The sequence below is a fragment of the Amycolatopsis sp. CB00013 genome, assembly GCF_001905755.1.
GTDB lineage: Bacteria > Actinomycetota > Actinomycetes > Mycobacteriales > Pseudonocardiaceae > Amycolatopsis > Amycolatopsis japonica.
Window position 1 is genome coordinate 1028901 of the sequence record NZ_LIWC01000001.1, and the last position, 111662, is coordinate 1140562.

The 111662-nt window shown below is 68.8% G+C and carries 112 protein-coding genes (1 of these 112 only partly in view); 50 read left to right on the forward strand and 62 right to left on the reverse strand.

The genetic code is table 11. The annotated features are described in order from the left end of the window. Positions 1–261: 261 nt before the first annotated feature. Together AMK34_RS04550 and AMK34_RS04555 are read left to right on the forward strand one after the other, a co-directional pair. Entirely contained in the window at positions 262–750 is a 489-nt protein-coding gene (locus AMK34_RS04550; RefSeq protein ID WP_241832677.1) for a DUF4303 domain-containing protein, read from the forward strand. A gap of 43 nt (positions 751–793) precedes the next feature. Then, positions 794–1222: a VOC family protein gene (locus tag AMK34_RS04555; RefSeq protein WP_073843127.1), complete on the forward strand. Its 429-nt coding sequence runs from the start codon at positions 794–796 to the stop codon at positions 1220–1222. Here the strand turns inward: AMK34_RS04555 and AMK34_RS04560 are convergent. Continuing rightward, positions 1191–1559 (reverse strand): winged helix-turn-helix transcriptional regulator, encoded by a 369-nt coding sequence (locus tag AMK34_RS04560; protein ID WP_073843129.1) that lies wholly within the window; start codon positions 1557–1559, stop codon positions 1191–1193. The genes AMK34_RS04555 and AMK34_RS04560 overlap by 32 nt on opposite strands. A gap of 92 nt (positions 1560–1651) precedes the next feature. Here AMK34_RS04560 and AMK34_RS04565 point away from each other — a divergent pair, with 92 nt between their 5' ends. Further along, positions 1652–2608 (forward strand): SDR family oxidoreductase, encoded by a 957-nt coding sequence (locus tag AMK34_RS04565; protein WP_241832678.1) that lies wholly within the window; start codon positions 1652–1654, stop codon positions 2606–2608. Next, a complete protein-coding gene (locus AMK34_RS04570; protein ID WP_073843131.1) occupies positions 2541–3380 on the forward strand; it encodes a class I SAM-dependent methyltransferase in 840 nt (279 codons plus the stop codon). Before AMK34_RS04565 ends, AMK34_RS04570 begins: the two co-directional genes overlap by 68 nt. Before the next feature lies 1 nt (position 3381). Here AMK34_RS04570 and AMK34_RS04575 read toward each other — a convergent pair whose 3' ends face one another. The 4 genes from AMK34_RS04575 to AMK34_RS04590 are packed head-to-tail and all read right to left on the reverse strand — an operon-like array spanning position 3382 to position 6074. Beyond that, positions 3382–4023, reverse strand: coding sequence for a class I SAM-dependent DNA methyltransferase (locus tag AMK34_RS04575; RefSeq protein WP_073843133.1), 642 nt, complete (start codon positions 4021–4023; stop codon positions 3382–3384). A 10-nt stretch (positions 4024–4033) separates the two neighbouring features. After that, positions 4034–4792 (reverse strand): putative protein N(5)-glutamine methyltransferase, encoded by a 759-nt coding sequence (locus AMK34_RS04580; protein ID WP_073843135.1) that lies wholly within the window; start codon positions 4790–4792, stop codon positions 4034–4036. Then, the gene (locus tag AMK34_RS04585; protein ID WP_073843137.1) at positions 4789–5556 is read right to left on the reverse strand and encodes an NAD(P)-binding domain-containing protein; all 768 of its coding nucleotides are present in this window, start codon (positions 5554–5556) and stop codon (positions 4789–4791) included. The genes AMK34_RS04580 and AMK34_RS04585 overlap by 4 nt, the downstream gene beginning before the upstream one ends. Positions 5557–5558: 2 nt before the next feature. After that, positions 5559–6074, reverse strand: a complete 516-nt coding sequence (locus AMK34_RS04590; protein ID WP_073843139.1) for a DinB family protein — start codon at positions 6072–6074, stop codon at positions 5559–5561. Positions 6075–6219: 145 nt separating this feature from the next. On the opposite strand from AMK34_RS04590, the gene AMK34_RS04595 reads away from it, so the two are divergent. From AMK34_RS04595 to AMK34_RS04615, 5 genes are all read left to right on the forward strand, one after another. Further along, a complete protein-coding gene (locus AMK34_RS04595; RefSeq protein WP_073843141.1) occupies positions 6220–6753 on the forward strand; it encodes an RNA polymerase sigma factor in 534 nt (177 codons plus the stop codon). 23 nt (positions 6754–6776) lie between these two features. Continuing rightward, positions 6777–7235, forward strand: a complete 459-nt coding sequence (locus tag AMK34_RS04600) for a peroxiredoxin family protein (protein WP_073843143.1) — start codon at positions 6777–6779, stop codon at positions 7233–7235. 32 nt (positions 7236–7267) lie between these two features. After that, on the forward strand, positions 7268–7873 hold the full coding sequence (locus AMK34_RS04605) for a TetR/AcrR family transcriptional regulator (protein ID WP_038513474.1): 606 nt from the start codon (positions 7268–7270) through the stop codon (positions 7871–7873). After that, positions 7857–9476, forward strand: a complete 1620-nt coding sequence (locus AMK34_RS04610; RefSeq protein ID WP_073843145.1) for an acyl-CoA dehydrogenase family protein — start codon at positions 7857–7859, stop codon at positions 9474–9476. The genes AMK34_RS04605 and AMK34_RS04610 overlap by 17 nt, the downstream gene beginning before the upstream one ends. 244 nt (positions 9477–9720) lie before the next feature. Next, positions 9721–10152, forward strand: coding sequence for a hypothetical protein (locus AMK34_RS04615; RefSeq protein ID WP_073843146.1), 432 nt, complete (start codon positions 9721–9723; stop codon positions 10150–10152). A 4-nt stretch (positions 10153–10156) separates the two neighbouring features. Here AMK34_RS04615 and AMK34_RS04620 read toward each other — a convergent pair whose 3' ends face one another. Continuing rightward, entirely contained in the window at positions 10157–11320 is a 1164-nt protein-coding gene (locus tag AMK34_RS04620) for a 4-hydroxybenzoate 3-monooxygenase (RefSeq protein ID WP_073843148.1), read from the reverse strand. A 67-nt stretch (positions 11321–11387) separates the two neighbouring features. Here AMK34_RS04620 and AMK34_RS04625 point away from each other — a divergent pair, with 67 nt between their 5' ends. Next, on the forward strand, positions 11388–12035 hold the full coding sequence (locus AMK34_RS04625; RefSeq protein WP_083649809.1) for a DUF4865 family protein: 648 nt from the start codon (positions 11388–11390) through the stop codon (positions 12033–12035). Here AMK34_RS04625 and AMK34_RS04630 read toward each other — a convergent pair. Both AMK34_RS04630 and AMK34_RS04635 read right to left on the reverse strand, forming a co-directional pair. Next, positions 11972–13132 carry an SWIM zinc finger family protein gene (locus tag AMK34_RS04630; RefSeq protein ID WP_073843152.1) on the reverse strand — a complete coding sequence of 387 codons (1161 nt, stop codon included), beginning with the start codon at positions 13130–13132 and terminating at the stop codon, positions 11972–11974. The two genes, AMK34_RS04625 and AMK34_RS04630, sit on opposite strands and share 64 nt — an antisense overlap. After that, positions 13129–15846, reverse strand: coding sequence for a DEAD/DEAH box helicase (locus tag AMK34_RS04635; RefSeq protein WP_073843154.1), 2718 nt, complete (start codon positions 15844–15846; stop codon positions 13129–13131). Before AMK34_RS04635 ends, AMK34_RS04630 begins: the two co-directional genes overlap by 4 nt. A gap of 68 nt (positions 15847–15914) precedes the next feature. On the opposite strand from AMK34_RS04635, the gene AMK34_RS04640 reads away from it, so the two are divergent. Then, a complete protein-coding gene (locus AMK34_RS04640; protein ID WP_073843156.1) occupies positions 15915–16709 on the forward strand; it encodes a TetR/AcrR family transcriptional regulator C-terminal domain-containing protein in 795 nt (264 codons plus the stop codon). On the opposite strand, the gene AMK34_RS04645 is transcribed toward AMK34_RS04640, so the two are convergent. Genes AMK34_RS04645 through AMK34_RS04665 form a run of 5 tightly spaced genes read right to left on the reverse strand, consistent with a single transcriptional unit; the run spans position 16666 to position 20096 of the window. Then, positions 16666–16920 (reverse strand): hypothetical protein, encoded by a 255-nt coding sequence (locus tag AMK34_RS04645; RefSeq protein ID WP_073843158.1) that lies wholly within the window; start codon positions 16918–16920, stop codon positions 16666–16668. The genes AMK34_RS04640 and AMK34_RS04645 overlap by 44 nt on opposite strands. Further along, complete coding sequence (locus AMK34_RS04650; protein ID WP_073843160.1) at positions 16917–17453, reverse strand: hypothetical protein; 537 nt, start codon at positions 17451–17453, stop codon at positions 16917–16919. Before AMK34_RS04650 ends, AMK34_RS04645 begins: the two co-directional genes overlap by 4 nt. After that, positions 17437–18837: a WXG100 family type VII secretion target gene (locus AMK34_RS42175; RefSeq protein ID WP_083649739.1), complete on the reverse strand. Its 1401-nt coding sequence runs from the start codon at positions 18835–18837 to the stop codon at positions 17437–17439. The genes AMK34_RS04650 and AMK34_RS42175 overlap by 17 nt, the downstream gene beginning before the upstream one ends. Further along, positions 18834–19136: a hypothetical protein gene (locus tag AMK34_RS04660; RefSeq protein ID WP_241832679.1), complete on the reverse strand. Its 303-nt coding sequence runs from the start codon at positions 19134–19136 to the stop codon at positions 18834–18836. Before AMK34_RS04660 ends, AMK34_RS42175 begins: the two co-directional genes overlap by 4 nt. A 21-nt stretch (positions 19137–19157) precedes the next feature. Beyond that, positions 19158–20096 (reverse strand): hypothetical protein, encoded by a 939-nt coding sequence (locus AMK34_RS04665; protein ID WP_073843164.1) that lies wholly within the window; start codon positions 20094–20096, stop codon positions 19158–19160. 43 nt (positions 20097–20139) lie between these two features. Between AMK34_RS04665 and AMK34_RS04670 the strand changes: the two genes are divergently transcribed. The 3 genes from AMK34_RS04670 to AMK34_RS04680 all read left to right on the forward strand — a co-directional run bounded on the left by AMK34_RS04670 (position 20140) and on the right by AMK34_RS04680 (position 23352). Continuing rightward, entirely contained in the window at positions 20140–21276 is a 1137-nt protein-coding gene (locus AMK34_RS04670; RefSeq protein WP_073843166.1) for a glycosyltransferase, read from the forward strand. Continuing rightward, on the forward strand, positions 21273–22505 hold the full coding sequence (locus AMK34_RS04675) for an RNA polymerase sigma factor (protein ID WP_073843167.1): 1233 nt from the start codon (positions 21273–21275) through the stop codon (positions 22503–22505). The genes AMK34_RS04670 and AMK34_RS04675 overlap by 4 nt, the downstream gene beginning before the upstream one ends. A gap of 73 nt (positions 22506–22578) precedes the next feature. Further along, positions 22579–23352 (forward strand): alpha/beta fold hydrolase, encoded by a 774-nt coding sequence (locus AMK34_RS04680; protein WP_073843169.1) that lies wholly within the window; start codon positions 22579–22581, stop codon positions 23350–23352. A 59-nt stretch (positions 23353–23411) separates the two neighbouring features. Here AMK34_RS04680 and AMK34_RS04685 read toward each other — a convergent pair whose 3' ends face one another. Together AMK34_RS04685 and AMK34_RS04690 are read right to left on the reverse strand one after the other, a co-directional pair. After that, positions 23412–23903 carry an anthrone oxygenase family protein gene (locus tag AMK34_RS04685; RefSeq protein ID WP_073843171.1) on the reverse strand — a complete coding sequence of 164 codons (492 nt, stop codon included), beginning with the start codon at positions 23901–23903 and terminating at the stop codon, positions 23412–23414. A 32-nt stretch (positions 23904–23935) separates the two neighbouring features. Further along, positions 23936–24763: an NmrA family transcriptional regulator gene (locus AMK34_RS04690; protein WP_073843173.1), complete on the reverse strand. Its 828-nt coding sequence runs from the start codon at positions 24761–24763 to the stop codon at positions 23936–23938. An 80-nt stretch (positions 24764–24843) separates the two neighbouring features. Between AMK34_RS04690 and AMK34_RS04695 the strand changes: the two genes are divergently transcribed. After that, the gene (locus AMK34_RS04695) at positions 24844–25782 is read left to right on the forward strand and encodes an AraC family transcriptional regulator (RefSeq protein WP_038513434.1); all 939 of its coding nucleotides are present in this window, start codon (positions 24844–24846) and stop codon (positions 25780–25782) included. On the opposite strand, the gene AMK34_RS04700 is transcribed toward AMK34_RS04695, so the two are convergent. Further along, positions 25761–26714, reverse strand: coding sequence for a helix-turn-helix transcriptional regulator (locus AMK34_RS04700; protein ID WP_073843175.1), 954 nt, complete (start codon positions 26712–26714; stop codon positions 25761–25763). The genes AMK34_RS04695 and AMK34_RS04700 overlap by 22 nt on opposite strands. Before the next feature lie 116 nt (positions 26715–26830). Between AMK34_RS04700 and AMK34_RS04705 the strand changes: the two genes are divergently transcribed. Further along, a complete protein-coding gene (locus tag AMK34_RS04705; protein ID WP_073843177.1) occupies positions 26831–27469 on the forward strand; it encodes an SDR family NAD(P)-dependent oxidoreductase in 639 nt (212 codons plus the stop codon). 5 nt (positions 27470–27474) lie between these two features. Here AMK34_RS04705 and AMK34_RS04710 read toward each other — a convergent pair whose 3' ends face one another. Beyond that, a complete protein-coding gene (locus AMK34_RS04710) occupies positions 27475–28278 on the reverse strand; it encodes a pentapeptide repeat-containing protein (RefSeq protein ID WP_073843179.1) in 804 nt (267 codons plus the stop codon). Positions 28279–28539: 261 nt separating this feature from the next. Here AMK34_RS04710 and AMK34_RS04715 point away from each other — a divergent pair, with 261 nt between their 5' ends. Then, complete coding sequence (locus AMK34_RS04715) at positions 28540–29721, forward strand: S8 family peptidase (protein WP_338020554.1); 1182 nt, start codon at positions 28540–28542, stop codon at positions 29719–29721. A 279-nt stretch (positions 29722–30000) separates the two neighbouring features. On the opposite strand, the gene AMK34_RS04720 is transcribed toward AMK34_RS04715, so the two are convergent. After that, complete coding sequence (locus AMK34_RS04720; RefSeq protein WP_241832680.1) at positions 30001–30867, reverse strand: SGNH/GDSL hydrolase family protein; 867 nt, start codon at positions 30865–30867, stop codon at positions 30001–30003. Positions 30868–30977: 110 nt separating this feature from the next. On the opposite strand from AMK34_RS04720, the gene AMK34_RS04725 reads away from it, so the two are divergent. Beyond that, positions 30978–32201, forward strand: coding sequence for a PucR family transcriptional regulator (locus AMK34_RS04725; protein ID WP_073843182.1), 1224 nt, complete (start codon positions 30978–30980; stop codon positions 32199–32201). On the opposite strand, the gene AMK34_RS04730 is transcribed toward AMK34_RS04725, so the two are convergent. Beyond that, a complete protein-coding gene (locus AMK34_RS04730) occupies positions 32160–33011 on the reverse strand; it encodes a helix-turn-helix transcriptional regulator (protein ID WP_073843184.1) in 852 nt (283 codons plus the stop codon). The two genes, AMK34_RS04725 and AMK34_RS04730, sit on opposite strands and share 42 nt — an antisense overlap. 85 nt (positions 33012–33096) lie before the next feature. On the opposite strand from AMK34_RS04730, the gene AMK34_RS04735 reads away from it, so the two are divergent. Both AMK34_RS04735 and AMK34_RS04740 read left to right on the forward strand, forming a co-directional pair. After that, positions 33097–33876 (forward strand): SDR family NAD(P)-dependent oxidoreductase, encoded by a 780-nt coding sequence (locus AMK34_RS04735; protein WP_073843186.1) that lies wholly within the window; start codon positions 33097–33099, stop codon positions 33874–33876. 102 nt (positions 33877–33978) lie between these two features. After that, entirely contained in the window at positions 33979–35628 is a 1650-nt protein-coding gene (locus AMK34_RS04740) for a WXG100 family type VII secretion target (protein ID WP_073843188.1), read from the forward strand. A 7-nt stretch (positions 35629–35635) separates the two neighbouring features. Here AMK34_RS04740 and AMK34_RS04745 read toward each other — a convergent pair whose 3' ends face one another. Further along, complete coding sequence (locus AMK34_RS04745) at positions 35636–36745, reverse strand: response regulator receiver protein (protein WP_073843190.1); 1110 nt, start codon at positions 36743–36745, stop codon at positions 35636–35638. A gap of 210 nt (positions 36746–36955) precedes the next feature. Here AMK34_RS04745 and AMK34_RS04750 point away from each other — a divergent pair, with 210 nt between their 5' ends. Beyond that, positions 36956–38197, forward strand: a complete 1242-nt coding sequence (locus AMK34_RS04750; RefSeq protein WP_073844564.1) for a tyrosine-type recombinase/integrase — start codon at positions 36956–36958, stop codon at positions 38195–38197. Here AMK34_RS04750 and AMK34_RS04755 read toward each other — a convergent pair. The 4 genes from AMK34_RS04755 to AMK34_RS04770 all read right to left on the reverse strand — a co-directional run bounded on the left by AMK34_RS04755 (position 38122) and on the right by AMK34_RS04770 (position 43313). After that, positions 38122–38889, reverse strand: coding sequence for a class I SAM-dependent methyltransferase (locus tag AMK34_RS04755; RefSeq protein WP_443111196.1), 768 nt, complete (start codon positions 38887–38889; stop codon positions 38122–38124). The genes AMK34_RS04750 and AMK34_RS04755 overlap by 76 nt on opposite strands. A gap of 148 nt (positions 38890–39037) precedes the next feature. Continuing rightward, positions 39038–40081 (reverse strand): hypothetical protein, encoded by a 1044-nt coding sequence (locus tag AMK34_RS04760; protein WP_073843192.1) that lies wholly within the window; start codon positions 40079–40081, stop codon positions 39038–39040. Between the two features lie 16 nt (positions 40082–40097). Then, on the reverse strand, positions 40098–41657 hold the full coding sequence (locus tag AMK34_RS04765) for a discoidin domain-containing protein (RefSeq protein WP_073843194.1): 1560 nt from the start codon (positions 41655–41657) through the stop codon (positions 40098–40100). Between the two features lie 87 nt (positions 41658–41744). After that, on the reverse strand, positions 41745–43313 hold the full coding sequence (locus tag AMK34_RS04770) for a discoidin domain-containing protein (protein ID WP_073843196.1): 1569 nt from the start codon (positions 43311–43313) through the stop codon (positions 41745–41747). 173 nt (positions 43314–43486) lie between these two features. Between AMK34_RS04770 and AMK34_RS04775 the strand changes: the two genes are divergently transcribed. From AMK34_RS04775 to AMK34_RS04795, 6 genes are all read left to right on the forward strand, one after another. Continuing rightward, positions 43487–45022: a PucR family transcriptional regulator gene (locus AMK34_RS04775; RefSeq protein ID WP_073843198.1), complete on the forward strand. Its 1536-nt coding sequence runs from the start codon at positions 43487–43489 to the stop codon at positions 45020–45022. Between the two features lie 107 nt (positions 45023–45129). Further along, entirely contained in the window at positions 45130–46392 is a 1263-nt protein-coding gene (locus AMK34_RS04780; RefSeq protein ID WP_073843200.1) for an NAD(P)/FAD-dependent oxidoreductase, read from the forward strand. 11 nt (positions 46393–46403) lie between these two features. Beyond that, positions 46404–46574, forward strand: a complete 171-nt coding sequence (locus AMK34_RS43110) for a hypothetical protein (RefSeq protein ID WP_198941628.1) — start codon at positions 46404–46406, stop codon at positions 46572–46574. 90 nt (positions 46575–46664) lie between these two features. Continuing rightward, on the forward strand, positions 46665–47123 hold the full coding sequence (locus AMK34_RS04785) for a GreA/GreB family elongation factor (protein ID WP_073843202.1): 459 nt from the start codon (positions 46665–46667) through the stop codon (positions 47121–47123). 176 nt (positions 47124–47299) lie between these two features. Then, the gene (locus AMK34_RS04790) at positions 47300–47644 is read left to right on the forward strand and encodes a hypothetical protein (protein WP_241832682.1); all 345 of its coding nucleotides are present in this window, start codon (positions 47300–47302) and stop codon (positions 47642–47644) included. A gap of 10 nt (positions 47645–47654) precedes the next feature. Beyond that, positions 47655–48098 carry a DUF6389 family protein gene (locus AMK34_RS04795; protein WP_073843204.1) on the forward strand — a complete coding sequence of 148 codons (444 nt, stop codon included), beginning with the start codon at positions 47655–47657 and terminating at the stop codon, positions 48096–48098. Here AMK34_RS04795 and AMK34_RS04800 read toward each other — a convergent pair. Further along, positions 48056–48724, reverse strand: coding sequence for a GntR family transcriptional regulator (locus AMK34_RS04800; RefSeq protein WP_073844566.1), 669 nt, complete (start codon positions 48722–48724; stop codon positions 48056–48058). The two genes, AMK34_RS04795 and AMK34_RS04800, sit on opposite strands and share 43 nt — an antisense overlap. A gap of 59 nt (positions 48725–48783) precedes the next feature. Between AMK34_RS04800 and AMK34_RS04805 the strand changes: the two genes are divergently transcribed. Further along, entirely contained in the window at positions 48784–49797 is a 1014-nt protein-coding gene (locus tag AMK34_RS04805) for a proline racemase family protein (RefSeq protein ID WP_073844568.1), read from the forward strand. A 12-nt stretch (positions 49798–49809) separates the two neighbouring features. Further along, positions 49810–50745: an ornithine cyclodeaminase family protein gene (locus AMK34_RS04810; RefSeq protein ID WP_073843206.1), complete on the forward strand. Its 936-nt coding sequence runs from the start codon at positions 49810–49812 to the stop codon at positions 50743–50745. Here AMK34_RS04810 and AMK34_RS04815 read toward each other — a convergent pair. From AMK34_RS04815 to AMK34_RS04840, 6 genes are all read right to left on the reverse strand, one after another. Next, the gene (locus tag AMK34_RS04815) at positions 50724–51626 is read right to left on the reverse strand and encodes an SAM-dependent methyltransferase (RefSeq protein WP_241832683.1); all 903 of its coding nucleotides are present in this window, start codon (positions 51624–51626) and stop codon (positions 50724–50726) included. The two genes, AMK34_RS04810 and AMK34_RS04815, sit on opposite strands and share 22 nt — an antisense overlap. A gap of 38 nt (positions 51627–51664) precedes the next feature. Continuing rightward, positions 51665–53290: a carboxylesterase/lipase family protein gene (locus AMK34_RS04820; RefSeq protein WP_073843208.1), complete on the reverse strand. Its 1626-nt coding sequence runs from the start codon at positions 53288–53290 to the stop codon at positions 51665–51667. Between the two features lie 259 nt (positions 53291–53549). Beyond that, positions 53550–53780, reverse strand: coding sequence for a hypothetical protein (locus AMK34_RS04825; protein WP_073843210.1), 231 nt, complete (start codon positions 53778–53780; stop codon positions 53550–53552). A gap of 109 nt (positions 53781–53889) precedes the next feature. Then, complete coding sequence (locus AMK34_RS04830; protein WP_073843212.1) at positions 53890–56064, reverse strand: xanthine dehydrogenase family protein molybdopterin-binding subunit; 2175 nt, start codon at positions 56062–56064, stop codon at positions 53890–53892. Then, positions 56061–57023: an FAD binding domain-containing protein gene (locus AMK34_RS04835; protein WP_073843214.1), complete on the reverse strand. Its 963-nt coding sequence runs from the start codon at positions 57021–57023 to the stop codon at positions 56061–56063. Before AMK34_RS04835 ends, AMK34_RS04830 begins: the two co-directional genes overlap by 4 nt. Then, positions 57010–57462 (reverse strand): (2Fe-2S)-binding protein, encoded by a 453-nt coding sequence (locus AMK34_RS04840; RefSeq protein ID WP_038513372.1) that lies wholly within the window; start codon positions 57460–57462, stop codon positions 57010–57012. The genes AMK34_RS04835 and AMK34_RS04840 overlap by 14 nt, the downstream gene beginning before the upstream one ends. A gap of 221 nt (positions 57463–57683) precedes the next feature. On the opposite strand from AMK34_RS04840, the gene AMK34_RS04845 reads away from it, so the two are divergent. After that, positions 57684–58259 (forward strand): TetR/AcrR family transcriptional regulator, encoded by a 576-nt coding sequence (locus AMK34_RS04845; RefSeq protein WP_073843215.1) that lies wholly within the window; start codon positions 57684–57686, stop codon positions 58257–58259. 384 nt (positions 58260–58643) lie between these two features. On the opposite strand, the gene AMK34_RS04850 is transcribed toward AMK34_RS04845, so the two are convergent. After that, positions 58644–60383 (reverse strand): pyruvate dehydrogenase, encoded by a 1740-nt coding sequence (locus tag AMK34_RS04850; RefSeq protein WP_073843217.1) that lies wholly within the window; start codon positions 60381–60383, stop codon positions 58644–58646. Positions 60384–60453: 70 nt separating this feature from the next. Next, a complete protein-coding gene (locus AMK34_RS04855) occupies positions 60454–61044 on the reverse strand; it encodes a cysteine hydrolase family protein (RefSeq protein WP_073843218.1) in 591 nt (196 codons plus the stop codon). Positions 61045–61164: 120 nt separating this feature from the next. On the opposite strand from AMK34_RS04855, the gene AMK34_RS04860 reads away from it, so the two are divergent. Next, positions 61165–62121, forward strand: a complete 957-nt coding sequence (locus AMK34_RS04860; protein ID WP_073843219.1) for a helix-turn-helix domain-containing protein — start codon at positions 61165–61167, stop codon at positions 62119–62121. Positions 62122–62522: 401 nt separating this feature from the next. Here the strand turns inward: AMK34_RS04860 and AMK34_RS04865 are convergent, their stop codons facing one another. Then, the gene (locus tag AMK34_RS04865; RefSeq protein ID WP_073844572.1) at positions 62523–62876 is read right to left on the reverse strand and encodes an ArsR/SmtB family transcription factor; all 354 of its coding nucleotides are present in this window, start codon (positions 62874–62876) and stop codon (positions 62523–62525) included. A gap of 263 nt (positions 62877–63139) precedes the next feature. On the opposite strand from AMK34_RS04865, the gene AMK34_RS04870 reads away from it, so the two are divergent. Beyond that, positions 63140–63781: a hypothetical protein gene (locus AMK34_RS04870; RefSeq protein WP_073843221.1), complete on the forward strand. Its 642-nt coding sequence runs from the start codon at positions 63140–63142 to the stop codon at positions 63779–63781. Positions 63782–63798: 17 nt separating this feature from the next. On the opposite strand, the gene AMK34_RS43115 is transcribed toward AMK34_RS04870, so the two are convergent. The 7 genes from AMK34_RS43115 to AMK34_RS04900 all read right to left on the reverse strand — a co-directional run bounded on the left by AMK34_RS43115 (position 63799) and on the right by AMK34_RS04900 (position 74203). Beyond that, positions 63799–63948 (reverse strand): hypothetical protein, encoded by a 150-nt coding sequence (locus AMK34_RS43115; protein ID WP_198941630.1) that lies wholly within the window; start codon positions 63946–63948, stop codon positions 63799–63801. Positions 63949–64186: 238 nt separating this feature from the next. Beyond that, positions 64187–65557: an aspartate aminotransferase family protein gene (locus AMK34_RS04875; protein ID WP_073843223.1), complete on the reverse strand. Its 1371-nt coding sequence runs from the start codon at positions 65555–65557 to the stop codon at positions 64187–64189. Further along, positions 65554–69618, reverse strand: a complete 4065-nt coding sequence (locus AMK34_RS04880) for a Pls/PosA family non-ribosomal peptide synthetase (protein WP_073843224.1) — start codon at positions 69616–69618, stop codon at positions 65554–65556. Before AMK34_RS04880 ends, AMK34_RS04875 begins: the two co-directional genes overlap by 4 nt. Beyond that, positions 69615–70883 (reverse strand): aspartate kinase, encoded by a 1269-nt coding sequence (locus AMK34_RS04885; RefSeq protein WP_073843226.1) that lies wholly within the window; start codon positions 70881–70883, stop codon positions 69615–69617. Before AMK34_RS04885 ends, AMK34_RS04880 begins: the two co-directional genes overlap by 4 nt. Positions 70884–71404: 521 nt before the next feature. Further along, positions 71405–72271, reverse strand: coding sequence for a universal stress protein (locus tag AMK34_RS04890; protein ID WP_073843228.1), 867 nt, complete (start codon positions 72269–72271; stop codon positions 71405–71407). A gap of 169 nt (positions 72272–72440) precedes the next feature. After that, a complete protein-coding gene (locus tag AMK34_RS04895; RefSeq protein ID WP_073843230.1) occupies positions 72441–73124 on the reverse strand; it encodes an ABC transporter ATP-binding protein in 684 nt (227 codons plus the stop codon). Then, on the reverse strand, positions 73121–74203 hold the full coding sequence (locus tag AMK34_RS04900; RefSeq protein WP_073843232.1) for an ABC transporter permease: 1083 nt from the start codon (positions 74201–74203) through the stop codon (positions 73121–73123). The genes AMK34_RS04895 and AMK34_RS04900 overlap by 4 nt, the downstream gene beginning before the upstream one ends. Before the next feature lie 171 nt (positions 74204–74374). Between AMK34_RS04900 and AMK34_RS04905 the strand changes: the two genes are divergently transcribed. Continuing rightward, positions 74375–75550 (forward strand): sensor histidine kinase, encoded by a 1176-nt coding sequence (locus tag AMK34_RS04905; protein ID WP_073843234.1) that lies wholly within the window; start codon positions 74375–74377, stop codon positions 75548–75550. Then, positions 75547–76182 carry a response regulator gene (locus AMK34_RS04910; RefSeq protein ID WP_073843236.1) on the forward strand — a complete coding sequence of 212 codons (636 nt, stop codon included), beginning with the start codon at positions 75547–75549 and terminating at the stop codon, positions 76180–76182. The genes AMK34_RS04905 and AMK34_RS04910 overlap by 4 nt, the downstream gene beginning before the upstream one ends. A gap of 408 nt (positions 76183–76590) precedes the next feature. On the opposite strand, the gene aztD is transcribed toward AMK34_RS04910, so the two are convergent. From aztD to aztB, 4 genes are read right to left on the reverse strand one after another with little or no spacing between them, the layout of a single operon-like run. Then, positions 76591–77763, reverse strand: coding sequence for a zinc metallochaperone AztD (gene aztD, locus AMK34_RS04915; RefSeq protein WP_073843238.1), 1173 nt, complete (start codon positions 77761–77763; stop codon positions 76591–76593). Positions 77764–77789: 26 nt separating this feature from the next. After that, positions 77790–78689 (reverse strand): zinc ABC transporter substrate-binding protein AztC, encoded by a 900-nt coding sequence (gene aztC / locus AMK34_RS04920; RefSeq protein ID WP_073843240.1) that lies wholly within the window; start codon positions 78687–78689, stop codon positions 77790–77792. Continuing rightward, complete coding sequence (locus tag AMK34_RS04925) at positions 78686–79876, reverse strand: hypothetical protein (protein ID WP_073844574.1); 1191 nt, start codon at positions 79874–79876, stop codon at positions 78686–78688. The genes aztC and AMK34_RS04925 overlap by 4 nt, the downstream gene beginning before the upstream one ends. Next, positions 79873–80724 (reverse strand): zinc ABC transporter permease AztB, encoded by an 852-nt coding sequence (aztB, locus tag AMK34_RS04930; RefSeq protein ID WP_038513323.1) that lies wholly within the window; start codon positions 80722–80724, stop codon positions 79873–79875. The genes AMK34_RS04925 and aztB overlap by 4 nt, the downstream gene beginning before the upstream one ends. Positions 80725–80772: 48 nt before the next feature. Between aztB and aztA the strand changes: the two genes are divergently transcribed. The 3 genes from aztA (at position 80773) to AMK34_RS04945 (ending at position 84100) form a co-directional block, all read left to right on the forward strand. Then, on the forward strand, positions 80773–81507 hold the full coding sequence (gene aztA, locus AMK34_RS04935) for a zinc ABC transporter ATP-binding protein AztA (protein WP_073843242.1): 735 nt from the start codon (positions 80773–80775) through the stop codon (positions 81505–81507). Positions 81508–81516: 9 nt separating this feature from the next. Beyond that, a complete protein-coding gene (locus AMK34_RS04940) occupies positions 81517–82002 on the forward strand; it encodes an SMI1/KNR4 family protein (RefSeq protein WP_073843244.1) in 486 nt (161 codons plus the stop codon). A gap of 88 nt (positions 82003–82090) precedes the next feature. After that, positions 82091–84100: an acyltransferase family protein gene (locus tag AMK34_RS04945; RefSeq protein WP_073843246.1), complete on the forward strand. Its 2010-nt coding sequence runs from the start codon at positions 82091–82093 to the stop codon at positions 84098–84100. Here the strand turns inward: AMK34_RS04945 and AMK34_RS04950 are convergent, their stop codons facing one another. After that, the gene (locus AMK34_RS04950) at positions 84101–84664 is read right to left on the reverse strand and encodes a TetR/AcrR family transcriptional regulator (protein ID WP_073843248.1); all 564 of its coding nucleotides are present in this window, start codon (positions 84662–84664) and stop codon (positions 84101–84103) included. An 88-nt stretch (positions 84665–84752) separates the two neighbouring features. Here AMK34_RS04950 and AMK34_RS04955 point away from each other — a divergent pair, with 88 nt between their 5' ends. Next, positions 84753–85214: a nuclear transport factor 2 family protein gene (locus AMK34_RS04955; protein WP_073843249.1), complete on the forward strand. Its 462-nt coding sequence runs from the start codon at positions 84753–84755 to the stop codon at positions 85212–85214. Here AMK34_RS04955 and AMK34_RS04960 read toward each other — a convergent pair. Then, positions 85211–85894 (reverse strand): class I SAM-dependent methyltransferase, encoded by a 684-nt coding sequence (locus AMK34_RS04960; RefSeq protein ID WP_073844576.1) that lies wholly within the window; start codon positions 85892–85894, stop codon positions 85211–85213. The two genes, AMK34_RS04955 and AMK34_RS04960, sit on opposite strands and share 4 nt — an antisense overlap. 142 nt (positions 85895–86036) lie before the next feature. Next, entirely contained in the window at positions 86037–86243 is a 207-nt protein-coding gene (locus AMK34_RS42485; protein WP_143202335.1) for a hypothetical protein, read from the reverse strand. Between the two features lie 314 nt (positions 86244–86557). On the opposite strand from AMK34_RS42485, the gene AMK34_RS04965 reads away from it, so the two are divergent. Both AMK34_RS04965 and AMK34_RS04970 read left to right on the forward strand, forming a co-directional pair. Then, positions 86558–86959 carry a hypothetical protein gene (locus AMK34_RS04965; protein ID WP_228694976.1) on the forward strand — a complete coding sequence of 134 codons (402 nt, stop codon included), beginning with the start codon at positions 86558–86560 and terminating at the stop codon, positions 86957–86959. 123 nt (positions 86960–87082) lie between these two features. Next, entirely contained in the window at positions 87083–88537 is a 1455-nt protein-coding gene (locus AMK34_RS04970; RefSeq protein ID WP_241832685.1) for a trypsin-like serine protease, read from the forward strand. A gap of 57 nt (positions 88538–88594) precedes the next feature. On the opposite strand, the gene AMK34_RS04975 is transcribed toward AMK34_RS04970, so the two are convergent. Then, entirely contained in the window at positions 88595–89026 is a 432-nt protein-coding gene (locus AMK34_RS04975; RefSeq protein WP_241832686.1) for a hypothetical protein, read from the reverse strand. Between the two features lie 337 nt (positions 89027–89363). Here AMK34_RS04975 and AMK34_RS04980 point away from each other — a divergent pair, with 337 nt between their 5' ends. Beyond that, the gene (locus tag AMK34_RS04980; protein WP_038513300.1) at positions 89364–89615 is read left to right on the forward strand and encodes a hypothetical protein; all 252 of its coding nucleotides are present in this window, start codon (positions 89364–89366) and stop codon (positions 89613–89615) included. On the opposite strand, the gene AMK34_RS04985 is transcribed toward AMK34_RS04980, so the two are convergent. Further along, entirely contained in the window at positions 89587–91047 is a 1461-nt protein-coding gene (locus AMK34_RS04985; RefSeq protein WP_073843255.1) for an aldehyde dehydrogenase, read from the reverse strand. The two genes, AMK34_RS04980 and AMK34_RS04985, sit on opposite strands and share 29 nt — an antisense overlap. 77 nt (positions 91048–91124) lie before the next feature. Here AMK34_RS04985 and AMK34_RS04990 point away from each other — a divergent pair, with 77 nt between their 5' ends. From AMK34_RS04990 to ligA, 3 genes are all read left to right on the forward strand, one after another. Next, the gene (locus tag AMK34_RS04990) at positions 91125–91661 is read left to right on the forward strand and encodes a TetR/AcrR family transcriptional regulator (RefSeq protein WP_073843256.1); all 537 of its coding nucleotides are present in this window, start codon (positions 91125–91127) and stop codon (positions 91659–91661) included. A gap of 65 nt (positions 91662–91726) precedes the next feature. Next, the gene (locus tag AMK34_RS04995; protein ID WP_073843258.1) at positions 91727–92824 is read left to right on the forward strand and encodes a calcium:proton antiporter; all 1098 of its coding nucleotides are present in this window, start codon (positions 91727–91729) and stop codon (positions 92822–92824) included. A gap of 54 nt (positions 92825–92878) precedes the next feature. Then, complete coding sequence (gene ligA / locus AMK34_RS05000; protein ID WP_073843260.1) at positions 92879–94870, forward strand: NAD-dependent DNA ligase LigA; 1992 nt, start codon at positions 92879–92881, stop codon at positions 94868–94870. Positions 94871–94934: 64 nt separating this feature from the next. On the opposite strand, the gene AMK34_RS05005 is transcribed toward ligA, so the two are convergent. The 4 genes from AMK34_RS05005 to AMK34_RS05020 are packed head-to-tail and all read right to left on the reverse strand — an operon-like array spanning position 94935 to position 99806. Next, on the reverse strand, positions 94935–96065 hold the full coding sequence (locus AMK34_RS05005; protein ID WP_073843262.1) for a family 2 encapsulin nanocompartment cargo protein terpene cyclase: 1131 nt from the start codon (positions 96063–96065) through the stop codon (positions 94935–94937). Between the two features lie 17 nt (positions 96066–96082). Next, the gene (locus AMK34_RS05010) at positions 96083–96946 is read right to left on the reverse strand and encodes a geranyl diphosphate 2-C-methyltransferase (RefSeq protein WP_073843264.1); all 864 of its coding nucleotides are present in this window, start codon (positions 96944–96946) and stop codon (positions 96083–96085) included. Positions 96947–96999: 53 nt separating this feature from the next. Continuing rightward, positions 97000–98388, reverse strand: coding sequence for a family 2B encapsulin nanocompartment shell protein (locus AMK34_RS05015; RefSeq protein ID WP_038513284.1), 1389 nt, complete (start codon positions 98386–98388; stop codon positions 97000–97002). Next, a complete protein-coding gene (locus tag AMK34_RS05020) occupies positions 98385–99806 on the reverse strand; it encodes a family 2B encapsulin nanocompartment shell protein (RefSeq protein WP_038513282.1) in 1422 nt (473 codons plus the stop codon). The genes AMK34_RS05015 and AMK34_RS05020 overlap by 4 nt, the downstream gene beginning before the upstream one ends. A 514-nt stretch (positions 99807–100320) precedes the next feature. On the opposite strand from AMK34_RS05020, the gene AMK34_RS05025 reads away from it, so the two are divergent. After that, complete coding sequence (locus tag AMK34_RS05025; RefSeq protein ID WP_038513280.1) at positions 100321–100932, forward strand: class I SAM-dependent methyltransferase; 612 nt, start codon at positions 100321–100323, stop codon at positions 100930–100932. 43 nt (positions 100933–100975) lie between these two features. Continuing rightward, entirely contained in the window at positions 100976–101407 is a 432-nt protein-coding gene (locus AMK34_RS05030; RefSeq protein WP_073843266.1) for an LppU/SCO3897 family protein, read from the forward strand. Here the strand turns inward: AMK34_RS05030 and AMK34_RS05035 are convergent. Further along, positions 101353–102177, reverse strand: a complete 825-nt coding sequence (locus AMK34_RS05035) for an MBL fold metallo-hydrolase (RefSeq protein WP_241832687.1) — start codon at positions 102175–102177, stop codon at positions 101353–101355. The genes AMK34_RS05030 and AMK34_RS05035 overlap by 55 nt on opposite strands. Before the next feature lie 18 nt (positions 102178–102195). Beyond that, entirely contained in the window at positions 102196–102774 is a 579-nt protein-coding gene (locus tag AMK34_RS05040) for a TetR/AcrR family transcriptional regulator (RefSeq protein WP_073843270.1), read from the reverse strand. A 69-nt stretch (positions 102775–102843) separates the two neighbouring features. Here AMK34_RS05040 and AMK34_RS05045 point away from each other — a divergent pair, with 69 nt between their 5' ends. Further along, on the forward strand, positions 102844–103737 hold the full coding sequence (locus AMK34_RS05045) for an NADP-dependent oxidoreductase (protein ID WP_073843272.1): 894 nt from the start codon (positions 102844–102846) through the stop codon (positions 103735–103737). A gap of 6 nt (positions 103738–103743) precedes the next feature. Here AMK34_RS05045 and rraA read toward each other — a convergent pair whose 3' ends face one another. After that, positions 103744–104223, reverse strand: a complete 480-nt coding sequence (gene rraA, locus AMK34_RS05050; protein ID WP_038513267.1) for a ribonuclease E activity regulator RraA — start codon at positions 104221–104223, stop codon at positions 103744–103746. Next, a complete protein-coding gene (locus tag AMK34_RS05055) occupies positions 104220–104825 on the reverse strand; it encodes a TetR/AcrR family transcriptional regulator (RefSeq protein ID WP_073843273.1) in 606 nt (201 codons plus the stop codon). The genes rraA and AMK34_RS05055 overlap by 4 nt, the downstream gene beginning before the upstream one ends. Positions 104826–104885: 60 nt before the next feature. Here AMK34_RS05055 and AMK34_RS05060 point away from each other — a divergent pair, with 60 nt between their 5' ends. Next, positions 104886–105122, forward strand: coding sequence for a hypothetical protein (locus AMK34_RS05060; protein WP_038513263.1), 237 nt, complete (start codon positions 104886–104888; stop codon positions 105120–105122). Here the strand turns inward: AMK34_RS05060 and AMK34_RS05065 are convergent. Then, positions 105106–105726 (reverse strand): NAD(P)-dependent oxidoreductase, encoded by a 621-nt coding sequence (locus AMK34_RS05065; protein ID WP_073843274.1) that lies wholly within the window; start codon positions 105724–105726, stop codon positions 105106–105108. The two genes, AMK34_RS05060 and AMK34_RS05065, sit on opposite strands and share 17 nt — an antisense overlap. Further along, positions 105723–106613, reverse strand: a complete 891-nt coding sequence (locus AMK34_RS05070) for an EamA family transporter (protein ID WP_073843277.1) — start codon at positions 106611–106613, stop codon at positions 105723–105725. The genes AMK34_RS05065 and AMK34_RS05070 overlap by 4 nt, the downstream gene beginning before the upstream one ends. A gap of 79 nt (positions 106614–106692) precedes the next feature. Between AMK34_RS05070 and AMK34_RS05075 the strand changes: the two genes are divergently transcribed. Beyond that, positions 106693–107580: a LysR family transcriptional regulator gene (locus tag AMK34_RS05075; RefSeq protein ID WP_073843278.1), complete on the forward strand. Its 888-nt coding sequence runs from the start codon at positions 106693–106695 to the stop codon at positions 107578–107580. 363 nt (positions 107581–107943) lie between these two features. On the opposite strand, the gene AMK34_RS05080 is transcribed toward AMK34_RS05075, so the two are convergent. Then, positions 107944–108804: an NAD(P)-dependent oxidoreductase gene (locus AMK34_RS05080; RefSeq protein WP_038513257.1), complete on the reverse strand. Its 861-nt coding sequence runs from the start codon at positions 108802–108804 to the stop codon at positions 107944–107946. A 10-nt stretch (positions 108805–108814) separates the two neighbouring features. Continuing rightward, positions 108815–109690, reverse strand: coding sequence for an NAD(P)-dependent oxidoreductase (locus tag AMK34_RS05085; protein WP_073843280.1), 876 nt, complete (start codon positions 109688–109690; stop codon positions 108815–108817). Between the two features lie 83 nt (positions 109691–109773). On the opposite strand from AMK34_RS05085, the gene AMK34_RS05090 reads away from it, so the two are divergent. Further along, positions 109774–111662 carry the 5' portion of a BTAD domain-containing putative transcriptional regulator gene (locus AMK34_RS05090; protein WP_073844578.1) on the forward strand. The gene runs 1300 nt beyond the window's last position, so 1889 of the gene's 3189 nt are visible here — the first part of the coding sequence; the start codon lies at positions 109774–109776; its stop codon lies off the right edge, out of view.

Here is a 111662-nt window from a genome sequence, read left to right on the forward strand (position 1 = left end):
ACTGGAGCCTCAGGGTCGGCCTCGCAGGGAGAGTCGAAGGGAGCGATGCCCGCGTCGCGTGCAGCGAAGGGCGCTTTCGCTGTGTGACACGCGGTGAAGGACGCTTTCAGCCCACGTCAGGGCTCCTCTCGACCGCCGTTATCCAGGCCGGCCAAAGTGCCGATAATGTACATTATGTCAAGTAAGCGTCATGAGCGTCTTCCCCGCGGCGTGTGGTTCGATGCCCCGATGACTCCGACCGAAGCCGACCTCTCTGACGCCTTGACCGCGGCCACCCGTGCGGCTGTCACAGACCTGTTCCGCGACAACCCCGGCCACACCTTCTACTACGTCACGCTGACGACGCCTGGCGAAGCGTTCGGTCCGGCGCTGTCCGCGTGGTCGCACGAGGCGCTGGCTCAGCGGGCCGACGCCGACGAGGTCCGCTACTCCTATGCCGATTCGCCGTTTTCGATCTTGGGTGAGGAACATCTGAAGCCGGTACGCGACCTGTTCGCCGCCCGGCCGGCGGTCTTCGAACTCGACGACGAAGCGTCCGATGCCGAGTTCGAACTTCGGCTGCGTGCGATGGAGACGGCGTTGCGCAGGCTGTCCGATGAAGGCCTCTTCGGTGTCGGCGAGGCTCGCGCGGAAGTCCTGATTCTGGTCGAGGTCGTCCCTGAAGATGAGGACAACGTCGCCCGGGCTCGTCGGCTCAACCCTCCTGGGCCGGCGCTGGATGCCTGGCTGACCTACTGGGGCGTCGGCTGATACACGACACAAGATGTCGCATATTGGGTGGAATGGTCCTGTCATGGAATCTCGACTCAACCCGTACATCAGGTTCAACGGAAACGCGCGACAGGCGATGGAGTTCTACCAGGAGGTCTTCGGCGGCAAGCTGGAAATCGGCACGATCGCGGATTTCGGTGCGCCCGACTCTCCCACCGCCGACAAGGTCATGCACGCTCAACTCGACACCGCGAACGGTCACACGCTGATGGCCTGCGATGTCGATGGCCAGGTCGAGGACGTGCCCCACTCCCCTGGCAACAACGTCGCGGTCTACCTCGGCGGCGACGGCGAACTTCGCGAATACTTCGAGAAGCTGTCCGTCGGCGGCACCGTGACGATGTCTCTGGAGAAACAGCTGTGGGGTGACGAAGCCGGCGCGCTCGTGGACGAGTTCGGGATTTCCTGGATGTTCAACATCACCCTGCAGCCGGAGCCACTCGCCGGGTGATCCGGTCGAACAGTTCGACCAGCGGCTCACTGACGTCCCGGCCGAACTCGGTCAGTCCGTAGGTCACCTGTGGCGGCGTCGTGGGCTCGACCTGTCGCCAGATCAGGCCGTCCTCGACGAGTGCGCGCAGGGATTGCGCGAGCATCTTCTCGCTGATCCCCCGGATGCTCTCGCGTAGCTCGTAGAAGCGGAGATCGTTGCGCTGCAAGGAGATCAGTACCCAGATCCCCCACCGGCTGGTGACGTGACCGACCACGTCGCGGGCGGCGCAGTCAGTGTGAAACACCTCATAACGCGGCTCGGTGTCGGCCGGTGTGAACTGCGCGCCTCCTGCCATGGGAGGAGCTTACCTCTGGGTATGTACTTACGAAAAGTTAGCCGCGCTCCCTAGCGTCGTCGCCACAGGAAGATCGAGCGAAGGAGTGGGCCATGATCGTGGTGACCGGGGCTACGGGGAACATCGGTAAGCCGTTGACGAGGGCGCTGGCCGAGGCGGGCGAGCAGGTGACGGCGGTGTCGCGGCATGCCGCGGCGGCACCGCCCGGAGGCAGGCACGTGGTGGCCGATCTGGCGGAGCCCGTCACTCTCGAACCCGCCTTGGCCGGGGCGAAGGCGTTGTTCCTGCTGCTTTCCGGCGATCTGCACGCCGTCGGGGCGAACCCGGCCGACATCATCGGTCTGGCCGCGGCGAGCGGGGTGCGCAGGGTCGTCCTGCTCTCGACGTTGGGTGTGGCGACCAGACCTTTCGGCACGACGCGGATGGCGATGCGTGAGCTGGAGGACGTGGTGCGGGAGTCCGGTTTGGACGGGGCGATCCTGCGGCCGGGTGGTTTCGCCTCGAACGCGTTGTGGTGGGCGGAGTCCGTGCGCTCGCGGCAGGTGGTCGCGGCGCCGTTCGGAGACACCGGGGTGCCGATCGTCGATCCGGCGGATATCGCCGACGTCGCGGCCGCCTGTTTGCTGGACGATCGGCATCTCGGTGAGGTGTACGAGCTGACCGGTCCGGCGGTGATCACGCCGCGTGAGCAGGCTGCTGCGCTCGCTGCTGTTTTGGGCTCGCCTGTGGCTTTTCAGGAGCTCACGCGGGAGGAGGCGAAGGCGGGGATGGTCTTGAGCATGCCGGCGGAGCTGGCCGACGACACCTTGGACATCATCGGTTCGCCGACTCCGGCCGAGTTGCGCGTGAGTCCGGATGTGGAGCGGGTACTCGGTCGCGCGCCGCGGTCGTTCGCCGAGTGGGCTGCCAGGAATGTCGCGGCGTTCCGCCGACGGGTCGCGCTAGGGTCGTCTCCGGATACCGAATCTGGGGGTTGCCGAAATGTCCGAGAGCACGGCTGTGCGTGTCGATCCGTCCAACGAGCGGATGTTGAAGGCGTGGGATGGTGACGACGGCTCGTTCTGGGCGAAGCGTGCGCAGCGGTTCAACGACGGTGTCGCGGCGTACCGGGATCTCTTCTTCGCCGCGGCTGATGTCCAGGTGGCGGACCGGGTTCTCGACGTCGGCTGTGGTGCCGGTCAGACGACGCGGGACGCGGCCCGGCTGGCTGCCGAGGGTTCGGCGATGGGTGTCGATCTCTCCGGTGAGATGCTCGGTGTCGCTCGTCGGCTCGCTGAGGAGGAGCGTGTCCTCAACGTTTCGTTCGAGCAGGCGGACGCGCAGGTCCATCCGTTCGCCGAGGCGTCGTTCGACGTGGTGATCAGCAGGCATGGCTCGATGTTCTTCGGTACTCCCCTGGCCGCGTTCGCCAATCTGGTCAGGGCGACCCGGCCGGGTGGCCGTCTGGTCCTGCTGACGTGGCAGCCGTTGCGGCTCAACGAATGGATCACCACGTTCCGGACGATCTTCGCGGCAGGTCGTGAGGTGCCCTCGGCGGATCTCGCGCTCAGCGATCCCCGGGAGATCGAGGAGTTGCTGACCTCCGCCGGGTACGTCGACGTGGACTGCACCGCGGTGAACAAGCCGATGTTCTTCGGTGAGGACGTCGACGACGCGGCCGAGTTCATCGTCGAGCAGCACGGTGGCAGGTTGAGCGACCTGGATGACACCGCGCGCGACGGTGCCATCCAGGCCTTGCGGGCGGATCTCGCCGAGCACCAGGCCGACCAGGGCGTTTTCTACGGTTCGGCGGCCTGGCTCGTCGAGGCGCGGCGTCCTTGAGCTACTGCTTGCGGGCGATCAGGTAGGCCTGTGGGGTGCTTTCGAATTCCTCGGACGGCTCACGGACGAGGGTGGAGAGCAGGCTGAAGCCGGCCTCCCCCAGCTGTGCGGCGATCTTCTCGGGTACCAACCGGTACGCGTCGCAGGAGATGTCGTGGCCGTACGCGTGCTCGATGTGGCGTACTTCGTCGCCGACCTGGAAGGCGAGCAGCAGGTGGCCGCCCGGGGCGAGGATCCGGTGGAAGTCGGCGAAGATCTCCGGCAGCCGCTCTCGTGGGGTGTGGATGATCGAGTACCAGGCGACGGCGCCGGCGAGCGCACCGTCCTCAAGGGACAATCCGGGCATCTCGCCGAGCTGGAAGTCCAGATGTGGGTACCACTTCCGGGCGACGGCGAGCATTCCCGGCGAGAGGTCGACGCCGCGGATGTCGAGCCCGAGCTGGTGGAGGTACTCGGTGATGCGGCCGGTTCCGCAGCCGATTTCGGCGACGCGGCCGCCACCGGCGGCCTGGACGAGCTCGGTGTACGCGCCGAGGACGGCGCGGTCCCAGGTGGAACCGGCGAGGTGGTCGCGGAGGAGTTCGGCGTAGTCGGCCGCGACCGTGTCGTAGGCGGTTCGGGTGGTTTGGAGGTAGTCGGTCACGGCGGCGACCCTAGACCCGGGCACCGACAACAATCGTCGCGTACAGGTCTTCGTCGGTGATCACTTCGGGGGTCAAACCGTTGTGTGCCATGGCTTCCGCGGTGCTTACGGCTTGGCTTTCGCCGGTTTCGATGAGCAGGTGCCCGCCTGGTGCGAGCCAGTGGAGGGCTTCGGCGGCGACGCGGCGGTGGACGTCGACGCCGTCGTGTCCGCCGTCGAGTGCGACGCGGGGTTCGTGGTCTCTCGCCTCGGGCGGCATCATCGCGATGGCGTCGGTGGGGACGTACGGGGCGTTGACGACCAGGATGTCGACGCGGCCTTGTAGCGACGTGGGAAGTGGTGCGTACAGGTCGCCTTCGAAGACCTCTCCCCCGGCTTGGGCGACGTTCTCGCGGGCGCAGCGGACGGCGGCGGGTTCGATGTCGGCGGCGTAGAGCCGGATGTCGCCGAGTTCGGCGGCGATGGCGGCGCCGAGCGCGCCGGTTCCGCAGCAGAGGTCGAGGACCACCGCTCCCGGTCCGGCGAGGGTGACGGCGTGGCGGACGAGGAGTTCGGAGCGTTGCCGTGGCACGAAGACGCCGGGTTCGACGGCGATGCGGAGTCCGTGGAATTCGGCCCAGCCGAGGATGACTTCGAGTGGTTCGCCGTCGACGCGGCGTTGGACCATGGTGTCGAGTTCGGCCGGGGTGCGGGCTTCGGCGGTGAGGAGCCGGGCTTCGTCTTCGGCGAAGACGCACCCGGCCGCCCGCAGCTTGTCGATGATGGTCACTTGTCCCGCAGTCTGGTGAGGATTCCGTCGAGGGCCTCGCGGACGGTGTCGGGGACGCCGTTGGTGCGCAGGTCGGTGAGGAACTGTTCGTTGAGCCCGCCGGGGGTCATGTGCTTGCCGGTGAGGGTTTCGAGGGAGCCGTTCTGTTCGGCGAGGGACTGGCCGAGCTGGCCGAAGATGTGGCTGGTGAAGGCGGTCGCCGTGGTGTCGTCGATGCCCTGGTCGGTCATCCAGGCGGCGATGGTGCCGAGGTAGTCGAGGTGGGCGGCGAAGGTGGCGGTGGCGCCGCTGAAGATGTCGAGGTCCTTCTCGGCGGCGGGGACGACGCTGCCGCCGATGCTGTCGAAGAGGGCTCGGGCTTCGGGGTTGTCGGGGTACATCGCGGTGAGGCTTTGGCGGCGCGCGGCGGGTGGCAGCGGGATGCTCCGGACGACTTCGCGGGCGGGGGCGGCCCAGTCGCGCAGCCGGTCGAGGGGGACGCCGGCGAGGGCGCTGATCAGGACGTGCTCGGGGCGGAAGGTGAGGTCGCGGAGGACTTCTTCGGCGATGGGCGGGCGGACGGCGAGGATGATCGTCGAGGCGCTGTCGACGACGGCTTGGTTGCTGTCGCGGACTTCGACGTTGGCGAAGCGGGCGGAGAGTTCTTGCCCGACACTGCGGCTGCGGGGTGAGAGGAAGATCCGGGGCGGGTCGGTGACGTCCTTGCTGAGGCCTTCGACGATGGCGGCGGTGATCTCCCCCGCGCCGATGAATCCGTAGTCCATGGTCAGGCTCCCGTGTGGCCGTCGACGCGTTCGCGGATGAGGTCGGCGTGGCCGTTGTGGCGTGCGTATTCGCCGATCATGTGGACGTAGAGCATGCGGAGTGAGAACGGGTTTCCGCCGAGGTCGAAGGTGTCGTCGAGCGATCCTCCGGCGGCCGCCTCGTCGGCGAGCCGGATCTCTTCGAGGAGGATGTCGTAGGCCTCTTCGGCTTTGGTCGCGTCGAGGACTTCGAAGTCGTGGTCCTTGCCGAGGGCGGGGTCGTAGAGGGGTTCGATGTCCTGTGCGGCGTAGCGCAGGCGGAACCAGAAGCGTTCGACCTTGGCGAGGTGCCGGACGAGGCCGAGGAGGGTGAGGTTGGAGGGCGGGACCGACGCCGTGGCGAGCTGTTCCCCGGTGAGACCGGTGAGTTTGTGGAGGAAGGTGCTGCGGTGCCAGGTCAGCAGGGAGGGCAGGAGGATCCGCTCGTCGGCGGCGGTGTCGCCGGACGGCCGGGTGACCTCGGGGGCGGTCCATGTCATAGCGGCGATCATGCCATCGGGTGACGTGGGATTCGTGGTGCGCCGGCTGGGGTGAGCGGGGTCACGTGAGCGGGGCTGAATCCTTTCGTGGGGTTCTCGGCTCTTGTAAGGGCCGGGACAAGCTCGGCGCGGGAGGAGGTTCGTCGTGGAGGCCGATTGGCCGCGGGATTCGTTGATCGTGGCGGCGCAGGGCGGGGACGCGTCCGCCATCGCCGCTCTGGTCTCGGGTTCCCATCCGCATGTGCAGCGGTTCGCGCGGTCGCTGTGCGCTTCGCCTGAGGACGCGGAGGATTCGGCGCAGGAGGCGCTGATCATCCTGTATCGGAAGATCGGCTCGCTGCGGGCCACCGGTGCGCTGGCGTCGTGGATGTTCCGGATCGTGCGCAACGAGTGTCTCCGGCGGGCGCGCCGGGCGTGGCGTGGTGACGATCTGGCGGATTCCGTGGTGATGGTGTCGGCCGAAGAGGACGCTTTGGAACGGCTGGAGGCGCAGCGGGTGGCCGCGGCGATCGCCGGGTTGCCGTCCGATCAGCGTCGCGTCTTGATCATGCGTGACATCCAGGGGCATTCGGGCCGTGTGGTGGCCGACGCGCTCGGGCTGAGCCCGGCCGCGATGAAGTCCCGGTTGCATCGCGCGCGGGCGGCGGTTCGTGCCTCTCTCGACAACCCTGCTTCCTGACCCTTCTGTTGAGGAGTTCTTCAATGCTGGAAATCGGTTCCGCTGTCCCTGATGTCGTTCTCGAGGACACGTCCGGTCAGGTCGTGCGGCTTTCGGAGTTCCGTGGCACGGGGAACGTGCTGATCTATTTCATGCGGTCGACCTCGTGCCCGGTGTGCAACGGCCATGTGAAGGATCTCGTGGGGCGCGCGGAGGAGCTGGCCGCCGCCGACGTGCGGGTGCTGGTCGCCGTCCCCGAGGAGCGGGCGGAGGCCAAGGCGTGGCGGGCGAAGCGCGGGGTGCCCTTCCGGGTGGTGACCGGTCGGGGCGGGACGCCGCACGAGGCCTTCGGGCTGGGGAAGAAGCTGCTGCAGCAGTCGGGCAGTGTGCTGTTCGACCGGGACGGTGTGGTTCGTCACGCGCATGCGGCGACGATGCCGACCAGTGCTTATGACAAGAAGGGCATCGCCAAGGCCGTCGAAGGGCTCGCCAAGGTGCGTTGACTGAAGGTGTGAATCGGTGCTTCACTTCTTGGGTGCCGTATCGACGTACACCGAAGGTCCAGGAGCGTCTGGACGCCCAGCGCGACGCCGTCCTCGCCGCCGCCATGGAGCAGTTGGCCGAGCGCGGGTACGCGGGCTGCTCGGTGTCGGCGGTCGCGGAACGGGCGGGGGTGGCGGTCGGCAGCGTGTACCGCCACTACCCCACCAAGGCCGCGCTGGTCGTGGAGCTGTTCCGCAAGGTCGTCACGCGCGAGGTCGAAGCTGTGCGCGAGGTGTCGGAGCGGCCCGGTACGCCCGCGGAGCGGGTTGTGGCAGTCTTCGACACCTTCGCGAGCCGGGCGTTGAAGACGCCACGGATGGCGTACGCGCTGCTGGCCGAGCCTGTCGACGCGCCGATCGAGGCCGAGCGGCTGGTGTTCCGGCGCGCGTTCCGTGACGTCGTGGCCCAGCACGTGGCCGACGGTGTCCGGTCCGGGGTCCTGCCCGCCCAGGACGCGGACGTCACCGCGGCGGCGCTCGTCGGCGCGGCCGCCGAGGTGCTGATCGGCCCGTTGACCACCGGCAGTGCGGACGAGGTGTCCGGGCTGCGCACTTTCGTCCTGCGTTCCTTGGGAGGTTCCGATGCCGGTCACTCATGAGGTCACCAATCAGGTCCCGCCGCTGGCGGAGTACGACGTCGCCGCCGATCCGGCCTTGCTGGAAGGGCTGGAGCGGGCGGGCGCGGGCTGGGCGGTGGCCGAGGTGCACGCCCTCGGCAGGCTCGCCGGGAGTGAGCAGGCGCAGGAGTGGGGCAGGCTGGTCAACGAGAACGAGCCGGTGCTGCGGACGCACGACCGGGTCGGGAACCGGATCGACGAGGTCGAGTTCCACCCGTACTGGCACGAGCTGATGGACGTCGCGGTGTCCTACGGGCTGCATGCGGCGCCGTGGCGGGATCCCCGCCCGGGCGCGCACGCGGCGCGGGCGGCGAAGATGTACGTCTGGGGCCAGGTCGACGCGGGGCACACGTGCCCGATTTCGATGACGTACGCGGCGGTGCCGGCGCTGCGGTTCAATCCCGAGCTGTCCGCGCGGTACGAGCCGTTGCTGGCGGCGACGGAGTACGACTTCGGGCTGCGTGAGCCGAGTTCGAAGCGCGGTCTCATCGCCGGGATGTCGATGACGGAGAAACAGGGCGGGTCCGACGTCCGGGCGAACACGACCACGGCGCGGCCGCTGGGTGACGGCAGCTACGTGATCGTCGGGCACAAGTGGTTCACTTCGGCGCCGATGTCGGACATGTTCCTGACGCTGGCTCAGGCGCCGGGTGGGCTGTCGTGTTTCCTGCTCCCCCGTGTCCTGCCGGACGGCTCGCGCAACGGGATCCGGTTGCAGCGGCTGAAGGACAAGCTGGGCAACCGGTCCAACGCGTCGTCGGAGATCGAGTACGACGACGCGATCGGCTGGCTGATCGGCGAGGAGGGCCGCGGGGTGCGCACCATCATCGAGATGGTGAACAACACCCGGCTGGACTGCGCGGTCGGGAGCGCCGCGGGGATGCGGTACGGCGCGGTGCGGGCGATCCACCACGCGCGGCATCGTCGTGCGTTCGGGGCGAACCTGGTGGATCAGCCTTTGATGGGCAACGTGCTGGCGGACCTCGTCGTGGAGTCGGAGGCGGCGACGACGGTCGGGATGCGGCTGGCGTCGGCCACCGACCGGCCGGAGGACGAGCAGGAGCAGGCGTTCCGGCGGCTGGGGCTGGCGGTGACGAAGTACTGGGTGTGCAAGCGTGGTCCGTCGCATGCGGTCGAGGCGCTGGAATGCCTGGGCGGCAACGGGTACGTCGAGGAATCGGGGATGCCGCGGCTCTACCGCGAGGCTCCGCTGATGTCGATCTGGGAGGGTTCGGGCAACGTCGCGGCGCTGGACGCGCTGCGGGCGATGGCGAAGCAACCCGAGTCGGTGGCGGCGTATTTCACCGAGGTCGAGCAGGCCTCCGGTGCCGACGCGCGGCTGGACGACGCGGTGGGCAGGCTGCGCAAGGAGCTGTCCGATCTGTCGGACATCGAGTACCGGGCGCGTCGGCTGGTCGAGTCGATGGCGCTGGTGCTGCAGGGTTCGCTGCTGGTGCGGCACGGGACGCCGGCCGTGGCCGACGCGTTCTGCGCGTCGCGGCTGGGCGGCGACTGGGGTGTCGCGTTCGGGACGCTTCCGTCCGGAGTGGACACGCGGGCGATCGTCTCGCGCGCGGAGGTCTGAGCGCGTCGTACGCGTGCGCGATCGGCGATCTCGCGTGATTGAAGGGCGCACTCGCGTGATCGGAGGCGGATCTCGCGTGATCAGGCGGCGAACACGGCCGGGACTCTCGGTGCCCGTATGACCACGTGCTGCGGCGGTCCGGTCGATTCACCCGGCCGGACCGCCGCCGAGCACTGCGAACAGCCGCAGGATTGCGGAATTCGGGTGCATGCAAGGGCTCTCGGGTCGGCTACGTTCCTCGGTCATGGTCGATCGCCGAAGATGCCTGGTCCTGGTCCCCGTGGCGCTGTTCGCCGCCGGCTGTGCGACGGCCGCGCCGACGCCGATCTTCGCGGCGGCGAGTTCGACGCCTTCCGTGGAGAGCGCGCCGATGCTGGGGGCGGCGGCCCCGTCCGGTGCGCCGTTCGTGGCGGCGGACGGACGGGACCTGCGGTCCTGCGCCGACGGTGAGTGCGAGGTGCTCGTCCGGACCGGCGACCAGATCCCCAACGACGGCGGCGCCGGACCGCTCTCGGTCGCGGTCCAGGCCGGGAAGGTGGGGCTCGCCCCGGCCTCGGGCGGGATGGGCGCCGCGGTGTCCGGTCCGCCGGGGATGGCCCATCAGATCAACCGCCAGGTGATCGTCGTCGTCGCGGTGCAGGGCGACGAAGGGATCGTCCGGCTGAGCCGGAAATAGCCGCTCAGGTCAACCCGGCGACGAATTCGCTCAGCAGCCGGTTCGCCGTCGCGGAGTTGTACAGGCGGTCGAAGTCGGCGCGCGCCACCCGATGCCGGAACTCCCCTCGGTGGGACGGATCGCCGGCGTCGTGGACGGTGTCGGTGAACCAGGTCGCGAAGGCCTGGTAGTTCCACACTTCACGCAGACGGTCGTCTGAGTACGCATCGAGCGGACCCGTGTCGCCCTCTTTGTAGTAGTGGATCAGCGCGTCGGCGAAGATGTCCGCGTCGTACAGCGCGAGGTTCATTCCCTTCGCGCTCATCGGCGGGACGATGTGCGCGGCGTCGCCGAGCAGGTGGAGCCTGCCGTGGCTCATCGGGCTGAGCACTTCGCCACGCAGCGGCAGTAATTGTTTCTCCACGATCGCGCCCGTTGTGGCGAGTGGTTCACCGAAGCGCGTTTCGAGTTCGCTCCAGATCCGTTCGTCCGGCCAGTCTTCGGTGGTGTCCTCGAGCGGGCACTGGAGGTAGAACCGGCTCGCGCGCGGACCCCGGGCGAACTGGGCCGCGAATCCGCGTTGGTGGATCGCCATCACGGTCTGGTGGGTGGCGGGTACGTCGGCGAGGACGACCAGCCACGCGTAGCCGTATTCGTGGGTGTGGCGGGTGATCCTGTCCTCGGGGATGGCGGCGCGGGAGGCGCCGTGGTTGCCGTCGCATCCGGCGATGAAGGCTCCTTCGACGATCGACCCATCGCCGAGCCGGACGCGTGGGCGTTCGCCGATGTCCTCCACGGAAACCTCGGTGTCGAACCGCAGGTCGCCTCCGTCCTCCTCGAATGCGGTGATGAGGTTCCGGACGAGGACCTGTTGAGGGCAGAGCCTGCCTTCCCCGTGTTCTTCGACGGAGAGCGTCAGGGGCCTCGGCTGTCCGTCGACGCGGAAGCCGAGCGTGGGCTTGATGGGAGTCCCGCCGACCACGCGGTCTTCGAGGCCTCGTTTCCGGAAGACGCGCGTGGCCCTGGTGTCGATGACCCCGGCGCGCTGCCGTCGCTCGACGTACTCGCGGCCGCGCCGTTCGAACACGACACAAGGGATTCCCTCGCGCAGGAGGAAGTTGCCGAGCGCGAGTCCGGCTACGCCCGCTCCGACGATCAGGACGGGTCTGTGCTCGTTTCCTGTTGTCATGCTTCAAGTTTCGGCAGCACCACGGTTTAGGGCGAAGACGATCTCTGTACCTACTAGTATGTACGGCATGCATGCGATGCAGTACGAGATCACCCTCCCCGCCGACTACGACATGGGCATCATCCGCGACCGCGTCGCCACCCGCGGGCATCTGCTCGACGACTTCGGCGGCCTGGGGCTGAAGGTGTACGGGATCCGTGAGCGCGGCGTCGACGGCTCGACGCTGAACCAGTACTCGCCGTTCTATCTGTGGCACGACGAAGCCGGGATGAACGCCTTCCTGTTCGGCGGACCGTTCAGCGGCATCGTCGAATCCTTCGGGCGTCCCGCCGTGCAGCACTGGACCGTGCTCGGCTTCGAGGAAGGGCCCGCGTTCGGCTCGTCCCCGGTCGCGGCGGGAAAGCACATCGTGCGGATCCCCGACGAGGCCGACCCGGTGGCCTTCCTCGGCGAAGCACTCGACGGGCTCCGCGAGCACCTGCGCCAGGACGGCGCGCATTCGGGCGCGCTGGCCGTCGACCCGCGGACCTGGCAGGTCGTCCGCTACAGCCTGTGGGCGGACGAGGCACCGGAATCCGACGAGGTCCGGTATCAGATCCTCCACCTGTCCTCGCCGCACCTGGAGCAGCTGCGGCGAGGACGGCAGTGGGATCAGCCGAGCAACGCGGCGAACAACGCGCCCGGATCGGCTTCGGGCGGACCAGCGGGCCACTGATCCCGGTACGGGTACCAGAGCCCGTCCTTGCCCAGCCGCACCTGCACCCCTGTCCCGTGAACGGTGCAGTGGTTGCGTTCGACGTCCAGTCCTTCGCCGGGATCGTCCACGACCTCGGCGAAGGCGGCCCGTGCCCGGCCCATCGCCTGCGACGGCGGCGTCCATACGGTCTCCAGGACGTCGAGACCGGCACGGCCGCCGTGCCGCCACGCGAGCACCGCGCGATCGAAGTCCTCACCGTGCTCGGCCGGGCGCAGCCTCTCCACGGTCTCCGGGCGAGTGGCGGCGAGGCGGACGGCGTCCTGCTTGCGGGTGAGCTTCGGCTGCGACGCCAAGAGCGCACCGGCCATCTGTCGCGCGTTGTCGATCAGCAGGGCGAAGGCCTCGGCCGGGATCTCGGGCGCCCCGGGCACGGTCGGACCTCCGGTGGGCGCGAACGCGGCGATATCCGGTAACGGACCGGGCTCGCCGGCGTACGCCCGCTCGGCGTCGATGTCGTCGTCCCCGGTGCGCACGAATCGGGGCGCGTTGCGCCGCTGCAGCTCGTCGAGCAGCTCCCGCTCCCCCTTGCCGCGCATCAGCAACAGCACGAACGGGTCGGCGTCGAGCAGCCACGACGCCTGGAACGACAGCGCCGCGGCATGGCGGCACGGCAGCTCCCAGCCGGGGCAGTCGCAATCCGGATCGAGGTCACCGATCCCGGGCAGCAGATGCACCCCGGCGTCGTCGGCGGCCTCGACGAGGTCGTGCGGCATGTCCCGGTCCAGCAACGCGGCGAGATGCCCGGCACGCGAGGCGACCCGGTCGAGGAACCGGTCCCACTCGTCACCGGTCAGCTCCGCGAGCCGGACCTCGGTGCGGTACTGCCCTTCCTGATCGTCGACCACCGCGGCGATCCGCCCCGGGCTGACCGTGATCGGACCGACCCGGCCCGCCGCGGCGTACTTGCGGCCCTGTTTCAGCTGCCGCAGATCCAGCGCGGTGTCCTCCATCGCGCTGATCCACGCGCGACCCCACCACGAGCGAGCGAACTGACCTCGTCCACCCTGGGCGCCGAAAGCGGGGAAACCGCGGACGCGATCTTCAGGCGTACTCATCGGCGGCTCCTCAACTCGACCAGATCGGCCAGCTCCTCGTCGGTCAGTTCGGTCAAGGCGGCCTCGCCGCCCGCGAGCACCGCGTCGGCGAGCGCACGCTTCTCCCGCAGCATCGCCGCGATGCGGTCCTCGACGGTGCCCTCGGCGATGAGCCGGTGCACCTGCACCGGCCGGGTCTGCCCGATCCGGTACGCGCGGTCGGTCGCCTGGTCCTCCACCGCCGGGTTCCACCAGCGGTCGTAATGCACGACGTGATCGGCGCGCGTCAGGTTGAGCCCGGTCCCCGCCGCCTTGAGCGACAACAGGAACACCGGCACCTCACCGGCCTGGAACCGGCGCACGAGATCTTCTCGTTTGGGCACCGGGGTGCCACCGTGCAACAGCTGCGTGCCGATCCCACGCTGCGCGAGATGCCGTTCCAGCAGCCGCGCCATGGCGACGTACTGCGTGAACACCAGCACCGCGCCGTCCTCGGCGAGGATCGTGCCCAGCAGTTCGTCGAGCAGCTCGAGCTTGCCCGACCGGCCGTCCAGCACCGCGTCCGAGGGCTCCTTGAGGTACTGCGCGGGATGGTTGCAGATCTGCTTGAGCCCGGTGAGCAGTTTGACGATCCGGCCGCGGCGCGCGATGCCCTCGCTCCCGGCGATCTCGGCCATCAGCTCGCGCACCGTCGCCTCGTACAACGCCGCCTGCTCGGCCGTGAGCGTCACCGGCCGGTCGGTCTCGGTCTTGGCGGGCAGCTCCGGCGCGATCCCCGGGTCGGATTTGCGGCGGCGCAGCAGGAAGGGGCGGACGAGCCGGGACAGGCGCTCCGCCGCTTCCGGGTCCTTTCCGGACTCGACCGGTTTCGCCCAGACCCGACGGAAATCGGCCATGGTGCCGAGTAGGCCCGGTGTCGTCCAGTCGAGGATCGCCCACAGTTCGGCGAGGTTGTTCTCCACCGGGGTGCCCGTGAGCGCCACCCGCGCCGACGACGTCAGCGTCCTCAACGCCTTCGCCGTGCCGGAGCGGTGGTTCTTGACGTGCTGGGCCTCGTCGGCCACCAGCAGTCCCCAGTGGACGGACCCCAGCGGTTCCGGATCCACGCGCAGAGTGCCGTAGGTGGTGAGCACGAAGCCGTCGCCGAGGTCGTCGAGTGAGCGTTCGGTGCCGTGGAACCGCCGCACCGGGACGCCAGGGGCGAACTTGGTGATCTCGCGTTCCCAGTTCCCCAGCAACGAGGCCGGGCAGACGACCAGCGTCGGACCGTCCGCGCGATGCAGATGCAGCGAGATCAGCGTGATCGTCTTGCCGAGACCCATGTCGTCGGCGAGACAGCCGCCGAGCCCGATCGAGGTCATGGCGGTGAGCCACTGCAGGCCGCGCATCTGGTAATCGCGCAAGGTCGCGGCCAGGCCTCGCGGCGGCGCCTGCGGCTCCGGCGGGGCGAGCAGCCGCTCCCGCAACGCGGCGAGCCAGCCGTCGGTGAGGACGTCGACGCGTTCACCGTCGATCTCGGTGGTCCCGCTCAAGGCGGCACCGAGCGCGTCGATCGGCGTGAGCGGCTTGAGCGCGCGATCCCGCGCCTTCGCCGCGAGAGCCGGGTCGACGAGAACCCACTGATCGCGCAGGCGCACGACGGGGCGGTGGGCCTCGGCCAGCGCGTCCATCTCGGCCGCGGTGAGCGGCGCACCGCCGAGGGCCAGCTGCCAGTCGAACTGCAGCAGCGTGCCGCCGGCGAAGAACGAGGGAAGATCGGCGGGCGGGGCGTCACCGCCGCCGACCACCGCCTTCGCGCTCAGGTCACGGGCGAGATCGGCGGGCCAGTGCACGTCGATACCCGCCGTGGCCAGCAGCGGCGCCGCGGTGGTGAGCAGTTCGGTGATGTCGGTGTCGCCGAGCCCGACCTCGTCGGGGACCGCCGCGCCGAGCAGCGGTTCCAGCGGCGGCCACAACTGTGCGGCCCGGCGCAGCGCCAGCATCACGTCGATCCGCGCCCTCGGACCGAACCGGTCGTCACCCGCCCAGAGCGCGGCGGCGTCGGCCAGGACACCGGGATCGGCCAGGCTGTGCACCTGGACGACCCCGCTGAACCGGCCGATCGTGAAGTCGTCACCCGGCGCTTCGATCCGTATCGAGACCCGGACCCCGGAATCCAGCCCGGCCGCGACCTCGGCCGCCCAGTCCCGCAACTGCGGAACACGATGCGAAGGCGCGGCGGCGAACGCCTTCACCCCGGCCGCCTGCGCGGCGGCGGGCGTGCGCGGAAGGGTGTCGGCCACGGCGTCGAGGAACGCACGCAGCAACGGATACCGCGCCGGCAGGAGGTTTCCCTCGCTCGGGATCGCCCGCGCTCGCGCGGGCATCGCTTCGGACAGCTCGCGCAGCCAAGCGGCGTCGGCCGGTTCCAGCGGGCCGGCGCGCCAGGCGTCCACATCGGACTCCGTGAGCCCGGGAAGCAGCCTGCCCGCCTCGGCGAGCTTCAACGCCGCCGCGGCGGCCGTGCTCCAGAAACGCGCGGAGTCGTCGTCGCTCTCATTGAGACGCAGCAGCGCCGGAAGCGCCTCGGCCATCGGCAGCCGGACGCACGGCACCGTGGTGATCTCGGGGAGAGCGACCGTCACCTCCCCGGCCCCCGGCGTGTTCCCCTCGGCGTTCCAGAAGACGAATCCGCTGGTCCGAGGGGGATTTTTCGGTTCGAAAGCGACACTGCCGAAGCCGTCGTGAGACGCCACTCAACCCCAATCTCTGTACGGTGTACAGTTCAGGATAACACAACTCTGTACACCGTAGAGAGAACGTGATGACGGACGCGGACCACACCGGGGCGGGCGACCCACGGCGGACCATCGAACTGCTCTGGGGCGTGCGTGAGAAACCCCGCCGCGGCCCCAAACCGAAGCTCACCGTCGACGAGATCGTCACCGCCGCGATCGAGATCGCCGACACCGAGGGCATCACCTCGCTGTCGGTGCGCCGGGGCGCGGAAAAGCTCGGCGTCTCCCCCATGACGATCTACACCTACATCCACAGCCGCGCCGAGCTGCTCGACCTGATGATGGACCGGGTTCATGGTGAGCTGACCGATCCCCCGGCCAGTCACGACTGGCGGGTCACGATGACGATCCTCGCCGAGGACGCCTGGGAGATGTACCACCGGCATCCCTGGATGCTCCAGCTCACCACCGGCCGTCTCCCGCTCGGCCCGCACACCTTCGCGAAGCACGAACGCGAGCTGAAGGCCGTCGACGCGATCGGGCTCACCGACCTGGAGATGGACGCCGTCGTGGCGATGGTCAACGGCTTCGTCCAGGGCATCGCACGCGGTTCGGTGGAATCGGCGAGTCTCGTGCGGCGCTCCGGCCTGACGGACATGGAGTGGTGGACGGCCAGCGCGCCCGTGCTCGCGGAGATCCCCGAAGCCGACGCCGGCCTCTTCCCGCTGGCGGCACGCATCGGGCAGGCCGCCGGGGAGACCCACGGTGCGGCGAGCGCGCCGCTGCACACCTTCCGGTTCGGGCTGGCGCGGATCCTGGACGGGGTCGAGCAACTGGTCACCGGCGGTTCCGGTACCTCGGGGACCGAGCTTCCCTCCTGAGCAGCCGGCGGTAGAGCAGCCACAGCACCAGCGCGACCGGCGTCAGGACCGCCCCGAACAGGATTCCCGCGAACATCCCGTACCCGTGCGGATCCGACGACAGCCCCGTCGCGCTGAGCACCGCGCTGCCGACGAGCAGCACGATCACCGCCGCGACAACGACGAACGCGCCGAGCACGACGCGTCGCACCACCGTCCGCGAGGCCGTCATGCCGGATCGGGAGTGCAGACGGTCAGGAACGACTTCCGGTTCTCGCGCTGCACCGCCGCCGTGTCCATCCACCCGCTCCGGCCGAACAGGTAGCTCCCGGCCGGATGCCCGGCCGACTCACGCAGCACCTGGGCGACGTCGGCCTTGGCACCGAACGCTTTCGGGCCGTCGACGGCGATGTTGACCGAGCCCGCCTTCGTCCAGTCGTACGCCGCGGGCAACGGTGTCCGGACTTGGAGACCACCGGCGTCCGAAGAGGAACCACCCAGCAAGTCCAGCCGCTCGACCCGCACGCCCGGCCGTGGCGCGGCCCACACCTGCTCCGTGCTGTTCTGCGTACCGGAGTCGAAGGTCAGGCGCAGACCAGTGACGCCCTCGCAGGGGGTGCCCGTCCACAGTTTCAAAACCCCGCCATCGACGCGGAACCCGGCCTCCGGCGGCAGCGACGGCGCGAACTGCGCCTTGGTGTCACACGCCGCGGTCACCGCCACCACGAGCAAGGCGGCGCAGACCCGCTTAGTGATATCCGCCATCGGTAAGTCCCGCGTCTTCCTCGGTTTCGTTGCCGCCGGTGACCTTCTCCCACGCGTAGGAGGCGAGGAATCCGGCATAGCCTTCGCGAGCCCATTGCTGGGAGTGGCGCTCCTCGTGATGCAGCAACCGATCCAGGTCGAGCGAGCCCTGGGACGCGCCGTTGTCGTCCTCGTACCAGGCGTGCCCCGACTTCGCCACCTCGCGCAGCTGCTGCGCCGGATCCTTCGCGTCGTCGATGTTCAGCATGAACGTGTCACCCCAGGCGGTCCCGCCCTGCTGGCTGAACTGGTCCTGGATGAAGTTCCCGCCCAGGCCCATCATCATGCCGTTCGGGGTGGTCATCAGCCGACCGCCGTTGCCGTGCACGAAACCCACGTCGTCGTCGTAGCTCCAGGAGTTCTCCCGCTGCCGGTCGGTGATCCGTCGCAGCTCCTCGGATCCGTACGGTGTCGGCGCGAAGTCGGTCTTCTCGCCTCCGGCGCCGTAATCGGTGCCCGCGTTGAGGATGTAGGTCATCCGCACCGCCTTGGCGGCGTCGTCCCCGCTGACGTCGGTCGGCATCAGGAAGTACGACTTGTAGGTCCCGTCGCCGTCCTCGTCCTCACGGATCTCTTCCATCCCGTCGAGGACCTTGAAGTCCTCCGGCGTGATGTCGTGGTCGTCGGCGATCTTCTTGATGGTGTCGATCGATACGCCCCGGCGGACGGCGTTCTCGAGCCACTGCCGGTAGTGGCCGGACGCGGGTGGCCCGCTCAGCAGCCCGGCGTCGCGCAGCGCCTGCTCCATCTCGACCACACCGGCGTCGATCTGCCCGGCCTTCTTGGCGCCTGCCAGGTCGGTCGCCTCGTGGTCGCTGATCTGGCCGTCCTGCACGAGCCGCATCACCCGGGCGAGGGCGGCGTCGATGCTGTTCGCCGTCGTGAGGATCGCCTTGGATTCCTGCTCCAGCTGCTTCCGGATGGTCTCGCGGTGCCGCTGGGACTCGGCGCGTTCTTCGGCCTCGAACCGTGACTTCGGCGGCGGGTCGGCGGGTTTGCCGTCCACGATCGCGCCGTCGGCGGCGACGCTGAACTGGTAGGTGCCGGCGAGGGAATCGTTGTTGGCGACCCTGGTCTTCAGCGCGGACACGTCGTCCGACGCGTTCTGCAGGGCACGTTCGACGGCGGACAGCTCGGCGATCAGGATCTCGGCCTTGTTCCGGGTGTCGCCCAGCGAATCGCGGGCTCGCTCGCCCGCGGGGCCACGCCAGTCGGGCAGTTTCCTGGCGTCGTCGAGTTCGTCCTGCAGCCCGATGAGTTTGTCCCGGCGGCCACCCAGATCAGTGGCCGCCGCATGGAGCGCCTCGGCGTCCCATGCGCGAACGTCGCCGTAGCCGACCGTCATCCTCCGAACGCCTCCTCCGCGGAGTTCTCGTTTTCGGAGTACGCCTTGGCGGCCTTGGTGATCGATTCGCTCCAGCGGTCGATCTCGCCGGCCCACCCCTTCGCCCGCTCGGTGCACGTCGACGCCAGCGTGGGCGCGCCCTTGGCGGCCTCCCCGCCCGGCAACGCCGTCGCTATCGACCCCAAGCCGGTGCCCGGTTCGACGGCTCTGGCCTGGTCCGCGGCGGAACCCGCCGCCTTGGCCGCGGCCCGCAGCTGACCGATCTCGACCTCGTACCCGCTCACAGCCCGTGCCCCCAACCCTGGATGGTGAGCGGCACTCTACGTCAGCTCGGAACGCTCCACAGCCGATTCGCGCGAAGGGGTGGCAAGCCGCCGGACGACGTCGTCGTACCGCGCCTGATCGGCGGCCGCGCGGGCGTGTGCCCGCTCCAGCTCCTCGGCGAGAGCCGTCGCCCGGGCTTCGGCGAGGCTCCTGGCCGTGTGTTCTTCCGCAAGCGACGCCCGAAGCCCTGCCGAGTCCTTTTCGGACACCGCCGCGCGCGCCTTGGCCTCGTCGAGCCGGTCCTGCAGGGCCGCGCGCTCCGCGGCCGCCCGGGCCAATGCCGTGTCGCGCTCGGCCAGCTCCGTGGTCAACCGGGTCTTCTCCTCACGCAGCGTCCGGAGCTCGGCGACCAGCTCGTCACGAGCACGTTCTGCCGCGACGGTCGCGGCTTCTGCGGCACCGCGGGCCCGTTCGTGCGCGGCGACCTCGGCCCACGAACGCTGCCGGGTCTCCTCCGCGTCCTTCAAGGCCTGTTCGGCGGCGCGTTCCGCCTTGACCTTGGCCGCCTTGTCGTCGCGGGACGCGGCCACCGCGGTCGCGCGCGCCGTGTCGGCCCTCGCCGCCGCCTGCTGAGCGTCCTCGGCCTCGCGCCGGGCCGCCGCCGCGTCGGTCTCCGCTTCGGTCACCCGGCCCAGCGCCGCCTCTCCGGCGTCGTCGAACCGCGAACGCATCGCGTCCAGCAGTTCCACGAGCGACGACGCCGCCGGCGTGAACTCGTCGGCGATCCTGCGGACCTCCAGCAGCGGATCGGCCACGCTCGCCACCGCGGCCGCCCGCCGGGCCCGCGAGGCGGCGTCGGCGTGGGCCTTGCCGCAATAGGCCGAGGGACGGCCACCCTTGCGTTTCCCCTCGGCGTCCACCGCGGGCGGGGGCAAAGGATTCTCGCAGCCTTCCAGCGCGCACAGCCGGACCTCGTCGGCGTCCGTATCGATCACCGCAGCAGGGTAGCGCCGCCACCCCGCCGATAGGGTCGCTGACATGCGTGTCCTGTTCACCTTCGCCGGCGGCAACGGCCACTTCCGGCCGCTGCTCCCCCTCGCCCACGCGCTCGCCGGCGCGGGCCACACGATCGCGTTCACCGGCGAGCCGCTGATGGTCCCGGTCGTCGAGGCGACGGGGTTCACCGCGTTCCCGTCGGGGCCGAACCTCGGCAGCGACGGCGGCGGACTTCGCCCGTTGCTCCCCGTCGACAGGGACCGCGAGGACAGCGACCTCCGTGACGGTTTCGTCCGCCGCACCGCGCCCCAGCGGGCGAAGGACGTCACGGCGCTCTGCGAGGACTGGGAACCGGATCTGCTCGTGTGCGACGAAGCCGATCACGGCGCGATGATCGCCGCCGAACGCCTCGGCCTCCCGCACGCCACCGTCCTGGTGATCGCGGCGGGCGTGCTCATCCGCGCCGAACTGATCGACGACGCGCTCAACGAGATCCGCGCCGTCCACGACCTCCCGCCGCAGCGAAATCTGGAGATGGCATACCGCCACCTCGTGCTTTCGCCGTTCCCCGCGAGCTTCCGCGATCCCCGGTTCCCGCTGCCGCCGACCGCACGCCCCTTCCACAGCCCGCTTCCCGCCCGCGGACCGGCGCCGGAGTGGCACGTCGAAGACCGCCCCACCGTCTACTTCACCCTCGGCACCATCTTCAACACCGAATCCGGCGACCTGTTCGCCCGGGCACTGGCAGGACTGCGGGAGGTCGACGCGACCTGCGTGGTGACCGTCGGGAACCTCATCGATCCCGCCGAGTTCGGCCCTCAGCCCGAGCACCTCCACCTCACGCGTTACCTGCCGCAGGACGACGTCCTCCCGTACTGCGACGCGGTCCTCAGCCACGGCGGTTCGGGCAGCCTGCTCGGCGCGCTCGCCCACGGTCTGCCGATGGTGCTGCTCCCGATGGGCGCCGACCAGCCCCACAACGGCGATCGGGTCACCGAACTCGGGCTCGGCACCGTCCTCGACGTCATCGACGCGACACCGCAGGACATCCGCGACGCCGTGACCGCGGTGCTGAGGGAACCGTCCTACCGGGAGGCGGCAGGGCGGTTGCGGGACGAGATCACCGCGTATCCGGCGCCGGAGGAGATCGTGCCGCTGCTGGAAGGACTCCTCAGGTGACCACCGAACTCGACGCCGCGATCACGCGGGCATTCCGTGAGGAGTCGGGACAGGTCATCGCCACCCTGATCCGCGTCACCGGCGACTGGGACCTCGCCGAGGAATGCCTCCAAGAGGCGTTCGCGCTCGCGTTGCGCACCTGGCCACGCGACGGCGTCCCGGCGAAACCCGGCGCCTGGCTGACGACGGCTGCCCGCAACCGCGCCACCGACCGGATCCGGCGAGAGGCCGTCGGTGCGGCGAAACTACGCGAAGCCGCCGAACTGAACGTCCCCGCCGAGCCGGAGTGGGACGAGAGCGGTGTCCACGACGACCGGCTCCGGCTGATCTTCACCTGCTGCCACCCCGCGCTGCCGCTCGAAGGGCAGGTCGCGCTCGCGTTGCGGACCCTGGCCGGGCTCACCACCGCCGAGATCGCGCGCGCCTTCCTCGTCTCCGAGGCGACGATGTCGCAGCGCCTGGTCCGGGTGAAACGGAAGATCCGCACGGCGGGCATCCCGTACCGGGTCCCACCGGCTGATCTGCTGCCCGAACGCACGGCCGCGGTGCTCGGGATGCTGTACCTGCTGTTCAACGAGGGCTACTCGGCCAGCGCCGGTACAGATCTGCTCCGGCCCGACCTGTCCGCGGAGGCCATCAGGCTCGCGCGGATCCTCGTGAGCCTGATGCCGGGAGAGCCGGAGGTCCTCGGGCTGCTGGCCCTGCTGCTCCTGCACGACGCCCGCCGCGCCACCCGCGTCGACGACCAGGGCACGCTCGTCTCGCTCGAAGACCAGGACCGCGACGGCTGGAACACCGCCGAGATCGCCGAGGGCACGGAACTGCTGGAGACCGCACTCCGTCGCGGTGTCGCCGGGCAGTACCAGATCCAGGCCGCCATCGCCGCCTGCCACGCGACGGCCGCCCGCGCCGTCGACACCGACTGGGCACAGATCGCCGCCCTCTACGGGGAACTGCTGCGTTTCGTGCCCTCGCCCGTCGTCGAACTGAACCGCGCGGTCGCCGTCGCCATGGCCGAAGGTCCCGAGGCCGGGCTCGAACTGGTCGACAAGCTCACCGCCGACGGCGCTCTCCCCGGATACCACCTGCTTCCCGCCACCCGCGCGGACCTGCTCCGGCGGCTCGACCGGCTCGCCGAGGCCGCCGGCGCGTACCGCGAGGCACTCGCGCTCGCCGGTACCGACGCCGAGCGCGCCTACCTGTCGGGAAAACTCGCCGAAATCTCCTGACGCCCGGTTGTCTGTCCGTGGCGTCACCGTTCGTCGGTGGGCGACAAGTCCGAAAAGAGGAAGGGGTCATCCGATGGCCGTTCTCGACGTCCCCGGCGCCCGGCTGCACCACACCGTGACCGGCAACGGCCCGGTTCTGCTGTGCGTTCCCGGTGGCGCGGCCGATTCCGCGATGTTCGCGCCGATCGCGGGCCTGCTCGCGGAGCACTACACGGTGATCACCTACGACCCGCGCGGGATCTCCCGCAGCACGCTCGACGATCCGGACGGGGAGCAACGGATCGAGGCCCACACCGGCGACGTGCTGCGCCTGCTCGACAGCTTGAGCACGGAACCGGCGGTGATCTTCGCGTCCAGCGGTGGGTGCATGCAGGCTTTCGACCTCGTCACCCGTCATCCCGGGCGGGTCAAGACGCTCCTGGCGCACGAACCCCCGCTGACGAGCCTGCTGCCCGGTCAACCCGATGGTGACCCGGACGAACTGCAGCGCCTCCACCGCGAACAGGGCATCGAGGCGGCGATGGCCAAGTTCATGGCCGACGCCGGTTTCGAGATGGACTGGAGCGCGCTCCCGCCGGAGGTGCGGATGAACATGGAATTCTTCGTCGTGCATCTGATGAAGATGATCGGGGAGTTCACTCCGGACTACGAAGCGCTGAAGGCGTCGGAGACCCGGATCGTCGTCGGCGTCGGGAAGGACTCGGCCGGGCAGCCCGCGCACGAGGCGGCGGTGCTCGCGGCCGCCCGGCTCGGCGTGGAGCCGGTCTACTTCCCCGGTGACCACGGTGGTTTCGCGGCCGAGGCCGTCACGTTCGCGCCGCAGCTTCTGGCGCTTCTCGACGCCTGATGTCAGGAAAGGGTCGTTCAAGACATCTTTTGTCCTGAACGACCCTTTCCTGACACACGTCAGGCGCGGACGTGCACGATCAGCCCGCCCACCAGCGCCCCGAAACCGCCGATCGCGGCCAAGGTCCGGACCAGGTTCCACCGTTCCCAGACACCCTCGAACTTCGCCCGCAGCGCCTCGAAGTCGGTGCTGTCGCCGTCGAAACCCGCTTCGAGCGCGTTGTTCAGCGGCACGTTGATCGCCATCGTCACGATCAGCATCACCAGCAGCAGGGCGAACCCCGCGATGAGCCACGGCAGCGCGGGCCGCAGTTCCGCCTTGAAATGCAGTGCCGCCGCGGCCGCCGCGAGCAACGGCGCGCCGCCGAAGCTCAGCGCGAACCAGCCGTTGAGGATCGCGATGTTGATCTCCCGCATCCCCGTCACGTAGGTCCGGGCGTCCGCCCGCCCCAACCCCGGCATCACCGAGCACGTGTACGCGTAGAACAAGCCGGCGATCAACCCCGCCGTGATGACGGCCGCGATCAGGACGATTTGGCTCAGTGTGGCCATTCCTGTCGCCTCCCTTCCGATTCCAGCTCGTTTCATCGATTCCAGACCCCAGTGGCCGCCGCTTTCGCGGCGTATTCGGAGAAGTCCCTCGCGGGCCTGCCCAGCACCCGCTCGACGTCACCGGTGAGCGAGGAGTTCCGGCCGTCGAGGATGCGCGTGAACAGGTCGGTCAGGCCCTCGATCTCCTCCTCCGGCACGCCCTGTTCGGCCGCTCCCGCCGCGAATTCCGCGGCGGAGACCGGAACGTACCGGACATCCCGCCCGGAAGCCTTGCCGATTTCCGCCGCCGCGTCCGCGAAACCCAGCAACCGGGGGCCGGTCAGCTCGTAGACCTCGCCGTCGTGCCCGTCGGTGGTCAGCGCCATGACGGCCACATCGACGATGTCCTCGACGTCGATGAACGGCTCGGTCACCGACCCGGCGGGCAGCACGATCTCCCCGGCGAGCACCGGTTCCAGCAGGAAGTGCTCGCTGAAGTTCTGCGCGAACCAGCTGGCCCGCACGACCGTCCACTCGGCACCGGACTCCCGGACACCCTGTTCGCTGACCACGGCCTCCTCCTCGCCGCGGCCGGACAGCAGGACCAGCCGCCGCACCCCGTGTTCCACGGCCAGCTTGGACAAGTCGCGGATCGCTTCGGCGGCACCGGGGAAGGCCAGGTCGGGGTAGTAGGTCAGGTAGGCGGCGCTGATCCCGGTGACCGCGGCCGTCCAGGTCGAGCGGTCGTCCCAGTCGAACACCGGCCGTGAAGCCTTCCGGACGTCGATCCCCAGATCGGTCAGCCGCTGCGCGACCCGGCTCCCCGTCTTGCCCGTCGCGCCGAGGACCAGGACCGTCTCGTTGTTCTTCGTGTTTGTCATGGCACTAGTCAAGCGCCTACGAATGAGACGGAACATAGTTCAAAGGCTCTGTTCCATGTTTCATCGTCTACACTTGCGCTATGGATCCCCTCGCCGGTCTGCTCGATGGACCCCGCGCCCGCGGCGCGTTCCTGCTGAAGTCGGTCATGACCCCGCCGTGGTCGCTGCGGATCGAGGACGAGGCGCCGCTGACGGTGATGGCGCAGGTCCGTGGTGAGTCGTGGGTGGTGCCCGATCGCGGGGACGCGGTCCGCCTCGGCACCGGTGACATCGCCATCGCCCGCGGTCCGGACCCGTATCTCGTCGCGGACGACCCGGCCACCCCACCGCAGGCGATGATCCTGCCGGGACAGGAATGCCTGACGCCGGACGGGAAACACCTCACCGAGCTGTCGGATCTCGGCGTCCGTACCTGGGGCGACGACCCGGACGGCCCCGTCGTCCTGCTCACCGGCACTTATCCGCTCGAAGGCGAGATCAGCAAACGGCTCCTCAACGCGCTGCCGTCGCTGCTGGTCGTCCGGGACGAGGAGTGGGACAACCCGCTGGTGACACTGCTCGCCGGCGAGATCGTCAAGGACACGCCCGGCCAGGAAGCCGTCCTGGACCGCGTGCTCGACCTGCTCTTGGTCGCCGCGCTGCGGACCTGGTTCGACCGGCCCGACGCCGCCGCACCCGCCTGGTATCGCGCGCATAGCGATCCGGTCGTCGGACGCGCACTGAAACTGTTGCAGCACAAGCCTTCCGAACCGTGGACCGTGGCGAGCCTCGCGGCCGACACCGGCGTGTCCCGGGCCGCGTTCGCCCGGCGGTTCACCGCCGCCGTCGGCGAACCGCCGATGGCCTACCTCGCGAGCTGGCGGATCGCGCTCGCCGCGGATCTCCTGCGCCAGCACCCCGACGTCACCATCGGCGCGGTCGCCCGGCAGGTCGGCTACGGCAGTTCGTTCGCGCTCAGCACCGCGTTCAAACGCGAACACGGTGTCAGCCCGCAGGGTTACCGCGCCGGCGTCGCGTAACGCTCGACCAGTTCCGCGCCGATCCGCGCGAGTTCCTCCTGGACCGACTCCGGGCCCAGTACGTCGATCATCGAACCCCAGCCCGCGAGCTGCTGCGCGATCATCCACGCCACCGGCGCAGACACCGTCACCCGCACTCGCCCGTCTTCGAGTGTTTCCTCGACCCGTGCCTGCCGTCCGAAGTGGTCCTGGAGGATCGGCAGATGCCGCTCGGCGATGAGCACGGTCGCGTCCAGCCCCGAACGCCGTTGCTCGACCCGGTCGACCACCTGCTCCCACGCCCGCGACAGTTCGAAATCGTCCGGCCGCCCCGCGGGCAAGTCGCTGACCTCGGCATCGGACATGCGATCGACGCGGAAGGTGCGCTGCCCCTTCTCGGTGCCCGCGATGAGGTACCAGATGTCGTCCTTGTCCACGAGCCCCCACGGATCCACGACCCGCTCGACCGGCTCCGCGCCTTTCTTCGCGTAGCCGAATCGGACCTTGCGGCGGCGCACGATCCCGGCCTGCAGCACGGTGAGCAACTCGGGCCGTTCCTTCTCCCGCTCACCCCACCGCGACGGATCGATGACGACGGCGTCCGCGGCGGCCTGCGCGTCGGCGCGGAACGTGTCCGGCAGGGCCCGGACCAGCTTCCGCAGCGCGGATTTCACCTCGGGCGAGATCGACGCGGCCGGACCGGCGAGCAGGAACAGCGCCTGGGCCTCCGACGCGGACAGTCCGCTGAGGTCGGTCCGCGCGCCGCCGACGAGCGACCAGCCGCCGCCCCGGCCGGGCTGCGGGTACACCGGGACACCCGCCGACGACAACGCCTCGAGGTCACGTCGCGCGGTGGCGACCGAGATCTCCAGTTCGTCCGCCAGTTCGGAAGCCGTGACGCGGCCACGCGCCTGCATCAACAGGAGGGTGGCCACCAGGCGATCGGCACGCATGGCGCCCAGTCTCGCAGGCAAACCGCTCATCCGGTGAACACTTTGCGGTGCGGACTTGACCTTCACATCGATGTAAGGCCCTACGGTCGGCGCACCTCACTCAGAAGGAGAAGCACATGGCAGGCGCAGTGATCATCGGCGCGGGACCGGGTATCGGCCGCTCGGTCGCGCACCGCTTCGCCAAGGAAGGGCTGCCGATCACCTTGCTGGCCCGCCGTTCGGCGACCCTGGAACCGCTGGCCGCCGAATTCGGGACCGCGCTGGCACTCACCGCCGACGTCACCGACGAGGCTTCCCTCAAGGCCGCTCTCGACACCGCCGCGCGGGAACACGGCGAGCCTGACGTCGTGGTCTACAACGCGGCGATCATCCAGGCCGACGCCCCCGGCGAGCTGTCCGTCGAACGGCATCTCGCGGCGTGGTCGGTCAACGTCGTCGGAGCGATCACCACCGCGGCGCACGTCGCGCCCGGGATGGCGAAGCGCGGATCGGGCACGATCATCGTGACCGGCGGGATGCCCGAAGCCGTGCCCGCCTACACGAGCCTCTCGCTCGGGAAAGCGGGCGTGAGGGCGCTGGTTTCCCTGCTGGACAAGGAATTCGGCCCCTCAGGAGTACACGTCGCCACGGTGACCGTCGCCGGACCCGTCGCGAAAGGAACCCCGTTCGACCCCGACGACATCGCCGAGCACTACTGGCGGCTGCACACGCAGCCGCGAGAAGACTGGGAGCAGGAGATCGTCCACACGGCGTAGCAGGCCTACCAGTGCGCCGGATGGGAAAGCGAGTCCGGCAGTTTCGTCGTCGCGTCTCCCTTCGCCGCGTCCAGTTGCGACTGGAGGAGGAAGAGCATGTCACGGAAGTCCGCGCCGCGGATGTCGGCGTCACGCAGGTCCGCCCCGGTGACGTCGGCCTGCCGGAGATCGGCTCCCCGCAGGTCCGCGCCGATCAGATACGCCCCGCGCAGCAGCGCGCCGCGCAGGTTCGATCCCTTGAGCTTCGCGCCGATGAGGTCGGCGCCGCGCCGGTCCTTCTTCTTGCCCGGCACGGCGGCGCGGGCGAGCTCGCTCGCGCGCAGCAGCAGCCCGTTCACCGCGCCCCGATGCGAATGGACGTCCAGTTTTCGCAGCACGCCGGGCGTGTCCAGCGTCATCCGCTCGGTCCGGTCGATCATCTCGGCCAGGTCGTCACGGATGGGCGCGGACGTCGGCAGCGAGGCCGCCTCGGTCAGGTAGTAGAGCAGCTCCTGCAGATCCCGCATCACCGGGAAGACCGCGAACATCGTCTTGGCCGTCTTCGGTGACTTGCGCCAGTCCTCGCCGTCGAAGGTGACCTGGGAGACCTTTTGGCCCGCGCCGAAGCAGTCGTAGACCGTGCAGCCGGTGAAGCCCTTCTTGCGGAGCTTGTCGTGGATGCCGCACCGGGAGTCCTCGCGCAGGTTCGGGCACGCCTGACCCGCCGGTTTGGTGATCGCGAAATCGGCCGACGCCGCGAAGGCCGGGACGACACAGCACAGGCCGAAGCAGTTCTCGCAGTCGGCTCGCAGGCTGGAAAGGGCTGGCACGGTGGTTCGGACTCCAGAAGCTCGGCAAGGTGTTCCAGCCACAGGGTACGGAGCACACTTTCCGTGCAGGGCACCCGCCGCCAATGGCCGCCAGACGAAGGTCGGGTCCTGCCCCATTCAGTCGATTCGGACATGTCATGCGCTCAATAACCTCGATCCCCGTGGGAATCGGCAGGTGCCGTCCCATGCGGTCGAGCTGGACCGCCTTTCCGCCGCTGTGGTCTTGACCGGCCGGTCCCCTGCGAACGACAGGACGAACACATGCGAGAGACGAGACAAGCGCGTTGGCTGTCACGTGCCGGGATGGCGAGCGCGGTCGCGGTGGCGATCAGCGTGACCGCTGCTCCCGCCCAAGCCGCCGAAGGACAGATCCTCGCCGCGGGATCCGCCGAAGCGATCCCGAACAGCTACATCGTCACGCTGAAGGACACCGGCGTCGTGGGCGCGCTGGCGAACCGCTTCGGCGCGAAGGTGGAGCAGGTCTACAGCAACTCGCTCAAGGGCTTCTCCGCGACACTTTCGGAGCGGCAGGCCAAGCGGCTCGCCGCCGACCCGTCGGTGGCCTCGGTCGAGCAGAACCAGGTCGTCCACGCGGACGCGACCCAGACCAACCCGCCGTCCTGGGGCCTCGACCGCGTCGACCAGCGCAACCTGCCGCTCGACAACAAGTACAGCTACACCAGCACCGGCGCGGGCGTGAACGTCTACGTCATCGACACCGGCGTGCGGATCAGCCACCAGACCTTCGGCGGCCGCGCTCGCAACGGCTACGACTTCGTCGACAACGACGCCGTCGCGCAGGACGGCAACGGCCACGGCACCCACGTCGCCGGCACCATCGCCGGTTCGCAGTACGGCATCGCCAAGGGCGCCACCGTCTACGGCGTCCGCGTGCTGAACAACTCCGGCAGCGGCACCACCGCCGGGGTCATCGCGGGTATCGACTGGGTCACCAAGAACCACGTCAAACCGGCCGCGGCCAACATGAGCCTCGGCGGCGGCGCCTCCAGCACGCTCGACGACGCCGTCCGCCGGTCGATCGCCGCGGGCGTCACCTACGGCGTGGCCGCCGGGAATTCCAACTCGAACGCGTCGGGCTTCTCCCCCGCCCGCGTGACCCAGGCGATCACCGTCGGCTCGTCCACCAACACCGACGCGCGCTCCAGCTTCTCCAACTACGGCAGCGTCGTGGACATCTTCGCGCCGGGCACGAACATCACGTCGTCGTGGAACACCAACGACACCGCGACGAAGACCATCAGCGGCACCTCGATGGCGACCCCGCACGTGGTCGGCGTCGCGGCCCGCTACCTGCAGAACAACAAGAGCGCCACGCCCGCGCAGGTGGCCACCGCGCTGATCAACGCGGCCACCTCGGGCAAGGTGACCAACCCGGGCTCCGGTTCGCCGAACCGGCTCCTGTACTGGTCGCCGACCGCCTGACCTGCTTGAGGTACGTGAAGGCCCCCTTCACTGCGCTAGACGCAGTGAAGGGGGCCTTCACGTACTGCTGGTGTGACTGCGGGTCCAGTTTCGCGCGGGGTCGTGAGTGGCAAAGAGGGTTAGAACGACCATTGCCACTCACGACCCGCGGCCAGTACTACGCAAAGTACCCAACTCGGGCGCTTTGATCTCGAAAAGTGACCCTTTTTAAAAGTCCGAGGGGGCGCGCTAGGCCTCGGTGGCGAGCCACGACTCACGAGACATGCCCCGTCGACGGCGCTACAGCACCTTCCGGATACTCGGCACCACGGCCGCGAGACCGGCGGCGTTCGGGTGCAGCGGGGCGAAACTGTTGTTCACCACCGACGGGATCAGCCCTTCGATCCATTTGACGCCGATCGGCTGGCAGGCGTCGTGACCGATGCTCGGCGTACGGATGTCGACGTACTTCGCGCCGTGCGCGGCGGACTGCTCGGCCATCCGCGCGTTGAGCCGGTCGATGTTGGCCTGGATGTAGTCGGCGTCCTGCGGCAGGACCGGGACGAGTGGCCAGCAGCCACCGGATTTGATCCCGGTCGGATAGCCCACCATGACGATCTCGGCCTTCGGCGCGCGCTGTCGGATCGTCTCGATCACCGTGCCGTAGGTCGCGGCGAAGGCGTCGATCTTGGTGGCGTACTTGTCCACCCCGCCCGTGGTGTTGGCCGCCTTGCACGAAGCACCCACCGGCAGCAGGTTCACGCACGAGGTCGCGAGCCCGACCAAACCGATGTCGTTGCCGCCGATGCCGACGGTCACGAGCGTCGTGTCGGCCGAGAGCGCGTCGTACTGCGGCGGGTTCGTGCCGGAGATGATCCCCTTCTGCGGGTTGGTGAAATGGGTCGTCGTGGCGCCGCCACAGGTGACGTCGCGCAGTTCGTCGACCTCGATCTGCTTCGCCAACAGCCCCGCGTAGTTGATCGCCGACCGGGCGCAGGTGAACAGATCGGACTGCGGCAGCACCACCGAGCCCGCCGAGAACGAGTCACCCATCGCGACGTACACCTGCCGCTCCGCCGAGGCGAGGGCCGGTGTCCCGATTCCGACGAGGGTCAGTGCGGTGCCCGCCACCGCGGCGATCCGGGCGATTCTTCCCCAGCGTGTCACTGCCGCCTCCTGCATGCGTCGTCGAATGCTGCGGTCAGCGTCCGCCGGAGCGGGGAGAACCACTAGAACGGAGGCGCGCGTTCTTGATCGGAGTTTTGTAGGTTCCCTCTATGACGAAGGCGTCGGCACAGCCCTGGCGCAGGCTCGACGCCTCGGTGCTGACCCGCCTGGAGCCCGACACCGCCGCGATCGCGTCCGCCGCGATGGACCAGGTCCGTGCCGGGCTGCGGACCCCGCTGGACGACCGGACGGCGGCGAACCTCCAAGTCACCCTCGACGTCGCGTTGCACGCCTTCTTCAGCGAGATCGGCCATCCCGACATCACCACCGACCGGGAGGTCTACCGCGCGCAGGGCCGCGCTCAGCACACCGCGGGCCGCAGCCTCGAGGAGATGCTCGGCTTCTACCAATCCGCGGCGCTGGGCGTGTGGCGGCAGCTGACCTCGGCGGCACCGGCGGTGGATCTGCCGACCCAGGCGATCGTCGAACTCGGCGAGGCGCTTTTCGCCTTCATCGCGGAACTTTCGGCGGCGGCCGCCGACGGATACGCCGAAGCACGCTCACAGGCGGCGCGGGCCGGGCAAGCGCGGCGGGACCGGCTCCTGGGTCTCCTGCTCGCCGAGCCGGCCGCCAGCCGGGATTTACTCGAAGACGCCGCGAGCCAAGCCATGTGGGTCCTGCCCGGCAGGCTCGTCGTCGCGGTCACCAGCGCCGATGTCGCACCCCAGCTGCTGGACCGGATGCCGGGGCGGGTGCTGGTCGGCCGTCACCACGACCTGACCGCGGTGGTCATGCCTGCCGACCGGCTCGAGTGGTACCTCGGCCGGTTGCGGGACCTGCTCGGCGACGACCAGGCCGGCGTGGGCCCGGTCGTGCCGCTCCGCTCGGCCGCGCTCGGTGCCCGCCGGGCGAGCGCGCTCTGGCGGCTGACCCGCACCGGCGCGCTCGGTGACAGTCCCCTCGTCCACACCACCGATCACCGCATCGATCTGCTGCTGACCGCCGATCCCGAACTGGCCGCCGAGTTCGCGGAAGACGTCCTCGCGCCGTTGGCCGGTCTCCCGGAACCGGCACGGCAACGGCTCACCACGACCCTCGCCGCCTGGCTCGCGCGGCCTGACCAGCCGCAGGCGATCGGCGTCGAACTGCATGTCCACGTCCAGACCGTCCGGTACCGGATCCGGCAATTGAGGACGCTGTTCGGCGGCACGATCGACGACCCGGCAGGCCGCTTCGCGCTCGCGATCGCGCTCAGGATCGACCCGCTGGTATCGAGGGAACCTACAAAACCATCAGAGCGGAGCGTCCATCCGCTGCGTCCCGACGACGGATAGCAGCCGCAGCGCGTTCTCCGACGGAGTGCCGGGATCGGCGGTGTAGATCACGACCTGCTGGTCCCGGTCGCTGATGTCGAGGACGTCGCAGTTCACGCTGACCGGGCCGACCACCGGGTGCTGGAACGTCTTGCACAGCGTGGGCGCGGCACAGACGTCGTGCGCGGCCCACAGCCGGGCGAATTCCTCACTGCCGTCGAGGAGTTCCCGGATCAGCCCGGCGACTTCGGGGTCGTCGGGATAACGGCCCGCGGTGACCCGCAGATTCCGGACCGCGCTCGCCGCGAACTCGTCCACATCGGACACCCCGTACAGCCGCCGCCCCTCCGGCAGCGGCCCGAGGAACGCGCGGCGCACGAGATTGCGGTCCCGCCGGGGCAGCGCGGAGAAGTCCTCCATCAACGCCGCGGCGAGGTCGTTCCAGGCGAGCACCTCGTAGGTCGCCGACAGCACGATCGCCGCCGCCTGCGGAAGACGGTGCAGCAGCGCGAGAATGCTCGGCCGGACCTCGCGTGACGGTCCGGACGGTGGTCCCGGCGGCGCGCCGGCGAGGTGGTGGAGGTGATCCCGTTCCACATCCGACAGCCGGAGTGCCCTGGTCAGCCCGCCCAGTACCTCACGCGAGGGCCGCGGACCGCGAGCCTGCTCCAGCCGCGTGTAGTACTCGGTCGAGATGTACGCCAGCTGTGCCACCTCCTCGCGCCGCAGACCGGGAGTACGGCGGCGGGGCCCGGCGGGAAGGCCGACGTCGGCGGGTGTGATCCGCTCGCGCCTGCTGCGCAGGAAGTCCGCCAGTTGTCGTCTGTCCACCACTCCAGTGTGGACGATCGCGGCCCGTCAACCAGGTACCGCCGATGCCTGGATAGGCGCCGAAAGCGGGTGAACGCTCGGTTTCATGACCACCACAACGACTGTTTCCGGCCTGCTCGACGGCAAGGTCGCCTTCGTCACCGGTGCCGGCCGAGGTATCGGCGCCGCCGCCGCACGGCTGTTCGCCAGGGAAGGCGCCCGCGTCGTGCTCGCCGCCCGCACCGAGTCCCAGCTGAAGACCGTGGCCGAGGAGATCCGCGCGGAGGGCGGGATCGCGGACCATGTCGTATGCGACCTCGGCGACGCGTCGAGCATCCGCGCGGCCGTCGACCGCGCGGTTGACCTGCACGGCAGGCTCGACGTCGCGTTCAACAACGGCGCGACCAATGTGCCGCCCGGCCCGATGGATCAGGTGACCGAGGCCGATTTCGACCGGATCTATGCCGTGAACCTGAAGGGTCCGTGGCTGGCCATGGTCGCCGAGATCGAGGCCATCCGCGCCACCGCGAAGACCGGCGCCATCGTCAACAACACCAGCGTCGGCAGCCTGATGGCCAACCCGGAACTCCCCGCGTACGGCGCCATGAAACGCGGCGTCAACAGCCTCACCGCCTCGGCCGCCGCCACCTACGGCCCGGAAGGGATCCGGATCAACGCCGTCGCTCCCGGCACGACACTGACCGAGATGTTCTCCGAGTGGGTCGAGAGCTCGCCGGACATCCTGCAGCGGCTCAACGCCCAGACCCCACTGGGGCGGGTGGCCGAGCCCGAGGAGATCGCGCAGGCCGCGGCGTGGCTGCTGAGCGATCGCGCCTCCTACGTGACCGGAGCGGTCCTGCGAGTGGACGGCGGCATGCTGGCCTGACCCCGGGGAGGGGGTGGGTGATGCGGGGGAACCGGCGTCGGCCTTCCGACGTCTGAACGCGCACGACCCGCCCTGACCAGGGGTTTGCCCGAGGAGAAGCCGATGCCGTTCCTGGATCCCGAACCGCTCTACGCCAAGCTCACGTCGGGGGACGCGGCGGGCATCGCCGAGGTCGGCGCCACCATCGCCGACGCCAAGACGTCGTTGCAGACCGTGGCGGACCGGATCTCCGACGGCGCCCTGCGAGCGGCCCGGTCCTGGCGCGGGAAAGCGGCGGCGGAGTTCGTCGGCAAGGCGAAACAGTCCTCGCGCACCGTCGCCGAGGTGTACACCCAGCTCAACACCGCCGAGGCGGCGGTCAAGGGCGCCGCGAAGGCGTACACCGCGCTGCGGACCTCGGCCGACACCGCCATCGGCCCCTGGCGCAAGCTCGGCCTGACCGACCTCCTCGAAGCGCCGGAGATCGCGATGAAGACCATCCGGGCCCTGACCGTCGCGCAGCAGACCTACGAGAGCCGGCTCACCGCGCTGGCGGCCACGACCGACGGCGGCGGAAGCGAAGGCTGGGACAGCGACGGCAACGCCGACATCAGCGGCGTCAACCCAGGCGAGCCGTGGACTTCGCAGGGCTTGGCCTACGACGGCGAGAACCTGCTGGTGGGCTCGTACCACGACGGTGACGGGGACGGCTCCGGCGACAGCCCCATCGGACCCGGCCTGACCCCGAGCAGGCTGACCTACGTCGACTACGAAACCGGCGTGGAAACGGGGAACGTCTACCTCAACGGCAACGGCGACGTCGGCGCGCCCACGCACACCGGCGGCGTCGCGACGGACGGCGAGCACGTCTGGGTGTCGTCCAACGGCTACGTGTACGTCTACGACAAGGCCGAACTCGACGCCGCGCAGGACAGCGGCAAACCGGTCAACGCCGTGGACGTGGTCGACACACCTGCCCACAGCTACGTCACTTACGCGCAAGGCAAACTCTTCGTGGGCGACTACACCAACAACCGGCTCTACGAAGTCCCGGTCGGCCCGGACGGCTCACCCCGGCCGGACGAAGCCGGGGATCCGATCGAGACGCCGAACAACGTCCAGGGTGTCGTGGTGCGCGACGACGAGTTCATCTTTTCGTCCTCGGACGGGCACAGCGGCAAGTTCTACCGGCAGGACCGGACGCCGGAGTGGTACGACTTCAACGATCGCGAAGAGATCGAGCTGAAGGGCGGCGAGCCGGGCAACGAGGACGGCTACGACTCCCACGGCGTCGAGGAGGCCGTCGAGATCGACGGGGAAATCGTGCTGGCGCACGAATCCGGCGCCTACGGCTACCAGAAGAACCCAGGCTCGAAGTGGGACGAACCGGAGCTGACCAGGATCTCCCTGGACGAACTCGGCCTCGACCCCGACGGCGCGCTCTCCCCCGGCGACGCCGGATACGAAACCGATCCCGACTCGCTGGTCGGTGCCGCGGGCGTCCTGGACGGGGCGACGTCGACGTTGAGCACCGCGGCCGGCGCGATGTCGCGGCTGCAACTCGTGCCGCATCTGCTCGGCGACGTGCCCGCGGCGACCACCTTCAGCGACGCGCTGACCAAGCACGTCACGGCGGCAGGCGACCGGCTGACGGCGGGAGTGGAAACGGTCGGCGGCATCGCGGACAGCCTGGTCACCGGGGCGGACACGTACCGGCGCGTCGAGGACGGGGTCAAGGAAGGGCTGGACAAGCTCGGCGGGTTGTTCAGGTAGCTCGCGATCACTCGGGTTTCTTCGGCGCCGCGACGCCGTCGCCGAGCAGAATCTCCAGCAGATCGTGTCGGAGCGGCGTCGAAGGTTCCTCTGTCGCGGCGAGAGCACGCTGACGGATGAGGGCCAGTGTCCCCGCGGCCTGTTCGCTCGATGCCTGGGTTCGGGCGATCTGTTCCTGGGCCGCGGTGAGCTGCCCGCGCACGGCGGTCAGTTCTGCCTGGACGTCGGCGACCTGTGCTCGGGATGCGGCTTCGTGGGCGGTTTGCTCGGCGACGGCCTTCTGATACCGGGTATCGAGAGCTCGTAGCTGCTCCCGCACGGCGTCCGACTCCGCGGTGAGTTCGGCTTTCTGCGTGTCCACGAGCCGTTCCCATGTCTTGCGTTGCTCATCGGATGCGCGGAGGGCGTCGCGGGCGGCGTCACGTTCCGCGGTCCGTGTGGCCAGTTGCTCGTTGAGGCTTGACAGCGTGGCGGCCAGCTTGTCGGCGCGGGCTCGCTGTCCCTCCGCTTCCTCGGTGACTTCCTTCGCGCGTTGGGTGATCACCGCGGTGGCCGACTCCGCTTTCGCCTGAGCCAGCTGGGCCGCCGCCCGGGCCTCGACCGCCTCGTCCGTGGTCGCCTTGGCCAGAAGCTCGGCCTGCTGAGCCGTCCGGGCGGCTTCCTGCGCTTCCTCGGCGGCGGCTTCGGCCTCGGCTGCTCGTGCCAGCGCGGCCTCCCGTTGCCGGTCGGCTTCCGCGGCGGCCTCGTGGGCGGCGTCGGCTTGACCGACGGTGGCCGCGATCTCAGCGCGCAGATGGGCGGTGACCGCGTCGAGCGCGTTGCTCAACGTGCGGAGAGGGTCGGTCAGCGCGGCGGCGGCCTGGTCGAAGGCCTGCCCTGCATCCGCCAGCGCCGCCGACGGCACACCCTCGTCGCCCAGAGCCTCTCGTAGCGCCTGTTCGGCCGCGGCCAGTTGCTTGCAGCTTTTTCCGCCGGGCCATGTCCGGTCTGGGCAGAACTCGTAGGGCCTGCCTCCACGCGGTCCGGGCGGCGGCAGCGGCTCCCGGCACTTGCGAAACCCGCATCGTGCCTGCTCCGGCGCACTTTCCTCGGCTACCGCGCTCGCGTTCTCGACCATGTCTGGAGCTTACCTTGTTAGTTGCATAACCTATAACTGAGGTATGGGTAACTACAACTACAACCTAACTTAGCTACAGAAGATACATTTTGTAGCTAAGTGGTTCGCGGAGGTCGGATCTGGAGGTGTGAGCGTCCGGAGACGAAGAATCGGGGCGTTTGAGGGGCTGCCGAAAACTGGGCGAGCGATCAACGCCGATACGGTGTGCCGATGATCGTGACTGGTGTGGCGCAGGACGACAGCGTCGCCAGGACCGGGCTATCCCCCGCCGGCGCACTCACCGACGAGGTCTGGCCGGGACTGGCGGATCCGGCGGGGCTGCTGTCGGGAATCACCGACTGGCTCACCGGCTACGGCAACCGCCAGACCCGCCGCACCTACGCCGAAGGACTCGGGCTGCCGGTCAGCGCGGCCGACATCGCCGCGGCTTGGACGCCGACCGGCACTCCGAGCGACGCTCGATGGAGCGCCGCGGTGGCGGCTTACGCCGACGCCGTGGTCACCGCACCCGCGTCCGGGCGGACGGGGCCTCCGCCGGCGGGTCGCGGCAGATTGCGGTCCTGGCATTGGCTGCGCTGGTGCGCCGCGCGCGGTGTCGACCCGACGGCGGCGACGTCGGCGCACGTGAAGGCCTGGCTGGGAGAACTGGACGAGGCGGGCGCCGCGCCGTCGACGCGGGACCGGATGCTCGCTACGGTGAAGACCCTGTACGCGTTCCTGGCCGACGCGGGACTCGTGGCGGCGAACCCCGCGGCACTGGACCGCCGTCGGCTTGGGCTGACAGCGGCCGCGGCGAGCACATCCGCGACGATCACGCTGACCTCACGGCAGGTCGCGGCGCTGCACCGGGCGGCGGGTGCGCCGCGGCGTGGTGCCGGCGCGTGCGATGTCGCCCGCGCGGTCGCGATCGTCTCCCTCTTCACCCTGGGGTTGCGGGTGAGCGAGCTGTGCGGGCTCGACGAGGCGGATCTGCACGTCACGCGGGGGCGGCGGGCGCTACGGGTGCGAGGCAAGGGCGGGAAGGTCCGTGTCGTGTATCTGAGTGTCCCTGCCGAGAACGCGGTGCTGGAATACGCGAATTTGCGTGGCGACGGCGCGGGAACCGCGATCGTGGCAGGGGTCGGCCGGGCCGGTCGTGGCGGCGACCGGCCGCTGCTGGTGACCCGCGGCGGACGCCGTTTCGCCCGGCAGGCGATCTGGCAGTTGCTACGCCGTGTCGCCGCGGCCGCGGGCCCGGAGCTGGCCGGTGTCGCCGAAGTGATGCATCCGCACGCGCTGCGGCATTTCTACGTGACCGCGGCGGTGGAGGCGGGTGCGTCACTGGAACATGTCCAGGCCGACGTCGGCCACGCCAGCATCGACACCACCAGCGCGGTCTACGACCACGCGGCCCGCGACCCTGCCCGCAGTGCGGTCGACCTGGTCGCCGACGCCTGGCACCCCAGCTCCTGATCCGCCTCGAGAACGAAGAACAGGAAGCTCAGGAAGGCGGTCTTGCCCGCGAGCTCTTCCGGGAAACGCTCTCGCGCGCCCGGCGCCGGGTGGGGCTCGCTGACGACGGACGTCCGGAAACCCGCCGCGGTGAAGGCGTCGGTCATCGCGTGCAGGGGCCGATGCCAGTACGTCAGAACGGCTTTCTGGCCGCTGAAGGTGTACTCGTCCGACCACTTGACGGTCTTGAAGTAGTCGCCTTCGGGGTGGACCAGCTTGAAGATGATCGGGTGGTTGACGGCCATGATCAGCCTGCCGCCGGGTTTCAGCACACGCCGGATCTCGGCCAGCGGCGCCGTCCAGTCTTCGAGGTAGTGCAGGACCAGGGCGGCGATGACGTCGTCGAAGGCACCGTCGGGATAGGGCAGCGGCTCACCGATGTCGGCGACCCGCAATGCCGCGTCGTCACCGAGGCGTTTCCGGGCCAGCTCCAGCATTTTGGTGCTGGAGTCGAACCCGGTCACGATGGCGCCCCGATCGCGCAGCGCCTCGAAAAGAGGACCCGCCCCGCACCCCGCGTCGAGGATCCGCCTGCCGGTCACGTCGCCGGCCAGATCGAGGATGGCGGGCCGCGTGTAGTACGCGTTGATCAGGCTGGTTTCGTTCTCGGCCGCATACGCCTCGGCGAAGGTGTCGTAGTCGTTTTCCACCAACCCAATCTATCGAGGGGTAAGGCGAAGGTGTCGTGGTCGTCAGCTGGGCTGAAGGGGGCCTTCGGCGTGACCACGGGGACGACACACGTGATCAGACGGACGACACGCGTGTCCAGGCGGACGACTCGTGACGGGACCCCTCAGTAAGTCACGACGAGGTCTTGCCGAGACCACCCGTGACCGACGGCGACGACGCGAGCGGAACCAGCAGCCGCGCCGCGCCACTGCCGTCCGCGGGCACGGCCCAGATGTCGCTTTCCTTCCCGTTCCCGCGCGGCAGGCTGTACCCGATGGTGTCGTTGTCGAGCCACACCACCTGGTCGTCCACACTGCGCGTTTCCGCCAGCGGGGTCTCACGCATCGTGGCCAGATCCAGCACGTGTTCCCGCCACGGGTTGACGTCGCCCTCCACCACCCGCTTCTTGAACGCGAGTTTCTTCCCGTCCGGCGACAGCGAAGGACATTCCGCGTTCTCCCGCAGCGTGCGGGCGTTCCACGCCGTGTTGTCGCCCTGCACCAGATAAGTCCGCCCGCCGGTGGCGACCGTGGCATAGAACGTCCGCTCGTCCGCGGCGAACGTGACGCCCCAGTAGTTGACGTCCTCGCCACGATGGGGCACGTCCCCGATCCGCAACGGGATGCCCTCGATGTTGCTCGACAGTTCGTTCAGCTCGCGATCCATGATGGCCGTGCGCGTCGAGAAGGTGCCGGGCGTCGAGTAGGAGTCACCGGTGACGAAGGTGGTCCAGCTCCCCATCCGGCCGCCGGGTGAGAGCTTCGCGCGGTTGGGGATTCCGGGGACGTCGACTCGTTTGACCTCGCCGAGCGCGGCATCGACGAACCGGGCGACCGCACCCGCCATCGGCGTGGAGTCCTTCGCCAGGCACAGGCCACCGTTCGCCACGGTGTAGAACCGTTCGCACGTGAGCGAGCTGATCCGTCGCGGCCCTCCGGGATCGGAGACGGGGACCGAGGCGACGTTGCCGTACCCCGGCCCCGAAGCGCCGTTGCGGAACAGCAGTCTGCCCTGCTCCCCCAGTCCGACCTGCCCCGCGGAATCCACGGCGACCGTCGCGTCGGCCGCTTGTCGCTCGGGGCTCTTCGCCTTGGCCTGCACCACGTACACCACCGAGGCGGCGGCAAGCGCGGCGACACCCGCCAGCGCGACGACGAACTTCACCGGAAGCTTCATCCCGTCTCCTTCCCCGTCACCGGCAGCGGTACGGGCCTGCTTTGTCGAGCAGTTCGCCGTTGGTGCCGATGATCTCCCAGGAATAGGTCTTTCCCTTGAGGACCAGCTTCATCACCCCGTGCTTGCCCAGGATCTTCTCGACGCCTTCGCGGGCTTTGTAATCGAGGTACAGGCTGTCGCCGCCGATACCGGCGATGACCGAACGCACGCCGTTGGCCTCGTCGACGTGCCCGTTGACGTCCAGCGGCTTCGTCCGCTCGTAATGGTGGTCGTGCCCGGCGAACACGACGTCCGCCTTCGCCCTGGCCAGCTCGTTCCACAACGGCGCCACGCTCTTCGCGTCACCGGAATTCCCCGAGTTGAAGCGCGGGTGGTGCCAGTAGCCGGCGATACAGGACTTCTTCGTCTTCGCGAGGTCCTTGCGCAGCCAGGCGACCTGCTCGGCGCCGCCGCCGTTGTACACCGGGTCCGAATCGAGCGCGACGAAATGGAAGGCTCCGACGTCGAAGCTGTAGTACGGCTTACCCTTCGGCGTCGCGATCTTGCCGAAGTACTGTTTGTACCCCGCCAGCTCGTTGTTCCACTCGTGGTTGCCCGGCGTGGGTTTGGTGATCTTCTTGAACTTGCCCCACGTCTTGTCGTAGTAGGACCGGAATTCTTCGATGGTGCCGTCGACGTACTGGTTGTCTCCGACCGTCAGCACGTATCGAGGCTTGATCTTCGAGACGAGCTCCGCGGTCTGCTGGTGCTCGGAAGGCAGTTCCGGTTTGGCGATGTCGCCGGCGAGCGCGATGACGATGCCATCGGACGGGGTCGGCCGGGTGGACGCCTTCACCGGCGCGGTCGACCCGGACAGGTTTCCTGCCGCGTCCCGCGCCCGCACCGCGTAGTGGAAGTCGAAGCCCGAAGCCAGCGACGCATCGGTGTAGGACGTCGTGGCGGACCTGCCGATCACGTTGCCGTTGCGCAGGATCTCGTACTCGACGACTCCGACGTTGTCGCTCGCCGGGTTCCAGCCGAGCGTGATGCTCTCGGTGGTGGACGACGCCTGCCGGAGTCCCGATGGCACCGACGGCGGCTGGATGTCGCCGTCGCCGGTCCGGACGCCGTAGACCTCCAGTTCCCACAGCGAGTATCCGTAAACGGTCGCCCGTGCCGTGCCGAAGATCCGGACGTGCCGGGCGGAGGTGTTCAGACCGGTGAACTCGTCGAGTCCGCCGTCGCTCCCCACCACGGTCTTCACGTCACGCCAGTTCTGGCCGTCGTCGGACGCCTGGACCTGGTAGTCCTTCGCGTGGGCCGATTCCCAGAAGACCTTGACCCGGCTGATGTCCGCCGGGCCGCCGAGGTCGACGGCGATCCACTGTGGATCGCCCTCCAGGCTCGCCCAGCGGGTCGTCGAATCGCCGTCGACGGCGAGAGCACCGCTGAAACTCTCGTTCTCGACGGTGGACGTCGTGGTCCGTTTGTTGACCGACAGCAGTGATTCCACCGGTCCGGCCGTGGCGCTGGAAGCGATCACGGGCTGAGCGAGCAGGACGATCGCCGCGATCGCGGCGGTGCCCGGCTTCACCATTCGATTCACCTGTACTCCTGGATGTGCTTACGTCGTCGTGAACCACGGACCGGGTCCGGTGCCGCGGACGGCACCGGACCTCGGCTGTCAGCGGCAGGTGTACGGACCCGCCTTGTCGAGCACGTTCCCGTTGGTGTCGACGATCTCCCAGGAGTAGGACTTCCCGTTCAGCATCAGCTTCATGACGCCGTGCTTGGCGAAGATCTTCTCCACCCCTTCACGTTCCTTGTAGTTCGTGTAGAGGTAGTCCCCGCCGATACCGGTGATGACCGAACGCACGCCGTTGGCCTCGTCGACGTGCCCGTTGACGTCCAGCGGCTTCGTCCGCTCGTAATGGTGGTCGTGCCCGGACATCACCATGTCCGCCTTCACCTTGGCCAGCTCGTTCCACAACGGCGCGATCTGCTTCTTGTCGCCGTATTCGCCCGAGTTGAACCGCGGGTGGTGCCAGTACCCGATGACGCAGGCCTTGGTGTTCTTCGCCAGGTCGTCGCGCAGCCAGGCCACCTGCTCGGAACCGCCGCCGCCGTAGATCGGGTTCGAGTCCATCGCGACGAAGTGGAACTCGCCGATGTCGTAGCTGTAGTACGGCAAGCCCTTCGGGTACGCGATCGCGCCGAAGTACTCCTTGTACCCCCTGAGCTGGTCGTCCCATTCGTGGTTGCCCGTCGTGGGCTTGGTGATGCTCTTGAACTTGCCCCACGTCTTGTCGTAATGGGCGCGGTACTCGGAAATGGTGCCCTTGTGGTATTGGTTGTCCCCGACGGTCAGCACGTACTGCGGGTTCATCCTGGCGACCTGGTTCGCGGTCGCCTGATGCGTCGAGAAGAGCTCGGGGTTGGCGATGTCACCCCCGACCGCGATGGTGATGGGACCGGTTCCGCCGGGCTGGGTGGAGGCCTTGACCACCGAACTCGCCGCGGAGACGTTCCCGGCCGCGTCCCGTGCCCGCACCGAGTAGCCGAACTCCGCTCCGGACGCCAGCCCGGAGTCGGTGTAGGTGGTCGTCGCCGTGATTCCGACGACGTTCCCGTCGCGGAGCACCTCGTACTCGGTGACCCCGACGTTGTCGGTGGACGCGGTCCAGCCGAGTGAGACGCTGTTGGTGGTGGTGCCCGTCGCGGCGAGACCGGTCGGCGCCGTCGGTGCCTGCGTGTCTCCGCTGCCGGAGCGGTCACCGTAGACTTCCAGCTCCCACAACGAATAGCCGTACGACGTTCCCCTGGCCGTGCCGTGGATACGGATGTGGCGCGCGGACGCGTTGAGGCCCAGGTGTTCGTCGATGGCGCCGTTGCCGCCGGTGACCGACTTGATGTCGGTCCAGGTCCGGCCGTCGGCCGAGCCCTGGATCTTGTAGGTCTTGGCGTAGGCGGCTTCCCAGTTCAGTTTGACCTTGGTGACGGTCGAGGTCCCGCCGAGGTCGACTGCGATCCATTGCGGATCGACCCCTTCCTCGCTGGCCCATCTGGTCGTGGTGCTGCCGTCGACCGCGTTGCCACCACCGAATTCGGCGGCCTCGACCGACGACGTGGTCGTCGGCTTGCCCGCTGACAGCAGGGATTCCGCTTGCGCGGTGGTACCCGAAGAGATCAAGGTCTGCCCCAGCAGGGCCAGGGTCGCCACCGCGACACCGGCCAGGGGTGTTCTCCGTTTCATGCGAACTCCTCGACGTTGCGGAGTCGGCGAGTACCGGCGGTGGGCGGCGACTGTCAGCCGGAGTCGCTTAGTTAAGTAAGTTTCCTAACGATCGCAGTGTAAAAGGTTCTTAAACTCACAGTCAACGGGTGATCGCGCGGTGCCCGGCACCATTTGATGGCAGGGTCGCGGCCATGGTGACGCTGGATCGGCTCGTGAACGTCCTCGGTGGATACGGGGCGCGGTTGTGGTGCTGCCCGGTGTCGCGCGAGGTGGCCTTGCGCGACGTGGTCATGCACGACGCCGCCGACCCCCGCGACCTGCGCGGGGACGTGTATCTCGCCGTCGGCGCGGAGTCGGTCACGGCCGCCGTCGAGCTGGCCGCGGCGGCACACGCCTCCGTCGTCCTGGTCCGCGGCTCGTCGCCGGATCCCGAGGCGGCCGAACGGGCGGAACGCGGCGGCGTCGCGGTGCTGCTGGTGGACCCGGACGTGTCCTGGGGACAGCTCGCCGGCGTGGTGTACGGCCTGGTGCTGGAGGGCCGCGAGACCGAGTCGGGCCGCGGGCCGACCGACCTGTTCGCGCTCGCCGACAGCCTGGCGGACGCGCTCGGCAGCGCGGTGACCATCGAAGACCGGCTGTCCCGCGTCCTCGCCTACTCCAGCCGCCAGCATCTGGCCGACCGGGCACGGCTGGAGACGATCCTGGGCAGGCTCGTCCCGGAGCCGGTCCGCGAACTGTTCGAACGGCGGGGTGTGTTCAGGCACCTCGCCGAATCCGACGAGCCGCTGTTCGTCGAGGCCGATCCGGAACACGGGCTGACCGGACGCATGGTCGTCGCGGTCCGCGCGGGCCGGGAGCTGCTGGGTTCGATCTGGGTGGAATGCGACCGTCCGCTCTCCGACGCCCGGCGCGCGGTCCTGCGGGACAGCTCCCGCACGGTCGGCCTCCACCTGCTGCGCTCACGTGCGAGCGCGGATCTGGAGCGGCAGGTCGAATCCGATCTGGTGATCCGGCTGGTGGAGGGCACACCGGACGCGGCGGCCGTGCTCAGCAGGCTCGGCCTGCCGCCCGGACGGTTCCGGGTGATCGCGCTGCAGGCCCATATCGGCGACGAGCGCCATGCCGCACTGCTGCTCGCGTTCGAGCGGGCGACCACCGGTTTCGGCTGGTCACGCCCCGGCCGCAGCACGCTGTTCAGCAACACCGTCTACACCGTCCTGCCCGGGGACGACGTCGAAGCGGCCAGGGCGTGGGTCGGTTCGATCCGCGAGGCGCTGCCCCGGCAGGTGACGATGCTCGCCGGCATCGGGGCGGGTGCGACGTCGGCCGAGCTGCCCGCCAGCAGGCTGGAAGCCGACGAATGTCTCGCGCTGCACGGCGTGCGTCCCGGCACGAAATCCGCGATCGCCTACGACGAGGCCTGGGACGACATCCTGGTGCAACGGTTGCGGGCCGCGGCCGCGTCCGGCCGGGCACCCGCCCGCGGCCCGATCACCGAGCTTCGGCGGCACGACAGTGCGAACGCCACCAGCTACGTCGCGACGCTGCGCGCCTGGCTCGAGGCGCAGGGGGATCTCGCGGAGGCCGCCGAGCGGCTGGAGGTGCACCCCAACACGATCCGCTATCGGCTCCGGAAGATGGCCGAAGTGACCGAACTACGCCTCGACCAGCCCGCGAAACGGCTGGCGATGATCATCGAGCTGGCCGTGTCCGACCCCGCCCCTTGACCGTTCCGGCCAAAACGATCTGCCCACGTTGTCGGATCCGGACAATCGACACCGCCTGAATCCGAGCCATCCTGACCGCGACAGCACCACTCGTAGCGGAGGAACTCATGGGCGATCTCGACCGGATCGACGGCGGCCCGCGTTCGGCGATCGTGATCGGAGCCGGCGTGGTCGGCCTGTCGACCGCGTGGTTCCTGCAGGAACGCGGCGTCAGTGTCACGGTGGTCGACCGCGCGGGTATCGCGGCGGGCGCGTCGTGGGGCAACGCCGGCTGGCTCTCCCCCGGGCTCTCGATCCCGCTCAACGAACCCGGCGTACTGCGCTACGGGCTGCGGACGCTGCTGGACCGGCAAGCCCCGCTGCACGTTCCGCCGTCGCCCGACCCACGCCTGTGGTCGTTCCTCGCCCGGTTCGCCGCGAACTGCACCGGCCGGTCGTGGACCCGCGCGGTCGAGGCGAACGCGCCGCTGAACGACGAATGCCTGGAAGCGTTCGACGTCCTCACCACGAACGGCGTGGACGCGCCGACCATCGAAGCGCCGATCACGGCGGCGTTCGAGACCGCCGACCACGCCGCCGGGCTGATCGGCGAACTTCGGCGGATCGAGGAAGTGGGACAGGGCATTTCCTACACCCGTCTCACCGCGGCCGACCTCGCCGAACGATTCCCCCAGGCCACGGCCAGGCTCGGCGCCGGTGTCCGGATCGACGGGCAGCGCTACGTGGACCCTGGCCGGTTCGTCGAGTCGCTGGCACGGTCGGTGGTGAGCCGGGGCGGGACGATCCGCCACAAGTTCGAGGTCGCTTCCCTGCGTGCGTACCGTCACGCGTTGAGCGTGCGCTCGAAGACGGGGCAGACGGTGAACGCCAACGCGGTCGTGCTGGCGACCGGGGCCTGGCTCGGAGACCTGGGCCGCAAGTGGGGCGTCAAGGTCCCCGTGCGGGCCGGACGCGGCTACTCCTTCACCGTGCCGACCGACGAACCGGTACCCGGACCGCTCTACCTGCCGGACATCCGCGTGGCGTGCACGCCGTACCGCGGAGGGCTCCGCGTGGCCGGGACGATGGAGTTCCGGAAACCGGACGCTCGGCTGGATCCGGCCAGGATCGCCGCGATCATCGCCTCGGCGCGGCCGTACCTCACCGGTTTGGACTGGGAGCGGCGCACCGACGAATGGGTCGGCTCCCGCCCCGTCACCACCGACGGGCGGCACGTGATCGGCGCGACGAGCACACCCGGGCTCTACGTCGCGGGCGGACACGGGATGTGGGGACTGACCCACGGCCCGATCACCGGACGCCTTCTGGCCGAGCACATCACCACCGGCAAACAGCCGGAGGCGCTGCGGCCCTTCGACCCCCTTCGCTGATTCGGACGGAAATGCTCCCAGAGAACGAAATCCCACCGGGCGAACAGTCCGAAGTGGACCGGCTCCGCGCCGAGAACGCCCTGCTGCGCACCGAGAAGGATCTTCTGCTGAAGGCCGCGATCGGGTTCGCCACCGACGCGGGCGCCTTCCAACGACGATCCCGTGAACCCGAGACCCGCTGACCGAAGCGGGACTCATCGAAGGTCTGTGGGGGCTGGGTCCTTTCCGCGCCCGGCCCTCACAGACGTATCCACCGAAAGGCGATCACCACCATGTCCACCGTCTCGTCAGGCCCTTGGTTGACCAAGGAAGCGCACGCTCGGCTGGTGCGGGAGCTCGCGACGTTGCGGCGCCCCGGCACCGACGACCGGTACGGCGACGACGAAATCACGCACAACGCCCACCGGCAGGCACGGATCCGGCAGATCGAGGACATGCTGCGCGGCGCCGTCGTCGGGCAGGATCCACCCGATGACGGGATCGCCGAACCCGGCATGGTGCTCACCGTCCGATACGACGACGGCGACACCGAGACCTTCCTGCTCGGCACCCGCGACGAGGCGGGACACGGCGCCCTGGAGGTCTACTCGCCCGATTCGCCGCTCGGGCGCGCGCTGCACGGCGCGAAACCGGGTGACCGGCGGGAATATCTCGTGCCGAGCGGCGGGTCGGTCCACGTCACGTTGCTGGACGCCAAGCCTTACGGTCGGCATCGGGAGGCCGCCGACTGAGGCTAGCGTCTCCCGGCGCGAGATTCCGTAACCTGGGCCCTGACGACCGGCTACGGACCGCCGACGGCGAAGAACTTCTGGTCACGCACGCGGGTCTGACGCTCGCCTGCTGGCAGCGTCTGGGAGGACCGACGTCGGCGACGGAAACCGCGGCGATCCTCAATGAGCGCCCGGACTTGATCTGGGAAAGAGGCGAACACGGCCGCGACGAGGACGCAGGGCCCTTGTGGGCCGAATCGGGAGCGGCCTTGCACGAACCGTGGATGGGCTACTTCGGCGTCGTACCGTTCGGCCAGGTCCACGGGCACTCCACGGTCGTGCGGTTCGCCGAGCGGACCTGGCGATGCGCGGGCCGAATCCGGCACCGTGCGACGGTCGACTGGCGGGCCCGCCACGTTCGCGTACGGATCGGAGGGCGTGTGTTCACCGGTATCGATCCGGGGCACGGCCGCACTGGTGCCGACGAGTGGCGACCGCTCATCCTCGACGACGCCCACGTCACGACACCGAGCCGACGCTAGATTGTCCTGTGTGGACCAAGACGAGTACCGCCGCCGACTTCGCCGCGTCCTCGACGCGCATTCCGACGACGTCGCCGCGCGGCTGAGGGTGATCGTCGGAGCGATCGGCGACAGCGTCGAGAGCGTGCGGATCGAGGTGTTCCCCGACCAGGACGGCGAGGGCACCTTCGATGTCTGGGCCCGGTTCGAGGGCCCGGACTCCTATGTCATCAACAAACCGATCGACGAGCACCGCCACCTGTTCGGCGTCGTCCACCACGAGACAGGCTGGGAACCCGACGTACCGCCGCTCCCACGAGGCCTTTCGGCGGACCTCATCGTGGACACGGTCGTCGAGTGGCTCGACTCGGTCTGGATCCGGACGTTCGACCCGCAGCCTTCGATTCCGGTGGAGGTCTCCTGCCCGGACGGCTACGGCTCGGCCGCCCAGATACCGCGGACATGCCCGATGTGACGACGCATCAGCGCCTCCGCACCGTCGGCGTCACGAGCCTCGACGAGGTCGACGAGTTCGGCATGTTCGCGTGCCGAGGCGACGAGCTGTCCGCGTTCGGCCAGGACCTTGAGGCCGTAGATCCGTGATCGGGCACGCAGCGACCGGACGATTTCGACGAGGTGTTCGTTGCCTGCCAGTCCCAGCAGCGCGAGATGGAACTCCATGTCGAATCTGACGTGCCCGATCAGGTCCTGCTCGACGGAAGCGCGCTCGATCCCGGCCGCGAGCTCGCGGAGTCGCTTCAGAGCGTCGGCGTCGGCGCCCGTCTCGGCGATGCGGCGCACGGTGGGCACCTCGATGAGGGCACGTAGCTCGGTGAAGTCGTCGAGTTCGTGTTCGGTTGGCTCGGTGACCCGGAAACCCTTGTTGCGCACGGTTTCCATGAGCCCTTCCTTGACGAGGTCGAGCATCGCCTCCCGCACCGGCGTCGCGGACACACCGAACTGTTCGGCCAGCGTGGGCGCCGAGTAGACGACACCGGGGCGCATCTCGCCGGAGATCACCGCACCGCGAAGGTTCTCGATGACCTCGTCGCGCAGGTTGCGACGACCACCGATCGACGACAGTCCTTCGACCGCACCCATCATCGACCCCTTCACCAGGCGTTGTCTCAGTACAATGTCACATGTTACGTTCGTTCACCATGACGGACGACGGGATCGAGGCGGTGGATTACCACTGCGGTGGCGAACCGTTCAGGATCGTCACGGCGACGGCCGGGCCGGCCGGAGCGACGGTCGCGGAAAAGCGCGTCGCGGCCGCCGTCGATCCCGAGGTCGACGGTTTGCGACAGTTGCTCTGCTCCGAGCCTCGCGGGCACGCCGACATGTACGGCGGTTTCATCGTCGCGCCGGACGATCCGGGCGCCCATTTCGGCGTTCTCTTCTGGCACAAGGACGGCTTCTCCGCCGCGTGCGGCCACGGCACCATGTGCCTGGGCACCTGGGCGGTCCAGACCGGGCTGGTGCCCGTCGATCCCGGCGGCGTCACCGACGTCGTGATCGACGTTCCGTCCGGACGGGTGACCGCGCGGGTCTCCACGGCCGAATCGAAGGTCACCGCGGTCGACTTCGTCAGCGTCGCCGGCTACCTGCTCCATGACGAGGTCGTCGTGGAAACCTCGCGAGGCGCCGCCTCTTGCACGGTCGCGTTCGGCGGCGCCATCTACGCCCACGTGACGGCGGCGACCTTCGGCCTCTCCGTCGACACGGCCTCGCTACCCGAATTGATCACGCTGGGGCGGGAGATCAAGAACGAGATCAACGCGACCGCGTACGCCGAGCACCCGCTCGATCCGCGTCTCAGCGGCGTCTACGGCGTGATCTTCTTCGACGAACTCGGCGACGAGGACGGAGACGTCCGCCAGCGCAATGTGACCGTCTTCGCCGACGGGCAGGTGGACAGGTCGCCCTGCGGTTCGGGGACCGCCTCCCGCGTCGCGGCTCTGCACTCGTCCGGACGGCTGGCGACGGAAGGCACCCTCGTCCACTCGTCGATCGTCGGTTCGACGTGGTCCGCCCGGATCGCGGACACGACCGTGGTCGCCGGCCGGAACGCGGTGCTGCCCATCGTGACCGGTCGCGCGTTCCGCACCGGTCACCACCGGTTCGTCGTGGACCCCGACGACGACCTGGTCCCGGGCTTCGTACTGCGCTGACAAGGAGGATTCGTGGACGTCGTGACCTTCGGCCCGGACGAGATCCGGTCCGCCGTGTCCATGCCCGCCGCGATCGACGCGGTCCGGGACGGGTTTCTCGCCCTGCACCGCGGAGAGTTCGAAATGCCGACGCGAACCGTGTTGCGCGACGGCGGATTCCTCGTGATGTCGGCGCACCACCGTCCGACCGCGTCGGCGATGATCAAGACCTTGAGCCTCGACTTCGACCGCGACCCGGCCATCGCCGGCACCGTCGTCTGGAGCGAACTCGGCCACAGCCGTCAGCTCGTCGCCGACGCCATCGAGGTGACCCGCCTCCGCACCGGCGCCATCACCGGCGTCGCGACCGATCTGCTGGCCCCGCCGGAAGCGAAGACGTGCACCCTCATCGGCGCGGGCGGGCAGGCGGCCGACCAGATCCGCGCCGTGCACACCGTCCGGCCGCTGACCGAGCTCAGGATCGTCAGCCGCGGACTCGAACGCGCCGAAGCGCTGGGCAAGGCACTCGGCGCGGAACTGGACATCAGCGCCGTCGTCCTCACCGATGCCGACGAGGCCGTTCGCGACGTGGACATCGTCTGCTGCGCGACGACGTCCACCACACCCCTGTTCTCCCTCGAATCGCTGGCCGAACACGCCCACGTCAACGCCATCGGCGCGTACCGCCCCACCATGCGAGAACTGCCCGACGAACTGCTCGCCGACGCGACCGTCGTGATCGACGAACGAGACGCGATCCTCGAGGAGTCCGGTGAGATCATCCACGCTCTCGCGGCGGGGGCCATCACCGAGGACGACCTCGTCGAACTGGGTACCGCGCTGACCGACGGAGTCGTGAACTCGGGAGGCCGCACGGTCTTCAAGTCCGTCGGGGTGGCCATGCAGGACTGGGCGATCGCGCGTCTTCTCGCTGCCAGGCAGGCAAGTCAGAGGATCCCGCTGACGTAGCGCATGTCCCCCATCCGCATGCCGTCGTCCGTCAACGCGGGCAGACCGTTGACGGCGAACAGTTCCCGGATGGTGATTCCGGTCAGGGTCCAGCCGCGATCGGCCAGGTACGGACCGGCCTCGTTGCGCTCGCCGAAGTAACGCAGCCTCGCCATGTCGGTGTCGACGCTCTGCTCGCGCCAGCGTTCGGACATGCGGTTCAGGCGTTCCTTCGTCTCGTCTTCCTCGCCCGGCCGGGGGTTCGGCCTGCTTTCGGTGGCCACGCGGCTTCCCGGTGCGCTGAGCTCGGTGATGCGGTCCAGCAGGTCGTCCTGCGCCTCGGGTGGCAGGTAGCCGAGAAGACCTTCGGCACTCCACGCCGTCGGCTGAGCAGGATCGAAACCGACGGCGCCCAAGGCAGCGGGCCAGTCGGCGCGGAGGTCGGCCGCGACCGCCCTCCGGTCGGCGGTGGGCTCCGCGCCCAGTTCGGCCAGCGTGCGTGTCTTGAACTCGATGACCTGCGGCTGGTCGAGTTCGTACACCACGGTCCCGGCAGGCCAAGGCAACCGGTACGCCCGGGAATCCAGCCCCGAAGCCAGGATCACGACCTGCGCGATCCCGGCTTCGGTGGCGTCGAGGAAGAACTCGTCGTAGAACTTGGTGCGGACCTTGGCGACGTCGATCCACACCTGCTCGACGAGTTCGCCGGGGGCGGTTTCCCCCGACGCGAGCCGGGTGAGGGAGTCGACGCCCACCGCCCGGACGAGGGGTTCGGCGAACGGGTCGTCGATGAGCGAACGATCCGCGCGCGTGGCCATCGCCCGCGCCGTCGCGGCCATGGTCGCGGTCGTGCCGACGCTGGAAACCAGATCCCAGCTGTCTCCGTCGTGCCTGGTGGACATGATCCTCCCCGTGGACTTTCCCGGATTATCGTTTCCGGTCAGCGTCCTTCGGCGAACGGGGTCAGCTTCTTCCAGAATCCGCAATGATGCTGACGCGGGATGTCGGTCGTGAGCCTGCTGTCCCCCGCGGCGTTGAGCGACATGACGACGGGATTCTCAGCAGTGAAACGATCCCAACGCGGAGTGCCGTCCACGGTCGGATCACCGGTGCGGGCGAACCCGGTCCACTGCGCGACGAGCTGGTCGGACAGGACCTGCTGATTCGGCGCGAGTTCGACGCCGTCCGGGAACAGCAGGAGCCATTCGGCGATGTGGTAGGCGCCGTTCGGTTTGGTGGGATCGAGGAAGAACTGCGGCGGGACGTCCGTATCGTCCATCTGGTAGGCGAAGACCGGGAGGTGTTCGGCCAGCCGTTCGTTGTTGATCATCGAAGGGCAGACCGAGTTGGAGTCGGCCACGATCGTCCGGAAGGCGAGGAACGGCGCGGGCGCGGGGAACCGGGTCAGCGGATAGAGGCGTTGGACCGCGGTGGCGTGCTTGCCGTACTGCTGGCGCACCAGTTTCTCGTAGTCGGCCGGAGTCGAGGCGGACGGCAACTGTGTCTCGTCGCGAGCGACGCCGTGCATCAGCGCGACGTCGTTGACGCGCCCGGTGGCGAAGGCCTCCCCTGGCGACATCGGCAACGTCTTCCCGTCCACGATCGGCGCGACCGTCCCGTTGTCGGGGTTTCTCCCGTGATCCGCCTGCTTGAGCAACACCGCGGCAGGCGTCTTACGCAGGCAGGCGGCTGCTTCGGCGACGTCGCCGCAACCGACGGCCGCGGCGAACCGTGCCCCGGTGCGCTGAGCCTGCGCTTCGGTGGGCAGCTTCGCTTTGCAGTCCTGCGCCTGCCACACGGTGTCGACGCCGAGCAGCGAGTTGTACTCGCCGCTTTCGCTGATACCGCGCTGGAACAACCCCGCCGAGGCGGGCGAAATCGTGTGGGCGCAGACGCTCGACCCGCCGGCGGAAGCACCGTAGATCGTCACGTTGCGGGGGTCGCCGCCAAACCGCGAGATGTTGCGCTGCACCCAGCGCAACGCGGCCTGCTGATCCTGCAGTCCGTAGTTCCCGGCCTGCGCGCCGAACGCCTCGTGGGCCAGGAAACCGAAGATCCCCAGCCGATAGTTGACCTCCACGCTGACGACGTTGCCTGCCGTCACCAAGCGGCTCGCGTCCTGCGGTTTCCACAGCAGGAACCCGCCTCCATGGAGCTGCACCATCACCGCGAGCGGGCCGGGGCCGCGCTTGGCGGGCACCCGGACCGTCAGGTTGAGGCAGTCCTCGTCGTCGGAGCCCGGCCCCGCGCCTGCCGGTTGCGCGCACTGGTTTCCCTCGGTTGTCGCGACGAACGGCTCGGTCCACGGGGTGGGCCGCCGCGGCGGCTTCCACCGCAGTTCGCCGGTCGGCGGTGCGGCGTAACGGATCCCTTGCCACGACGTGACCGCGGCGCCGGCGACACCGCACACCGGCCCGTCATCGGTCGTCACCGTGGTACCCGGCGAACAGGCCGGTGTGGGTTGCTTCGCTTCGCGCAGATCACCGGCCATGGACGCCGAGCCTGCCAACGGCGTCATCAGCACGACGGCCGCCACGACGGCGGCCACCTTTCTGTCGAGTCTCATCCGTCCTCCTTCACTCCCGCCCGGCACGAGGGGACGAACGAGAGATTCGCGATTCAACGAGTGGACATCCACAGACCGAACGAAACGGCCTACCGGCGCGGGCACGACGGCGACAGTGCCCGTGTCCCGATCTTTCCAGTCTGGCCACGCCCGATCCCGGCGCAACCACCGTTCGGTCGCGCCGGGATTGTCAAATCGCGGGAGGACATGGTCTTTCGCCGGGTTGGTCTCTCCACTTCGGACGGACAGGCCGCGAAACTCAGTGGTCCTGGCGGCCTTCACGTTCGCGGAGGACACGGGCTTCCCGGCGGCGCAGGTCGGCCCGTTCCGACCAGCCGTCGATCAGGTCGTAACCCGCGATGCAGAGGCCGAGCAGGCCGAGGATGCCGACGATCACCGCGGCGGGGATCAGGTCCAGCTTCGAGCACAGCACCGCCGCCGCCATCAGAACGGCACCGATGCCGAGATTCCACTTGCCGAAGCCGCTCATGCTCGTTCCTGATTCCGTAGAGAAGACGCGATCAGGGAGACATGATGCCGCACGGCGGACGCGAGCGTGGAGATTCGGGACGTGACGTGTCCCGAATCTCCACACCCTTCTAGGACTCGTCGAGGAGATCTTCGATCACGATGGGGATGTGCCGCACCCGGATGCCGGTGGCGTTGTGGACGGCGTTCGCGACCGCCGCCGCCATCCCGACGGTGCCGATCTCGCCGAGACCCTTCGCGCCGACCGAGTTGTGCAACGTGTCCGGGTACTCGACGAAGTGGACGTCGACCTCGGGGATGTCCGCGTTCACCGGGATCAGGTAGCTCGCGAAATCCCCGTTGGCGAAGCGCCCGTTCTCCTCGATCTCCAGCCCCTCGTGCAGAGCGGCCGAGACACCCCAGATCATGCCGCCCATGATCTGGCTTCGCGCCGCCTTCGGGTTGATGATCCGACCGGCGTCGAACACCCCGAGCATGCGCGACACCCGGATCTCGCGTGTCCATTTGTGCACGCGGACTTCGCAGAACTGTGCTCCGAACGAGCTGAACGAATGCTTCGTCAGCTCCTCGCCGGGCGCCGAAGAACCGGTCACGGACAGCGCCGGCCGGCCAAGAGCGCGCAACAGCTCGCCGAAGGTCATCATCCGCTCGCCGGCCTGCACGCGACCGTCCGCGTAGGCGACCTCCATGCCTTCGAACGGCGCACCCGGGGCCGACGCCAGCGCCAGCAGCTCGTCGATCGCCTTGGCGGCGGCGATCATGATGGCCGTCCCGGCGCTCGCGGTCGCCGTCGAACCGCCGGACATACCTCCGGACGGCAGGCGCGAGTCACCGAGCCGCGCCTTGACCCGATCCGGCGAGATGTCGAGCGACTCCCCGCCGACCAGGGAGAGCACGGTCAGCAGGCCCGTGCCCGGGTCGGCCCCGCTGGTCGCGACGGCGGCCGTGTCGTCGGGCAGCAGGGTGATCTCGACCGTGGCCGGGAATCGCAGCGCGGGGAACATGGCGGTGGCCGTGCCCATGCCCACGAGCCAGTCGCCGTCGGTCCGCCCTTCGGGTGAGCGGTCGGCCCAGCCGAACCGCTCCGCGCCGACCCGGAAGCATTCGTCGAGATGCTTGCTCGACCACTGCAGGTCCTTGCCGGGCGGAGCGGTCGAGTTGTTCCGCTGCCGCAGCTCGATCGGGTCCATGCGCAGCGCGACCGCGAGTTCGTCGATCGCGCTTTCCAGCGCGAAAGACCCGGGCGCTTCTCCCGGTGCCCGCATGAAGGTGGTCGGCGGGATGTTGAGCGGCACCATCTTCTGGCTGATGGACAGGTTGCGGGTGGCGTACCACTCGCGCGAGGTGCCGTGCGAGGTCGGCTCGACGAACGACCGGTCCATGGGCGTGCTGCACCACGAGTCGTGCTGGAGCGCGTTGAGCGTGCCGTCGTGTTCCGCGCCGAGGGCGATCTTCTGCACCGTCGCGGCCCGGCCCGCGGTCGCGGTGAAGACCTGTTCCCGGCTGAGCACGGCCTTCACCGGCCTGCCCAGCGCCCTCGCCGCGGCCGCGGCCAGGAACGCCGGGGTGGACGTGTGTCCCTTCCCACCGAACGCACCGCCCACGAACGGGTTCACCGCGTGCACCTCGGTCGGCTCCACGCCGAGCGCCATCGCCAGTTCCGCCGCCTGCAGATCGGAGGCCTGGTTGCCGCTGTGGATCGTGAGTCCGTCGGGCCCCCAGACCGCGACCGCCGAATGCGGTTCCATCGCGGCATGATTCTGCGTCGCGGTGGTGTACGTGGCCTCGACGACCACCGGACTCTCCGCGAGCGCCTCTTCGATCGACTCGACCCCCTCGGCGAGGATCGCGAGGGACGACGGACCGCCCCGCCCGTCAGGCGCGTCTTCGGCCGAGGCGAGGCCGTCCTGCAGCGAAGTCAGGGCGGGCCGGGTCTGATAGAAGACCTCGACCAGCATCGCCGCGTCGCGCGCCTGCTCGTACGTCTCGGCGACCACGAAGGCGATCGGCTGGCCGTAGTAGGTGACTTCCTTGTCCTGCAAAGGAACCCAGGTCTCACCCATGACCGGCGTCGCGGGCGTGTGCAACTGCAGCGTGTCGAACGGCGTGTACACCCCGACCACGCCCGGAGCTTCCTTCGCCGCCGTGACGTCCATCAGGTCGATCTCACCGTGGGCGACGGTGCTCAGTACGACGTAGCCGTGGACCAGCCCGGGAAAAGTGAAGTCCGCCCCGTACTCGGCCCGGCCGGTGACCTTCAGCGGCCCGTCCACCCTGCTGGTCATGAGCGGTTCCCTTCGGTCAGTTCGAGCAGCGCGCGGACGATGGTCCGCCGCAGCAACGACGGCTTGAACGCGTTCGCGGACAGCGGGCGCGCGCCCACGGCGGCCAGCGACGCCGCCTCTTCGAAAGCGGTGACGGTCGCGGGCGCGCCCCGCAGGGCCTCCTCGACGGCCGGCAGCCGCCACGGCACGGTCGCCACACCGCCCGCCGCGACCCGGGCATCGACGATGCGCGAGTCCTCGACCCGCAGCGCGACCGCCGCGGAACACAGCGCGAACTCGTAGGACTGCCTGTCACGCACCTTGACGTACGTGGAGTTCGACGCCCAGTCCAGCCGAGGGACCACCACCTCGGCGATCAGCTCGCCGGGCCGCAGATCGGTCTCGACCTCGGGGGTCTCACCGGGCTGCCGGTAGAACGAGGCCAGGTCGACGGTGCGGCTCCCGCTCTCGCTGACCAGCCGGAGCCGCGCGTCGAGGGCGACCAGGGCGACGGCGACGTCGCTGGCGTGGGTCGCCACGCACGCATCGCTCGTGCCCAGCACGGCGTGCATCCGGTTGGCGCCCTCGATCGCCGGGCAGCCGCTGCCCGGCACCCGCCGGTTGCACGGCATGGCGACGTCACGGAAGTACGAGCAGCGCGTGCGCTGCATGAGGTTTCCGCCGATGCTGGCCATGTTCCGGATCTGCTGGGACGCGCTGAGCAGCAGCGCCCGGGAGATCATCGGGTACACCCCGGCGTGTCCGGCGATGTCGCCCATCCGCTCCAGCGCGCCGAAGCGCAGCCCGTCGGTGGTGTCGATGCCGCGCAGCGGGACCGCGTTGATGTCCAGGACCTGTCGTGGTGTCAGGACGTTCAGCTTCATCAGGTCGACGAGGGTGGTGCCGCCCGCGAGGAAGGTGCCGGGCGAAGCGACCGCGTCTTCGACGGTCTCGGGTGCGAGAAGCTCAAAGGGACGCATCGGCCCTCCTCGCCTGCTCGACCGCCGCGATGATGTTCGGGTACGCCGCGCACCGGCAGAGATTGCCGGACATGAACTCGCGGACGTCCTCGACGTCCTGTTCGACGGCGGCGACCGCCGACATGATCTGCCCGGACGTGCAGAATCCGCACTGCAGGGCGTCCTGGTCCACGAACGCCTGCTGGACCGGATGCAGAACGTCCTCAGTGGACAGTGCTTCGACCGTGGTCACCGGCTGTTTCACGGTGGCGGCCAAGGTGAGACAGGACAGCACCGGCCGTCCGCCGACGTGCACCGTGCAGGCGCCGCACTGCCCCCTGTCGCAGCCCTTCTTCGGACCCGTGACGGCGAGCCGCTCTCGCAGCGTGTCCAGCAGGGTCACCCCGGGATCGACACTCAGGTGTTCCGTCCTGCCATTGACTTCGAGTGAGATGTCCACTGAAACTCTTTCCGCAGATCGTCCTGGCCGCGGCCAGGACGGCGTAGGTTGAGGTGGTGGGAGTCCGTTCGTGAATCGAAACGGATATTCATCCGCTTCGATTCAAGTTAGCGGATCGCGATCCACCCGGCAAGGTCGGTGTCCACTCCTGGAGTCGCTCCAGGTTTCCCGGTTCCCTCGGCTACATTCACGGAGAACGGGATCGGTGGACAGGAGGGCAGATGACGACGGGTTCGGTCAATCCCCGGCGTGCGGACACCCGGCGCAACCACGAGCGCATCCTCGCCACCGCCGCGAAGTCGCTCGCCTGCTCCGGTGAAGTGTCGTTCAACGCCATCGCGAAGCAGGCCGAGGTCGGCGTCGGCACGGTGTACCGGCACTTCCCCACCCCGGAAGCCCTCATTCTGGCGGTGTACCGGCGCGAGGTGCGCCAGCTGGTCGAGATCGTGCCCAGCCTGCTCGAGAAGTACCCGCCGGACCAGGCTTTCCGAGTCTGGACGACCGATCACCTGGCGCACTACATGATGACCAAACGCGGCCTGGCCGACGCCTTGCGCGCCGCGGGAGCCTCACGCGGAGAGCTGCCGGCGGGCGCCTATCAGGACATGGTCCGGGCCGTCTCCACCTTGCTGCAGGCCAATGTCGAGGCGGGCACCGTCCGCGCGGACCTGAAGCCCGAGACCATCCTGCGCGGCCTCGGCGGGCTGCTCTACCTCGACCCGAAGGGCGAATGGCGAAGCGACGTCGCGAGCCTTCTCGACCTGCTCTGGCGCGGGATGGGCACCGGCCGAGCCTGACCATCCACAGTGGACGCCATATTCGGAATCGATGCCAGGAACTTATTGAGCGGTAAGGCAAAGGTGTCGTGGTCGCTCACCCGCGCCGACCACGTCGCCGCCGGCGCCCGTGTCGCGAAAGCCACTTTCGCGACGTCTGATGTCCCGAAAGTGGCTTTCGCGACACGTTCGACAGGCGGAAGAGCGCGGTGACCCCTACGCCACGTTTGCCTTACCCACCAATAAGCGGCAGCGCCTATCGAGTCCGTGAAGGCCTCCTTCCCCACCTTGAGAGTAGGGAAGGAGGCCTTCACGGACCCATCAACCGTCGTCGGCGAACTATCAGTGACGAACGGGCATATCTGCTGGAGCTGGGCCTTCACACGCAAAGTCGGCGCAGCGGTCTCACGGCCGCGGGATGTTGCGGAGGTTGGCCCGGGCGAGATCGATCATCCGGCCGACCCCGCCTTCGAGCACGACCTTGCTCGCGGCCAAGGCGAATCCACCGAGCTGACCGGCGGTGATGTGCGGCGGGACGGACAGCGCGTTCGCGTCCGTCACGACATCCACCAACGCGGGTCCGTCGTGACTCAAGGCTTCCTTGAGCGCCGCGCGCAGGCGGGTCGGATCGGTCACCCGCTCGGCACGCAGTCCGGCGCCGCTGGCGATCGCGGCGAAGTCCACCGGGCGGTGATCGGTCTGATAGTCGGGAAGGCCGTCCACCAGCATCTCCAGCTTCACCATGCCGAGCGAGGAGTTGTTGAACGTCACGATCTTGACCGGAAGGTCGTGCAGGGCCACGGTGAGCAGTTCGCCGAGCAGCATGCCCAGTCCCCCGTCGCCGGACATCGACACGACCTGGCGCCCCGGGTAGGCGAACTGCGCGCCGATGGCGTGCGGCAGGGCGTTGGCCATGGTGCCGTGCAGGAACGACCCGATGACCCGGCGGCGCCCGTTGGGCGTGAGATACCGGGCCGCCCACACGTTGCACATGCCGGTGTCGACGGTGAAGATCGCGTCGTCGGCGGCAAGTTCGTCGAGGAGGTCCGCGGCGAACTCCGGATGGATAGGCACGTGCCGTTCGACGTTGCGGGTGTAGGCGTCGACGACCTGCTCCAGCGTTTTGCAGTGATCACGCAGCATCCGGTCCAGGAACGTGCGGTCGGACTTGCGCCGCAGGAGCGGCAGCACGGCCCGCAGGGTCTCCCGCACGTCGCCGTGCACCGCCAGTTCCAGCGGTGTGCGACGGCCCAGCCGGGTCGCGTCGTGGTCGACCTGCACGGTCCGCGCCTGGGGAAGGAAGGAGTCATAAGGGAAATCGGTGCCGAGCAGGACCAGCAGATCCGCGTCGTTCATGGCCCGGTAGCAGGCGCCGTAGCCGAGCAGACCGCTCATCCCGACGTCGAACGGGTTGTCGTACTGGATCCACTCCTTGCCGCGCAGGCTGTGGCCGACCGGCGCCTGCACGGTCCCGGCCAGCTCCATCACCTCCGCGTGCGCGCCGCGCACTCCGGCACCGGCGAACAAGGTGACGGTCTCGGCGTCGTTGATCAGCTCGGCGAGCCGGGCCACCTGCGGCTCGGGCGGCACGACCGTCCCGTGCTCGGTGACCGGCACTCCGTTCCCGGTGGGAGCGACGGCGTCGAGATGCGCGACGTCACCAGGCAACACCAGCACCGACACCTCGCCGCGGGACAACGCGTGCTGCATGGCGATCCGCAGCACCCTCGGCATCTGGGCCGGCCTGCTGATCTGCTCGCAGTAGCCACTGCAGTCGACGAACAGCCGCTCGGGATGGGTCTCCTGGAAGAACCCGGTCCCGATCTGACCGGACGGGATATGCGAAGCGAGCGCGAGAACCGGGGCTCCCGTGCGGTGCGCGTCGTAAAGTCCTTGCACCAGATGGGTGTTGCCGGGACCGCAGCTGCCGGCGCACACCGCGAGCCGTCCGGTCAGCTGGGCCTCGGCCGCCGCCGCGAACGCGCCCGCCTCCTCGTTGCGCACGTGCACCCATTCGATACCCGGTGTCCGGCGGATGGCATCGACGATGGGGTTGAGGCTGTCTCCGACCACGCCGTAGATCCGCTCCACCCCGGCCTGAACCAGGACTTGGACGAACTGCTCGGCGACGTTGGGCTTGGCCATCAGGACCCCTTCGATGCTTCGGCGGCGGCAACACCTTCATGATCCACGTGCGAGCGCGGCCGCGCAGGTCCTAGCCGAGCTCGGCCGCCGTGCCGACCACCACCGCGTAGAGATCACCGATCGTGGCGAGCGCCGCGCGGTGCTGTTCGGCGGCGGTCACCGGTCCGGCGACGGACGGGAGCGGGCGCGTGGCGCAGGCGGCGGCCACCACGGTCGGGTTGTTCCCGCGCAGGAACGCGCCTTCCGCGGTGAACGTGACGCACATATGCGTCATGAACCCGGCCACGACGACGTCCTGGTGCCCAGCGGCGTCGACCAGTTCCCCCAGCCGGGTTCCGACGAACGAGTTCGGCGCGGTCTTCACCACGACCTCCTCGCCCGGAGCGGGGGCGACCCGCTCGTGGATCCGGCCGATGTCCTGCTGGAGGTCGTACGGGCTGCCCTCGCCGCCGTCGTGCATGACGTGAACGACCGTCGCGCCCGCGGATCGGGCGCGCGCCAGCAACGTGGCCGCCTCGTCGAGCGCCGCTTCCCAGCCGTCGAGCTCCATCACGCCGCGCGTGTAGGTGTTCTGGTAGTCGACGAGGATCACCGTCGCGTTCGAGAGTACGGCGGGGGTCGTCGGCAGGGTGCTGATTTCGCGGAGAGTGGTGCTGGTCATCGTGTTTCCTTCGCTTTCCGTCGGTACGGCTACCATCTTGGCTGACCCGATTCGATATCGAGATACGGAATCGGGTCAGACAGGGTCGAGATCGGCCGACATCCGCGGAAAGAGGGATCGATGAGTGCTCCGAGGGTGGCCGTCCTGGCGTTCGAGGGGATCAGCCCGTTCCACCTCGCCGTACCGTCGCTGGTGTGGGGCCCGGAATCCCCGGCGGGCGACATGGAGCCGTGGCCGCTCACGGTCGTCGCCACCGAACCGGGCAGGCTCACCACGAGCGCCGGATACACGATCGACGTCTCCGCGGGGCTCGATGCCCTCGCGGACGCCGACATCGTCGTCGTGCCCTGGTGGTCCGCTCCGGAAACCGCGACGCCCGCGCCCGTGTCCGCCGCCCTGCGGGCCGCGCACGAACGCGGAGCCCTCGTCGTCGGGCTCTGCCTGGGGGTGTTCGCCCTCGCGGACGCCGGCATCCTGGACGGCCGCGCCGCGACGACCCACTGGAAATGGATCGAGACGTTCCAGCGGCGCTTCCCGTCGGTCGAGCTGCGCCCCGAGGAGCTGTACGTCGACGAGGGCGACGTCGTGACCGGCGCCGGTGCGACCGCCGGGATCGACACCTGTCTTCACTTGCTCGCCCGCACGGAAGGCCAGGTCGTCGCCAACCGCGTCGCCCGCCGGATCGTCGCGGCGCCGCACCGTCCCGGCGGCCAGGCCCAGTTCATCGAACTTCCCGTACCCGCCGCGGAAGAGGATCCGCTCGCCGAGGTGATGAGCTGGGCGCGAGCCCACCTGGGCACGCAACACAGCATCGACGGCCTCGCCGCCCGGGCGCATATGAGCCGCAGTACGTTCACCCGCTCGTTCCGCGCCCGCACCGGGACCACCGTCCACAACTGGCTTGTCGCGCAACGTCTCGCGCGGGCGCGGCACCTGCTCGAGACGACCTCGCTCGGCGTCGACGCCGTGGCCGCACAGTCCGGCTTCGGCACGCCCGCCCGGCTTCGCGAGCACTTCGCCACCGCGCTGGGCACGACGCCGACCCGCTACCGGGTCGAGTTCTCCGCCCCGCGCTGACCAGCCGCGAGACGAGTGAGCAATCCATTTCTCATACACGGCGGGAAAGTGGAATCATCATTTCCGCAAAACCCGGCGAAGCCGCCGAAAGGGCCATGTCCTACACTTCGCTTTTCACATCGATGAATAACTCACCCCCGAGGGTGAGCTCAATCGAGTGCATTGCCCGGCGGAACTGGATCGAAGAAGCCGTTCCGGGGCAAGATGATCGGGCACGAGGACCGGCGCGACGGAGGACCATGTGGAGCTGTGCGGAACCCCCATCTTCGACTCTTTGGTCGAGGAGACACGGCGGACCCGGGACGGCGAGGACCATTCCGAATCGAATGGGAAGCACGCCGATTCCGACAACGAAAACAAATGACGGTCGCAGCGAGGCCATGAATATCCGAAATTACTTTTCATCCTGATTCAGGTGAATTCGCACCGGTGGAACTCTGCAGATCGTCGAGCAGTCCCAGCTGGCCGGTTATGACCCCGGTCAGAATCCCGCGCGCGACGGCGAGCAGTTCGGCGACCGACGGACTGGTCAGGGAGTAGGAGACGGTCGTGCCGTCCTTGTGCGGCACCACCAGGTTGGCCCGGCGCAGGACGGCGAGCTGCTGGGACAGGTTGGCGGGCTCGATACCGAGGTCGGCCAGCAGCTCGGAGACGTGATGGTCCCGCTCGCTGAGCAGTTCGAGCACGCGGATCCGGACGGGATGCCCCAGCGTTTTGAAGAACTCCGCCGTCGCCTGATACAGGGGGCTGTTCATCGGCATCCCTTCCCCGCAGAGCCGTCCGCACCTCCCTGATCGTGCCCGACATCGAGGGCGGCCGAACGTCACCTCACACGGAACGGGCACGACCACACCCGATCAGGGCACAAACTCGCGGTTCTTGAGCAGCACCGCATATCCATTAATTGCATATTTATGCAAGTCTGCATATCAGAGAAGGTGAGAACACCTGTGAGTCACGGCATGCGGGATTCCGCGAGCCTCTTGTCGAGCCTCCGGCCTGCCACGAGGAGCGGACGGTGACCACACGCCACACCATCCCCGCCGCGGCCACCCGGGCTCATCTGGTCCTCGCCGCGCACGCGGCGGAACTGGCCGATCTCGCGGCGAACGCCGCCAGGGTGGACGCGTCCACCCCGCCGGACCACTCCGGCCTGATCGGGATGGCGCAGCAGATCGTCGAGGCGGCGGTGGTCGCCGCGCGACTCGACGGAAAGACCTGGCAGGAGATCGCGGGCGGTCTCGACGGGGAGACACCGAAGTCGGCTCGAACCCGGTATTGGCCCTCGGTCGCACGGTTCCGGGCGGACCCCTTCCCGGCGCAGGGCTCCCGTCGCGAGGGTGTGCCGGGAAACACCGAGCAGACGACCCTCCGCCTTCGACGCCTGCCCACGGTGGAACAGCGGTCCGACACGACCACCGAGCCCACGACTCGCGCGCCTGCCGGACACTTGGCCCTGGTCACGATCCCGGCCGAGCAGAGCGACCCCGAACCGCCTGCCGTGGAAGCCCGCCTGAAGATCGCGGAACGGCTCGTCGCCGCCTACGAGCGGATCGCGACCAACGACCGGCAGCCCCCGCAATGGATACTCGACGGACTGGCCCACGCCCGTCGCACGGCCGCGGAACTGCGCGGCCACGCCGGGACGCCGGCTGAATGACCTGCCGCGACAGGAAGCTACACCGACGTCGCGAGACCGGCTTCGCGGTCCAACTCGTGCTCGTCCTCGGTCTGCGTCCGCGACACCATCTTCGCGACCAGATCGAAGATCGGCGTAGCTTCCTGCGGGAAGGTCACGCTCTGCTGGTTCGCGCTCTCGGCGATCATGAACTGCTACTCCTCAAGGGTGACGACTACAGCGACTGTTCACTCTAACGGCCGGGTATCGATCACGGGCCGTATCCGGAGTTTTGGTCGCTCCCCCTGAGGCGATCATCACCAGATGCGCACCTCTTGCCGGTGCTGCCCTCGGCCCCGGGGTTGCGAAAGCCACTTTCGCAACGTTGAAGGTTGCGAAAGTGGCTTTCGCGGCACACCTCCAGACCGGACAGGACCTGCGGATTCCCTACTGCGGCGGGCCACAGCGCTCGATCGCGTCCAGCAGGATCGCGCAGGCGAGGTCGATCTCCTCGGCGGTCACGGTCAGCGGCGGCATCAGCCGGATCACGCTGTCGTCCCGGCCGCCGAGTTCGACGATCAGCCCGTGCTGCAACGCGTACGCCTGCACGGCGCGGGCGTATCCGCCGGCCGGGCGGCCGTCGCGCGGATCAGCCAGCTCGATCCCCCACATCAGGCCGAGGCCGCGCACTTCGCGGACCCAGACGTCGCCGTGCAGGGCGCCGAGCCGTTGCGCGAGTTGTCGCCCGCGCTGCCGGACATTGCCGAGCACGTCGTCCCGCCGGATGATGCGGACCGCCGCCGCGCCGGCGGCGAACGCGGCCTGGTTGCCGCGGAACGTCCCGGTGTGCGCGCCGGGTGCCCAGCCGTCCAACCGCCGGTCGTAGAAGATCACCGCCACCGGGAGTCCCATCCCGCTCAAGGCCTTCGAGGCGATGATCACGTCGGGCTCGATGTCGTAGTGCTCGAACGCGAACCAGGTCCCGGTGCGGCCGCAACCGGTCTGCACCTCGTCGACGACGAGCGGGATGTCCAGTTCCGCGGTCAGCGCACGGACCCGGCGCACGAAGTCGCGGTCCGCCGGGATGATCCCGCCTTCGCCCTGCACCAATTCCAGGATCAGCGCGGCGGGAAGGGGGATGCCGCCGTTGGGATCTCGCAGCGACCGTTCCAGCAGGCCGACGCAGTTGGTCGCGCAGGTGTCCGGCGAAAGCCCCACCGGGCACCGGGCGCAATAGGAGTATGGGAAGAAATGCACGCCGGGCACGCCGTTGGCGATCGGCCGTTTCTGGGCGACGAGCCCGGTCAACGCCATCGCGGCGTGACTCGAGCCGTGGAACCCGCCCTGGAAGGACACCAGGTCACCGCGTCCGGTCGCGGTCTTGCACAGTTTGATCGCGGCGTCCACGGCGTTGGCGCCACCGGGACCGCAGAAATGCATCCGCATCCGTGAGCTCAGGCCCGGCGGCAGCATGGACAGCTGGGCGTCGACGAACTCGCGTTTCGCCGCCGTCGGGAAGTCCAGGCCGTGGGTGAGTACGTGCATCTGTTCGGTGGCCGCGTGCACCAGTTCGGGATGGTTGTGGCCGAGGGAGAGTACGCCCGCGCCCGCCAGGAAGTCGACGAAGACGTTCCCGTCCATGTCCCACAGGTAGCTGCCCTCCGCGCCCGCGATGGCGATCGGCAGATGGCGTGGATACGCCCGCGCACTGGATTCCCACTGTCGTTGGTGTTCGAGGAACTCGGCCGAACGCGGCCCGGGCAGGGCACCTTCGACGCGAGGGGCGAGTGCCGGTCTCGCCGTGGGAGTCCGGGTCATGGCAGCCTCCTTGCCGCGGTGATCTCTTCCGCCGTGTCGAGTTCGACCGCTGGATTGGCGTACCAGCGGGTCCGGGCCGGTGCCGAGGTGCCCTTCATCAGGAACGCGTCCGCTTCGGCGATCGCCCCGTCCGCCATCGTCACTCCATAGTGGACGAAGGAGCCGGTGCTGAGGGTGCACCCCGCGCCGATGTCGATGTAGTCGGATTTGAACGTGCCGTCCTCGAGCGAATGTCCTTGCACGACGGTGTGCAGGTTGAGCACGCAGTCGTCGCCGATGCTCACCAGCGACCGTTCCGGGATCGCGCAGCCGTCGTCGAAGACCCGACGACCGATTCGGACGCCGAGGCGACGCAGCAGGAACGGTTTGAACGCCGTCCCGTTGAACAGCGCGAGGTAGCGGGCCGGGCTGAGCTTCCAGAACCGCTCGTGCCGCCAGAAGACCGGATCGTAGATCGAGCAGAACCTCGGCCGCAGCGCCCGGAAGCCCTGCACGGCGAGTTCCGCCACCACGAGGAACGCGACCGAGAACACGAGTGTCGCCACGATGCCGACACCGACCGCGAGCGGGCCGATCCGCTCGTGCAGGGCGCCGGCCGCCGTACCGATCAACAGGATTCCGAGCAGGTGCAGCCAATGCACGAGCAGGTAGACGCCGATAGTGGCGGTGTTGTGGCGGTTCTTCGCCCGCAGGCCCCGGCGCAGCGCGTCCCCGCTGCCGAGATGCTCGAATCCGGTGTCGCGGCGGACGGTCCGGGGAATCTCGAAGGCGGGCGACCCCAGCAGGCCGACGTTCTCCCGGACCGGCCCGTCCAGCGGAACCAGGACCTTGGTGGCCAGCAGGCAGTTCCGGCCGATCCGCGCGTCCGGCGGGAAGGCGATCTCGTTGCCCAGGAACGCCTCCGGCGCGACGGACGTCCTGCGCAGCCGGAACGACGAGGACGAGAAGTCGGCGTTGAGCAGCGAAAGACCGTCCGAGACCATCGTCCCGGTGCCGACCGTGCTGAGGAACGGCGTCTCGTGCTTGACCTCGACCCCGAAGTTGGATCCGGTCTGCTGGACCTTCGACAGGTCGTATCCCAGCGCGCGCAGGTAGTACACGATGTAGCTGCTGTCGCCGAACAGGTACGTGTACGCGCGCATGTTGGTCAGCCGCGCGATCAACCGCTGGATGGCGAAATGCCTGCCGTAGAGCGGATAGACACGATCCGGCCGGAGGAAGAGGCCGAGCAGGCGCGGGATCACGAGGACGACCGCGAGTCCGGCGAGCAACGCCCCGAAGTACAGCAGAGCGGAGTCGAGGATCCGGCCGCGGTAGAAGGCCCAGCTCGTGAAGTCCGTCGTCGTGGTGAGCCAGCGGTCGACGAACACGTCGGCCCCGCCCAGGGTCACGGGAAGCGTCACCGAGAGCAGGAGCAGCAGGCTGGACGCGCAGAAGACGATCGGCCTGAGCCTGCCGCGCGGGACCGTTCCCAGCGCCCGGTAGTCCACTGTGGAGAGGCGGGCGGGCGACCCGTGCCAGCTTTCGCCGTCGGGGACCGATTGCCCGGAGTTCAACGACGACGAGTGGCCGAGCTGCGAGTCGTGGCCGAGCGCCGTGCCGATGTCGAGCACGGTCATCTCACCGACGAAGGCGTTGTCTCCGAGGGTGACCCGCCCGGCCTGGATCCGCCCCGCCCTGGCGCGGTAGCAGGAGAAGTACGCGTCCTTCCGGATGACCGCCCCGGCGCCGACGCTGAACAGATCGGTGCACACCGGCGGGTTCCGCGACAGGATCACGGCGCCTTTGCCGATGTCCGCGCCGAGCGCCCGCAGGTACCACGAGTACAGCGGCGTACCGATGAACAGCATCAGCGGGCTGAACCTGACCAACGTCCTGACCGTCCAGAAGCGCAGATAACCGACGCTCCACAACGGGATCTCCCCCGGCTTCCACCGGCCGACGATCGCCCACTTCGCCACGATCGGCACCACGGACAGGATGACGAAGACGACGAGCCCGAGCCCGGCGGCGCGTGCGTAGCTCTCGACGAAACCCGTCGCGGCGGAGATCCAGGCGAATCCCGTGTCCAGGATCCAGCCCGAACCGGCGGCATACGCCAGAAACGCCAAGAGCTGGAACACTCCACAAAGGACGTACGACACGGTCGACGCGCGGCGTGGCTCCTCGGCGCGGGCGACCGTCACGTGGGCCGCGGCAGCGGTCGACTCGGCGAGACCGCGAACGGTGGGGTTGAGGTACACGTCCCTGGCCGACAACGGCGCGAGATCTCCGCGTTCCCGGATCACCGCGCAGAACTTGGCCAGCAGCAGGGAGTCGGCCCCGTAGTCGTCGAAGAAGTGTCCCGTCGCCGAGATCCGCTCGATCCCGAGGACACCGCCCAACGCCTCCGCCAAGCGGAGTTCGGTCTCGGTGGCCGGTGCCACGTAGCCGACGTCGTTTCCGGCTCTTCGCGGACCGCTGGGCGCAGGGAGATGCTTGCGGTCGGCCTTGCCCGCCGGGGTCAGCGGGATGTGATCGAGCCTTTCGAGATAGGCGGGCACCATGTAGCCCGGCAGCAGTTCCGCCAGGCGACCACGGAGCTCACCGGGATCGACATCCGCCTGGTCCCGGCGCAGGCTGTAGTAGGCGACCAGTTCGACGGTGCCGGGTTCCGGATGGTGGGTTTCGACCACCGCCTGGGCGATTCCGGGGATCTGCAGGAGGACCGACTCGATCTCGGTGAGCTCGACCCGGTAGCCACGGATCTTCACCTGGGTGTCGGCGCGGCCGTGGTATTCGATCTCGCCGTCCGGGGTGATCCGGCCCAGGTCACCGGTGCGGTAGATGCGCTGGGACGGATTGTGCCCGATGCCGAGGAAGTCCGGGATGAACGCGCGCTCGGTCAGGTCGGCCCGGTTGAGGTAGCCGCCGGCGAGCCCGATCCCGGCGATGCCGATCTCGCCGAGCTCACCCGCGGCCAGCGCCCTTGGCTCATCCGGGTCGAGGATGACCACGGAATAGGTCGGCAGGGGCACGCCGATGGTCACCGGCCGATCGGGCCGCAGCACCGACCACGTCGCGGTGACGGTGGCCTCCGTCGGGCCGTAGACGTTGAGGAACCGCCTGTCCGGGCGATACCAGCGGCGCACGAGGTCTTCGGGGCACGCTTCACCGGACACCAGGAGGAATCTCAGCAGCGGCAGGTTCTCGTCGAGGCTGGCCAGCAGGGTCGGGACGCAGCACAGCGCGGTGACCTTGTTCTCCCGCAGGAATTCGAGGAGGTCGTGACCGACGAGCGCCGCGCCGCCGGGTTTCGGCACGAGCGTCGCGCCGCTGAGCAACGGCACCCAGATCTCCTCGACCGAGAAGTCGAACGCGATCGTCATGCCCTGGTAGACCCGGTCGGTGTCCTGGATGCCGTAAACCTCGGCGGCGACCTGGACGAAATTGCAGATCGAGGCATGGTCGATCGTCACGCCCTTCGGCCGCCCGGTCGAGCCGGACGTGTAGACGACGTAACAGAGTTCGTCGGCCGGTGCACCCTTTTCGACTGCGGTGAGCCGCTCGCCCGAAAACCCGGCGATGCGATCCGAGTCCTCGTCGACACAGACCACCTCGACACTGCCCGGCTCGAACCGGTTACGCAGGTCGGCGGTCGACACCACGAGCCGGACGCCGGCGTCCTTGACGATGTAGGCCAGGCGGTCGTCCGGAAACCCCGCGTCCAGCGGCACATACGCCGCGTTGACCTTGAGCACGGCGAGCATCGCGACGTAGGGGTGAACCGGCTCGCCGAACAACAACCCGATCCGGTCGCCGGGTCGCACCCCGTGGGCTCGCAGATGCCGGGCGAGCCGGTTCGCCCGCTCGTCCAAGCCGTCGAACGTGAGCTTCTCGCCTTCGGCGTCGACCGCGAGGCGGTCGCCGAGGCCGTCGGCTCGCAGCCGGTCGCAGAGCCGCTCGTACAACTCTTCCAGCCGATCGCCGACCCGCCATCGAATCCGCTGGTCGTGTCCGTCGCAGGTCAGGACCAGGCCATCGGTGGTGAACTGGCCCGACGGCAGTCCGTAGGGGCTCATGTCCTGTCCGCCGACAAGCCGAACGAGTCGTGCAGGGCGCGGACGGTCGTGTCCACGGCGTCGGCGGGGATCACGGCGGTGAGGCGCGACTGCGATGTCGTCATCGCGGGCACCGTGACCCGGTGGTCGGCGAGGACCCGCAGTAACTCGGGCAGGAACCCGGGCGGATCGAGCAGCGCGGTGCCGACCACGGAAACCGAGCCGAGTTCCTCGAAGACCGTGGAGCGGGCGTCCAGTTCCATCGCGAGCCGGGTGATCGGCAAGCCGAGCGGCTCGGTCCCCCGGACGGTGAACCGCAGTTCGCCGGGATCGGGCCAGCTCAGATTGTCCGGCCGCACCCCGCAGCCCGCCAGCGTCGCGAGAACGCGCGCGTAGTGGTCCGGGCCGGAGGCCGAAACCTCGACGCGGACGAGCCGCACGTCGCGCTCGTGGGCGATGCCGATGACGCGGGGAGTGCCTTCCAGCGACGGTTCTTCCGCCGTCACGACGGTCGACGGGCCGGGATCCGACGCGTGCGTCACCCGCACCGCCACTCCGTGACGGCGCGCGAGCTCGACGGATCTGGGATGTAGCACCCGCGCGCCGAGCCCGGCGAGTTCCACCATGGCGTCGTACGAGATCGTCCGGACAGCCCGGGTGTCTTGCACGATCCGAGGATCGGCCGTGCGAACGCCGTGCACATCGGTCCGGATCTCGCATTCGGAACCGCCGAGCGCGGCCGCGAGCGCCACCGCGGTGGTGTCGGAACCGCCTCGGCCCAAGGTCAGCAGTTCTCCGTCGGCGTCGCGCCCCTGAAACCCGGCGACCACGACGACCCGCGCGTCACGCAGCCGGGCGACGATCTTGCCCGGATCGACCCGCACGATGGTCCCCGCGCCCGGTTCGCCCGCGACCTCGATCCCCGCCTGGTCACCGGACAACGAGACGGCCTCGATCCCGCGCTCGGCCAACGCCATCGCGAGCACCGACGCGGACACCTGTTCACCCGTCGCCATCAACTGGTCGAGTTCCCGGGGCGCGGGTGGTTCGGCGAACTCGCCCGCCAGCGCGATCAACCGGTCGGTGCTGTCCCCCATCGCCGACACGACCAGGACGACCCGATCTCCCGCTTCGGCGATCGCGGCCACTTCTGCGGCCACGTCGTTCACCATTTCCGGTGTGGCCAGCGACGAGCCTCCGTATTTTCGTATGACCAGTCCTTCGTTTCGTGTCTTCGACAGGGGCGGGTTCGGGCTGACATCGAGTTTCGGGGAAAAATTCACCATTTTCCTTAATAGGTAGCCACAGTGGCCGCATTCGCGGTGGGGTATAAGGCGGAGTTCGGAAGTACCTGCCGGACAAGATGCCCTGGCGGAGGTGACAGGTTTGGAAAGTAGTGCGGGACACTTTCCACGGGTACCTCCGTAAGTACGAAAGATCGGTCGTCCGTTTCTCCCAGGCCATAACCCGACGACAGTGCGCAAGGTTATGACGGCAAACAGCCGAGTTCGATGGAATTAGGGCAGACGAATGACGTATTCGCAGTGACTTCGAAATTCGAGAGAACGACGGCGTGACAAAACGGAACGAATTTCCCCACTCGCCGGAGATTACGAGATCCTTTTACCCGCCCGAAGCCGAGGAGGAACCCGTCAAAATGACCATGCCGCGCGCGGCGGCCGAAACCCAGCATTTTTCCCACTGTTCGGAAAGAGGACATGACGACGCGCGGTCCCATATCGTGGACCGAGTCGTCGTATGTCCTTTGTGGAGTTTCAGCTGGAAGTCGCTATCGAGCCGGTCCGGCTCAGCGCGCCTCGAAAGGGTCGTCGCTTGGTACAGCGGGCCGGATGACGGCGACAGGGCACTCCGCATGGGCGATCAACGCCTGGCTCGTCGAGCCCAGGAGCATCCCTTCGAACCCGCCGCGGCCACGGCAGCCGACGACGAGCAGGCCCGCCCGCTTGCCGAGTTCGAGCAGGGCGCGGACGGGGCGCCCCTGCCGCAGGACGACCTCGACCGGCACCTCCGGGTACTTGTCCCGCCACGGAGCCACTTGCTCTTCGATCGACTTCCGCTCGTCGTCCTCGACCCGATCCGACAGGTCGGACCAGGTCCGGACGACGGTCAGCCCGGCGTTCCGCGAATTCGCTTCGTCGAAGCCGAACCCGAGGGCGCCCTCGCTCGCCGGAGAACCATCCGTGCCGACCACGATCCGGTCCTCGTCGCGCCACGCGCCGCGGACCACCACGATCGGGCAATGACCGTGTTTGGCGAGCGCGACCGCGGTGGAACCGATCAACGGTCCGGTGAACCCGCCCAGCCCCCGTGATCCCAGCACCAGCATCGTCGCCCTGGTGGACTCCTGGACCAGCGCGGGCACCGCGCTCCACTCCCGGACCGCGGTCTCGACGACCAGGCCCGGAAAGCGGGCCAGCACCGCCTCCCGCACCTGGGACACCCACTCTTCCCCCAGACCGGCGAACCCCGCTCGGATCGTCTCGGCCGGCGGAAGGACACTCGGTACCTTCGCGAGCGGCACGGCGTAGACATGGACGAGCCGGAGCGGCACACCCCGTCGTGAAGCGGCGCCCGCCGCCCAAAGGGCCGCCGTCCTCGCCGAGCGGGATCCGTCGATCCCGGCGACGATCGAACCTTCCGTGGCGATCGGCATCCCGGCTCCTTTCGAGGTCGGACCCGCTGTTGTGGGCCGGTCCCAGTCTCGAATGGCGGCACCGCCCGATCGCAGAGGACGAAGTCCCCCGGCACCTGCTCCCGAGTCCCGGTCGCGTCGCCGACCGGCCCACGAGGAAGGGGCGAAAGTCCCTATGACCGGAGCCGGATCAGCCGACCGGTGCGGGGCTGCCCAACAGTCCATCGTGGACTTCGACGATCCGGTCGACCGCGGTGAGATGGGCGCGGTCGTGCGTGACCAGGACGGTGGCGGTGGCCCGCTGATGGGTCAGGCGCGTGATCAGATCGATGACCACGGCGCCGCGGTCGTGGTCGAGGGCGCTCGTCGGTTCGTCGATCAGCAACACGGTGGGCTCGTTCATCAGCGCACGAGCGATGTTCACCCGCTGCCGTTGGCCGCCGGAGAGCTGGTGCGGGCGACGTCCGGCCTGCGGCCCGAGCCCGACGGCGTCGAGCAGATCCAGGGCCACGCCGCGTGCCGCGGACGGCGAGCGGCCGTCGATCCTGGCCATGACCTGGAGTTGTTCGGCGGCGGTGAGGGCGGGCAGCAGATTGGGTTGCTGGAAAACGATCCCGATCTTGCGGCGGCGCAGCTCGGTGAGTTCACCGCGGCTCAGCCCGGTGGTCTCGGTGCCGTCGATGGTGACGGAACCGTGGTCCGGGGTGATGAGGGTGGCGGCGACGGCGAGCAGGCTGGACTTGCCCGAGCCGGAGGGCCCGGCGACGGCGGTGATCGTGCCCGGCGGGACGTCCAGGGTGACGCCGTCGAGGGCGGTGAGGCGGGAATCGCCATCGGGATAGGTGAGGGTGACGTCGGTCAGGTTCAGGCTCATCGGGCACTCCCCAATGCGGTCAGCGGGTCGACGGAGGTGATGCGGCGGACGGAAAGCGCGGCCCCGAGAGCGCCGAGCAGGATCATCACGGCGGCCGGGACCAGCACGGTGGCCGGCGTCAGCAGGAAGGGCACGGCGGATCCGGCGACGACCGCGCCGAGGCCGACGGCCAGTGCGGTGCCGACGGCGGTGCCGCCGACGAGAAGGACGACAGCCTGGCCGAGCGCGTCCTTCAGCAGGAAGGCCGTACTCGCTCCCAGCGCCTTGAGGACGGCGATGTCGCCGCTGCGCTGGATCGTCCAGACGGTGAAGAAGGCGCCGATCACGAGCGCGGAGATCGCGAACAGGAAGCCTCGCATCAGTTGCAGCGAGCCGTTTTCCGAGGTGTAGGAGCCGATCGCGGACAACGAGTCGCTCTTCGAGACCGTCTTCGTGCCGGCGGCGAGATCGGTGGCCGCGAGATCGGCGTCGGCAGTGGTGGTCAGCGCGAGCACCGTCGCGCTCGGCTCACCGCCGGTGGGCGGCACCGTCTTCGCCCAGACGTCGAGGCCTGCCCATACCACCGGGGTGTGGCTGAACCAGGCGTCCCCCGTCACGGCGGAGACCGTCAGCTGACGCCCGGCCACGGCGATGGTGTCCCCGCCCCGGACACCCAGGTCGTCGGCCGCGGACGTCGACAGCACCACCGAGCCGCCGGTGACGTTTCCGCCGTCCGGGGCGAGCGCCGAGCCGGGCCGGACTCCGAAGACGGAGATCCCGGCACTGCGGTTTCCCGCGGTGGCCTTGGTGGTGGAGATGCCCAACGGCTCGGCGCCGGTGACGCCTGGGGTTTCGGCCCACTGCCGCCGCTGCGTCTCGGTGATCGCGGAGTTGGCGTAGGACAGACTCTGCCCGTCACCAGGAGCGGCGAAGACGATCTTGTCGGCGGGCAGGCCGGTGATCGCGGAAATGTTCTGCTCACCCAGCCCGGCGGTGAGCCCGGACAACAGGCCGACCAGCAGGGTGATCAGCACGACCGCGGCTCCCATCAGGGCGAACCGCCCTTTGGCGAATCTCAGATCTCTCCAGGCGACGAACACGGTTCCGGTCTGTCCTCTCCGGCGGGTGGGCTGGTTACCTCTCCACGATCGCGGCCGGAGACCGCGACGACATCTGGCCGGAGATGGCACTTCGCCCGCCGGAAGACGGCACGCCGGTTCTACCTTTGGATAGAGGCGCCCGCCGGTCGCGCTCCGTAATCTGGAGGCACTGTGACCACCGCGCCCCCTTTGACCCCGACCAGCCGGGTGCTGACCTGGTGTCTGCACCTGCTGCTCATCGCCCTGCTCGCACTCGCGGCCGTCCGTGCGGTGGCGGACGGTTCGTCCGACGCGGGAGCGGTCGTCGCGACGGCATTGGCGTGCGCTGTCGTGTACGCGGCAGGCCCGCTCCTGCCGCGTGTCAGGACGTCCCGGCAGGCCGCCCAGTGGTGGCTGATCGCGGTGGGCGTCGTGTGGCTGGTCCTGCTGGTGCTGACCGCCGACGGCGTCTGGGTCGCCTTCCCGCTGTACTTCCTGCAGTTGCATCTGCTGCCGCGCCGTCAGGGCCTGGTCGCGGTGATCGCGACCGCGCTGGCGGCGATCACCGCGTTCGCCGCCCACCAAGGTTCCTTCGTCCCGGCGGCGGCGATCGGCCCGGCGCTGGGAGCCGCCGTGGCGGTCGCGGTCGTCTGGGGATACCAGGCGCTGTACCGCGAAAGCGAACGACGCCGAAACCTGATCGAGGAGCTGACCGCCACCCGCGCCGATCTCGCCGAAGCCCAGCACGCGGCGGGAGTGCTCGCCGAGCGGGAACGGCTGGCCCACGAGATCCACGACACCCTCGCCCAAGGGCTGTCGAGCATTCAACTCCTGTTGCGTGCCGCGGAAAGAACCCTGCCCGACACCGCCGGGAACGCCGCCCGCTACGTCGAGCAGGCCCGGCAGGCGGCCGCCGACAACCTGGCCGAAGCCCGCCGCTTCGTCGTCGCGCTGTCCCCGCCGGCGCTCGACGACACCACGCTCACCGACGCGCTGGAACGGTTGTGTGCCACCACCAGCGCCCGGCACCTGATCACCGCACGGTTCCGGTTCACCGGTACGCCCACTCCCCTGCCGACCGCGTACGAGGTCACCCTGCTGCGCATCGGCCAGGCGGCCCTCGCGAACACCGTCCGTCACGCCGACGCGTCCACCGCCGAAGTCACCCTGTGCTACCTCGACGAGCACGTCCTCCTCGACGTCGTCGACAACGGTGTCGGCTTCGATCCGGAACACAGCGGCTTCGGTCTGACCGCGATGCGGACCCGAGTCGAAGCCTTGGACGGAACCTTCGCCATCGAGTCCTCCCCCGGCCACGGCACCGAGTTGTCCGTGCGGCTGCCCGTCGAAACCAAGGAACGTCCGTGACCGAACCCGCGATCCGGCTCCTGCTCGCCGACGATCATCCGATCGTCCGGGCGGGCCTCCGCGCCTTGCTGGAAACCGAACCCGGTCTCATCGTCTCCGCCGAAGCCGCGACCGCGGAGGAAGCGGTGTCCCGCGCGGCCGAAGGCGACATCGACGTCGTGCTGATGGATCTGCGCTTCGGCCCCGGCATGACCGGCGCCGAAGCCACCGCGGTGATCACGGCGCGGCCGGACGCTCCGCGCGTGCTGATCGTCACCACCTACGACACCGACGCCGACACACTGCCCGCCATCGAAGCGGGCGCCACCGGCTATCTCCTCAAGGATGCCCCACCCGAGGAGCTGGTGACCGCCGTCCGTACCGCCGCCGCCGGACGCACCACCCTCGCCCCGACCGTCGCCGACCGGTTGATGAACCGGATGCGGATGCCCACCACCGCGCTGACACTGCGCGAGATCGAAGTCCTGGTCCTGGTCGCCGACGGCCTGTCCAACCGGGCCATCGCGGAACGGCTCCACCTGACCGAAGGCACCGTGAAATCCCACCTCGCGCGCAGCTACACCAAACTCGGCGTCGACTCGCGCACGGCCGCCGTCGCCACCGCGACCGACCTGGGCCTCATCCGCCGTTGACCGCCTGCTGCGGCAGGTTTCGGCTCCGTCCATGAAGGCCTCCTTGAGAGACTCTGGGTCCCTCAAGGAGGCCTTCACGGACAGGTACTCGTTGATCTACGTCTGACCTGTGCGTGAGCGGGATTCGCTCCGTTCCGGACCGGGGGTCAAGCGTTGTCGATGAAGGATTTGGGACGTTCACTGTCCCAAATCCTTCATCAACGAATCCCTGTGCGGAGGGGCCAGGACGTTCGGCGCCCCGAACCCCTCAGGCTTGATCCATACCAGTGGGTAAGCAAACGAGTCCCTCAAGGAGGCCTTCACGGGCCTTCCTGTACCGCAAGCGGAGCAAAGGCTCGGCCGCGTGATGGGGCACGTCTCGTGAGTGGTGAGGACGGTTCTAGCCGTCTCTCGCCACTCACGAGTTGATCAGCCTCCGAGCACGCCGCTGACCTCGTTCGGCGTTCCCGGGATCGTGCCGGTCGCGGTCTTCGCGCCGGACGCGAGGTCGACCGAGTGGATCTCCTTCTTGCCAGGATCGGTCACGTACGCGGTCCCGCCGCGGACGAAGATCGCCGGGCGCGGCTGCTGCCACTCGATCGGCTCCTGCCAGGTGCCGATGACGGCGATCTTCTTCGTCACCGCACCGCTCACCGGGTCGATCACGTGGATCTGACCGTCGGTGCCCAGCACCAGCGCCTCGCCCTGAGGACCGCGGGCCAGCGAGCGGAAGGTGTAGCTGGTCCCGATGTCGACGTGCTTGAGCGTGGCCTTCTCGGTGTCGATCAGGGAAATCCGGGTCGGGCGCTCGAGCTCGGCCGCTTCGTCGACCTTGTAGTCGCCCAAGGTGATCGGAGAGACGTCCGAACCCGCCTGGTTGCCGATACGCCCGTAAGCATCCGGGCTGGTCACCTTGGTGATCACACCGTTCCGGTAGATCAGCGCGCCGGTCTGGCAACCGACCACGATCGCCTCCCCGCGCGCGGCGGCTTCACCGTGCACACCGGGGCACTGCTCGTTGCGCGCGATCTCCTTCTTGTCCTTGTCCAGCACCACGATCCCGGACCGCTTGTCCTTGTTCCCGACGGTGGTCACGAGTTCGCCGTTCTCGAGTTCGACGGCCACGCCGTGATGCGCTTCCGGCGTCTTGTGCTTCGGCGCGGGGAAGGCCGCGGTACCGATCGCCTTCGGGTCGAAGACGGTCACTTCGCCGGTCCCGTCGGCGAACAGCACCGTCTTGCCGGCGTGACGGACGACGTGGCCCGGCTTGGCCGCCTTCACCTCGTTGTCCGTCAGCACGGCGCCGACGGCGTCGAGGACCCGGAATCCGGTGGAGGTCGAGACCATGAGGTGCCGGTCGTTGCCGGCCGGGTTGAGCCGGTTGAAGCCTTCCAGCGGAAGGTTTTTCGCGACCTGCAGGGACTTCCCGTCGAGCAGGACGATTCCGCCGTCATAGGTGACGGCCACCGGATTCGCGACGACGGGAGCCGGAGCCGCGTCCTTCCCGGGTTCCGCCGCCGGCTGTTCGGTCGCGCAGGCGGCGAGCGCGAGGGTGCTCGCCGTCGTCGCCATCAGCGCGAGATATCGGGTCTTCCGTGCCATTTCACTGTGCCTTTCGTCTGTTCCGATCAGGAACGGGTCAAACCGGTGGTGATCGATTCGGTGTTGGCGCGCATCATTTCCAGGTAGGTGGCCGCGCCCTGGCCTGGTTCGCTGAGCGACTCGGAGAACAACGGGGCCACCTGGACGTGCAGCCCCGCCTGCTCGGCCAGTACCCGCGCGAGCCGGTCCGGCTGGGAGGAATCCGCGAAGATCACCGGCACCCCCGCGGCGCGAACGGTGTCGGCGAGGGATTTCAGATCCGACGAACTGGGTGATGCGAGCGTCGTCCCGCCAGGGATCACCGCACCGACTACCTCGAACCCGAACCGCTGGGCCAGGTAGCCGAACACGTGATGGTTCGTCACCAGCTTCCGGCGTTCACGGGGAATCCCGCCGAACTTCTCGGTCATCATGCGGTCCAGCGCTTCGATTTCCCCGCGATAGCGGTCGGCGTTCGCGCGGATGACCGTTTCGTCGACGCCGCCGACATGGGCGACGACCTCGTCCGCGATCGTCTTCACCGCGTCGCGCACCCGTGCCGGATCCGTCCAGAAATGCGGGTCCGGCTTGTTGTCGGCGTAACTGATCGGGTTCACCCGCTCCCCGGCGGGCAGCGCCGGTACGCCGTTTTCCTCGGCCGTGCGGACGGTGCGCAGCATGCCCTCTTCGAGCCCGAGTCCGTTGTAGACGATCAGGCCCGCCCGCTCGACCTGAGCGGCCTGCTGTGCGGAGATACCGAACGAGTGCGGATCGGCGTTCGGCTTCATCAACACGGTCACTTCGGCCTGATCGCCGACGACGGCGCGGGTGATGTCACCGAGGATGTTCGTCGTGACGACGACCGACTTGCCGCCCCCACCGCTTCCGGAGCACCCCGCCGCCGCCAGCAACGCCACCGCGACCAGTGCGAGCGCCCGGCGCCTCATCGGCCGGTCTCCACGATGTGGCCCGCCTTGCCGCCGACCTTCAGGGTCCTGGCACGCCGGAGGTTGTCGTTGTAGTCGATCTCGTACACGTCCGCGGACAGCGGGTTGTTGACGTAGGCGCGCGTCTGATCGACCTGGATCGAGGCGGCGGCCGTCGCTTCCGGAGCCAGGAGCGGGATCGCCGTCTGTTCCTTTCCGGCGCCGTCGAAGGAGCGAAGCTTCCCGTCGCGGTTGAGGACCAGCAGTGGACCGCCCTCACCGACGGCGTTCACCGCGCCGACCGGCCCGGTCTCGACGTACTGCCAGCTGCGGCGTCCGACGTCCAGCGACCACACGGCCGACTCGCCCGCCCTGGCGGCCAGCGTGGCGCCACCCGGCCGATGGAAGAAAGCGGTGGCACGTTCCTGAGCGGTGACGCTGCGCGGATACGGGATCTTCACCCCGGCGAACGCGCCGTCCTTTTCGGTCACCAGCAGAGCGCCGTCCGCGCATCCGAAGACGACACCACGCCGGGTCACCGCCTGGCCCCGCAGTTCCGGACACGGCTGGTCGATCTCGGCCACGGCCTTGCCCTGGCGGTCGTGAACCCGCACTCCGCGGGCGAACGGCTTTCCGGCGTCCGCCACCGTGGCGATGATGTGCTCGCCGTACGGGATCGCGACGCCGGCATGCGGCTCACGTGGGATCTTCCCCAGTTCGGCGACCGTCCCCTTGTCCAGCACGGCACGGTCGAGCAGCGTCGCCGTTCCGTCCGAATAGGACAGTGCCGAGACGGCGGGATCGCTGTAGGCCGCCAAAAGCTGCTTTCCCGGCGCCACCCCGACATCACGGACCTTCGCCCGGTAGTAGTGGACGTGGTCACCGTGATCGACCATCCAGGATCCGCTGTCGATCACCCGGATCGTGCCGTCACCGGCGGTCAGGTAGCCGAAGCGGCCATCGCCGGTCACGGCTTGCACACCGTCGACGCGCCCGACTTCGTGGACCTCCTCGGTGATGAGGTCCACGACCCGCACCGCGCCCGTGTCCGAGTCGGCGACGATCAGCCGTGACTGCGCCTCGGCCGCTTCCTCGGCGCCTTCGACATAACCGTGCGGGACTTCCGCGGTCACCTCCTTCGGCTGCTCGCCGCCGCACGCCGCCAAGGTCAGCGCCGCGACGACCGCCGTCACTGCTTTCAGTTTCATCGTGAGCACTCGATCTCCGGTGTCAGGGAACGGAATCGCTGTCGTACGAAGGACAGGAACGCGGAAAGGAAGAACAGGAGGACCGCGGCGGCGGCGATGGTCGCGCCCGCCGCGGTGCCCCAATGCCAGGACACGAGCAGACCGACGACCGTGGCGGCGATGCCGAGCAGCGCCGCGACGAGCATGATCGTGGTGATCCGCCGCGACCAGAAGAGCGCCGCCGCGGCCGGGGCGATGAGCAGGCCGAACACCAGCAGCGTCCCCACGACCCGGAACGACGCGACGATCGTGAGCGTGACCAGCCCGAGCAACACGGCGTTCGCGAGCCGTGGCCGCAGCCCCAGGGTGTGCGCTTTGCGGACGTCGAAGGTGAGTGCGGTGAACGAGCGGTGTCCCACCAGTGCCACCACCCCCACGACGAGCAGGGTGATCGCGAGGCCCACCAGGTCGCCGGAGCCGACGGCGAGCACGTCACCGAACAGGAATCCGGTGAGATCGACCGCGAACGACCGCGAGTGCGACACGATGATCACGCCGCTCGCGAGCATGCCGACGAACAACAGCCCGATCGTGGTGTCCTCGGAAAGCCGCCGCGACCGCCCGAGCGCCGTCACCCCGAGCGCCATCACGCCGGCGCTGATCGCCGCACCGATCAGCAGGTTCACGCCGGTCAGCGAGGCGATCGCCACGCCGGGCAACATGCCGTGCGACATCGCGTCGCCGATGAACGCCATCCCGCGCAACACCACCCAGGTGCCCACGACCGCGCACACCGCCGAAACCAGCACTCCCGCCACCAGCGCACGCTGCACGAACGACACCTCGAAGGGGATCAGCAACCACTCCACGCGTCACACTATAGTGGTAATGATTGTCATTATCTGAAAGAGGGTGGGATGACCCCGGACACAACGGCGCTCACGATCGACCGTGCGCACGCCCATTACGGCTCCCGCGAGGTGCTGCGCGGGATCACCGCCCAAGTCCCGTCGGCGCGGCTCACGGCGGTCGCCGGCGCGAACGGCGCGGGCAAGTCCTCGTTGCTCAATCTCGTCGCGGGCGTGCTTCCGCCGACCACCGGTTCGGTGACCCGCCGGGATCCGGGCCGCGTCGCCTACGTGACCCAGCAGAGCGAGGTGTCGCGATCGCTGCCGATCACCGTGCGCGCGACCGTCACGATGGGCCGCTGGGCGCACCGGGGTCATTGGCGACGACTGTCCAAGTCGGACCGAAAGATCGTCGGGGAATGCCTGGAGCTACTGGAGATCACGTCGATCGCGGACCGGCCGATCGGCATGCTGTCCGGAGGGCAGCGGCAACGCGCGCTGGTGGCGCAGGGACTCGCCCAGCGATCTGGGTTGCTTCTGCTCGACGAGCCATCAGCCGGTCTCGACCTGCACGCCCGCCGTTTGATCGACGAAGCCTTGCGCGCCGCACTCGCCGAGGGCACGACGGTTCTGAGAGTCACGCACGATCTCGAGGTGGCGGGCCGGGCCGATCACTGCCTGCTGTTGCAGGACGGCCGCCTAGTCGGTGAAGGCGCGCCCGCTTCTGTGCTGACTCCGGAGCGGGTGGCGGAAGCCTGGGGTCTTCCGACCGGCATTCGGTCAGGAGCCGCCGACGCTCGCTAGGGTGCACCAGTGGAAGCGACGTGGCAGCACCTCGAGCGCCTGAAAACTCGCGTCGGCCTGGAACTCCCGCCCGAGCTGCTCACCTGGTGGGCCCTCATGGACGGTGTCGACGACCAGCGCGATCACGGAACGGGGAACCGATCCGTAGAGCTGATCCCGAAGGGCTACCTGCCTCTGTCAGTGGCGCGTGCCGAGGAGGAGTACGCCCGACAGTCGCAGTACCCCGACCCTGGCTGTTGCACTCCCGAAGGAACGCACCTCAAACAGGCGGGCGCGAACGGATTCCCGTACTGCACAGCGGTTCTGCCCATCGGCCGGGCCATCGACGGCGGCCTGCTGTGCGTCGATCTCCGGCAGGGCGAGCACCACGGCCGGGTCATGGAGTGGTATGCCAGTGAAGGGATCTACGACTCCGGCTGGGCGAGCGTCACCGAGATCCTCGACGAGATCGCCGAGCGGCTCGACGACGGTGAACCGCCGGCGGGCGCGGTGTGACGTGACACTCCCCTGACGGTGGGAACGAAATCACCCTGGGTCACCACCTAGGCTGCCAGGACGTCCGACCGTCAGTGAGGAATCGCGTATGCCAGCCGCCGAAGCAGCGGAAACGCGCCGCCGCTATCGGCCAGAGTTGCAGGGACTGCGCGCCCTCGCGGCGCTACTGGTCGTGGTCTACCACGTGTGGCTCGGCCGGATCTCCGGCGGCGTCGACGTCTTCTTCCTGATCTCCGGGTTCCTGATCACCGGCCAGCTGGTGCGGGCCACCGGCCGCGGCCGGATCGCGTTCCGGCCGCTGTGGGGCCGGATGCTCAAGCGGTTGTTCCCCGCCGCGCTGACCGTTCTGCTCGCGGTGCTCTTCCTGGGGATGTGGCTGCTGCCGCAGGATCGCTGGTTCCAGACCATCAAGGAGGTCTTCGCGGCCGCGCTCTACGTCGAGAACTGGCGGCTGGCGGCGGATTCGGTCGATTACTTCGCCCAGCACAACACGGCGAGTGTCGTTCAGCACTACTGGTCGCTGTCCATTCAGGGGCAGTTCTATCTCGTGTGGCCGCTGCTGATCGGGCTCGTGGCGTTCGCCGCCACCCGGCTGCGCCGTTCCCTGACCGGCTCGGTCGCGATCACTCTCGGTGTGCTGTTCGCCGTGTCGCTGGCGTTCTCCATCCGGCTCACCGCGACGAACCAGCCGCTGGCCTACTTCCACTCCATCACCCGGGTCTGGGAGTTCGCCCTCGGCGGGTTGCTCGCGCTGGCCATCGACCGCTTCGTCCTGCCTCGGCTCGTCCGGATCCTGCTGGGCTGGATCGGCGTGGCCGGGCTCGTGACCTGCGGGATGATCCTGGACGTGGGCGAGGTCTTCCCCGGCTGGGCGGCCTTGTGGCCGACCATCTCCGCCGCGCTCGTGATCGTCGCCGGTGTGACCGGCAGCCGCGCGGGCGCGGATCGGTTCCTGTCGTCCCGGCCGCTGGTGTACCTCGGCAACCTCAGCTACGCGCTGTACCTGTGGCACTGGCCGGTGTTGCTGTTCTACCTGGTCGCTCGGCATCGCGAAGCCGTCGGACCGCTCGGTGGGGCGGTGGTGATCAGCGTGTCCCTGGTCTTGGCGGCCGCCACCTACCGGTTCGTCGAAGAACCGGTGCGGAAGTCCTCGATCGGCGAGCGGACGCCCTGGGGCGCGTATCGATTCGCCGTGCTCGCGCTGCTGCCGGTGCTCCTGGTCGCCGGAACCTGGCAGGTGGTGAGCACCAAGAAGGCCGATTTCACCATCGCGCTCGACGACGAAAATCATCCCGGCGCGATGGCCCGCGACCCGGAAACGCCGAAGAAGACCGTCCCCGGCAAAGAAGCGCTACCGCCGCTGATCGCCGTCCCGAACGACTGGGGCGGTATCCCCGACGCGCGGTGCACACCGTCCCGGTTCGACCAGATCCTCGAAGTCTGCACCTCTCGGCCGGAGGGTGCCCCGGCTAAGACGATCGTCGCCGTCGGTGACTCCCATATGCAGCAATACCTGGCGGCGATCAAACCGATGGCGGAGAAGAACGGCTACCAGGTCACGTTCATGCTCAAAGGGGCGTGCCCGTTCTCCACGACGTCGGACGTGATGCCGGGCGACCCGGGCTGTCTCGCGTGGAATTCCGCGGCACAGAAGGAAATCCTGGCGATGCGACCGGACGCCGTGGTGGCACTGTCCACTCGGGACGTCCGGGTCGGCCCCACCGAGAAGACCCCGCAGGGTTTCGTCGACCAGTGGAAGGTCCTCGATCGCGCGGGGATCCCGGTGGTGGCGATCCGCGACAGTCCCCGCCCCGGCTTCTCCCCGCCCACCTGCATCGACACTCACGGAATCAAAGCACCGGAATGCACCGTGCCGCGGAACAAGCTGCTCGCCGAGCCGCCGTACGCGAAGCTGAAGGACGTACCCGAGAACGTCTCCTTTCTCGACTTCAGCGACTACTTCTGCGGACGGGGACTCTGCCGTCCGGTCGTGGGGAACGTGCTGGTGTACATGGACGACAACCACGTCACGGCCAGCTTCATGACCACCCTTTCCCCGGTGCTGGAACGAGGAATGATCAGCGCGCTCAGCTGGTGATCACAGACCGAGCAGCGTCTTGACGGCCTCGCGCGCCTGACGGGCAGGCGCCGGGTCGCCACTGATCCCCGCCGTCACGATCGCCCCTTCGGCGAGCAGGTACACCGGTTCCGTGACCGGCCGTCCGGTGGCCCGCACCCAGTTGTCGATCTGCTCGTGGAACGCCTGCTTGTGGGCCCGCACCTCGGCCAGTACGGCCGCGGACGACGGACCGAACTCGCCGTGGGCGTTGATCCAGGCGCAGCCGCGGAAGCCGGGTTCGGCGAACCAGTCGGCGAGCCAGTCGAAGATCGCGAGCACGCGCGCCCGAGGATCGTGGACCTGCTCCACTCGAGCGGCCAGGCTGCCCCGCCAGCGCTGATCACGGCGCTTGAGCATCGCCACCACGAGGTCTTCCTTGGCTTCGAAGAACCGGTAGATCCGCTTGAGCGAGAGGCCGGACGCCGCACGGACCTGATCCATGCCGACCGCCTGGATGCCGTTCTCGTAGAAGAGTTTCTCGGCGGCATCGAGCAGGGCTTCGCGGTCCACGCGGTTCTGCTCGTCGGTGACGGCGGCCGGCATCGGTACTCCCTTGACGTCGAGAACGGTCGTTCCCTATCGTAGGCCTCGGACGTAGAGAACGCACGTTCTCAACACGAGGAGGTTCGACATGACGGAAGATCGCCCGCCCTACCCGCCGTTCACCCGGGAGACTGCGCTGCGGAAAGTCCAAGCGGCGGAGGACGCCTGGAACACCCGCGATCCGCGGAAGGTGGCGTCGGCCTACACGCCGGACTCCGTTTGGCGGAACCGCGACACCTTCATCCAGGGCAGGGAGGAGATCGCCGCGTTTCTGACGGCGAAGTGGGAGCGAGAGCTGGGTTACGCGCTGCGCAAGAACCTGTGGACGTTCACCGAGAACCGGATCGCCGTCCGGTTCCAGTACGAATGGCACGACCGGGCCGGACAGTGGTGGCGCAGCTACGGCAACGAGCTCTGGGAGTTCGACGAGCACGGCCTCATGAGCCGCCGCGAGGCGAGCATCAACGACGTCGCCATCTCCGAGACCGAGCGACGCATCTTCGGCCCGCGCCCTCAGGAGGAACACGGCGAGGAGTTCCCGCTCCGCTAGTCCACGATCGCCGAGATCTCCCAGAGCCCCAAGGACTTGTCGGCGTAGGCGCCGCCCTCTTCGGTGCACCCCTCGACCAGTACGGCCAGTGGCTCGGGGAACCCGAATGGTTCCCGGCACAGGTTCAGCGGCCGCCAGTCTCCGGTCACGATGTCGTTGTTGGTGCCGAGTTCGGTGAACGTCGTGGTCAGCAGGTATCGGGAGCCGCTCCGCCGGAGGTTGCGCAACGCCCGCTCGATGTCGGCGAAACTGAGATGTACCAAGCAATCCCGGCACAGCACGAGATCGGCCTTCGGCAGCGGGTCGGCGGTCAGATCGAGCACCTGGAACTCGTGGACCGGATCGCCCCGGAATCGCTCCGCGTTCAGCTCGATGAGATCGGGCACGATGTCCGCACCGATGTAGTGGTCAAGGTCGAGATCCACCTGGCTGAGCCAGCCGTAGTCGCCACACGGGAGATCGAGCAGCGTCCGAACCCCGAAGCGATCGAGGAGCAGAGGCAACTGATCGCTCAGCTCCCGCGTTTGGACGGACTCGGAGCCGGGCCCGGAGGCCGACGAGGAACTCCACAGCCGGGAGCGGAAGATGTAGGTGAAACGATCCTGGGTCCCCATGCTCTCCAGCTCGCCGGCGACCCTCCGGAAGTTGCGCTGCGCCGTGGTGATCGGTCGTTCGTCCACTTCCGCATCGTAGATGACCTCGCGCCCCACCACGCCACTGTCACGCTCGCTCGCAGCTCAAGTACATGAAGGCCCGCTTCCTTGCGTCTAGCGCAAGGAAGGGGGCCTTCATGTACTTGGGGAAGGAGGCCTTCACGGACCTTCAGCCAATCAGACCAGTCACTCGCTGTTGGTAAGCCGAGCGGGTCGGCCACGGGCGACCAAGCGCCTGAACGAGTGAACCCAACGTGAGCATGACTGCTCGAATCTCGGCGAGCTTGACCGAAGTTCGACCGTACCCGGCAGTTGCGATCAGCATTTCGCATCGTGCGAAAAAGGCGCGCACGCAGGGGAAGATCTTGGTCGTCACCTGCGAAGAGAACCGCAGCTGCACTTTCACGCCGACGCCGGGAAAGGCAAATTGCCGAGCTGCCGACGGCGCTGCTCCATTCGGCCCCTCCCGCTACTTTTAGTAGTTTTCCGGGTCACCCAGACCGTTGAGCGACGCGTGCATACCGTTCAGCGCGACACACGCTGTACTACTGAACGGTCACAGTCCGCTTTCGCCAAGATGTCCTCAGCCGCACCGGTCAAGAACCGGTAACGCACGCGTGGCCCCCTGCTGTCACAGGAGGCCACGCGGATGTCCATTCGCAAGCTCGCTAGAACAAGGACAGGACGGTCGTGACCATACAGCCTGATAACGCGAAGACACCAGACAACGGACCGCCCCAACGGGTCAAGGTCGTCATCGAACACGTCGAAAAGCCGGCTCGGCGGGTCGCGACGTCCGCGGAGATGATCCGCGCGGCGCGGCCGCTGCTGAGGACGCCGGGACGCCATCGCAAAGTGCAGAGCCGCGACAGCTGGCTCTGCCTGGCGATGGCGGTCCTCGCCGGCTGGGCGCCGACCTTGCGGATGTGCCTTCTGCTGACGGTCGGCGGCGCCATAGTCGTCGGCGTCGTCGAGATCAGCACTCCGAAAGTCGGGGTGTCGGCGGGGACCAGCATCGGTCTCCTGACTCTTTTCGGCGCCTGGATTGTCAAGTCCCGACAAGGTAAATCGCGGCGAGAGCCGAGTCTGTAAACGAATTCCGCCCCGTGCCCGCCTCGTCGCGGGCACGGGGCGCGGCAATGTCGGAAAATCTCCACGCCCGTTCGGTGCCCTCCGGTTAAATGATCGCGAAGTCCCGACATGTGAGGAGATCTCGTGCGGAGAGCTAGAAGACTGGGGGCCCTGGTCGTTTCGGTGCTGGCTGCGGCCACGGCACTGGGCGGCTCGGCGTCGGCCGAAACCGTGCAGTCGTTCCACACCTCGCTCGACCCCGCTTCGGTGCGGGAGTCGGTGCGCTATCTCGTCGAGAACTACCGAGTGAGCGAACAGGAGGCGTTGCGCCGCCTGGAATTGCAGACCGACGGCGGCAAGCTGGACGAACTGCTGCGACGCGACCGCGGCGCCGAGTACGGCGGCATGTGGCTCGACCAGGACCGGGGGCAGCTGGTCGTCGCGATGACCAAACCCGCGGCGGCCGAGCCGTATCTGAGGGCGATGCCCTCCCGTTCCGCTGTTCGCACGCAACAGGTCCAGCACTCGTTGCAGCAGCTCACGGCGGCCAAGGAACGCGTCGCGGCCAAGGTCGGCGCGGGACCGGACGCGGTCTACCTGCCGTCGGTGAGTGAGTCGGAAAACCGTGTCGTGCTTTGGGAACGCGACTGGGTGGCGCGGGCGAAGGCTGCCGTGGCCACCGAGACGAACACCGCGCAGCGGGCCACGGCGGAGGAATCCGGCATGGTCGTCTCCCGGGTGCTGAAGAATCCGAACGCGCTGGCCACGCCGAACGTGGATCTCGGTTTCTGTCATCCGCTCTACTGCACGAACTACGGTCCGATGCGGGGTGGTCTCCGGCTGGACATGAAGCGGGACGACGGCACCTGGGGCGGCTGCACCAGCGGGTTCAACCTGCGGTCCACCGGTGGCGGTTTCCCCGGCAAGGGCTGGGTGCTCACCGCCGGGCACTGCATGCGGACGAAGACCAACAACACGCCGACCCAGCACAACGGCAATGACGTCCTGCAGCAGCACGGCATCGAGAAGAGCTCGTATCCGTACGACTACGCGGCCCTGCCGTACGTCAACGACGCGGCGTCGACGAAGTGGCTCGAAGGCCAGACCGGCCGCAACCGTGTGCTGAAGTACTGCCGCAACGGAGGCATGGACAGCAACGGCGACACCCCGTGCGGTGCGCAGGCCACCTCGGTCGACGAGTACATCACCGGCGCGCGCAAGCTCGCCGAGATCAAGGCCGGGTATGTCGTCTGCGCTTCCGGCACGGCGTCGAGCAAGGTGAACTACCCCGATTCCGTCGACAGCGGAGCGGGTGCCGGCTACCTCGTCGGGACCCGCTGTGGCCGGGTCTTGTCCACGGACGTCGGCATCAACACCGACCTGTGCGCTCGTCCGGGTGACTCCGGCGGGCCTCTGTTCAGCCAGGCCGACCACGCGGCACTGGGCATCCTGGTCGGCAACCAGCAGTCCCGCTCGGGCCCCTGCCAGGCCGGTGAGCTCAACAATTACGCGCCGATCGAGACGATCACGACCGATCTCAGCGAGCGGATCGCCAGTCAGGGATCCACCTTCGCGGTGATCACGACTCCGAACGGCTGATCTCGCCAGTAACTGGAGGCCCCCTTCGTCGCGGACGCGGTGAAGGGGGCCTTCGCGTCACCTGGTCAGCAAGGGACCTTCGTAGCGCAACGCGTCGTCCTCGCCGTACACCCGGACCGTCAGCTCCGGCGGCTCCCAGGGTGCGAACACCTCGTCGATCGTCCGGGGCGCCGGCCCCAGGTCCACGTCCACGGCGAAGGTGTGTGCCACGATCTCGGCCTGGACGACGACGCCGTCCGCGTCGGTCACGTCCAGCCGGGTCACCCCGGGGTCGATCGCTCCCAGCGCGCCCGGCCGCGCGCTCCACACCGCGAAACCGCGCTCCGTGGTGTCACTCCCGTATCCGGTGCTCATGATGTTGAACAGTGTGCTTTCTCCCGCCCGGAAGACGCATTCCGCCTCGACGCCCGAGTCCTGGTAGGCCAGCATCCGCCCGTCCCCGGTGCCGGTCCCGATCCGGGCTCCGGTGTGCCACCCCTCGTATGACACCTGACCCGCCGATCCCGAGGATCGGTAAAGCTCCGTCAGGGTCATCAGTTCCGCGATCCACCGCGCGGTTTGTTCATCACTTGCCGGGGCCACTACGCGTGTGCCCTCCTCTCCGACTGTCCACAATGGTCACCATCGAGGCTGGCACACCCGGATGTCGATCACATCGGGGTTTCCCCGGAGATCGCCCCGCCCACTGCACGGTTCGGTGCAACCGGCGTCGGCGATTAGGCCGAGCAGAGCAATCTCGCGGGATCCCCGTCATGGGTGATCCGGTCGCCCGTCGGAGTGTCGCCGGGGCGAACCGGCGACACTCCGAAGCAGAGGGGTACGGCTGATGACCGCGCAGCGCACGATCACGGACGAGATCGGCGAAATCGGTGTCTGGCTGATGGGCGAATTCGGCGGCCGGTTGCCCGCGAACGTGATCAGCCGGGTGCTCAACGCGAGCAAGCGCGACCTCGAAGGCCGCATCGACCCCGAAGAGCTGGGCGAGATGTTCCATACGCTCTGCCGGTTCCGGCTGCAGCGGATCCTGGCCGCGGACGAGCGGATCACGGTCAAGATCCCGGACGCTCGCCTTTCGTGACGGTCTTGAGCTCGACGTACTGAGCGAGGCCGGCCGCGCCGTATTCACGGCCGATGCCGCTGGCCTTGTAGCCGCCGAAGGGACCGTCGAAGCCGATCGGCGCCCCGTTGACGGTGACCGTCCCGGTGCGCATCCGTCGTGCGACGGCGAGCGCGCGGTCCTCGTCGGCCGACCAGACACCGCCGGAGAGCCCGTACTCGGAGTCGTTGGCGATGCGGACCGCGTCGTCCTCGTCGGTATAGGGGATGACGACGAGCACGGGCCCGAAGATCTCCTCCTGGGCGATGCGCATCGTGCTCTCCACGTCGGCGAACAACGTCGGCGTGACGTAGTTGCCCTTGTCCAGACCTGGCGGGATTCCGGAGCCTCCGGTGACCAGGCGCGCGCCCTCGGCGATTCCGATCTCGATGTAGTCGCGCACCCGCCGCTGCTGGTCCGGCCGCACCATCGGGCCGATGAAGGTCTTCTCGTCGGCCGGGTCGCCGACCACGAGCGATTCCATCATCTCCTCGAGCCCGGCGACGGCCTCGTCGTACCGATCGCGCGGCGCGAGGATCCGTGTCTGCGCGATGCAGGCTTCGCCGTTGTTGAGCAGTGATCCGAACTTCAGCCCGGCGATCACGTCCGCCATGACCGCGTCGGGCAGGATCACCGCCGCGGACTTCCCGCCCAGCTCCAGGCTGACCCGCTTCAGCCGCTCCCCCGCCAGCGACGCGATCCGGCGGCCGGCGGCGGTCGAACCGGTGAACGCGATCTTGTCGACGCCGGGGTGCTTCACCAGGTATTCGCTGGTCTCCCGATCCGCGGGCAGCACGCTGATCACTCCGGACGGCAGCCCTGCCTCCTTGAGCAGGTCCGCGAGCAGGGTCATGCTGAGCGAGTTCTCCGGCGAGACCTTGAGGACGACGGTGTTCCCCGCCAGCAGCGCCGGGACGATCTTGGCCATCGACGCCGAGAACGGCGAGTTCCACGGGATGATCGCGGCGACCACGCCGATCGGCTCCCGTCGCACGATCGAACGGAACGGCGCGGACGGGTCCGAGGGCGTGAGCGTCTCCTCCCACCCGAATTCCTCCGCCGCCTTCAGGTACGAGACGGCGAGACGTCCCACTCCGGGCTGTCCGGCCCTCGTGAACCAGAGAGCGGAACCGTTCTCGGCCGAGATGAGCTCGGCGATCTCGTCCGCTCGGGCCTCTCTCAGCGCGTTCAGGCGCCGGAGCACCGCGATCCGCTCCTCCGGCGGCGTCCGTGGCCACGGACCTTCGTCGAAGGCGAGCCGGGCCGCGGCGACGGCGCGGTCGACGTCGGCCGGAAGAGCTTGGACGACGCGTCCGAGAACCGACCGGTCATGCGGGGACACGATGTCCAGCCGCGTCGGATCGCTCGGTGCCGTCCACTCGCCTCCGATGAAGAGCCTGTCGTTCGTGATCATCGTTCCGCCTCTCTAACTGTCACAGTGAAGTAGCACTTATGACGGTTAACGACACAGCAGCGTGATACATTCCCGGAATGAGAGCCGACGCTACGCGCAATCTCGAAGCCGTCCTGACCACCGGCGCGCGCATGCTCGCTCACGACCCGTCGGCCAGCATCAGCGCGATCGCCGCCGAAGCCGGTGTCGACAGGCGCACCGTCTATCGGCGCTTCGCCTCCCGCGAGGAACTCCTGTCCGCCATCTACGACTCGCGGCTGACCGCGGTCGAGCAGGTCGTCCGCGCCGCCCGGCTCACCGAGACGGCGGTCCCCGTGGCCTTGCATCGGTACGTCGAAGGCATCATCGAGGTCAACCGCGCCTGGCCGGTCGAGCTGACCCGGATGCGCGCCGAACCCTCCATCCAGGACCGCCGGAACCGGCTCTCCGCCGAGGTGGACACGTTCCTCCAGCGGGCCACCGACGAAGGATTTCTCCGCGCGGACGTCCCGGACGGCTGGTCCGGCCGGTTGCTGATCCAGCTCCTCCATCTCGCTTCGCGGGAGGACATGGACCCCCCGCGCGCCGCCGATCTGCTCGTCGAGACCTTCCTGAACGGGGTCGGCGCTCGCTAAGAACTTCGTCACCCCTCGACCCACATGGAGCGGCGACGTCACGCAGAGTGTGCGAAGGTGGCGGCATGGCCGCTTCCCCAAGGCGATTCCCCCTGTCCTGGACCACCGTCATGCCGGTCCTCGCCATAGTCGTGCTGGCGTTGAGCTGGGGCCGCGACCTGGGCGCGGTGCCGGTGATCATCGTCGCGCTCGCGCTCGGCGGGACGGTGCTGGCCGCGGTGCACCACGCCGAAGTGGTGGCGCATCGCGTCGGGGAGCCTTTCGGCTCGCTGGTGCTGGCGATCGCGGTCACGGTCATCGAAGTCGCGCTGATCGTGACGATGATGTCCTCCGGCGGCCCCGAGGCCGGGACGCTGGCCCGCGACACGGTGTTCGCGGCGGTGATGATCACCATGAACGGCATCGCCGGCATTTCGCTCATGGTCGGCGCCCGTCGGTACGGCGAGACGCACTTCAACCCCGAAGGCAGCGGCGGCGCGCTCGCCACGGTGGCGACGCTGGCCACCGTCAGTCTCGTGCTGCCGACCTTCACCACCAGCACCCCGGGGCCGGCGTTCAACGGCACGCAGCTCACCTTCGCCGCCGTCGCCTCGCTGCTGCTCTACGGCCTCTTCGTGCTCACACAGACCGTGCGCCACCGCGACTTCTTCCTGCCGGTCGACAGCGAGGGTTCGGTCAAGGAAGAGGAACACGCCGAGCCGCCGACCAACAAGGCCGCGCTCACCAGCCTCGGCCTGCTGCTCGTCGCGCTGGTCGCCGTCGTCGGCCTGGCGAAGGTCGAATCCCCCGCCATCGAAGCGGGGGTCAGCGCGGCGGGCTTCCCGCAGTCGTTCGTCGGCGTCGTGATCGCCATGCTGGTGCTGCTGCCGGAAACGCTGGCCGCTACCAGGGCCGCGCGGCGCGATCGGATGCAGACCAGCATCAACCTCGCCTACGGTTCGGCGATCGCGAGCATCGGGCTCACCATCCCGACCATCGCGCTGGCGTCGATCTGGCTGGACGGGCCCCTCCTGCTGGGCCTCGGCGCGACACATATCGTGCTGCTGGCGCTGACGATCGCGGTCAGCGTGCTCACCGTCGTCCCCGGCCGCGCGACCCGGCTGCAGGGCGGCGTGCACCTGGTCCTGCTGGCCTCGTTCCTGGTGCTCGCCATCAACCCGTGACACGAGTCCTCTTCGGACCGGGTTCTGTCGGGGGTCCCGGGTAATCTCAGCCCCGTGAACGCTCGGGACCGCATCCAAGAACTCGCCGATCAGATCGTCGTCCTTCGCGACGCCTACTACCGGGGCTCGCCGAAGGTGGCCGACGCCGACTACGACGCGATCGAAGACGAATTGCGCGGGCTCATCGAGGCGAATCCCGAGCTCGCCCCGGAGCCGAACCCGCTCGACCAGGTCGGCGCGCCCGCCGTCCTGCACGCGCCCATCCGCCACTCACGGCCGATGTTGTCGCTGGAGAAGGCGACCAAACCGGAGCAGGTCGAGGCGTTCTTCGCCCGGTTCCCCGGGCAGCCGGTGGTCGTCATGCCGAAGCTCGACGGACTGTCGCTCGCCCTCGTCTACGAGAACGGCCGCCTCGCCAGGGCGGTCACCCGCGGCGACGGGACCACGGGCGACGACGTGACCATGCTGGTCCGGGCGCTGACCGACGGCGTCCCGGACAAGGTCGACGCCCCCGGCCGGGTCGAGGTCCGCGGCGAGGCCGTCATGCTGCGTTCCACTTTTGCCGCCTACAACAAGGTCCACCCGGACAAGCCGCTGATCAACCCGCGCAACGCCGCCGCCGGCACCCTGCGCGCGAAGGATCCGGCCACCGTCGCCGAACGGCGTCTACAGTTCTTCGCGTTCGACCTCTCCACGGAGCCCGACAGCGCGGAAACCGATCTCGACGGCGCGCTGCGGACGCTCGGGTTCGCCGCCGCCGACATGCGGCACTGCGAAGACGCCGAGTCGGCGCAGGCCGTCATCACGACCATCGAGCAGCAGCGCAACGATCTCGACTACGACCTCGACGGTGCGGTGCTGCGCCTGGCGGATCGCGACGCGTACGCCGCCGCCGGAACGCGGTCCAGTTCACCGCGCGGGGCGCTGGCCTTCAAGTTCGCCGCCGAGGAGAAGACCACCGTGCTCGCCGATGTCGTCTGGGACGTCGGCAAGACCGGCAAGATCGCGCCCGTCGCGTGGCTGGAGCCGGTGTTCGTCGGCGGGACCACCGTCACGCGGGCGACGTTGGCCAACCAGGAGGTCATCAAGGCCCGCGGGATCAAGATCGGCGACACCGTGCTGGTGCGGCGTGCCGGCGACGTGATCCCGTTCGTGGCCGGTGTCCTCGACGCCGCCAAGCGGACCGGCGAGGAGCGGGAGATCGTGCCGCCGTCGGTGTGCCCGTCGTGTGAAGAGCCGCTGACCGAACAGGGCAACAGCCGGGAACTGTTCTGCACCAACGTCGCCTGTCCCGCCCAGACCGTCCGGCGGCTGATCCACTGGGCGTCGCGCGCGGCCGCCGACATCGACGCGATCGGCGGCGTCTGGATCGAGCGGCTCGCCGAGGCCGGGATTCTCGAACACCCGTCGGACTTCTACCGGCTCACCAAGGAAAGGCTGCTGGAGTTCGATCGCATCGGCGACATCTCCGCCACCCGCATGATCGAGTCGATCGACGCGAGCCGGGCCGTCGGCCTGCGCCGCGCGCTGATCGGTCTCGCGATCCCGATGGCCTCCGAAGGCACCGCCGCGCGGCTGTGCCGGGCCGGGTTCGGTTCGCTGGAAGCCGTCGTGGACGCGGGCGAAGAGGGGCTCGTAGCCGTCGAGGACATCGGTCCGAAGGTCGCCGCGTCCCTGATCGAGCACCTCACCCGCCTCCGTCCCGAGCTCGAGCGGCTGCGCGAAGTCGGAGTCTCGCTGGACGTACGTGAAGAAGACCTCCCGCCGGTCGTCGCGGCAGGCGCTCCGCTGGAAGGCAAGACGGTCGTGGTCACCGGATCGATCAGCGACCCGCGCTCCGGCGAGAAGGTGCCGCGCCCGACCTTCCAGCGGCTGTGCGAAAAGGCGGGCGCGACGATCGCGTCGTCGGTCTCGGCGAACACGGACCTGCTCATCACCGGCGCGGACGTCGGCGCGAGCAAGCTCACCAAGGCCGAAAAGCTCGAAGTCGAGGTCGTGGACCAGGGCGTGATCTGGGGCCAGCTGATCGAGGCCGGTGTCGTCTGACCTCCTCCCGCGTTTAGTCCTCTGAATGCGGAAGTTCGTGTCGCGAACCACCGCATCCAGAGGACTAAACGCTGGGCTTCGTCCGGTAGCGCGGGCTCGTCGAGTGCCATTCGAAACCGCCGCCCATCCAGCCCCGCAATCCGCGCAGGAACCGTTGCAGCTCCACGGAAGGAACCGCGCTCAGCTTTTCGTGGGCGGCCTGGAAGTCACGGACGACGTCGTTGTGCAGCTCGACGGTGATCGCCGTGGCCTCTTCGATCGTGCATTTCCGGTCGTCGGCGATCAGCAGGACCGCGTTGCAGGGCGGCGATTCGTCCTCCAGATCCTTGGTGACGGAGTGCACGTCGTTGACGAGCACTGCCGCCGTGCCCGCTTGGATCGCCGCCTCGCGGACCCGAGGGTCGTAGTAGAGGTTCGACGTCAGTTCGTACCCGCCGAGGACGTCGATCAACGTCATCGAGGTGTAGAAGCTGTCGTGCTGCCTGGCGGCGAGATACTCCCACGCGGGCGGGTATTTCCCGCTGTGGCGCCACGCCGCGTAGGCCGTCCAGCTCACGAACATCGCGAAGGTCGAGTAGCAGACACGCTGGACCTGCGCGGCCGTCCCGGATCGCCGCAGGAAATCCGTCGCCGAGCCCAGTGCCACCAGGACCCGGTCGTTTCGCAGCGTTTCGTCGAGGTCTCGGCTGAATTCGCCCAGCGACGGCACCGGGTCCATCGCGGCCATCGCCAGCGCGAGCTTCGGCGGCAGCTCGGCCGGCACCGCGCCGAGCGACGTGTCGTCGGCGTAGAGGTCGTCGGCCGCCCACCAGGCGGCGTTGAGCTTCGCCGAGATCAACAGCCGCTCCGGATCCTCGCAGTCCGGATGGGCGAGCATGACGAGCCTGCCGAAGCCCGCATTCCCGATCTGCTCGCACTCGTCCTCGTCGAACCCGCACTCCCCCGCCCACAGCACCAGCCGCCGGTCGACCTCCACGGCGAGCGGGTCGTTGATCCGTTCGGTGACGGGGCAATACAGCGGCGGTGCCGACCCGTCACCCCACGGCCGGTACGCGTAAGCCGGGTCGAGACCGGGTTCCTCAGGTGCCGGAGCCTCCTGAGGAACCGCGGTCAGCCGGGCCGCCAGCCGGGCGGCGGACGTGCCCAGCCCGCTCGGACCGGCCAGCAGCGTGGCGAGCGCACCCTGTTCGGTCATCGCTTCGCTCTCCAGGTTCAGACGCGGTCCGCGGCGATGAGCAGATAGTGGAAGCTGCCTTCGCGGTAGGCGTCGAGGAACGGTCCTTCGATCCCGGTCGCCACCGAAGACTTCGCCCGCAGCTCCCAGTACGGGATCGTGTCCGGCGTCAGATCCACCACCGAGATCGGCACCAGGTCGTTGGCCGTCATGGCCTTGAAGTACTCGCTGCGCGGATGGATGTTGCACGTGTAGTGCTGGTCGATCTGCGCGACGGCCTTCGACCGGCCACCGGTCACGTCGTTGTAGCACCCGGTGATGGTGACGTAGCGGCCGCCGAACTCCAGCTGTCGCGCGTGCTCGGCGAACAGTTCGTGGAGGTCCACGTACATGGTGCTTTCGTTGTTCCAGATCGCCTTGCGCGAGCCGCTTTCGAAGCCGGTGTCGAGCATGTTGCGGAAGTGGTAGCGCACCCGGTCGGCGACGCCGCGGATATCCGCCTGGTGATTGGCGAACTCGACCTGTTTCTCCGAGATCGAGATCCCGTCGACGTGGCAGCCGAACCTCGCGTTGGCCATGATGCTGGACCCGCCGCGGCCGCAGCCGGCGTCGAGGAGGTGGTCGTCAGGTTTGACGTCGCCGAGGTGATCGAGCAGGACGTCGGCCTGCGCCGTCTCGAGGCGATGCATTTCGGCGATGATCCGCTCGTCGCGGGTCTCTTCGGGGCCTTCCAGCACCGACCAGTCGACCTCGCCGACCCCGTAGTGGTGGTGATAGAGCCCGTCCACATCGCCCAGACGCAGGTTGACCGGGTCCTTCTCCTTGTTCCAGTACGACGCCACCGACTTCTGATACTCGGTGCGCAGAACCTTGGCGGGAGCGGGAGTACGGGCGATGGTCACGTGCGTGGTCCTTTCTGGAGCGTTGTTGTTCGTTGTCGTCGCGGGGCGAGGGGTCACCGCGCGACCTCGACGTTCTCCAGCACACCGAGCGCGTCGGGCACGAGCACGGCGGCGGAGTAGTAGGTGCTGACCAGGTAGCTGGCGACCGCCTGATCCGAGATGCCGTCGAACCGCACGTTCAGTCCCGGCTCGTACTCGTCGGGCAGGCCGGTCTGGTGCAGCCCGATCACGCCGTTGTCCTCCACACCGGTCCGCATGGCGAGGATCGATGACGTGCCGTTCTCGGTGATCGGGATCTTGTCGCAGGGCAGGAGCGGCACCCCGCGCCACGCGGCGACCACCTTGCCGTCGACGGTGGTGCCCTCCGGATACAGGCTGCGGCGCGTGCATTCCCTCCCGAACGCGGCGATCGCGCGCGGATGGGCGAGGAAGAACTTCGTCTTGCGGCGGCGGCTGACGAGTTCGTCCATGTCGTCGGGTGTCGGCGGACCGGACCGGGTCTGGAACCGCGACTTGAGATCGGCGTTGTGCAGCAACCCGAACTCACGATTGTTGATCAGGTCGTGCTCCTGCCGCTCACGCAGCGCCGAAATGGTCAGCCGGAGTTGCTCTTCGAACTGGTCCATCGGCCCGTTGTAGAGATCGGTCACCCGCGTGTGCACCCGGAGCGCCGTCTGCGCGACGGCCAGGTCGTACTCGCGCGGCGAGATCTCGTAGTCGACGAACGTACCCGGCAGCAACGGCTCACCGTCGTGTCCGGACGACATCCCGATCTCGGCCTCGCCCTTGGCGTTCTGCGGCTTTCCCTTGTGCGACAGCATGTCCTGCACATGGCGGCGCATCGCCTCCGACCGGCCGTTGAGGTCGGCGAAGTCTTCGGCGCGCAGGGTCAGCACGATCACCGGGGTGACGGCCTTGGCGGTGAACGGCCAGTTCCGGTCGATACCGGCGAGCATCTCGTCGCCGAAATGGTCGCCATCGGCCATGCTGCCGACGGAGGCTTCGGCACCGTACTCACCCGGCACCACCTTGGCGATCTTGCCGTGCGCGACCAGCACGACCTCGTCGAGCGGAGCACCGTGGCTGACGATCGTCTCGCCGGGCTGGTACTCGTGCTGCACGAACCGGTCGGCGAGCGCGGTGAGCGTGTCCTCGTCGTCGAAACCCCGCAGCAGAGCCAATTCCGCGAGTTCCTGCGGGACGACCCGGACCTCCGTGCCGACGTTGGTGAAGCTCACCCGTCCGTCGCCGATCGCGTAGGTCAACCGCCGGTTGACCCGGAAGGTACCACCGGTCGCCTCGACCCAGGGCAGCATCTTCAGCAGCCAGCGCGGCGTGATGCTCTGCATCTGCGGCCGCGTCTTGGTGGTCGTCGCCAGGTTCCGCGCGGCGGCTGGGCCGAGACTGAGCCGCCGGTCGGCCTCCGGCGTCGCGGCGGTCATCCTTCGCGGCCGAGTTCGGCGGCTTCGAGGACGGCCAGCGCGTCCGGTACGAGCACGGCGGCGGAGTAGTAGGTGCTGACCAGGTAGGAGATGATCGCCTGCTCCGAGATACCCATGAACCGAACGTTGAGCCCTGGCTCGTATTCGTCCGGCAGGCCGATCTGACGCAGGCCGACGACGCCCTGGTTCTTCTCCCCGGTGCGGATCAGCAGCACGGAACTGGTGCTGGTCTGGCTCACCGGGATCTTGTTGCACGGCAGGATCGGGACGCCACGCCACGACGGCACCTTGTGCCCGCCGAGGTCGGTGCCGGTCGGGTAGATGCCGCGTTTGCTGCACTCACGGCTGAACGCGGCGATCGTGCGCGGATGCGCGAGGAAGAAGCCGGGGTCCTTCCACACCAGGGCGAGCAGGTCGTCGAAGTCGTCCGGCGTCGGCGGGCCGGTGCGCGTCGCGATCCGCTGGGTGAAGTCGGCGTTGTGGAGCAGGCCGAAGTCGGTGTTGTTGATCATTTCGTGCTCTTGCCGCTCACGCAGCGCTTCGATGGTCAGGCGCAACTGCTGTTCGGTCTGGTCCATCGGCTGGTTGTAGAGATCGGACACCCGGCTGTGGACCCGGAGCACGGTCTGGGCGACGCTCAGTTCGTATTCGCGCGGCGAGGTCTCGTAGTCGACGAACGTACCCGGCAGCAGCGGCTCACCGTCGTGTCCGGACGAGATGTCGATCTCGGCCTCGCCGAAGTCGTTGGAGCGTCCGGAGTCCTGCGACGCCTGCTCGATCTGCGCCTGCAGCGATTCGGACTGTTCGAGGACGCGCTCGAAGTCCTGGCGGGTCAGGGTGAGCACGGTGCAGGCGGTGGACGCCTTGGCGGTGAACTCCCAGATGCCGTCGTCGTCCACGAGGGCCTGCGCGCCGAAGTAGTCGCCGTCCTTGACGACGCCGAGCGCGGTCTCGTCACCGTAGTGACCGGGGCCGGTCTTGCTGATCTTGCCGTGCGCGATGAGGAACACCCGATCGGCGCGGTGCCCGAATTCGACGAGTACGTCGCCGGCCGCCACTTCCTGCTGTTCGAAGCGGCGCGCGAGTTCGGCGAGGACCTCTTCGTCGTCGTATCCCTTGAGCGGTTTCAGTTCACCGAGTTCCGCCGGGATCACGCTGACCTCGGTGCCCGCCTTCGAGAAGGTCACCCGCCCGTCGCCGACCGCGTAATTGAGCCGCCGGTTGACCCGGTAGGCACCGCCGTTCACCTGAACCCATTCGAGGGACTTCAGCAGCCACCGGGAAGAAATTCCCTGCATCTGCGGAACGGATTTGGTCGTCGTCGCCAGGTTTCGCGCGGCGGCGCGACCCAAACTCAGCTGCGGGTTTTCCGACCCCTGGACACCTTCGGCGGAAGTGCCCGATTCGGTCACGGTCACAGCAAGGTCCACCCTTCGATAGTCGTGTGAACAAACAAGATCCACAAATCGCGGCGTGCCGGTCATGCCCCGAAGTGCGGCCCCGCAGGATCAACATAGCAAGGGGTTTTTCCCACACAAGCGCACTTTCAGGTAATACGACAAGGCCACCCGAATGCCGATTTTCCCATTGTGCAGGAAAGCTTTTGCCAGCGTCACTCGGCGCTTTATGGCCGCCACGCAATCGGGCCAGTAATTGTTCTGAGGTGTCACGCGGGGCCGCGCCGAAACTCCCCGCCGTGCCCGCGGCACGGCCGTTTGAGTGGCCCCACCGGACTCTTTCGGGTCGCCTCCGCATCGTCGTTCGCCACTGGCTTGACAGACAGCGACGAAACAGAGGGTTGCGTCGGGACACTCCGTCGGGTCATGCTCAGCCGTTGCTGACATATCAGCGATGGCTGTACTGTCCCGCGCGTGCCGACCCGAATCGGTGCCGAACCCTGGTCTCCCTCCTCGATGGAGTGAAAGGAGCCCCATGACTCCGCCCGCACGGTGGAACCGGTACTGGGACGGCAAATCCCGCAACTATGACCGGGAAATGCAGTTCATGGACCGGAAGCTCTTCGGTGATTCGCGGGCGTGGGCCTGCGGACAGGCCACCGGCGACGTCCTCGAAGTCGCCGTCGGGACCGGCCTGAACCTGCCGCTCTATCCCGAAGGGGTCACGCTCACCGGCATCGACCTCAGCGACGGGATGCTCGCCATCGCCCGCGGCCGCGCCGAACGCCTCGGCCATCCGGTGACGCTACGGCGCGCCGACGCGCACGACCTGCCTTTCGACGCAGATTCGTTCGACACCGTGGTCTGCACCCTCGGACTCTGCGCCATCCCCGACGACGGCAAGGCGTTGCGGGAGATGGCCCGGGTGCTCCGGCCCGGCGGCAGGCTCATCCTGCTCGACCACATCGTGAGTTCGTCCCGCGCGGTCCGCGGTCTGCAATGGATCGCCGAGAAGATCACCGTGCCGATGGCGGGCGAGCACTTCCTCCGGCGGCCGTTCGACAAGATCGGCGATCTCGGCCTGGCCGTCGAACAGCGGGAGCGGTTCAAACTCGGGCTGGTGGAACGGCTCGTCGCCCGCAAATGAGCCGTGTCATCCGAATTTCATCGACGCGGACGATCCTGAGGACGTGACCTTCCCTCAGCAGCAGTCGCCCCTCTGGCAGCAGTACCCCGTCGCACCGCCGAAGAAGACGCCGAACACCGGGCTGATCGTCGGCATCGCCGCCGGGGCGCTCGTCGTCACCGGTGGAGCGATCGCGGTGACCGTCGCGCTCGCCACCGGCGGCAGTGCCCCCGAGGTCGACCCCGACCCGTTTTCCGCACAGGCCGGGGATTGCCTGTCGGCCGACGAAGACGCCGGCTCCAACGGCGCGTTCAGCTCCAGCGCCGTGCGGGTGCACTGTTCGGACGGTTCCGCGAACTACACGGTGATCGCACAGCTTTCGAGCAGTTCCGGCTCGGACTGCAACGCCGTGCCCGGCTACGAGTACGGCAACCCCGTCGTCTACGACTTCACTTCGGGGCAGTCGCGCGAACTCTGCGTCATGCCCAAGGGCTGAGTAAGGCGCTGCACTTGCCCGGCGTGCAGATCGCTCACCCACTCCCATCCGGGTTCGGCCGACGAGCCGATCCGCGGGTCGTCGGGAGTGCGGCCGTTTCGCACGGCGTGGACATACGCCCGGTCCAGGTCGATCCGTGCGCGCGTCTGGCCGGCGCCACCGACGGCCCCGTGGCCGGGCACGACGACCTCGACGTCGTCCGCCACCTCTTCGAGCAGCCGGAGCCCGGTCAGGTAGTCGCCGAGCGGATCGGCGGTGTCGTCGAACATCGGCACCAGGACGTCGGAAAGCATGTCGCCGGCGACGAGAACACCGTGCTTCTCGATCACCAGCGCGGCATGGCCGGGAGCGTGAGCCGGATGCTCGACGATCCGCAGTTCCGGGCCGTCCCAAGGAATCCGCGTGCTTCCGGCGGGCAGAGCGGTGATGAGGCCGAACAGCTCGAACGGCACCTCACCGGCGATCTCCGGCGGCAGCCCTTCGGCGAAGTCGGCCTTCCAGTCCTCTTTCGACCGAAGATCGCGCAGGTAGGCGGCGCAGCGATCCGTGCCGTAGCGGGGCACGTCGCCGAACGCGGCGTGCCAGAGCGCGTGATCCCAATCGGGATGGGTCGCGAAACCCGCCACCACGCTCCGGCCGGACTCGGCCAGGTCGTTCGCGAGGCAGGCCATTTCGCCTTCGGTGATCCCGGGATCGACGAGCAGCACGCCTTCCTCGCCATCGACGATGACCGTGTTGTTGCGGAGCAGCGCGCTCTGGTGGACCAGCACACCGTTCGCGATCTGGGGTCAACATGCCGCGGTGACCTCCCAGGCTGCTTCGATCATCCGGAAGATCTCGTCCACCGCGGCCTCGGGATCGGCCGCCTCCCTGCCGATCGAGTAGGCGTCGAGCACGAACCTCGCGATAGTCCGGCAGGCGGTCGAGGACCGCGCCGACTCCGGATCGGCCGCGATCGCCGCCGCCAGCGACTCCGCGTGGCGCAGCCTCATCGCGTCCTCGTACTCCCGCAGAGCGGGCGATCCGTCGATCATGCGCCAGATCGGGGCGGCGCCCTCCGCGGTGCAATGCCGCACCATCGCGTGCACCTCACGGCACAGTGCGGGAATGAGCGGGTCTCCAGCCGGCCGTTCGGTGACCGCCCGCGTAAGGCCCTGCTCGAAGTTCGCGTCCTGCTCGAACACCAAAGCCTCTTTCGAGGCGAAATGGGAGAAGAGGGTCGTGACGGCGACGTCGGCCTCCGCGGCCACCTCGCGGATGCCGACCGCGTCGTATCCGCGCTCCAGGAAAAGCCGCAAGGCGGTCTCGGCGATCTTCTGACGGGTCGCGGCCTTCTTCCGCTCGCGACGTCCGGTCGGCGCTGTCATGCGGTGAAGCTACCAGATACGAAACAACAACCGTTTCAAAACACTAACCGTTAGTGCTACGGTCGTCGCATGAAGCAAGTGATCTTCACCGAGTTCGGTGGACCGGAAGTTCTGCAACTCGTCGACGCCGAAGAGCCGCACGCGGGCCCCGGCCAGGTACGCATCGCCGTGCGAGCGGCCGGAGTGAACCCCGTCGACTGGAGAATCCGCGAAGGCCAGGTTCTCGGCGCGCATCCGACCGTGCTGCCGTCCGGCGTAGGCCTCGACGCAGCCGGCGTGGTGGACGAGGTGGGCGAAGGCGTCGACGGGGTCGCGATCGGCGACTCCGTGTTCGGCGAGGGTGCGAGCACCTATGCCGAGTTCGCCGTGCTGTCGGCCTGGGCGGTCATGCCCGACGGGCTCACCTTCGAGGAGGCGGCCGGATATCCGTCCGTCGTCGAGACCGCACTACGGCTCATCCGCGAAGCCGATGTGCGCCCCGGCGAGACACTGCTGGTCAGCGGCGCGTCCGGCGGGGTCGGCTCGGCGGTACTGCAGATCGCTCGTGAACGCGGCATCACCGTGATCGGCACGGCGGGCGCCGCGAACCAGGGCTATCTACGGGATCTGGGCGCGCTCGCCACGACCTATGGCGAAGGCTGGGTGGACCGTGTGCGGCGGCTCGGCCGGGTCGACGCTGCCCTCGACCTGGCCGGGTCAGGCGTGATCGCGGAACTGGTCGAGCTGACCGGGGATCCGGGGAAGGTTCTCTCGATCGCCGATCTCGGCGCGCCCGAGTTCGGCGTCCGTTTCTCCGGCGTGGCCGGAAGCGTGCCGGACGCGCTGACCGAGGCCGTCGACCTCATCTCACGGGGCAAGCTGCACATCCCCGTCGAGAAGTCCTATTCGCTCGCCGATGCCGCGGCGGCACACGCCGACAGTCATGCCGGGCACACCCGCGGCCGCCGGGTCATCGTCGTCTGAGCGAGGTCAGGCGGCGGGAAGGATCACGACGCCGTCGTCGTCGGAGTAGAGCGTGTCGCCGGGAGTGAAGGTCACTCCCCCGAAGCCGACCGGGACGTCGACAGCGCCGACACCCGCCTTGGAGCTCTTGCGCGGGTTGGTGCCGAGCGCCTTCACCCCGAGCGGGAGCCCGGCGAGCTCGGCGCTGTCGCGTACCGCGCCGTTGACGACGATGCCGGCCCAGCCGTTGTCGACGGCGGACTTCGCGATCATGTCGCCGGTGAGCGCGCTGTGCAGGGAACCGCCGCCGTCGACCACCAGGACGGCGCCGTCACCCGGAGTGGCCAGGAGTTTCTTGACCAAGCCGTTGTCCTCGTGACAGGAGACGGTGCGGATCGGGCCGGAGAAGGTCCGGTGCCCGCCGAACTGCCGGAACTGGGTGTCGCAGACGCGCAGCCGGTCGCCGTGTTCGTCGACGAGGTCGGCGGTGGTGAAGGAATCGATCACGGCTCCCGAGTGTAGGGCGGGAAGAGCGTGTCCAGCGCGTGGGTGAGGATGGCGGCGGGATCCGCGGCGGGCGCGACCGTCTGACGCAGCGCAAGGCCGATGCCCAGGGCACCGAGCATCACGACGGCCTGATCCAGCGGCAGGGCGGGTTCGAGACGCAGGCGACGGGTGTGTTCGGCGAGCAGGGCGACCACTTCGTCGTCGTGGCGCCGCTGGATCGCCGCGACCAGCGTGGCGGTTTCCGGTTGCTGCGCCGTCGCGGCGAGCACCTCCGCGGCCGCCGCGCTCCACTTCGCCGCATCCTTGTCAGCGACGTCGACGGGGTTCAGCGCCGCGATCACCTCGTCGCGCGAGGTGGCCTGAGCGAGTGCTTCGCGCAGTCCTCGCAGATGGCCGTCCGCATCGGCTTCGATGATCGCCAGCCACAGCCCTTCCTTGCCGCCGAAGTGCTTGTAGACGGCGCCGCGGGTGTACCCGGCGTCGGCGGCGATCTCCTCGACCGTCGCCGCGAGGAAACCGCGCCGAAGGAAGACCTGGCGTCCGGCGGCCAGCAGGTTCTCATGGGTGCGGCGCTGCTGTTCGGCCCGCGTCAGCCTGGTCATCGTCTCGCATTCAGTAACAGAGTGTTTCTGGAAACGCGACGTTACTGTACCGTCGTCCGCATGGACTTCCTGGCACCGGTGGCGGCGTTTCTGAGCCTTCCCCTCTTCCTGGCCGGATTCGCGTGGTACGCCGCGCGGGCCCGGCGTTGCGGTGTCAGCCAGTCCTTGCTCGCGCCGATCGAGGAGATCTGGGATCCGATCGCGCACAAGACGAACATCGAGATCCAGATCGAGGCCGAGCGGAGTCCGGAGACGCCCTCCCCCGGCGATCCACCCGAGTTCAGTATCCGACGGTGAAATGGCGGTCCTGTCCCGGATTCTCGAGTTCGTCGACGATGGCGACGGCGAGATCCTCCGCCGAAATCCGGGACGACCCGTCCGCCGCGGCGAGGATGGTCGTCGTCCCTCGCCGGTAGGCCCCGGTCCGGACGCCGGGCTCGAGGTGCGCGGGTGGGCTGAGGTAGACCCAGTCGCCTGTGTGCGCTTCGCAGGCTTGGAGCTGCGTCATGCTGGCCGAGGCGATGGTCCGCCACGCCGCCGGGACGAACACCGGATCGTCGATCACGAGCCCGCCCGACGGCGAGCGCAGCGGCCCCGCGCCGCCGACGACCAGGACACGGGTACCGGCCGCCGCGTCGAGCAGCGCCGTGACCGTGGCGGCGACGGTGTCTTCCGCGCCGGGCCGGGGTCTCGTCGCGCCCACGACGGCGTCGACTCCCGCGAAGACGGCGCTCATCCGATCGACGTCGGTGGCGTCACCGCGCACGACCTCGACACCCGGATGCGGCGATTTCGGCGGTGTACTGCGGAAAACGGCGGTGACGTGGTGTCCACGGGAAACGGCTTCGGCGACGACGCGGGAACCCGCCATCCCCAACGCTCCGACGACGGCGATCTTCATCGAACGGCACCCTTCGGGGTGATCTGGCCAGCGACGATCGAGGCCAGGGCGAGCGCGAACCCGGCGAGCTGGATCGGGCCGAGCGACTGACCGAGGAGCGCGGCGCCGAGCAGCGCGGCGACCATCGGCGAGAGCAGGCCGAGAACGGCGACCGAGGTGACCGGCAGCGACGTGATTCCGCGGAACCACAGGACGTAGGCGAGCAATCCGCCGATCAGGCCGAGCCAGAGGTAGCCGAGAGCCGCGTCCAGGTCGATGGCGGGCGGGGCTCCTTCGAACAGGAAGGTCACCGGCACCAGGAACAATCCGCCCGCGGTGAGCTGCCACGAGGCGAAGGCCGTCGGCCCGACGTCCGCGGGGCGTCCCCAGCGTTTGGTGAGCGTGACGCCGAGCGCCATCGTCGCGGCGCCGCCGAGTCCGGCGATCACACCGAGGACGTCGAAGCCCGCGGCCGGCCCGAGCACCACCAGCCCGACACCCACGATCCCGACGATCCCCCAGGCGAACCGCCACGCGGACGGGCTCTGCCGCAGTACGGCCACGGCGAGGATCGCGACGAGCAGCGGCTGGGCGGCGCCGAGTGTGGCGGCGACTCCGCCGGGCAGCCGTTCGGCGGCGACGAACAGCAGGGGGAAGAACATCCCGATGTTGAGGACACCGAGCGCGGCGGCCTTCAGCCACCAGGTGCCGCGCGGGAGGGTGCGGGTGATGGCGAGCGCGATGAGTCCGGCGGGCAGGGCGCGCATGAGCCCGGCGAACAGCGGGTGCCCCGGCGGGAGGAGTTCGGTGGTGACCACGTAGGTCGACCCCCAGACCATGGGGGCGAAGGCGGTCAGCGCCGTGCCGGTGAGACCGGCAGCGAGCGGTGTGGTCGTCAGCGTTTTCACGCTTCTCAGCTTCGACGGTGCGAATCAATGAGTCCAACACATGTTTGTCACTTGATCCATCGTGATTCAAGATGGATCCATGGAGCTTCAGCAGATGCGGTACGTCGTGGCCGTGGCGGAGACGAACAGCTTCACGCGGGCCGCGCAACGGTGTCTCGTCGTGCAGTCGGCGCTGAGTCACCAGATCGCCCGGCTGGAACGCGAACTCGGCGCGAAGCTGTTCGAACGCACGAGCCGCCGGGTGCGGCTCACCGCCGCGGGCGAGGCGTTCCTGCCCGCCGCCCGGCAATGCCTCGAAGCCGCCGAACGGGCCGGTTCGGAGGTCGCGGCGGCCGTCGGCGAGATCCGCGGGCGGCTCACCGTCGGGGTGATCCCGACCGTCGCGGCGGTCGACGTCCCGGCCGCCCTGCAGACCTTCCGCAGCCGGTACCCGCACGTCCGGATCGGCCTGCGGGTCGGGGCGAGCGGGCAACTGGTCGAACAGATCAAGGACGGCGCGATCGAAGTGGCGTTCCTCGGCCTCCCGGTGACCGATCGGCCGGACGGCGTGGCCACCTGCGAACTTGGGCGCGACGATCTGATCGCCGTGGTGGCGCCCGGGCACCCGCTCGCCGCGGAGTCCGAAGTGGACTTGAAGCGGCTTTCGTCCGAAGTGTTCGTGGACTTCCCGTCGGGGTCGGCGGGGCGGGCTCAGACGGATCAGGCGTTCGCCGCGGCCGGGGTGACACGGGAGGTCGCGTTCGAGGTGACCGCCGCCGACTTCATGGCGCGGCTCATCCATCAGGGACTGGGGGTGGCACTGCTGCCGTCGAAATACGTGCCGAACCTGACCGACGTCGTCACCGTGCCGGTGCGGGACGCGCCCGCGCGGATCGAGCACCTGGTCTGGAACCGTTTCACCGTCACTCCGGCGGCGAAGGCCTTTCTGGAGGTGCTGGGCGTCGTGAGCGGTAAGGACGATTCTTGAGGAGGCTGTCCAAAAAGGACACACTTCGAGATCAGAGTGGCCGTTTTAGGCACTTTGCGCAGTATTGCCTGGGGGTCGTGAGTGGCGATGGTCGTTCTAACCCTCTTTATCACTCACGACTCCCTGCAAAATCGGACTTACAGGCATAAAGCAGTCGTATGCTGCCTGGAAAGTGACCACTGTGGACAGCGGCCTGGGGTGGCACACGCGCCACATTTGACTTACTCCTCAATAGAATCGTCACGAGACGCGCCCCACCACGTCACCGCCGCCTTTGCTCGCTTGAAGTACGTGAAGGCCCCCTTCATTGCGTCTAGCGCAGTGAAGGGGGCCTTCACGTACTACAGATGCGAGCGCGAGCGCCTACTTGACGTCCGCCTTGATGATCTCGAACAGGCTGGTCCACGAGCTACGCCCGTGGCCCGCGGCGATCGCCCGGTCGTAGTGCGACTTGATCGCCTCCGGCAGGACCAGGTCGATCCCCGCGTCCCGGCTCGCCTCGACGATGTGGTCGGCCGTCGCGCCCATCATCGTGACGTTGGCTTCGTCGCCGGGGTGCTCGCCCTTCTCGATCTGCTCGGCCGCGGCGTCCAGGTAGAAATCCATCATCTTGAAGTTGTCCTTGGCGTACGGGACGAACTTCTCCACCGGCACCCCGGCCGAGCGCACCAGCGCGCTCGCGTGCATGAACACCGAAAGCGAGGTCAGGAAGACGTCCAGCTGCGCCTGGTAGAACAGCTGTGCCAGCCGCACGTCCTCGCCGAGGTAGTCCGGCCGCCCGATCAGCGCCAGGGTGTCGCGGTGCTTGTCGAACACGTCGGTGGGGCCGCTGTAGAAGACGTACGCCTCGTCCTTGCCCACCAGTTCGGCGGGCACCATCACTCCGCCGGCGACGAACCGCGCCCCGCGGGCCTCGACCCACTCGGCGGCTTCGCGGGTCTTCTCCGGGGTGTCGGAGCTGAGGTTGACGATCACCTTGCCAGCCAAGGCGTCTTCGGCCTTGCCGAGGATGTCGTACATCGCGGCGTAGTCGGTGAGGCTCAAGAGCACCAGCTCCGACGCCGACACCGCGTCCGCCGGGGTCTCGGCACGCACGGCACCGGCGGCGACGACGCCGTCCGCGCGGGCGGCGGTGCGGTTCCAGACGGTCACTCCGTGGCCGTTCTCCAGGAGTACCCGGACCATGGCCTGTCCCATCGGGCCGAGCCCGATCAGTGTGATCATTGTTTTTTCCTTACTTCTTGAGGAGTTCGATGACGCCGATCAGGTCTTCGGCGCCGTGTCCGCCGGCGACCCGCTTGTCCATCAGCGACTGGAGCGGCGTGAGCAACTCGGCGCTGATGCCCTGGTCTTCCGCCGCCTGCGCGAGATTCGGGTAGGCGGCCGCCTGCATCCCGATGTTCGACACGACGTCGGTCACGTAGTCGCCGTCGTCGATCTGTTCGGCCGAGCGCTCCAGGAAGCCGCCCATCGCGTCGAGCCAGCCGCGCAGCAGCGGCGCGAATTCCCGCGCCTTGACTCCGGCCGAGCCGACCAGCGCGTACGCCTGGATGACGCCGACGAAGTACCCGTACATCCCGCTGAGCAGCGCGATGTCGTGCAGCGGCGCCAGTCCGGGGTCGGCGCCGAGGTAGTTGACGCCGCCGAAGGTGTCGAGCGCGGTGCGGGCGTGGCCGAAGACGGTGCCCGATCCGCTGTAGAAGATGAACGCCGCCGGCGTGCCGATCATCGGCGGGACGGCCATGATCCCGCCGTCCAGGTAGGCCGCCCCCAGTCCCTCCGCCCAAGCGCTCATTTCGCGTGCCTGGCTGGGGGTGCCGTTGGTCAGGTTGATCAGCTGCCGTCCCTCGAGCTCCGCCGCCACCGGGTCCAGGACCTCGTGCACCGAGTCGTAGTCGAGCAGGCAGGCGATCACGATCGTGTTCGCCGCGAGAGCCTCCGAGATGGTCGAAGCGACCGAAGCTCCCTTCGCCGCCACCGCCTCGGCCCGGCTCGCGGTCCGGTTCCAGGCGGTGACCGGATGGCCCGCCGCCAGTAGTGCTTCTACGAGCGCGGTTCCCATCGCGCCCAGCCCCAGCACCGTCACCGGGGTCTTTCCGTGTTCGCTCATGGGACCACCGTGACGCGGCCCGCGCACGGATCGCTGCGGGTTCACGCACGGTCTTGTCGGTGGTCCGCGCTAACGTCGGTTTCGTGCGATTCGGAGTGCTGGGGCCGCTCGCCGCGTGGACGACCGCGGGCGAGCCCGTCGTCGTGCCCGAGGCGAAGGTCCGCCTCCTGCTCGCCGCGCTGCTGTCGCGCGAGGGCAGGGCGGCGTCGGTGTCGTCGTTGACCGACGATCTCTGGGGCGAGCACCCGCCGGGCAATCCCGGCAACACCCTGCAGACCAAGGTCTCCCAGTTGCGTCGTGCCATGGATCGGGCCGAGCCGGGCGCCAGGGAGCTCGTGACCCACCAACCGGCCGGCTACGTCCTCGCCGTCGAGCCCGGCGAGCTGGACGTCCATCGGTTCCGCGCGCTCACCGCCCGCGGCCGCGACGCGGTCGACCCGCGTGCTCGTGCGGCCCTGCTGGCCGACGCGCTGGCGTTGTGGCGAGGGCCTGCCTATGCCGGATTCGAGGACGAGCCCTTCGCCGTCGCCGCCGCTCAGCGGCTGGAGGAGGAAAGGCTGCTCGCCGAGGAAGACCGTGCCGAAGCCCGGCTGACCCTCGGCGAACACGGCGTCCTCACCGGGGAGCTCGCCGGTCTGGTCTCACGGAATCCGCTGCGAGAGCGGCTGCGCGGCCTGCTGATGCGCGCGTTGTACGCGGCCGGGCGGCACAGCGAGGCGCTCGAAACCTATGCCGAGCTGCGGGCCCGTCTGCGCGACGAGTCCGGCCTCGAACCGGGCCCGGACCTCGCGGCGCTGCACCAGGCGATCCTCACCCGCAGCCCGGAACTCGAGACCACTCGCGCCGCCGAGCCGGTGCGCGGAAACCTTCCTGAGGCGCTGACCGAGCTGATCGGCCGCACGACCGCGGTCAAGGAGGTCGGGGCGCTGGTCACCGACGCGCGGCTGGTCACCCTCACCGGCCCTGGCGGTGTGGGCAAGACCAGGCTCGCCATCGAGGCCGCGTCGCGGCTCACGATGGCCGACGGCACCTGGCTCGTCGAGCTGGCGGGTCTGGACGTCGTCGAGTGCCCGACGTGCCCGCCGGAGGATCTCGTCGCCGTGGTCGTCGCGGCCGTACTGGACCTTCACGAGGAGGCGACGTCCACCGGAACACTGACCCAGTCGATGGCCGCCGCCTTACGGGACAAGGAGATCCTGCTCGTCCTGGACAACTGCGAGCAGGTCGTCGAGCCGGTCGCGGCGCTGGTGGAGCGGTTGCTCGCGGCGGTGCCTCGGCTGCGGGTGCTCGCCACCAGCCAGGAACCGCTCGGGCTGCCCGGGGAGAACGTCTGGGCGGTGCCGCCACTCGAACTGCCCGAGCACCCGGATTTCGCCGCCGTGCGGGAATCGAGCGCGGTCCGGCTGTTCGCGGCCCGCGCCGAGGCGGCGGCACCGGGGTTCGCGCTCGACGCGGAGAACGCGGCGGTGGTCGCCCGGATCTGCCGCACCCTCGACGGAATCCCGCTGGCGCTCGAACTCGCCGCCACCCGGGTCCGGACGCTCGGCGTGCACGAGCTCCTCGCCCGCCTGGACGACCGGTTCGGCCTGCTGTCCTCGGGCAGACGAGGCGGGCCGCGCCGTCAGCAGACCCTCCGCGCGATGATCGACTGGAGCTGGAGCCTCCTGAGCGGGCCCGAGCAGATCGTGCTGCGCAGGCTCGCCGTCCACGCCGAGGGGTGCGGGCTCGACGCCGCCGAGTCGGTCTGCGCGGGCGGGGAGATCGCCGCCAGGGACGTCCTGGATCTGCTGTCCCGCCTCGTCGACAGGTCGTTGGTGGTCAGCAGGCCGGGCAAGTCCGGCGAGCCGCGGTTCCGACTGCTGGAGTCCGTTTCGGCGTACGCCTTGGAGCACGCCGAGCGAGCGGGCGAACTCGACGATCTGTACTTGCGGCACGCCCGTTTCCACGTCGAGCTGGCCGAACGCGGTGACGC

What these genes read in the sequence shown, in the direction of transcription:
- AMK34_RS04555 (WP_073843127.1), top strand. Translation starts at nt 794, where the DNA reads ATGGAATCTCGACTCAACCCGTACATCAGGTTCAACGGAAACGCGCGA.
- AMK34_RS04560 (WP_073843129.1), bottom strand. Translation starts at nt 1,559, where the DNA reads ATGGCAGGAGGCGCGCAGTTCACACCGGCCGACACCGAGCCGCGTTAT.
- AMK34_RS04565 (WP_241832678.1), top strand. Translation starts at nt 1,652, where the DNA reads ATGATCGTGGTGACCGGGGCTACGGGGAACATCGGTAAGCCGTTGACG.
- AMK34_RS04570 (WP_073843131.1), top strand. Translation starts at nt 2,541, where the DNA reads ATGTCCGAGAGCACGGCTGTGCGTGTCGATCCGTCCAACGAGCGGATG.
- AMK34_RS04585 (WP_073843137.1), bottom strand. Translation starts at nt 5,556, where the DNA reads ATGGACTACGGATTCATCGGCGCGGGGGAGATCACCGCCGCCATCGTC.
- AMK34_RS04590 (WP_073843139.1), bottom strand. Translation starts at nt 6,074, where the DNA reads ATGACATGGACCGCCCCCGAGGTCACCCGGCCGTCCGGCGACACCGCC.
- AMK34_RS04600 (WP_073843143.1), top strand. Translation starts at nt 6,777, where the DNA reads ATGCTGGAAATCGGTTCCGCTGTCCCTGATGTCGTTCTCGAGGACACG.
- AMK34_RS04610 (WP_073843145.1), top strand. Translation starts at nt 7,857, where the DNA reads ATGCCGGTCACTCATGAGGTCACCAATCAGGTCCCGCCGCTGGCGGAG.
- AMK34_RS04615 (WP_073843146.1), top strand. Translation starts at nt 9,721, where the DNA reads ATGGTCGATCGCCGAAGATGCCTGGTCCTGGTCCCCGTGGCGCTGTTC.
- AMK34_RS04620 (WP_073843148.1), bottom strand. Translation starts at nt 11,320, where the DNA reads ATGACAACAGGAAACGAGCACAGACCCGTCCTGATCGTCGGAGCGGGC.
- AMK34_RS04625 (WP_083649809.1), top strand. Translation starts at nt 11,388, where the DNA reads ATGCATGCGATGCAGTACGAGATCACCCTCCCCGCCGACTACGACATG.
- AMK34_RS04630 (WP_073843152.1), bottom strand. Translation starts at nt 13,132, where the DNA reads ATGAGTACGCCTGAAGATCGCGTCCGCGGTTTCCCCGCTTTCGGCGCC.
- AMK34_RS04640 (WP_073843156.1), top strand. Translation starts at nt 15,915, where the DNA reads ATGACGGACGCGGACCACACCGGGGCGGGCGACCCACGGCGGACCATC.
- AMK34_RS04645 (WP_073843158.1), bottom strand. Translation starts at nt 16,920, where the DNA reads ATGACGGCCTCGCGGACGGTGGTGCGACGCGTCGTGCTCGGCGCGTTC.
- AMK34_RS04650 (WP_073843160.1), bottom strand. Translation starts at nt 17,453, where the DNA reads ATGGCGGATATCACTAAGCGGGTCTGCGCCGCCTTGCTCGTGGTGGCG.
- AMK34_RS42175 (WP_083649739.1), bottom strand. Translation starts at nt 18,837, where the DNA reads ATGACGGTCGGCTACGGCGACGTTCGCGCATGGGACGCCGAGGCGCTC.
- AMK34_RS04670 (WP_073843166.1), top strand. Translation starts at nt 20,140, where the DNA reads ATGCGTGTCCTGTTCACCTTCGCCGGCGGCAACGGCCACTTCCGGCCG.
- AMK34_RS04680 (WP_073843169.1), top strand. Translation starts at nt 22,579, where the DNA reads ATGGCCGTTCTCGACGTCCCCGGCGCCCGGCTGCACCACACCGTGACC.
- AMK34_RS04685 (WP_073843171.1), bottom strand. Translation starts at nt 23,903, where the DNA reads ATGGCCACACTGAGCCAAATCGTCCTGATCGCGGCCGTCATCACGGCG.
- AMK34_RS04690 (WP_073843173.1), bottom strand. Translation starts at nt 24,763, where the DNA reads ATGACAAACACGAAGAACAACGAGACGGTCCTGGTCCTCGGCGCGACG.
- AMK34_RS04695 (WP_038513434.1), top strand. Translation starts at nt 24,844, where the DNA reads ATGGATCCCCTCGCCGGTCTGCTCGATGGACCCCGCGCCCGCGGCGCG.
- AMK34_RS04700 (WP_073843175.1), bottom strand. Translation starts at nt 26,714, where the DNA reads ATGCGTGCCGATCGCCTGGTGGCCACCCTCCTGTTGATGCAGGCGCGT.
- AMK34_RS04705 (WP_073843177.1), top strand. Translation starts at nt 26,831, where the DNA reads ATGGCAGGCGCAGTGATCATCGGCGCGGGACCGGGTATCGGCCGCTCG.
- AMK34_RS04715 (WP_338020554.1), top strand. Translation starts at nt 28,540, where the DNA reads ATGCGAGAGACGAGACAAGCGCGTTGGCTGTCACGTGCCGGGATGGCG.
- AMK34_RS04725 (WP_073843182.1), top strand. Translation starts at nt 30,978, where the DNA reads ATGACGAAGGCGTCGGCACAGCCCTGGCGCAGGCTCGACGCCTCGGTG.
- AMK34_RS04735 (WP_073843186.1), top strand. Translation starts at nt 33,097, where the DNA reads ATGACCACCACAACGACTGTTTCCGGCCTGCTCGACGGCAAGGTCGCC.
- AMK34_RS04740 (WP_073843188.1), top strand. Translation starts at nt 33,979, where the DNA reads ATGCCGTTCCTGGATCCCGAACCGCTCTACGCCAAGCTCACGTCGGGG.
- AMK34_RS04745 (WP_073843190.1), bottom strand. Translation starts at nt 36,745, where the DNA reads ATGGTCGAGAACGCGAGCGCGGTAGCCGAGGAAAGTGCGCCGGAGCAG.
- AMK34_RS04750 (WP_073844564.1), top strand. Translation starts at nt 36,956, where the DNA reads ATGATCGTGACTGGTGTGGCGCAGGACGACAGCGTCGCCAGGACCGGG.
- AMK34_RS04760 (WP_073843192.1), bottom strand. Translation starts at nt 40,081, where the DNA reads ATGAAGCTTCCGGTGAAGTTCGTCGTCGCGCTGGCGGGTGTCGCCGCG.
- AMK34_RS04765 (WP_073843194.1), bottom strand. Translation starts at nt 41,657, where the DNA reads ATGGTGAAGCCGGGCACCGCCGCGATCGCGGCGATCGTCCTGCTCGCT.
- AMK34_RS04770 (WP_073843196.1), bottom strand. Translation starts at nt 43,313, where the DNA reads ATGAAACGGAGAACACCCCTGGCCGGTGTCGCGGTGGCGACCCTGGCC.
- AMK34_RS04775 (WP_073843198.1), top strand. Translation starts at nt 43,487, where the DNA reads ATGGTGACGCTGGATCGGCTCGTGAACGTCCTCGGTGGATACGGGGCG.
- AMK34_RS04780 (WP_073843200.1), top strand. Translation starts at nt 45,130, where the DNA reads ATGGGCGATCTCGACCGGATCGACGGCGGCCCGCGTTCGGCGATCGTG.
- AMK34_RS43110 (WP_198941628.1), top strand. Translation starts at nt 46,404, where the DNA reads ATGCTCCCAGAGAACGAAATCCCACCGGGCGAACAGTCCGAAGTGGAC.
- AMK34_RS04785 (WP_073843202.1), top strand. Translation starts at nt 46,665, where the DNA reads ATGTCCACCGTCTCGTCAGGCCCTTGGTTGACCAAGGAAGCGCACGCT.
- AMK34_RS04800 (WP_073844566.1), bottom strand. Translation starts at nt 48,724, where the DNA reads ATGGGTGCGGTCGAAGGACTGTCGTCGATCGGTGGTCGTCGCAACCTG.
- AMK34_RS04805 (WP_073844568.1), top strand. Translation starts at nt 48,784, where the DNA reads ATGACGGACGACGGGATCGAGGCGGTGGATTACCACTGCGGTGGCGAA.
- AMK34_RS04815 (WP_241832683.1), bottom strand. Translation starts at nt 51,626, where the DNA reads ATGTCCACCAGGCACGACGGAGACAGCTGGGATCTGGTTTCCAGCGTC.
- AMK34_RS04820 (WP_073843208.1), bottom strand. Translation starts at nt 53,290, where the DNA reads ATGAGACTCGACAGAAAGGTGGCCGCCGTCGTGGCGGCCGTCGTGCTG.
- AMK34_RS04825 (WP_073843210.1), bottom strand. Translation starts at nt 53,780, where the DNA reads ATGAGCGGCTTCGGCAAGTGGAATCTCGGCATCGGTGCCGTTCTGATG.
- AMK34_RS04830 (WP_073843212.1), bottom strand. Translation starts at nt 56,064, where the DNA reads ATGACCAGCAGGGTGGACGGGCCGCTGAAGGTCACCGGCCGGGCCGAG.
- AMK34_RS04835 (WP_073843214.1), bottom strand. Translation starts at nt 57,023, where the DNA reads ATGCGTCCCTTTGAGCTTCTCGCACCCGAGACCGTCGAAGACGCGGTC.
- AMK34_RS04845 (WP_073843215.1), top strand. Translation starts at nt 57,684, where the DNA reads ATGACGACGGGTTCGGTCAATCCCCGGCGTGCGGACACCCGGCGCAAC.
- AMK34_RS04850 (WP_073843217.1), bottom strand. Translation starts at nt 60,383, where the DNA reads ATGGCCAAGCCCAACGTCGCCGAGCAGTTCGTCCAAGTCCTGGTTCAG.
- AMK34_RS04855 (WP_073843218.1), bottom strand. Translation starts at nt 61,044, where the DNA reads ATGACCAGCACCACTCTCCGCGAAATCAGCACCCTGCCGACGACCCCC.
- AMK34_RS04860 (WP_073843219.1), top strand. Translation starts at nt 61,165, where the DNA reads ATGAGTGCTCCGAGGGTGGCCGTCCTGGCGTTCGAGGGGATCAGCCCG.
- AMK34_RS04865 (WP_073844572.1), bottom strand. Translation starts at nt 62,876, where the DNA reads ATGAACAGCCCCCTGTATCAGGCGACGGCGGAGTTCTTCAAAACGCTG.
- AMK34_RS43115 (WP_198941630.1), bottom strand. Translation starts at nt 63,948, where the DNA reads ATGATCGCCGAGAGCGCGAACCAGCAGAGCGTGACCTTCCCGCAGGAA.
- AMK34_RS04875 (WP_073843223.1), bottom strand. Translation starts at nt 65,557, where the DNA reads ATGACCCGGACTCCCACGGCGAGACCGGCACTCGCCCCTCGCGTCGAA.
- AMK34_RS04880 (WP_073843224.1), bottom strand. Translation starts at nt 69,618, where the DNA reads ATGAGCCCCTACGGACTGCCGTCGGGCCAGTTCACCACCGATGGCCTG.
- AMK34_RS04885 (WP_073843226.1), bottom strand. Translation starts at nt 70,883, where the DNA reads ATGGTGAATTTTTCCCCGAAACTCGATGTCAGCCCGAACCCGCCCCTG.
- AMK34_RS04890 (WP_073843228.1), bottom strand. Translation starts at nt 72,271, where the DNA reads ATGCCGATCGCCACGGAAGGTTCGATCGTCGCCGGGATCGACGGATCC.
- AMK34_RS04895 (WP_073843230.1), bottom strand. Translation starts at nt 73,124, where the DNA reads ATGAGCCTGAACCTGACCGACGTCACCCTCACCTATCCCGATGGCGAT.
- aztD (WP_073843238.1), bottom strand. Translation starts at nt 77,763, where the DNA reads ATGGCACGGAAGACCCGATATCTCGCGCTGATGGCGACGACGGCGAGC.
- aztC (WP_073843240.1), bottom strand. Translation starts at nt 78,689, where the DNA reads ATGAGGCGCCGGGCGCTCGCACTGGTCGCGGTGGCGTTGCTGGCGGCG.
- AMK34_RS04925 (WP_073844574.1), bottom strand. Translation starts at nt 79,876, where the DNA reads ATGAAACTGAAAGCAGTGACGGCGGTCGTCGCGGCGCTGACCTTGGCG.
- aztA (WP_073843242.1), top strand. Translation starts at nt 80,773, where the DNA reads ATGACCCCGGACACAACGGCGCTCACGATCGACCGTGCGCACGCCCAT.
- AMK34_RS04945 (WP_073843246.1), top strand. Translation starts at nt 82,091, where the DNA reads ATGCCAGCCGCCGAAGCAGCGGAAACGCGCCGCCGCTATCGGCCAGAG.
- AMK34_RS04950 (WP_073843248.1), bottom strand. Translation starts at nt 84,664, where the DNA reads ATGCCGGCCGCCGTCACCGACGAGCAGAACCGCGTGGACCGCGAAGCC.
- AMK34_RS04955 (WP_073843249.1), top strand. Translation starts at nt 84,753, where the DNA reads ATGACGGAAGATCGCCCGCCCTACCCGCCGTTCACCCGGGAGACTGCG.
- AMK34_RS04980 (WP_038513300.1), top strand. Translation starts at nt 89,364, where the DNA reads ATGACCGCGCAGCGCACGATCACGGACGAGATCGGCGAAATCGGTGTC.
- AMK34_RS04985 (WP_073843255.1), bottom strand. Translation starts at nt 91,047, where the DNA reads ATGATCACGAACGACAGGCTCTTCATCGGAGGCGAGTGGACGGCACCG.
- AMK34_RS04990 (WP_073843256.1), top strand. Translation starts at nt 91,125, where the DNA reads ATGAGAGCCGACGCTACGCGCAATCTCGAAGCCGTCCTGACCACCGGC.
- AMK34_RS04995 (WP_073843258.1), top strand. Translation starts at nt 91,727, where the DNA reads ATGGCCGCTTCCCCAAGGCGATTCCCCCTGTCCTGGACCACCGTCATG.
- AMK34_RS05005 (WP_073843262.1), bottom strand. Translation starts at nt 96,065, where the DNA reads ATGACCGAACAGGGTGCGCTCGCCACGCTGCTGGCCGGTCCGAGCGGG.
- AMK34_RS05015 (WP_038513284.1), bottom strand. Translation starts at nt 98,388, where the DNA reads ATGACCGCCGCGACGCCGGAGGCCGACCGGCGGCTCAGTCTCGGCCCA.
- AMK34_RS05025 (WP_038513280.1), top strand. Translation starts at nt 100,321, where the DNA reads ATGACTCCGCCCGCACGGTGGAACCGGTACTGGGACGGCAAATCCCGC.
- AMK34_RS05040 (WP_073843270.1), bottom strand. Translation starts at nt 102,774, where the DNA reads ATGACAGCGCCGACCGGACGTCGCGAGCGGAAGAAGGCCGCGACCCGT.
- AMK34_RS05045 (WP_073843272.1), top strand. Translation starts at nt 102,844, where the DNA reads ATGAAGCAAGTGATCTTCACCGAGTTCGGTGGACCGGAAGTTCTGCAA.
- AMK34_RS05055 (WP_073843273.1), bottom strand. Translation starts at nt 104,825, where the DNA reads ATGACCAGGCTGACGCGGGCCGAACAGCAGCGCCGCACCCATGAGAAC.
- AMK34_RS05060 (WP_038513263.1), top strand. Translation starts at nt 104,886, where the DNA reads ATGGACTTCCTGGCACCGGTGGCGGCGTTTCTGAGCCTTCCCCTCTTC.
- AMK34_RS05065 (WP_073843274.1), bottom strand. Translation starts at nt 105,726, where the DNA reads ATGAAGATCGCCGTCGTCGGAGCGTTGGGGATGGCGGGTTCCCGCGTC.
- AMK34_RS05075 (WP_073843278.1), top strand. Translation starts at nt 106,693, where the DNA reads ATGGAGCTTCAGCAGATGCGGTACGTCGTGGCCGTGGCGGAGACGAAC.
- AMK34_RS05080 (WP_038513257.1), bottom strand. Translation starts at nt 108,804, where the DNA reads ATGATCACACTGATCGGGCTCGGCCCGATGGGACAGGCCATGGTCCGG.
- AMK34_RS05085 (WP_073843280.1), bottom strand. Translation starts at nt 109,690, where the DNA reads ATGAGCGAACACGGAAAGACCCCGGTGACGGTGCTGGGGCTGGGCGCG.